Genomic DNA, 115,343 nt, shown 5'->3' on the forward strand with positions numbered 1-115,343 from the left:
ACAGTAGCTTTACAAAGTTTTGAAGATTTAGGATATTTCTGTGTAGATAATTTACCACCGATGTTATTGCCGAAGTTTATTGAACTTATGGCGGATTCAAAAGGGAAAATGAATAAAGTAGCACTTGGCGTTGATTTACGTGGCCGAGAGTTTTTCGAACATTTATGGGGAGCACTTGATGATTTATCAGAACGTACATGGATTATTCCTCATATTTTATTCTTAGATGCGAAAGATGGCACGCTTGTAACTCGTTATAAAGAAACGAGACGTTCGCATCCACTTGCACCAACTGGTTTGCCGTTAAAGGGAATCGAGATGGAGCGTGGCTTATTAACTGATATGAAGGCACGAGCGAATATTGTTCTGGATACATCGGATTTAAAACCGAAAGAATTACGTGAAAAAATTGTTCATCTGTTTTCAACTGAAACTGAGCAAGCATTTCGTGTAAATGTTATGTCATTTGGATTTAAGTACGGTATTCCAATTGATGCAGATTTAGTATTTGATGTTCGTTTTTTACCAAATCCATATTACATTCCACATATGAAGCCATTAACAGGACTAGATGAAGAAGTTTCATCGTATGTGCTGAAATTTAATGAGACACATAAGTTTTTAGAAAAATTGACGGATCTTATTACTTTCATGCTGCCTCATTATAAAAGAGAAGGCAAGAGTCAACTTGTAATTGCAATTGGATGTACAGGTGGACAGCATCGTTCTGTTACGCTTACAGAATACCTTGGGAAACATTTGAAACCAGAGTATAGCGTTCATGTATCTCATCGTGATGTGGAGAAGAGAAAGGGCCATTAAGGGATGAAAAAAGAGAGAAAACCTAAAATTGTTATCATGGGAGGCGGTACTGGACTCTCTGTTTTATTAAGAGGATTAAAACAATATCCGGTTGATATTACAGCAGTTGTTACAATCGCTGATGATGGTGGCAGTTCAGGTAGATTACGTGATGAGCTCGAAATTCCACCCCCAGGTGACATTCGTAACGTACTTGTTGCGTTATCAGATGTAGAGCCGCTGGTGGAAGCTTTATTTCAGCATCGTTTCACAACGGGAGACGGGCTGAAAGGTCATGCGTTAGGAAATTTATTATTAGCGGGTATGACCTCGATTACAGGAGACTTCTTCCATGCGATTACGGAAACGAGTAAAGTGTTAAATGTCAGAGGACGTGTGTTACCGGCAGCGAACCAAAGTGCGGTACTTCATGCGGAACTAGAAGATGGAGAAATTGTAACAGGTGAATCGAAGATTCCTTATTCTGGGAAGAAGATTAACCGCGTCTTTTTAACTCCAGAAGATGTAGAGCCGTTACATGAAACGTTGGCTGAGATTAAACGAGCTGATTTACTTGTTTTTGGTCCAGGAAGTTTGTATACGAGTATATTACCGAATTTAGTTGTTAACAAAATCGGGGACGCTGTTCTTGCTGCAAAAGCGAAGAAGGTATATGTGTGTAATGTTATGACGCAAGCTGGTGAAACGATGGGATATACTGCGTTTGACCATGTGCAGGCGTTACATGATCATTTAGGTAAACCATTTATCGATACTGCAATTGTAAATAACCGTGATATTCCTTGTGAATTACGTCAGTTATATGAGGAAGAAATGTCAGCACCAGTTGTAGTAGATGAAGAACGTTTTACAGAGAGCAATATTGATGTCATTCAAGATCAATTAGCGAAGTATGATGATCGTGTTGTAAGGCACGATACATTAAAACTAGCTTCTATTTTATATTCACTGTTGTAGATGAGCGTTGCCTCGTTTGAGGTAACGCTCATCATTTCATATAGGACAAGATTTTTGTTCCAAAGTAATCGTATAAGGAGGTGTTGACTGTGTCATTTGCATCAGAAACAAAGAAAGAGCTAACGAATCTTGAGGTGAAGGAATGCTGTGAGAAAGCAGAATTATCAGCGTTACTTCGAATGAACGGATCGCTTTCTTTTTCAAACCGTCGTCTATCTATCGATATTCAAACGGAGAATGCGGCAATCGCAAGAAGGATTTATACGCTTTTGAAAAAAGGATATGACGTGACGGTAGAATTACTTGTTCGTAAAAAAATGCGATTGAAGAAAAATAATGTATATATTGTGCGGCTTGTTGAGAAGTCTCGCGAAATATTAGCTGATCTTCATATTGTTCGAGACGACTTTTCGTTAATTCGAAATATATCCCAGGAATTAATCGAGAAGAAATGTTGTAAACGATCGTATTTACGAGGTGCATTTTTAGCAGGTGGTTCAGTAAATAACCCAGAAACATCATCTTATCATTTAGAGGTCTTTTCGTTATATAAGGAACATAATGATGCTATATGTGAATTGATGAACGGATTTGATTTAAATAGTAAGACGTTGGAAAGAAGAAAAGGGTACATTACGTATTTGAAAGAAGCAGAAAAGATTACGGAGTTTTTAAATATTATAGGCGCTCATAATGCACTTTTAAGATTTGAAGACATTCGAATCGTTCGCGATATGCGTAATTCAGTAAATCGTTTAGTGAACTGCGAAACAGCCAATTTAAATAAAACAATTGGTGCAGCGCTAAGGCAGATTGAAAATATCCGTTATATTGATGAGACAGTTGGTCTTGATATATTACCAGATAAACTGCGAGAAATTGCACAATTACGAAGAGATTATCAAGATGTAACATTGAAAGAGTTAGGCGAGATGGTATCCGGGGGGAAAATTAGTAAATCGGGTATTAATCATCGTTTGCGTAAAATCGATGAGATTGCAGAGAAATTACGCGCGGGGGAAGCGGTAGCAAAAAAATAAGAGGTTAAAGGGGAAATGGAGCTGTGGTTCAAAAACGAGTTAAGGTTTCATTAAAAAACGGTTTACAAGCACGTCCGGCTGCGTTGTTTGTACAAGAGGCCAATCGCTTTCATGCGGATATCTTCATCGAGAAAGATGGAAAGACAGTGAATGCAAAGAGCATAATGGGGATTATGAGCTTAGCAATTGGAACTGGTAGCATGATAACAATTACAACAGAAGGTTCAGATGCAGAAGAAGCTTTAGAAGCATTAGCTGCATATATACAATAAGAAGCTATCGCGCATGTGCGATAGCTTTTTTGTTTTGTTGTTTGGTGTTTGTTGTTGGGGTGCGGGTATGTAGGCGGTGCATGCTTGTCGAGGATTGTCGGTAAGTCGATAAGTTGTGTCGAATCGTCGATATATTAAAATAATCGCCGATATAATTGGAGTTACGGTCGATATATTTGAAAAATCGCTGATATATTTAGAAGGATACTAGCTGGGGTATGCACGTGCGGAGGTTTAATCATAAAAAAAGCGCCCTGTAAGAGGGCGCTTCCGCTTTTAGTTATATCCAGCTCCAGCGGCTAGAATCTCCGGTCGTTTCGCTTTTACATTCGAGGCAAAAAGCGCCTCGGATGTAAAAGCTCCATCGCCCTGCGATTCTGAACGAGCCGCTTCCGCTTTTAAGTATTAACGATTTGTAAAGATCTTATCGATTAAGCCGTATTCTAGAGCTCTTTCAGCTGTCATGAAGTTGTCGCGGTCTGTGTCGCGTTGTAGTACTTCAAGTGGTTGACCTGTGCGGTCAGCAAGAATTTGGTTTAGTTTTTCACGTAAGAATAGGATACGTTTTGCAGCAATTTCGATTTCAGTCGCTTGACCTTGTGCTCCGCCAAGTGGTTGGTGAATCATTACTTCACTGTTTGGAAGTGCATAACGTTTTCCTTTTTCACCTGCTGCAAGTAAGAATGCACCCATAGATGCAGCCATACCGATACAGATTGTTGATACTTGTGGTTTAATAAATTGCATTGTATCGTAAATTGCCATACCTGCTGTGATAGAACCACCAGGGCTATTGATGTAGATGTGAATATCTTTTTCTGGATCTTGAGATTCCAAGAATAAAAGCTGGGAAACGATTGAGTTAGCTACGTTGTCATCAATTGCACTACCAAGCATAATGATGCGGTCTTTTAATAGTCGAGAGTAAATATCGTAAGCGCGTTCTCCACGATTTGTTTGTTCAATTACTGTAGGAATTAAATTCATCTGTTATTTCCTCCTTCTAAAGCTTTCTTAGTCTTATAATACAATTATGGTCAATAAAGGTCAAACGAAACCACTTTAAATCAAAAAAATATGTAGTTGTACCATGAATTATTCGCTATGTTTTTGAAATTCCCTGCTTATGTATCTTCAACATCATAACCGAATTACATAAATTTAAACGTCATGAAATCTGTAGTAAAAAGAAAAGAACGCCTTTTTACTGAAGCGTTCTTGTGATATCTATTCTTTTAAAAGATAGGTTACTTTATTTAAAATCTTTTCGATGTGTTTCGCGTTTTTACTATACATTTCGCTTGCTGATTTCGACTTTGTTTCTAGGGAAAATAGTTCAAGATCAGCATGACATTTTTTTAAAGATGCTAATAATAAAGGCTTGTTTTGAGGGGAAGGCATTTGTAGTTTGTCATTATAAATGTCGATAGTAAGTTGTCCGTATGAATCCACTTGACCGAGAAAGACATTTTCAATAACAACACCGAGCTTTTCTAGTTCAGAATGTAACCAAGCACGGTTATGTCCACTAGAGGATAGAGGCTCATCTAAGACATTGCCATCCATAATAACAGTTTGCGGTTCTTTTTCATTTGGTACTTTTAACCCGATGTCTTTTGCTGTAAGTGGCTGAGAATCTTTCTTTAATAATACATTTAATTCTCCGCTCGGTTCTAAGACAGCAAATTCGACTTCAGCTATACTGAATGCACCATTTCCTCTAAGAAGTTCAAGTAACTCATCACTTGTGTATTTTTCTTTCTTTAAATTATCCTCAAGTACTTTGCCATCTTTTATTAACACTGTAGATTTTCCTTCAAAAAAATCTCTAGCAGTTTTGTTTTTCAAGGAAAGAATTCCAACGAAAAAAGGTACCGAGGCGAAAATAAGTATCGCAAAGACGCCGTGGAAAAATTTTGAATCGAGCCCTGTAGATACTTGGGCAGCGATGTCACCGATTGTCATTCCGGCTATGTATTCAAAAAAGGAGAGCTGAGAGATTTGTCTTTTCCCTAACCATTTCGTAATAGCGAATAAAATAATTAATATGAATACAGAGCGAAGAATGACAAGTGTCCATTCCGGCAGGTGAGACATAGTCATTTCCTCCAGTCTACTTAAAACCCTTTATATTGAGGTTCTTCACGTTCTAATAATGAAACTCTATTCTGTAAATCAGCGATGATGCTGTCCATTTCTAACATACATTCATGAAATACACGTTTTGATTCCGTGTCCTGTGAATGTAGTGAAAGGGAGCTTAAACTTGCTTGAGCGCCCCTTACACTAGCAAGGCAGGTTTTAACGCTAGCGATAACAGTCATACAAACACCTCTTATCCTTTCGGTTTGAATAGTAATGCACCAATGAATCCGAATATGATAGCAGCAGAAATACCAGCGCTTGTTACTTTAAACATTCCGGTAATGACGCCAACGATGCCGTGTTTTGCAGCTTCTTCCATTGCGCCGTGAACGAGGGCATTACCGAAACTTGTAATAGGTACAGTTGCCCCGGCTCCAGCAAAGTCGATTAATGGTTCATACAGGTTGAATCCGTCCAGTATAGCACCGGCAACAACGAGTGTTGCCATTGTATGAGCGGGTGTTAGCTTGCCGACATCAAACATAAGTTGGCCAATTACACATATGAGTCCGCCAATGACGAAAGCCCAGAAAAAAATCATTGCGTTGCACCTCCAAATTCAATCGAAACGGCGTGAGCGATACACGGAATCGTTTCTTCTTGTTGGAATGTAAGTGGAGATAGTAAAGCGCCTGTCGCAACGACAAGTATTTTTTTGAATTCTCCCCTTTTCATTCGGTTTAATAAATGACCGTACACGACTGTTGCGGAACATCCTGGTCCACTAGCACCAGCTATGACAGGTTGCCCCTCTCTATAGATGAGTAGCCCGCAATCTTGAAACTGTTCGCTTGTCACTTTTGTTCCGTGTTTATGTAGTAAGTCATAAGCAATTTCGCGTCCGACATGTCCTAGGTCGCCGGTTACGATTAAATCGTAGTAAGAGGCATCAATTTGGCGTTCGCGTAAGTGGGCTTCAATTGTATCGACGGCGGCTGGAGCCATCGCACCGCCCATATTAAATGGATCCGTTAATCCCATATCAACCACTCGTCCGATTGTTGCAGATGTTACCCTAGGGCCATGTCCAGTGTCACTTAAAATAGCCGCGCCTGCCCCGGTTACTGTCCACTGTGCAGTAGGGGGTTTTTGACCGCCGTATTCAGTTGGATAGCGGAATTGTTTTTCAACCGCAGTGTTATGGCTGGATGCCCCAGTTAATAAATATTTTGCGCCTTTTGCATTTACGATACTTGCCCCAAGTGCTAAACCTTCCATAGAAGTAGAACAAGCACCGAATAATCCGAGGTAAGGAGTGCCAAGTGTACGGCAAGCAAAGCTTGTAGGGGTAATTTGATTAATTAAATCTCCTGCAAGTACGAATTGGATATCATCTTTACGAAGTTCTGCTTTTTCAGTAGCGCGGCTACAAGCTTCTTCGAACAAAATTTTATGTGCTTTTTCATAGGAATCTTGGCCGAGCCATAAATCTTCATGAAGGATATCGAAGTCTTCTGGAATTTTCCCTTTTGCTTCAAACGGCCCACCAACGACTCCTGTCGAAATAATAACTGGTTTGTTTTCAAATACCCACGTTCGGTGTCCTTGTAACATTTATAGCCCTCCCCATTGAACGAGAATCGTTTTAATAAGTGCGATGACGAAAGCCGAAAATACACCAAACAAAATAACGGATCCAGCTAATTTAAACATGTTACCGCCAACACCAAGGACGAATCCTTCTGTACGGTGTTCGATACATGCGGCAATAACAGAGTTACCAAATCCAGTGACGGGTACAGCTGTGCCTGCCCCGGCAAACTGTCCAAGACGATCGTAGACGCCAAATCCCGTCAGTAGCATGGAGATAAAAATAAGAGTTGCAACGGTAGGGTTCCCGGCAGAGCGTTCAGTGAAATCAAAATAAGTAATATAAAAGGTGGAAATCAGTTGGCCTATTAGACAAATTAATCCTCCGACGAGAAAAGCTTTTATACAATTTTTAAAAACGGGGCGCTTCGGTTCGCGCTGTTGTTCGAATTTTTTATATTCTTGTTGTACAGGTGTTAAGTTTTTATCTTTACTAGACATTTGAATCCTTCCTTCTCTATTAGAAAGCTTAAATATTAGATCCCATTTCTGATTGAATGAGTTTCAATTGTTTTTTGATGCCATCTTTACTTACTTTCTTTTTCTTAATTTTGTTTTCAAGTTCTTCTATGAGCATAAAGATCTTTTTGTCTGTACTTACACGAATATTGAAAGTAGGGTTTTCATCACTTAGTTTCTTTTTTAATTTACTTCGTAAAGGTTTTAAACCAAATCTTTCGTGATGTTCAGGCTTGACGGCTATGTAAAGATCTAAATTTGTATTAACTGCGGTAGCTTCTATAATTCCTTCCATAGCAAGAGCTTTTTTCTTAGCGTCTTGCGATATAGATTGATTAAAGGATTCTGTACTCATTTTTGTTAATTTAGGGCCCTTGTCTTCTTCCGTTCGTTTAGCTTCTTCTTTCTTTACCTTTTTATCTAACGGGCTATTATCACATCCGGTAAGTGAACCGAATAGGAGCATAAATAACGCGGTTATGATTCCGAGTTTTCGCATTATAATCATTCCATTTCTATTGCAATATGTAATGTGATAGAAAAAGGATGACTGCATATCATCCTTTTTCTATTTCACAGCATGACGAATCCGTTATTGCTGTGAGTATTGTGGTTCTTCCTGTTGGACTTCTTCAACGCGTGGGTTTAAAGAATCGATAATCGTTTGTGTTTGCTCTGCAGCTGTTTGGAAAAGCTGCTTTGCTTGTTGGTTATCCGTATCAAGAGCGAATCCCTCTAAGCTAGCTTGTGCACTTTTTAATCCAGAAACAGTTTGCTTTAACTTTGTAATTACAGTCATTGAATGAAGCCCCCTTTGGAATATCAATTCAAAGATTATAATTTGTGAGTTGGGGTGAATTTATGATTGGAAAATTTAGGTGAAGAAATGTGTTTCTATACTTTAGGCTAAGGTGCATAAAGGATGAAAGGGGATATTTTTATTGATTTAGATGGATTTTATTGCTATTATTATGAGAAGAAAATGATGTGTTTTTTATAATCATGCGCCCATAGCTCAGTCGGATAGAGCGGTGGTTTCCGGTACCACGTCTGTCGGGGGTTCGAATCCCTCTGGGCGCGTCAAAAAGTCCTAACTTACGTTTTGTAGGTTAGGACTTTTTTTATTTCCCTCTTGTTATATCTAGTAATAAGATTTACTATTAGTACTTGGTTACAATAATGTTTTGCTTTATTATTTTCTTTCAATATTATTCAAATTTCGGTTGTAAGTTGTAAATCTCATTAATACATATAAATTAATAATATTTTGGAATGGGTGTCTGTGATAGCATTCTCCTTTTACCAAACTTATTGTACAATAGAAACAAGGGGGAGATTAGTTTGAAGGCAAGTCTTTTACAAGAACAAAGCTTACGTTTGGCAATGACACAAGAGTTAAGGCAAGCGATTACAATGCTCCAGTATAATGTACAAGAATTATCGGAGTTTTTGTATGAGCAATCGTTAGAGAATCCCCTTATTGAGTTAGGTGGTTTTGAGAGGGAGAAGAAAAAGAGCTCTAACAACAGTAAAAGTACCAGCAAACAAGTCGAGAATCAGATGGAAATCTACAGTGTGGATTCAACAACGATTCAGCAACATTTATTAAATCAAATACAGTATTATAAAATAGATGAAGAAGAGCGAAAAATAGCTTCTTTCATTATTATGAACATGGATGGAAATGGGTATTTACAAGAAACGAACGAAGAGTTAGCGGATCTCCTTTCCGCACCGATTCATGAAGTCGCCCGCTTTGTAGAGCTTGTCCAATCACTCGAGCCAGCAGGGGTAGGAGCGCGTAATATTCAGGAATGTCTAACTTTACAATTGAAGCGCTTACAAAGACGGAATGGATTAGCTGAAGAGGTTATAGAGGATCACTTCGCTTATTTCGTGAAGAAAGATTGGCGAAAGCTCGTTCAAGTGTTGAAGTGTAGTAATGAAGAATTGCAATCAGCAGTGAACTGTATTACGTCATTACAGCCGAAACCAGGTCTTGCTTTTTCTTCGGATAAACCACTTTATATTGTGCCTGATATGGCAGTAAAAAAAGATGGCGATCGTCTCGTTTTACAGATGAATGAGAGAAATATGCCGAGAATTGAAATTCATTCTGAATATAGTGCGCTTCTTAATAATAGTGAAAGTGAAGTAGCATCTTACGTATCAGAAAAGTATCAGCATGTGCAGTGGATTATGCGCAGTTTAAAACAGAGAAAACAGACGCTTCTGCAAGTGATGACTATTATTATGGAAAAACAACGTGATTTCTTCTGGGAAGGTCCAGAATATTTAAAACCGCTTGCTTTAAAAGAGGTGGCGGAAGAGTTAGGTGTGCATGAATCTACAATTAGTCGTGCAACGCGAAATAAATATGTGCAAACACCACACGGTTTATTTGAGATGAAATCGTTCTTTAGCAATGCCGTTTCAACGACTGAAGATGAAGCGATTTCTACAAAGCGTGTAAAACAATTTATTCAAAAGCTTGTTGAAGCGGAGAATAAGAAAAAGCCACTTTCAGATCAAAAGATTTCAAAATTATTAGAAGAAGAGCATGAAATCGTTATTTCTCGAAGAACAGTGGCGAAGTATAGAGAACAAATGCATATTCCAGCGTCATCATTACGAAAAACGATCGGATAGGTGAAGAATATGAAAGTTGTACTGTATACAAAAAAAGATTGTGGTCTTTGCGTGCAGGCGAAACAAGTTTTACAGGAAGTACAATATGAATATTCTTTTCAAATCGAGGAAATAGATATATATGAAGATAATGACCTTTTAGAAAAATATCACCTAATGATTCCGGTTATAGAAATAGGCGGAAAACAAGTAGAATATGGTAACATTCACAAAGGTGTCATAATAAACTATATAAAGAATGCAGTTAAGAGTTGAATAAGTTTCTATCTCCTGTTACAATAATACACGTAGCAGGGATTATTTTTTTAACCTATGTGGGACACAAAATGTCACTACGGGACGTAAAGTGACCACAAGGAAAAATGAACCAATGTAGTGAGGAGAAAAGATATGCGCTCATGGATTCAGAACACAAAAAAATTATTACCTGATCTGCTACCTGTTATGCAAACGAGAATGCAAATTCTTCAATACATTAGGCTCATGCAGCCGATTGGAAGAAGAAATTTGTCAGCAAGTCTCGGTATGACAGAACGAGTATTGCGAAGTGAAGTTCAAGTTTTGAAAGAACAAAACTTAGTTCACGTCGCTTCTTCTGGAATGACTTTGACAGAAGAAGGAACAGCTTTAGTTCTTGCATTGGAAGACTTTATGAAAGAAATTTCCGGGTTAAAGGTTTTAGAAAAGCAACTTAAGGAAACATTAGACTTGGATGAAGTTTTCGTTGTCCCTGGTGATAGTGATGAATCACCTTGGGTCAAACTGGAGATGGGCCGTGCTTGTGTGACTTGTATAAAAGACCGTCTGACAGTGAATAATATCGTTGCTGTGGCTGGAGGAACTACGCTAGCTGCTGCTGCGGACATGATGCAGCTTGATTGCAAAGATTTACATATGCTATTTGTCCCAGCGCGTGGTGGAATTGGAGAGGGTGTTGAATTAGAAGCCAATACCATTTGTGCCAAGATGGCGCAAAATACGATGAGTAATTATCGCTTATTGTATGTTCCAGACCATGTTAGTAGCGAAGCATATGCGTCTATTGTGACAGAGCCTTCCGTGAAAGAAGTTCTTGAGTTGATTCGATCTTCCAATATCGTCATTCATGGAATAGGTGATGCGTTAACAATGGCACGTCGCAGAAATACTTCAGAAGCAGATTGGTTAAAGATTCAAGCAAGCGAAGCAGTAGGCGAAGCTTTCGGTTACTACTTTAATGAACAAGGAAATGTTGTTCATAAAGTAAGAACAGTTGGTATGCAGCTTGAGGATTTACAACATGTATCTCACGTTGTTGCAGTCGCTGGAGGTTCTTCAAAGGCAAAGGCAATACAGGCTGTAATTAAACAAGGGCACACTTCAATTCTAATTACAGATGAAGGTGCAGCAAAACAGTTAACAAAGGGTATTACCCTTTAATATAATCCCCCAAGGAGGAAATTCAAATGACTAAAATTGGTATTAATGGATTTGGACGTATCGGACGTAACGTATTCCGCGCAGCTCTTAACAACTCTGAGGTAGAAGTAGTAGCAATCAACGACTTAACAGATGCTAAAACATTAGCTCACCTTTTAAAATATGACACAGTTCACGGAACTTTAAATGCAGAAGTATCTGCTAACGAAAACAGCATCGTTGTTAACGGTAAAGAAATTAAAGTTATCGCTGAGCGTGACCCAGCTCAACTACCATGGAGCGACTACGGAGTAGAAGTAGTAGTAGAATCTACTGGTCGTTTCACTAAAAAATCAGACGCTGAAAAACACTTAGGTGGATCAGTTAAGAAAGTTATCATCTCAGCTCCAGCTTCTGACGAAGATATCACTGTAGTTATGGGTGTTAACCACGAACAATACGATGCAGCTAACCACAACGTAGTATCTAACGCTTCTTGTACTACAAACTGTCTAGCTCCATTCGCTAAAGTATTAAACGAAAAATTTGGCGTAAAACGCGGAATGATGACAACAATTCACTCTTACACTAACGACCAACAAATCTTAGACTTACCACACAAAGATTTACGTCGTGCTCGTGCAGCAGCTGAAAACATGATCCCAACATCTACTGGTGCAGCTAAAGCTGTAGCATTAGTATTACCAGAACTTAAAGGTAAATTAAACGGTGGCGCTGTACGTGTTCCAACTGCTAACGTTTCTCTTGTTGACTTAGTTGTTGAACTTGACAAAGAAGTAACAGTTGAAGAAGTAAACGCAGCATTCAAAGCAGCTTCTGAAGGCGAATTAAAAGGTATCCTTGGATACAGCGAAGAGCCATTAGTATCTATCGACTATAACGGATGTACAGCTTCTTCTACAATCGATGCATTATCTACAATGGTAATGGAAGGTAACATGGTTAAAGTACTTTCTTGGTACGATAACGAAACTGGTTACTCTAACCGCGTAGTAGACCTAGCAGCATACATGACTTCTAAAGGTCTTTAATTCTTAATTATATAAGTAATCAATGACAAAACGAGGGAGAGGGTTTGTTCCCTCTCTCTCTTCTTTCGTTTTAAAAGCAAATGTGTTAAGCTTTTGAGTGGGTTTTGTCAATCCTAACTAGTAGTCGGAGGGAAATCCAATGAACAAAAAATCAATTCGTGACGTAGATTTAAAAGGTAAGCGTGTATTTTGCCGCGTTGATTTCAACGTACCTATGAAAGAAGGCAAAATTACAGATGAAACTCGTATCCGTGCAGCTCTTCCTACAATTCAATATTTAGTAGAGCAAGGTGCGAAAGTTATTTTAGCAAGTCACTTAGGCCGTCCAAAAGGTCAAGCAGTAGAAGAATTACGTCTTACTCCAGTAGCAGCACGTTTAGGCGAGCTTCTTGGTAAAGATGTTAAAAAAGCAGACGAAGCATTCGGACCAGTTGCACAAGAAATGGTTGCAGCAATGAACGAAGGCGACGTATTAGTTCTTGAAAACGTACGTTTCTATGCGGGCGAAGAAAAGAACGATGCAGAACTTGCGAAAGAATTTGCAGCTCTTGCTGATATCTTCGTAAACGATGCATTCGGTGCAGCTCACCGTGCTCACGCTTCTACAGCAGGTATCGCAGACTACCTACCAGCAGTATCTGGATTATTAATGGAAAAAGAGTTAGATGTACTTGGAAAAGCACTTTCTAACCCAGAACGTCCATTCACAGCTATCATCGGTGGTGCGAAAGTAAAAGATAAAATCGGTGTAATTCGTCATCTATTAGACAAAGTAGATAACTTAATCATCGGTGGCGGACTTGCTTACACATTCGTTAAAGCTTTAGGTCATGAAATTGGTCTATCTCTATGTGAAGACGACAAGATCGAACTAGCTAAAGAATTTATGCAACTTGCAAAAGAAAAAGGCGTAAACTTCTACATGCCAGTTGATGTTGTAATCACAGAGGAATTCTCTGAAACTGCAACAACTCAAATCGTAGGTATCGACTCTATCCCTTCTACTTGGGAAGGCGTGGACATCGGTCCTAAAACACGTGAAATTTATGCAGATGTAATTAAAAATTCTAAGCTTGTTGTATGGAATGGACCAATGGGTGTATTCGAAATGACTCCATTCGCAGAAGGTACAAAAGCAGTAGGACAAGCATTAGCAGATGCAGAAGATACATACTCTGTTATCGGCGGTGGTGACTCTGCAGCAGCTGTTGAAAAATTCGGTATGGCTGATAAAATGAGCCACATTTCTACTGGCGGCGGTGCGTCATTAGAATTCATGGAAGGCAAAGAGCTTCCAGGTGTAGTTTGTCTTAACGACAAATAAGTAGCAGCCAAAGAAAAAGGACGGTGCAAAGCATGCGTAAACCAATTATCGCAGGTAACTGGAAAATGAATAAAACTCTATCAGAAGCAGTTAGCTTCGTAGAGGAAGTTAAAGGTCAAATCCCAGCAGCTTCAGCTGTTGATGCAGTAGTTTGCTCTCCAGCTCTATTTTTAGAGCGTTTAGTAGCTAAGGCTGAAGGAACTGACTTACAAGTAGGTGCACAAAACATGCACTTCGAAAAAAATGGTGCATTCACTGGCGAAATTAGCCCAGTAGCACTTAGCGACTTAAAAGTAGGCTATGTAGTACTTGGCCACTCTGAGCGTCGTGAAATGTTTGCTGAAACAGACGAATCAGTGAACAAAAAGACTCTTGCAGCATTTGAACATGGTTTAACACCAATCGTATGTTGTGGTGAGACTTTAGAAGAGCGCGAAAGCGGAAAAACATTTGATCTAGTAGCAGGTCAAGTGACTAAAGCACTTGCAGGTTTAACAGAAGAGCAAGTTAAAGCAACTGTTATCGCTTATGAGCCAATCTGGGCTATCGGTACAGGTAAATCTTCTTCTTCTGCAGATGCAAACGAAGTATGTGCGCACATCCGTAAAGTTGTTGCAGAAGCTGTTTCTCCAGAAGCTGCAGAAGCTGTTCGTATTCAATACGGCGGTAGCGTAAAACCAGAAAACATTAAAGAGTATATGGCACAATCTGACATCGACGGCGCTTTAGTCGGCGGTGCTAGCTTAGAGCCTGCTTCGTTCTTAGGTCTTCTGGGGGCGGTAAAATGAGAAAGCCAACAGCTTTAATCATTCTTGATGGTTTCGGACTACGTGAAGAAACTCACGGGAATGCTGTAGCACAAGCTAAAAAACCTAATTTTGATGGTTACTGGAACAAATTCCCTCATACAACGCTTACAGCTTGTGGTGAGGAAGTGGGTCTTCCAGAAGGTCAAATGGGTAACTCTGAGGTTGGTCACTTAAATATCGGTGCTGGCCGTATCGTATATCAAAGCTTAACACGCGTAAACGTTGCAATTCGTGAAGGTGAGTTCGATCAGAACGAAACGTTCCAAAATGCAATTAAAAGCGTGAAAGAAAAAGGTACTGCTCTTCATTTATTCGGTTTGCTTTCTGATGGTGGTGTGCACAGTCACATGAACCACATGTTTGCTCTTCTTCGCTTAGCAGCAAAAGAAGGCGTGGAGAAAGTTTATATCCATGCATTCTTAGATGGCCGCGATGTTGGACCACAAACAGCAAAAGGTTATATCGATGCAACGAATGAAGTAATTAAAGAAACAGGAGTAGGACAATTCGCGACTATCTCTGGTCGTTATTACTCTATGGACCGTGACAAGCGTTGGGATCGCGTTGAAAAATGTTACAGTGCTATGGTAAATGGTGAAGGCCCTACTTATAAATCAGCAGAAGAGTGTGTAGAAGACTCTTATGCGAACGGTATCTATGATGAATTCGTATTGCCGTCTGTAATTGTTAACGAAGATAACACGCCAGTTGCAACAATCAATGATGATGATGCAGTTATCTTCTATAACTTCCGTCCAGACCGTGCAATTCAAATTGCTCGTGTATTTACAAACGAAGATTTCCGTGAGTTCGATCGTGGTGAAAAAGTACCTCACATTCCTGAATTCGTTTGTATGACACACTTCAGTGAAACTGTAGATGGTTACGTGGCATTCAAGCCAATGAATCTTGATAATACTTTAGGTGAAGTTGTTGCGCAAGCGGGATTAAAGCAACTTCGCATCGCGGAAACTGAAAAGTATCCGCACGTTACATTCTTCTTTAGCGGTGGTCGTGAGGCTGAATTCCCAGGAGAAGAGCGTATCTTAATTAACTCACCGAAGGTTGCAACGTATGACTTGAAACCTGAAATGAGCATTTACGAAGTAACGGACGCTTTAGTAAATGAAATTGAAAATGATAAACATGATGTTATCATTCTTAACTTTGCGAACTGTGATATGGTTGGCCATTCTGGGATGATGGAACCAACAATTAAAGCAGTAGAAGCAACTGACGAATGTTTAGGAAAAGTTGTAGAAGCGATTCTTGCAAAAGATGGTGTAGCACTTATTACTGCTGACCATGGTAATGCTGATCAGGAGTTAACTGCTGATGGTGGACCAATGACAGCTCATACAACTAACCCGGTTCCTTTCATCGTTACAAAAAATGATGTAGAGCTTCGTGAAGGTGGTATTTTAGGAGATATCGCTCCAACGATGCTTACGCTTTTAAATGTGGAACAACCGAAAGAAATGACAGGTAAAACAATTATTAAATAATTTGCTTATATAAAAAGGAGAGAATTTATTATGTCAACAATTATTGATGTTTATGCTCGCGAAGTCCTTGACTCTCGTGGTAACCCAACTGTAGAAGTAGAAGTTTACACAGAAAGCGGCGCTTTCGGACGCGCTATCGTACCAAGTGGTGCATCTACTGGTGAGCACGAAGCAGTAGAATTACGTGACGGTGACAAATCTCGTTACCTTGGTAAAGGTGTTTTAAATGCAGTAAACAACGTTAACGAAGCAATCGCTCCAGAAATCGTTGGTTTCGACGTAACTGACCAAGCTGGTATCGACCGTGCTATGATCGAATTAGATGGCACTCCAAACAAAGGTAAACTAGGCGCTAACGCTATCCTTGGTGTATCTATGGCAGTAGCTCACGCAGCAGCTGACTTCGTAGGTCTTCCATTATACCGTTACCTTGGTGGATTCAATGCAAAACAATTACCAACTCCAATGATGAACATCATCAACGGTGGTTCTCACGCTGATAACAACGTAGACTTCCAAGAGTTCATGATCTTACCAGTTGGTGCTCCAACATTCAAAGAATCAATCCGTATGGGTGCTGAAGTATTCCATGCACTTAAAGCTGTATTACATGACAAAGGTCTTAACACTGCAGTAGGTGACGAAGGTGGATTCGCTCCAAACCTTGGTTCTAACCGTGAAGCATTAGAAGTAATCATCGAAGCTATCGAAAAAGCTGGTTACAAAGCTGGCGAGAACGTATTCTTAGGAATGGACGTTGCTTCTTCTGAGTTCTACAACAAAGAAACTGGTAAATATGACCTTGCAGGCGAAGGCCGTACTGGCTTAACTTCTGCAGAAATGGTTGATTTCTACGAAGAGCTTTGCAAAGACTTCCCAATCATCTCTATCGAAGATGGTTTAGACGAAAACGACTGGGATGGTCACAAATTATTAACTGATCGTATCGGTGATAAAGTACAATTAGTTGGTGACGACTTATTCGTAACTAACACTCAAAAACTTGCTGAAGGTATCGAAAAAGGTATCTCTAACTCAATCTTAATTAAAGTTAACCAAATCGGTACTTTAACTGAGACTTTCGAAGCTATCGAAATGGCTAAACGTGCTGGTTACACAGCAGTTGTATCTCACCGTTCTGGTGAAACTGAAGATGCTACAATCGCTGACATCGCAGTTGCAACTAACGCTGGCCAAATCAAAACTGGTTCTATGAGCCGTACTGACCGTATTGCTAAGTACAACCAATTATTACGCATCGAAGACGAACTAGGCGAAATCGCTGTTTACGATGGTGTAAAATCTTTCTATAACATCAAACGATAATTGTAGAAAATAACGACAGACCGTGAGAAATCACGGTCTGTTTTTTTATGCTTAAAATTGCTCACCCGTCATAAGTGACATGAAATGTTTAAAGAAACGGTTATAATCAAAATCAATTGCAATTTGATGATTCGGCCAATCAGTAAATGGTTTAGATTCTCCTAAAGAGCGAAATTCTCCAATGCTTGCTCCTTGTGCATAGGATTCCGTCATGACAACGATAGGTGATTTGTGGTACGTAAACATAGACTTATCAAGTAAAGCGAGTATTGGCATTGTGTCATGGAATGGGCTCCCCTCTAAATGCGGTAAGGCGTCTTTATAATAGCCGTAGTAATAATGATCGAATAACGGTTTGACGAGTGGGGCTTTTCCTTTTGCTTCAATGTATTCAGCCATTTCTGGTGTAATGATGGAATACTGAGTGACGTTTAATGGATAGATGTACATGTTAGGTGAGGATTGAAGGACTATATTAGCGGCAGTAGGATCGCCATAAAAGTTCGCTTCGGAAATAGGGGTCACATTACCAGGATGTAAAAAGGTGCCGCCCATTACGTAGTAAGATTTAATTTGCTTCATGAGCTGTTTGCATAAGATGAATAAAATTGCTAGGGAGGTAAGTCTTCCTAAACTAACAATGATTAATTCATCTTTATACTGTTCAATAAGAGGAATGACTTCGAAAAAATTCTCCATTTCTCCGTTAGTCACATGTCCCTTTGGAATAATTGGCCCGAGCCCTTGTTTCCCGTGTACTTCCGTAAAGAAAGCAGGAGGGGCGCCAGTAAGTGGGCGTTCTGATCCACCAAATATCTTGATATTTCTATCCTTTGCTTCGCTCTTAAGAAAATGAGCGTTTTGTACGGCCATTTCTTTTGGAACATTGCCGTAATCAGCAACAATGCCGACGATTTCTATTTCATCGATAAAGAATGCTAAGAGGAGAGCCATCGTATCATCAATCCCAGGATCACAAAAAATAAGAACTTTTTTGGGCATATGTTCACCACCTATCTTGTTTATCCCGTAAAAGTCCGATTGTGGGGATGAAGAAAACCACCACTAATGAAAGTTTCACTTTATATATATGTAAGCTTAAGGATAAAAAGATTATTTTATTGAAATAACAACGTTATAAATTCAGAAAATAAAAACTTTTTGTATTAGGTCAAGGTTTTTGACTTAATTTCTATGCGAAAATCCAGTCATATCAAGGTTGTAAGCGTCTAACATAAGCTGTTTTTGCTGTCAAGTTGATAAATTGCAGCTTTTTACAATTTATACTATGATAAAGATATTAAGAGAAGATCGTATAAACATGAGGGATGATGAACATGAAATTTACAAAGATTCTTGTCCAAATTGCTGCTCTTTACGTCTTTTATATGGTTGGAACTTGGGTACAAGAAGTGTTAAATATTCCGATTCCAGGAAGTTTGATTGGAATGTTTCTCTTACTTGTTTTACTTAGCCTAAAAGTCCTTCCAGTGAAATGGTTCGATTTAGGAGCAGAAACACTCGTTGCTATTATGCCGTTTTTATTAATTCCGCCAACGCTTGGCCTAATGAATTACGGTGCTTTTTTTATGAGTAAAGGAATTTCTCTTTTCATTACAATTGTAGCGAGTACATTTTTAATTATTATTGTCGCAGGACATACAGGACAATATCTTGCGAATAGAAAGGAAAGAGAGTCGCGATGAGCCAAATATTAATCGGAATCGGTTGGGTTCTTTTTACGGTGCTATTATACCAATTATCTAAAAAAATCTATAAATTATTTCCAACACCATTCACCATTCCAATGCTTGTAGCAACAGGATTAATGGCTTTCTTATTTATCATGCTTGATATACCATATCAACATTATATGGAAAGCGGTGGTGGCTGGATTGCAAAACTGCTCGGACCCGGTGTTGTAGCATTTGCAATTCCTCTTTATAAACAACGTCACGTTCTGCAAAAATATGTTGTACCGATTGCTGGTGGCGTATTAGTAGGGACAACAGTTGCAATCGCAAGTGATTTTGCCATTGCATCACTTATGGGAACAGATAAAAGCTTAATTTTATCTTCTTTACCAAAATCGGTGACAATGCCAGTTGCGATGAGTGTTTCAGAGCAAGTTGGTGGTGTACCGTCATTAACAGCAGCTTTCGTTGTTATCGCAGGTATTACTGGAACGATTACCGGCCCACTTTTATTAAAATGGAGCCGCGTTACAAACTCAGTTGGTAAAGGTATCGGATTTGGATGTGCTTCTCATATTATGGGTGTAATGAGAGCGATGAAAAATAATGAACATGAAGGTGTTATTGGATCGGTAACAATGACATTAACAGCAATTTTGACATGTTTGCTCGGGCCGTTATTTGCAATGATGTTTATGTAATAGAAGAAAAGCGAGAGCGACTCTATAGCTCTCGCTTTTCTATAGAATTTATGCTACAGTTAAAATAACTGAATCTTTGTAGGAGGTACGCCAAGTGCATACGTTATTATCCGTTTTACTTATTATTGTATCGATTTTAATGATTGTTATGGTACTTATGCAGTCTAGTAATAGCTCAGGCCTTTCAGGTGCAATTTCAGGCGGTGCAGAGCAATTATTTGGTAAGCAAAAAGCACGTGGAATTGAAGCGGTATTAAACCGTATTACAATTGTTTTAGCTGTTCTATTCTTCGTATTAACAATTGCTGTTACGTACTTAAATTTATAGAATTGAAAGAAGAAGCGTTAGTAAGATGTACTAATGGTTCTTCTTTTTTATTTTGCCATTTGAAAGATGTTTCTAATTAGATTATAGAAATATAAATATGGTACACTAGATATAGAAAGAATACGACTAGATTACAGAAGAGAAAGAGGAGAAGTACATGATGAAATTAGCATCTCCGAAACCATTTACATTTGAGGGTGGAGACCGCGCTGTTTTATTACTACATGGTTTCACAGGAAACTCAGCTGATGTACGTATGTTAGGGCGTTTCTTAGAGAAGAAAGGCTACACTTGTCATGCGCCAATTTTTAAAGGGCACGGTGTACCACCAGAAGAGCTTGTTCATACAGGTCCTGAAGATTGGTGGCAAGACGTAATGGAAGCATATCAGCTTTTAAAAGATAAAGGCTTTGAGAAAATTGCTGTTGCTGGATTATCACTTGGCGGCGTATTTTCTTTAAAATTAGGTTATACAGTACCGGTTTTAGGTGTAGTACCAATGTGTGCACCAATGTATATTAAGAGTGAAGAAACGATGTACCAAGGTATATTGGCATATGCCCGCGAATATAAAAAACGTGAGCAAAAATCACCAGAGCAAATTGAACAAGAAATGTTGGAATTCCAAAAGACACCGATGAATACATTAAAAGCACTACAAGAGCTAATTGCTGACGTACGTAACAATGTGGATATGATTTATGCCCCAACATTTGTTGTACAAGCGCGTCATGATGAAATGATTAATACAGATAGTGCTAACATTATTTATAACGGTGTAGAATCTACGTTAAAAGACATTAAATGGTATGAAGACTCTACGCATGTCATTACACTTGATAAGCAACGTGACGAGCTACATGAGGATGTATATAACTTCTTGGAGCAACTAGATTGGTAAGATCTAGTTGCCTCTTTTTTTCATAAGGAATTTTTTGTGAAAACTGTAAAAATCATTAGGGGAGTATTAAAGTTTCGCTTTATACATCCCCAGTCTTTCGGATACACTAAATAATATAAGGGTTTAAAGGAGGTATTTCTGCTTGGAAGAAATCATACAAGAAAATATTGATAAGTTGTTATTATTTATGAGAGAAGAAGCGTATAAACCGTTAACAATACAAGAGTTAGAAGAGGCATTTGGAATTGAAGGTTCTGAGGGCTTTAAAGATTTTGTAAAGGCACTTGTAACGATGGAAGAGAAGGGACTTGTTATTCGCACGCGTAGTAACCGTTACGGTCTTCCTGAAAAGATGAGTTTAGTACGCGGTAAATTAATTGGACATGCACGTGGCTTTGCATTCGTTGTACCAGAAGAGAAGAAAACCGGAGATGATGATCTTTTCATCCCGCCTACAGAGTTAAACGGTGCACTTCATGGTGATACAGTATTAGCGCGTGTTAGCGCACAATCAAGTGGATCACGCCAAGAAGGTTCAATTGTACGTATTTTAGAGCGCGGCACAAAAGAACTAGTTGGTACATATACAGAATCGAAAAACTTTGGATTTGTTATACCTGACAATAAGCGCTGGACGAGTGATATCTTTATCTTGAAAAGTGCATCAATGGGTGCTGTAGAAGGCCATAAAGTAGTTGTGAAAATTACGAGCTATCCAGAGAATCGTTTAAGTGCAGAAGGTGAAGTTATTCAAATTCTAGGTCATAAAAATGATCCAGGAGTAGATATTTTATCAGTTATCCATAAACATCATCTACCTTTAGCATTCCCTGAAGAAGTGATGGAGCATGCAAACAGTGTACCAGAAACGATTTCAGAAGAAGATTTAAAAGATCGCCGTGACCTGCGTGACCAAATGATTGTAACAATTGACGGTGCAGATGCGAAAGATTTAGATGACGCTGTTACAGTAACGAAGCTCGAGAACGGTAACTACAAGCTTGGCGTTCATATTGCGGATGTAAGTCATTACGTTCAAGAAGGTTCTCCAATTGATGTAGAAGCAGCGGAAAGAGCAACGAGTGTATATCTTGTTGACCGTGTAATTCCGATGATTCCGCATCGTCTATCTAACGGTATTTGTTCGTTAAACCCGAAAGTAGACCGTCTGACGTTATCTTGTGAAATGGAAATCAACAACTTAGGTGATGTTGTAAAGCATGAGATTTTCCAAAGTGTGATTAAAACGACAGAGCGTATGACGTATGCTGACGTAAGAAGCATTTTAGAAGATGAGGACGAAGAGTTAATCAAACGCTATGAGCCGCTAGTACCGATGTTTAAAGAGATGGGTCAATTGGCACAGATTTTACGTGAAAAACGTATGCGCCGTGGTGCAATTGACTTTGACTTTAAAGAAGCAAAAGTATTAGTAGACGAAGAAGGTAAACCGACAGATGTTGTCATGCGTGATCGTTCTGTATCAGAGAAGTTAATTGAAGAATTTATGCTTGTTGCGAACGAAACAGTAGCAGAGCATTTCCACTGGATGAACGTACCATTCATGTACCGTGTCCATGAGGATCCGAAAGAAGATAAGCTGGAACGTTTCTTCGAGTTTGTAACAAACTTCGGATATGCAGTAAAAGGACGTGCGAATGAAATACATCCTCGTGCGCTGCAACAAATTCTTGAAATGGTTCAAGGACAGCCTGAAGAAGTAGTTATTTCAACAGTAATGCTTCGTTCAATGAAGCAAGCGCGTTACGATGCGGATAGCTTAGGGCATTTCGGTTTATCAACTGAGTTCTACACACATTTCACATCACCAATTCGTCGTTACCCAGATACAATCGTTCATAGATTAATTCGTGAATACATCATTAACGGTAAAGTCGACAATGAAACACAAGCGAAATGGCGTGAAAACTTACCTGAAATTGCAGAGCATTCTTCTAATATGGAACGCCGTGCTGTTGAAGCAGAACGTGAAACAGACGAAATGAAAAAAGCAGAGTATATGGTTGATAAAATCGGCGAAGAGTATGATGGTATGATTAGCTCTGTAACAAACTTCGGTTTATTCGTAGAGCTTCCAAATACAATTGAAGGTCTTGTACACGTTAGCTACTTAACGGATGATTACTACCGTTATGACGAGAAACATTTCGCAATGATCGGAGAACGTACAGGTAACGTATTCCGCATCGGAGACGAAATTACAATTCGTGTTATTAACGTAAACAAAGACGAGCGTGCAATCGACTTTGAAATCGTTGGCATGAAAGGTACGCCTCGTCGTAAGTTCAAAGATCGTCCCGTCGTTATCGAACAGCCAAGAACAGGCAGAAAGAAACGCGGTGGACGTAGCGAACGTAGTAATGAGCGCGGTGGCGAGCGCGGCACAGGAAGAAAGTTTGATCGTGGTGGACAAGGAAAAGGAAAAGGATCAGCATCAGCATCCACAGCCGCTAGTCAGCCAGGAAAAAAAGATGGTAACGGTAATGGTAAGAAGAAAAAAGGCTTCTTTGAAAATGTACCAGGATTCAAGAAGAAAAAGAAAAAGCGCAAGTAAGAAAAGAGTGGCTTCGCTTTAATGAAAAGCGGGGCCTTTTCTTTTTTATTGGTGGCTTGAGAGCGAGCCACTTTCGCTTTTTAATGGAATCCAGCTACAGTGGCTAGAATGTTCGGCGGCTTCGCTTCTTTCCGAGAGGCAAAGAGCGCCTCAAGGTCAGAAGCTCCATCCACCTCACATTCTGAGCGAGCCACTTTCGCTTTTTTATAACATTTGTTACAATAGTAAAAATAGAGGAGGGACGTTATATGCCAAAAGGTTCAGGTAAGGTTATTGCACAAAATAAAAAAGCATTTCATGATTATTTCATCGAAGAAACATACGAGGCAGGGCTTGTCCTTCAAGGAACTGAAATTAAGTCGATTCGCGCTGGACGCGTGAACTTGAAAGATGCGTTTGCACGTGTACATAATGGTGAAGTATGGGTACATAATATGCATATTAGTACGTACGAGCAAGGGAATCGTTTCAACCACGATCCGCTTCGCACGAGAAAGTTACTTCTTCATAAAAAAGAGATTGAAAAGTTAACGGGTGCTTCAAAAGAAACAGGCTATGCATTAGTTCCAGTTAGAATTTATTTAAAAAATGGATTCGCGAAAATGGCACTTGGTTTAGCAAAAGGTAAAAAGCAATATGATAAGCGTAACGATTTAAAAGAAAAAGAAGCAAAACGTGAAATTGCACGCGCGTTCCGTGATCGTCAAAAGATGTAATACAGATATTTACATTTGTAAAACGACGCGCGTATGTTATAATAACTTATGTAAGATTGTTGCACATTGAAAAACAGCTCTTAGTAGCTATCACGATATTTCTTCGTATGCTCCATTTTTATCATGGGGACGTTACGGATTCGACAGGGATAGTTCGAGCTTAGGTTGCGAGTCGAGGGGATCGGCCTCGTTAAAACGTCAAAGCCTATAATTGGCAAACAAAACAATCTTTCTTTAGCTGCTTAATTGCACTAAAGGTTCCTCCCTCCATCGTCCATGTGGTAGGGTAAGGGACTCAAACTAAGTGGACTACGCCGGAGTTCGCCGTCTGAGGGCGAAGGAAGAGAACAATCAGACTAGCAACTTGGAAGCCTGTCGATAGGCCGAAGAGTTCGCGAAATACTAATATATCGACTACACTCGTAGAAGCTTAAGTGCCGATATTTTTGGACGTGGGTTCGACTCCCACCGTCTCCACCAATACATATTTGGTGGTTTTTTTATTTTGTGTGATTTGAACCATAACTTTGCCGTTTGGGCAAGGTTATGGTTCTTTTTGTTTTTAGAAAAACATTATAGGGAATAACTAATTTCTTATAATGATGGGTATGTATGATGATGACCCCTAATTATTATTCAGTTATTTATTTAATTTGAATAACTTTTTTGTTGTCTTATTTCAGCGTCCATATTAGTCGGCACATAAAGACCTGGATTTATCTCTTTATCTATGTACCTTAAATTCTTATAATCTTTCACCAGTGTTATCTGTAACATAGGTTTATCGACCAAGTCGGTGTACGCGACAGGAATTGCCTGCTCAATCGTACGCACTTGCCCTTCCTTGTCGAGATACTCTATTTTCATACGATACACAGATTGAAGGTTGCTATAGTTCTCCCATATCATTTGAATGTCTGGCATCACAGTTACCGGATTTACATTATGTAATACCTCAAGATTTTCATAACTCTTTACTTCATAGAACACACGCGTATGTTCTTCATAATGCTGTAAAACCCATTTCTCCTCATTATCAATAAGAAACATCCTAATAAACACCCAAATAATTAGGCACACAATCACAAACAGAACCCGCCTTAAAGTACTTTTTCTCGCTACCTTTATATCTCGTATTTCTTCCATCAACCCTTCACCTCTTTTACGTTGTTCCCCATATATTTTACCACTTCCCTGTAAGGTGCCACATTGCTATCAAGCTAACAAAATAAAAATTCCCTAAAATAAAAAATACCCAACTAAAATTCAGTTAATTTGGTTAATAAAAATAAATGATAGGATCAAGTTCTTTATCAGAATTTGGTCTTTTTTGATTTTAAAGGTTGGAGATGGACTTCTAATATCTTAATCCTTGAGGCGAGCTTATAGGTTAATAAAAGATTTATGGCAATGTTATGCTTCAAATGTAACAAGAATGTTCTCTAAAAACTAAGCTTTATGGAAATATTATGTTTCAAATTGTGGCGGACTTATGATTCAAATTACATTTTGTATGTAACAAGAAGCATAAGATGGCCGTTTTGGTCAACTTATGCTTCCAACTGCGGCCAACTTATAAGTAAAGTGACATTGTATGATAGGAACCATAATTTTGCCGGATTGGCAAGGTTATGGTTCTTTTTGTTTGTGGCAAACTTATACTTCCGAAAATAAAATGTAACAAGAAGCGTAGAATAGCCATTTTACGCTTCTTGTTACATTTTAAGGACCATATTACAATCAAGATAGGAAAAGCAAATACCCCAAAACTAATAAATAATCTTTTTGGTTCGATGGGCATGTGGGGGGGCCCTACTAGGCGAATTTTAACCTAAAAAATTCGAATTTCTGTACATTAAGTAAAGTGAATTTTTATTCGCGTGATTCTTATTATCTGAAATTAATAAAGCATGTTATACTCTCTTCTTTAAGAACGTCTCCATAATATCCTTTTTGAATCTTTCATAATCAAACTGAAAAGCTACATTATGCATTTTATAGCCTGGATTAGCAACAAAGCGAAAATCTGCAATGCTTTGACCGAATCCTTCTCCTTGATCAGGAATTATTTTAATGGGTACTCTTGAAAGGCTAACAGCCTCTTGATTTAGCAAATACCACACTGTTACAAAATCATGCATAGGACTTCCACTTATACCAGGATTAGACTTGGAGTAGAAATTATAATAATAGTCTAGCATGGGCTTGATGATGAGTCCTGCAAGATCTTGTGTATTCCGATGAAATGTATCAATTTGCTGGACCATTTCAGGTGTAACAATCGCATGTTGTGTCACATTTAAAGGAATAATTGTCAAGTTCTTCGCATGCTGCAGAATTAAATTTGCTGCATAAGGGTCTGCGTAAAAGTTAGCTTCAGCCACAGCAGTTACGTTACCTGGATAGAAAAAAGCTCCCCCCATGCAAATGCATTCTCTTACGTTTCGCATTGTTTCTAAATTCAATACAAAAGTCGTGGCTAGCGAAGAAAGTCTTCCTAAATTGATAATTGTAAGATCTTCTAAATTTGATTCTATAATTTGATAAATATCATTTAAGGGGTAAATTGGATATGGAATTTCAGGGGGAATAATAGGACCTAATCCGACTTTTCCGTGTACCTCAGGGAAATACTGAATCAATATACCTGTCAACGGCACAGAAGCACCAAGGAATACAGGTATCTCTTCTCTCCCCGCAATGTACTTCAAATAGTTAATATTTCTTATTACATTTTCTCTTGATACATTTCCATAATCGGCTACAATTCCTACAAGTTGAATGTCTTTACGAAAAAAGGTGTACAGTATAGCAAACGCATCATCAATTCCCAAATCTGTAAACAGGAGAACCTTTTTTGGCATACCTCTCCCTCCAAAATTTATAGAATCCTATGTTCACTAATGAGTAGGCTAAACTTGTGTGTATATATTTTATGTATTCTTAAAGAGTGAATTCTATTCACTTGACGTGGCTTCGCTCATCTAATTTTAATATTATGTTTAAGCGTAAAATACATAAGGTGCATTAGAAATATGAAAAGATCCATTGTTATTGAGGAGTTTACACCGGATTGGGCAATATCATTAGGGCTCATCATATCAAAAAAAGAAAATTGTACGTTTAGATACAAAATAATCGATTTCTTGTATGTTAAGGAACTGGTTATTTGTTTTTCTACTTTTTAGGGAGTTTTTCTGGTAATGGTGTATACAAATAATAAAGTTGTTTAATTTACAATAAAGACGTTTAAAACAAAGTGTTTTTAATTGTGTGATTAGTGTTAACCCATATAGATCAAGAGAGAAACTTTATTGTAAATAGATAAAATAAAAGCAAGACTAATACTTAAAATTATACGTATCTCGGCTGTACTCTCATAAATAACTGTAGAAGATAAAAATCTCGTTATGGGGATGGGGCAGTATCCCTGAAACAAAAAATGAAGAAATAGTTATTGATGATAATCAGGTAGATACTATAGCTGCACCTTAATGATTAAATAATATTTATTTAAATCTTCATATCTTTTGTATTCGTCTCCATATCTATTGTAAGATTATATAGAGTTCCCCTAATAAGCTGTTATAATGGCTTTTTTTAGGAGTTTAATATTTATAAATCTCACATTATTTTTTTTGAGATAATTTTTTATCTAACTAAGTTATATTGAAGTAGAGGTGAACCATCGGTGAGGCAGGTGTTAGTAATTAAGAATGAACGGTCTTTTGCGAAGAAAATCGTAAGCGGTCTAACGCAATTGGGCTATTTCATTTTAAAACTTCACAATGAAAACGAAGGTTTAAATATAGTATATGAACAAGATTGGGATATTATCATATTGGATTGGGATTCATTAAGTATATCGGGGCCAGAAATTTGTAGACAAATACGACTTGTTAAAACTACACCGATCATTATTGTGACCGACAATATTTCTAGTAAGGATTGCATAGCAGGGCTACAAGCAGGAGCAGATGATTATATTAGAAAACCATTTGTGAAAGAAGAATTAGTAGCAAGGGTTCAAGCTATTTTAAGGAGAACTGACTATAATCAGCAAAATGAGACAAACTTTTTTCAGTTTAAAGATCTCTTTGTTGATGCATCTAGTAATATTGTAAAAAAAGGTGGTAAAAATCTCTCGCTTACGAAGCGTGAGTACGATTTACTTGTATTTTTAATTAAGAATAAAAATACAATATTGAGCCGTGAAATGCTTTTGAATCAAGTTTGGGGATATAACGTAGTAGTAAATCCAAATGTAGTAGACTTATATATTGGGTATGTAAGAAAAAAGTTAAAGTGCGAGAAGAAAGACAGATATATTCAAACGATACATGGCAGAGGCTATTCAATGGTTGAATGATAAAATAGTTTCTGTGAAATATGAAAAGAAGGAAACTATAAAAAGAAGATTGCTATCAGGAAATGGGCATTTTTTTTGCAGTAGAAATCATGGTTTATAAGGTGCTCAATCTATTGATTAGCACGTGTGGGGGCTGACTCTGGTGCGCATTAGATAAGGTTGTATCTAATTTATGTTTAATTTTATTAACTCACACCATTCACAAGATTTTCACAGAATTAATGACTATACTAATTAACAGGATGTTTAAATGAAAATGATTATCAATATTGATTTAGGTGAATAGCAGTTACTATCTAATTCAATCTATGGACTTTATCATTTTCGAACTAAATTACATTATAAGGAGTATACGTATGAAAAAAACTATGCTTTTAAAATTAGTAAGTATTCTAGCAATTTTCACTTTAATGTTAGTAGCTTGCTCAGATTCAGGTAAAGAAACTTCGAAGGCTACTAAAGATAATGGTAGTGATAAGCCAAAAACGGTTGAAATCACTGATGCACATGGAAAGGTTACTGTTCCTGTAAATCCAAAGAATGTAGTTGCTTTAGATAATAGAACGTTTGAAACTTTAGCTGATTGGGGAATTAAATTAGCGGCCGCTCCAAAGGATATCATGCCTGCAGATTCAGCATATAAAAAGGATGAAAAAGTTCAAAATATCGGGAATCACCGCGAACCAAATCTTGAAATTATTGCAGCAGCAAACCCTGAACTTGTAATCGTTGGTCAAAGATTTGCTGGTCATTACGAAGAGATCAAAAAATTAGTGCCAAATGCAGCTGTTATTGATCTTAATGTTGATGTTTCTGAGAAAGCTACTAAGCCTGGAGAAAACTTAGTAAAAGGACTTAAAGATTCTACAATTTCTTTAGGAAAAATCTTTGATAAAGATAAAGAGGCTAAAAAATTAGTAGCTGATTTTGATAAATCTATTGAAAATGCAAAATCTGCTTATAACGGAAAAGATAAAGTTATGAGTGTTATCGTTACTGGTGGGAATATTGGTTTTGCTGCGCCTCACTCTGGTCGCGTTTGGGGACCAATGTATGAAATTTTCGGTTGGACTCCAGCACTAGAAGTGTCTAATTCTACTGCAGGTCATAAAGGTGATGACGTTTCTGTTGAAGCTATTGCACAAACAAATCCTGATTGGCTTTTCGTATTAGATCGTGATGCTGCAACATCTGATGCTGCTACTTCAGCTCCTGCTCAAGATGTTATTTCTAAATCACCTGCTCTTCAAAACACAACTGCTGTTTCTAAAAAACAAGTTATTTATGCACCAGCAGATACTTACACAAATGAATCAATTGAGACTTATATAGAGTTATTTGGAAATATCGCAAAAACTTTAGCTAAGTAGTGTAAAGGAGTACGAAACAGTGTCAAAAAATATGATTTCTAGGGTTGAGAATATTTCTCAACCCCAGTTTTATAATCACAATAAAATATGGACAAAACCTTTTATAATAGCGATTATAGTTGTTATAATTTTAGGGATTATATCACTGTTTACTGGAGTTTATGATATACGTGGACAAGAGGACGGAATGGAGATGTTTTTCATCACTCGTGTTCCGAGAACAGTTGCATTAATGCTTACTGGAGCTGCAATGGCGATGGCAGGGCTCGTAATGCAATTAATTACACAGAATCGTTTTGTTGAACCTACTACAACGGGGACGATTGAATGGTCAGGCTTAGGCCTGCTTTTTGTCTATTTATTATTTCCTGCCCCGACTTTAGTTCAAAGAATGACTGGTGCAATCATTTTTTCTTTTATAGGAACTATGATTTTCTTTCTGTTTTTAAGAAGAGTTAAACTTCGTTCGTCTTTAATTGTCCCTATTATTGGATTGATGCTTGGAGCAGTTATTTCTGCAGTGTCTACTTTTTTGGGACTCCTTTTTCAAATGACGCAAAGTATTGAAACTTGGTTTGTAGGTTCATTTGCTAACATTCAGGTGGGAAGATATGAATATTTATGGCTAATTGTTATCGTTACTTTGCTTATTTTTATGTATGCTAATAGATTGACTTTAGCTGGACTAGGAGAAGATGTCGCAACAAGCCTTGGCGTTAATTACAATAGAATTGTTCTTTTTGGGACGGGCCTTATCTCTGTTGCAGTTGGAATTGTTGCAGCTGTTATTGGAAACTTACCTTTCTTGGGGTTAATTGTTCCAAACATTGTTTCCATGTTTAGAGGGGATGATCTTAGGAGTAATTTACCTTGGGTGTGTGTAATCGGAATGGGGACAATCACTGCCTGTGACATCATTTCTCGAACAATTATAAAGCCTTTTGAATTACCTGTTTCTTTAATACTTGCATCAGTGGGAGCAGTCGTGTTTATTACTATTTTATTGAGAAAAAGAAAACCAAGGAGGCTACGATGATCACATTAGACTATAAAAATAAAGAAAATGTCGAAATCGATTCTAGCCTTCATAATGAAAGTAGATCAGCTAGTGCTTTTCGTTCTAAGAAGGAAGCAAGACGTTATTGGATTGTACTGATAACATTGATTGCTTTAGGTCTCCTTTCTTCATATGGACTTTTAGTTTATAACAATCCAGTTCCGATAGATTCACCTTCTTTTATCCCAGTTGTTAAGAGAAGGATAATAGCTATTGTTGCGATGATTATTGCTGCAGTTTGCCATAGCTTGTCGACAGTTGCTTTCCAATCTATTACGAACAATAAGATTATTACTCCTTCGCTTTTAGGTTTCGAATCACTTTATTCAGCAATTCATACGAGTACAATATTTTTCTTTGGTGCTAGTGCATTAATAAACTTTAATGGAATTGGATCATTTTTATTCCAAGTTGTTGCTATGGTCTTGATGAGTTTGATACTTTATGGATGGTTACTTTCCGGTAAATACGGGAATTTACAACTTATGCTTTTAGTTGGGATTATTATTGGTACTGGACTGAATTCTGTATCAACTTTTATGAGAAAGCTACTTGCGCCTTCAGAGTTTGATATTTTACAAGCGAAATTATTTGGTTCTGTTAATCATGCAGATCCTGCATATTTTCCTGTTGTAATTCCTATGATTATAATTGTAGCGGTATTAATTTTTGCTCATTCTAAGAAGTTGAATATTTTATCACTAGGAAAGGATGTTGCTACTTCCTTTGGGGTTAAATATCAACCTAGTGTAATTTATACGCTTGTATTAGTTGCTATTTTGATGTCCATTTCAACAGCTCTAATTGGGCCACTTACTTTCTACGGCTTTTTAGTAGCGACTTTGAGTTATCAGGCGGCGTCAACTTATGATCATAGATATATTTTTCCAATGGCTTTTGCTATAGGATTTTTAATAATGACGAGTGCATACTTTTTAATGTATCATGTATTCCATGCTCAAGGTGTAGTTTCAGTTATTATTGAATTATTTGGTGGAATCATATTCTTAACTATAGTTTTAAGGAAGAGGGCTTTATGATAAAAATTGATAATGTTAAAAAGTTCTATACTGATAAGGTAAAAATAGGACCTTTGGATATTGAAATACCAAAAGCAGGCTTTACTTCTTTAATTGGACCAAATGGCGCTGGAAAGTCCACGACACTTTTGATGATTGGAAGACTTTTAGATATGGATGAAGGTCAAATTCAAGTAGCAAATATGGATGTTTCTGAATCCAAATCAAAAGACTTAGCAAAAGTTTTGACTATATTGCGACAAGAAAATCATTTTGTAACTAGGCTTACTGTTAGACAATTAGTTGGATTTGGGCGCTTTCCTTATTCAAAGGGAAGATTAACGAAAGAAGATGAGGTTATCATTTCTAAATATATCGATTTCTTAGATTTAACTAATTTAGAGAATAGATATTTAGATGAGCTTTCTGGTGGTCAAAGACAAAGGGCATATGTAGCGATGGTATTGTGCCAAGAGACTGAATATGTACTGTTGGACGAGCCTCTGAACAACCTTGATGTTGCTCGTTCTGTTCAAATGATGGAGCATTTGAGACGTGCGGCTAATGAATTTGGAAGAACAATTTTGACGGTTATGCATGACATAAATTTTGCAGCTAAATATTCTGACAAAATTTGTGCTATGAAAGATGGACAAATTGCTGCTTTTGGAACAGTAGAAGAGGTTATGGACCCAACAATTTTGACAGATATTTTTGAAACAAAAATAGAAATTATCAATGGTCCTTATGGTCCAATCGCTGTTTATTAGTTATAAAATGTAAAAAAATACTGTAGCTTGTGTAGATTATGCAAGTTACTCTAGTTGAAGTTGCTGTCTGTAGTTTATAGGCAGCAGCTTTTTTTATGTGATTACTCATAAAATGCAAAAGAATGCTTCACCTTTTCAAGTATCTACCAAGCGAAAAAAATATCTCTGTATAACTTTTTAAAAGAATTCAGCTTGGTTTTTTTATATGTAATATTGCATATAAGAGTGTATTGATAAAAGTGTAAGGGGTCACTATAATGAGGGCATAAAGATAAATCACATTTTCGTAGCAATAAAAAAGGAGGAAATAATATGGAAATCGCAATGGCAGTTTTGAAATTTGTAGGTGGCGTAATCCCGTTAATTCAAGAACTTTTAAAAGCATTTATGTAAGTGTATTAGTTAGCTATCATTTATCAATCATTATCATATCTTACTAAAAAAAGAACGGGGTGATTTTTCTGAATATTAAGAAAAACACTAAAAGAAGAAAGTTCCTTGCATGTTTATTAGTTAGTCTATGCACTATTAATTATTCATCTATTTCCTTCGCAGAAACACAAGCCAGTAATGCAACTGATGTAACCAAAAATGCTAGTGGCATTGATACTGGTATAGCAAATCTTAAATATAATAATCAAGAGGTTTTAGCTGTAAATGGTGATAAAGTAGAGAGTTTTGTTCCGAAAGAAAGTATCAATTCAAATGGTAAATTTGTAGTAGTGGAACGCGAGAAAAAATCACTTACAACGTCACCAGTCGATATTTCAATTATTGATTCTGTAGTGAATCGCACGTATCCAGGAGCGGTACAACTTGCAAATAAAGCTTTTGCAGACAATCAACCTAGTTTATTAGTGGCGAAGAGAAAGCCTTTGAATATTAGTATAGACTTACCTGGCATGAGAAAAGAAAATACAATTACTGTCCAAAATCCGACATATGGTAATGTAGCTGGAGCAGTAGACGATTTAGTATCTACTTGGAATGAAAAGTATTCTAAAACACATACGTTACCTGCAAGAATGCAGTATACGGAATCTATGGTTTATAGTAAATCACAAATCGCAAGTGCTCTTAACGTTAACGCTAAATATCTTGATAACAGTCTAAACATTGATTTTAATGCGGTTGCAAATGGAGAGAAAAAAGTGATGGTAGCGGCATATAAGCAAATATTTTATACCGTAAGTGCTGAACTACCTAACAATCCATCCGATCTTTTTGATAATAGTGTTACTTTTGGTGAGTTAACTCGTAAAGGTGTAAGTAATTCGGCTCCACCTGTTATGGTCTCAAATGTAGCTTATGGTAGAACTGTTTATGTAAAATTAGAAACAACATCTAAGAGCAAAGATGTACAAGCTGCATTTAAAGCCCTACTTAAGAATAACAGCGTCGAAACGAGTGGACAGTACAAAGATATTTTTGAAGAAAGTACCTTTACTGCTGTAGTATTAGGCGGAGATGCGAAAGAGCATAACAAGGTTGTTACTAAAGATTTCAATGAAATCCGAAATATCATTAAAGATAATGCTGAATTAAGTCTTAAAAATCCAGCATACCCAATTTCATATACAAGTACTTTCTTAAAAGATAATGCAACTGCTGCTGTTCATAACAATACAGATTATATTGAGACGACAACTACAGAATATTCAAGTGCTAAAATGACACTTGATCATTACGGTGCTTACGTTGCTCAATTTGATGTATCTTGGGATGAATTTACATTTGACCAAAAGGGTAACGAAGTACTAACACATAAAACATGGGATGGTAGCGGAAAAGACAAAACGGCTCATTACTCTACAGTTATCCCTCTTCCACCAAATTCAAAAAATATAAAGGTCGTAGCAAGAGAATGTACAGGTCTTGCATGGGAATGGTGGAGAACAATTATTAATGAACAAAATGTTCCATTAACAAATGAAATAAAAGTTTCAATTGGAGGAACAACATTATACCCAACAGCTAGTATTAATCATTAAGTATAAAAAAGCGCCCTATAAGTAGGGCGCTTTTTTACTTAGTCACAAATTTTATCCCGCATTAACGGGCAGTAAGACCCCCACCTCAAAATTCAGCGAAAGCAAAGAAGTTAGGTGGGGGATGAACAAAACCCCCACTGATTAAAGTTTCACTTTATTCTTTCCAAAACTGATTAATAATGTAATTCCTTATATAGTTAATCGGCGTCGATTTACTTCTTCACGTAAAATGGATTGAAATGAAATTCCTATTACTTGGACAAGTGTTGCTAAAAGTGCGGCAATTGAAGGAATAAAACTTTAAAAAGTTTATGTTCTTTTGTTTGCGGCCAACTTAAAAAACTTTTGTAAAATGATAGAATTACAAAAATGTAATGTGAGTGTAAGGACGCTGGATTGTACCATCTTTATGGTTAAAGCATACTTAAGGTAAGGAAGATTTATATTTTAATGGGTATAAATCTTACAAGTAGAATAGAAAGGTTAGGTATTATCATATGAAATGGATCATGAGAATTTTTGTGTTATTAGCTATAGTAGGAGGTGCTTTCTACTATATGAAGTCAGGGAATGGATATTATTCAACTAAACAATATTATGTAAAAGTAATGACGGATTCTACAGTAGAAAACGAAAAATTGAGTAATGGAGAAGTTCTTACGTATCATGCTTACGATGAGAAGGTGTACGATAAAAAAGGGAAAGAAAGAGAACTGAAAATTTCCGTACAAAATAAATTGGAAAAAAATCAATATTATTTGATTGATTGGGAAGATCGCCGTGGGATTGTTTCTAAAATAGCTAAAGTGAATCAAGCAAAAATAGATAAAAGTGTTTTAGATAAGTTGAACGCAAATTCATAATATTTCAGGATAAGTTAATTAAGAGCTGTGTTAGCGTAAGATTTATAAGAAAAAGGTATTGTAGAAAAATAAGAGAGATTATTATAAAACAAAAAGGACCGAACCGTCTGGTTCTGTCCTTTTTTAGGAGTGAAGAATGAATTGTACAAATGATGTGGCACAAAGCTGGATTGCTACGATCATAATGATATGTATGAATATTGGACTGTAACACTTATGCAGATGGTTTGCAGAGATATAAAATCAATATAGAAGAGGAGTATTGTTATAAATGACTGAAGTAACTACAATTCTATCAATAGCGGGTATCGTTATCATGTCTTTAGCAAGGATTTATTTTATTTTGTATCGGTATGTTTTTAGGTTTTGTAAATCATCAATTATAAGGTGGGAATATTGTGAAGACGAAAAGCTACATGTTTTTCGTCTTTTCGTTCTCTTGCTTAATAAGAAAGATCCTGCAACTCAGTACAGGATCTTTAATCAAACGTTTTTAAAAGCTAAATTGTGGTTTTATATCACCTTTATAAGGTTCATGTTCAACGAATATAGTTATATCCTTACCAGCTTGGTCTTTACCAGTTCTTTTATACGTAAATTTATTCTTATTCAGTTCGGTAAGTTCAAGAGCAGCACCGTATTTATTATTTCCAATTGAAACATGGGCTCTTATTTTATTTTCGTGTACAATATCGAAGTAGCCATAATCACCGCGGCTTTGACCTGTTTCGCTATTGAAGAACTCATATTTATTAGATTTGTCATCAAATTTTGCTAGACTTATAAAATTCGAATTAAACTGTGTTACATCGTTACCAGCTTCATCTAATACCTTTGTTCCGTGCCAAAAGGTTCCACCTAAAATTTTATCTCCATCAACGTTTTTAACGATATCGCCTGTAGTCGTGTTCAGCTGCTTGTCCGGATCAGTGAAAGAAAGTTCTTTTTCTTTATATGGAACATGTTCAACAAAAACTTCTACATCGTTACCGTTAGCGTCTTTCCCCATTCGTTTATAAGTAAATACATTTTTATTTAGTTTTGTCATATCAACAACAGCTTGATATTTCATTGATTCTGAAATTAATATTCTCTTTTTCCCATCATTTGTGATAAAGAAAGTTCCTTTATCGCCACGACTTGCACCTGTTTTAGCATCAAAGAATTCATATCTTCCTGACTTTGCATCATATTTCGCAAGGCCAATGAAGTTTGCATTTTCTTTTGTTACATCATTTTTATCTTTGTCATATACTCGTGTACCTTGCCAATTTGTATTGCTAAGAATGTTAGCCATTTTTTGGCCTTTCGTTAACTTATTTTCCTTTTTTGTTTCTTTGGCAGCTTGTTCTTGTTTCGGTTTATTATGATTTTCTGCAGCTGTAGTACCAGCACATCCTGTTAGTGCTAGTGTGAATCCGAGCAATATAGATGATAGTGCTTTCGTTTTTTTGTTCATGTTTTATCGTCTCCTTATTTTATGATTTTAAGTAGTACGGTTAGCGATTATAGTAGCAGTGCGTTATATATGAAAAGACTCAAAGTGAATAGATGAACTTAGTTGCTACGTTTCTTATATTAATACCCGACTATAAACTCCCTCTAAATAAATCATTAAAAAAAGATAAACTAATTCCTAAAAAATTTTCATATTCATAAAAAAGTCGCTAGCTTGCTGTAGTGCCTACGAGTAATTAATAAAATACATTGTAAAGAAGAAGGAAAGCCGTTAACAGTAATGTAATTCTTAATAGAGTTAATCGATTGTATTGTAAAGATTTTGGGGGAAATGATGATCGTATAGAAGGTGATTCCTATAGGAAGGGGATGTCCATGTTTGATTCAACAGATTTTAAAATTATAAAGTTACTACAAGAAAACGCTAGAATGAACTGGAAGGAAATTGGAGAGATAGTACATTTGACGGGTCAGGCTGTTGGGAAACGAATTAATAAATTAGAAGAGGCAGGTGTCATTCAAAAATATACGATAGATATCGACAGGGCTAAGCTGGAAGGATCTATTATGACGTTTGTTACACTATTTCTGCATGCACCACATTATCATAATCAAATTCAAACCTTTTTCGAAAAAACGGACTTAATTACTGAAATGTATCGTATAAGTGGTAATGGGTGTTATATCATGATTCTTCATACATCTTCGCATCAGCAATTAGAAGAGACTCTTGCAGATGTTTTACATTATGGTGATTATCGTATAAATACTGTCATCAAGACAATCGAAAAAAAGAAAGAATAAGATATTCATTCTTTCTTTTTTTCTATGGAACTGTAATTCTTTATTTGCTCTTGTTTATAAAACAGTTTGCCGACATGATTTTTGCATAAATATCACCAAACTCTAATGAACTCATGAACGATTGATGAGCGTGTACTGCGGGGATTAGATTTCCTTGGAATTCTAAATCTTTTGTTGTACAAGCATCTTCAATTACAATACATTGAAATTCTAAATCACTGGCAGCGCGTACGGTTGCATCAATACATACATGAGTCATCATACCGCAAATGACTAGTTGATCTATTTTTTCTGCTTTTAATGTTTCTAATAAATTGGTTCTTAAAAAACTGTTAGGGTGATGTTTTTGTATGACTCTTTCGTTAGCAATCGGTTGTACATCATCATGAATTTGAACACCTACTGTTTCAGGTAAGAGGAAAGTAGCTCCTTCATTGTTCGCAATATGTTGTACATGAATGACTGTTTTATGTTTTTCACGAAATACTTTCAATACTTCCTTGGCTTTTTGTACGGCTTTTTCAGGTTGATATAATTCCATATTGCCGCCTTCAAAGTAATCATTTTGTATGTCTACTAATAGTAACGCTTCGTTCATCGTTATTCCCCCATACTTATTGATTCAGTACGTTATTTGTACTGTACCGTTATTATATAAATTGCAACTATGTGGAAGTAATAATGTCATGAAACGATTTTCGCGTATATAGTTTCATTGTGTAAAAATTGGTATAAGTACAGATGAATTTTGTGGAATTCACGGCAAACGTATAGGTAGAGTGACATTGTAGGATAAAAACCATAACTTTGCTGGAGGTGCGGGGTTATGGTTTTTTGTTATGAGGAAATGCGATTTTAAGTTTTTGCTGATGGTGTTTTTTTAGGATATGCTGTGGGTGATTGGAGTGAGGTAGTGTAGAATATTGTCGACTAATCGATATATTGAAAAAATCGTTGATATATTGTGAGTTGTGATAGATATATTGGAAAAATCGTTGATATATTGCGAGTTATGATAGATATATTGAAAAAATCGTTGATATATTTGTAAAGGGGTGTTTGAGGTGATTGTGAAAGAACGAAAAATGCCGATTTATATAAGACAGTTAGAAGCACTTCTTAGAAGGTTACCTGTACATCATCCGAAACGAAATTTAATTGGAGAAAACTTGGCAAAACACATGGCGGGGTATAAAGGGGAGCAAGCGATTGATTATCCACTTAGTTTTATTTCTGAGAAAGAGTATAGTATTTTACATGATGTTCGCTTATCTAATCATGATCAATACTTTCAAATTGATACTATTATCCTTTCCACAAAATTTCTTCTTTTTCTTGAGATAAAAAATATAGCAGGTACATTACTGTTTGATGCAAAGTTCAATCAACTTATCCGAATAACAGAAGGAAATTCAGAGGGATTCCCAGATCCGGTTTTACAAATAAAAAGGCAAGAAATACAACTTAAGAAATGGTTAAGCTTACATGGATTTTCTTCTAGTTGTCCAATTGAGTCCCTCGTTGTTATTAGCTCGCCTCGTACCATTATAAAATCTTCAGATGACAATCTTCTTCATACAATTATTCACAGTGCAAATTTACCTCATAAAATAAAGTGGTTTGAAAGTAAATATAAGAGAAAAGTTATAGATAATGTAGATAGGCTCATTCATCAAATAATAATGGAGCATTCTCCACTTCAACAAAATATACTTGAGCAATATAAAATAGAAAAAGAGGAGTTGCTAAATGGAGTACAATGTGAGAAATGCTTAGTTATTCCAATGGTTAAAGTGAAGAAAGGCTGGCGTTGTACAAGTTGTAAAGATTTTTCAAAAGTGGCACATGAGGATGCTATACGAGATTATGCATTGCTCATTAGTACGACATGTACGAACGGTAATTTGAAAGAGTTTCTCCATGTTTCATCGGGTATGATTGTAAACAGAATTCTCCACACACTAAATCTTCCCTACACCGGCAACAACAAAGGACGAACCTATGATTTAACACACCTCCAATCATAATTTTGCTATAATAAATACGTACTTATACGAAGGGGAGTTTAATGTGAAAATGAAATCATTTAATATCGATCATTTTATCGCGAGTGTTTTACAGTGGATATTAAATATAGCTCTAATTATATTGTCCATTGTCTTATCGATCTTTTTAATTAACGAGACAATCACATTTATTCAATACATATTTTCAGCGAAGAAGTATACGTCCTATAAATTAGTTGAAAGCATCATTGTCTACTTCTTATACTTTGAGTTTATCGCATTAATTATTAAGTATTTCAAATCGAATTATCATTTCCCGTTACGTTATTTTATTTATATTGGAATTACGGCATTAATTCGATTAATTATCGTATCTCATGAGAAACCGATGGAGACGTTATTATATGCGGGATCCATTCTTGTTTTAGTTATTGCTTTATACATATCGAATATGAGAGATTTGAGAAAAGAGTAGTAGTGCAGGCGTAGCTTGCACTACTTTTTATGTCTTGACCTTCAAGTTACTTGAAAGTTTACAATGAAAATAGGGCGTTTGAAATTGAAAAAAATTGAGAAATTAAGTGAAGAGGTTTCTTTTACTTGGAGGTTATAGCAATGAGTCAGGAATTGAAGTTACGTCCTTTAGAACGGGAAGATTTAAAGTTTGTACACGAACTTAATAATAATGCACATATTATGTCGTATTGGTTTGAAGAGCCGTATGAAGCTTTTGTAGAACTACAGGATTTATATGATAAACATATCCATGATCAAAGTGAACGCCGTTTTATCCTGGAGAAAGATAATGAGATGGTTGGATTAGTCGAGTTAGTGGAAATCGATTATATTCATCGAAGAACTGAATTCCAAATTATTATTGATCCGAATTATCAAGGACATGGTTATGCAGCGGAAGCGACGCGTTTAGCGATGGATTACGCTTTTTCTGTATTAAATATGCATAAACTTTATTTAGTGGTGGATAAGGAAAATGAAAAAGCAGTACATGTTTATAAAAAGGTTGGATTTATGGTAGAAGGTGAACTTCTCGACGAGTTTTTCGTGGATGGTAACTATCATAATGCGATAAGAATGTGCATGTTTCAGAAGGAATATTTTGAAAGCAAGTAGTTGAATGATTTGGAAGTAATGTTGACGCTTCGTAAAACTGTATGCTAAAATCCCTTTTAAGTATTAAGGAAGGTGCAGAACATGCTTTATATAAAATTTGTAAAACTCATTAGAAAACTTTGCTCCGCACAAATGTATACGGTGAAGCGTTGTACGGAGCTTAATCAAGGGGCATAAATCCCCTATATTCATCGGCTGAATAACTTTTCGAAAAAAGTATAGTTTACCTATGCTTGTTTCGTTATGGTTTTTCAGCTGATGTATAAAATAGATTAAGGGCCATAGACAATGCTTTGTCTATGGCCCTTTGTGTATATTATTCCAATGAGCTTTTACTGTAAATTGGAGTAGTATGGGAAAAACCACGAAGCAGAGGGCTAGTGTCGAATGACGCTATCTCTCTGCTTTTTTTAATTTCAGGAAAAGAGGAATAAAAATGAGTTTACTTAAAGTTGAAAGTTTATCACATAGTTTTATAGATAAAGCATTATACGAAAATGCTTCTTTTGATTTGCATAAAGGAGAACATATGGGGATTGTTGGGCAGAATGGTGCAGGAAAAAGCACATTAATGAAAATATTGGTGGGGGAAATTATTTCTGATAAGGGGAGCATTAAGTGGCAACCTAATATTCAAATTGGACATCTTGATCAATATGCAGAAATTGATGGGAGCTATACCATTGCACAATATGTAAAGCGAGCCTTTTATGATTTGTTTGAAATGGAAAAGAGAATGAATACGTTATATGAAGAAAGTGCGATGACTGGAGATGAGAATCAACTATTGAAAGCAGCTGAAATACAAGAGCAGCTTGAGGCTCGTGATTTTTATTCAGTAGACAGCGTAATAAATAAGGTGGCAGCCGGTTTAGGTATTGACGCTATTGGGATGGATTGTGTTATTGGTGAATTAAGCGGAGGACAACGGGCAAAGGTGATTTTAGCAAAGCTTTTATTAGAAGAGCCTAATATTTTATTACTAGATGAACCGACAAACTTTCTTGATAAAGAGCATGTTGAATGGCTTGCTAATTATTTAATGAATTTTGAAGGGGCGTTTATTGTAGTATCACATGATTTTGATTTTCTAGAAAAAGTAACTTCTTGCATATGTGATGTAGAGTTTGGAACGGTGAAGAAGTATTACGGCAAATACTCAGATTTTGTAAGACAAAAGGAGCATTTACGAAAAGATTATATTCGCCAATATGATGCACAGCAAAAGAAAATTGAAAAAACGGAAGAGTATATTCGTAGAAACATTGCTGGAGTGAATTCCAAAATAGCACAAGGACGTAGAAAGCAGTTGCAGCGTATGGAAAGAATTGCGCCGCCAAGTTTTACTCATAAACCGTCTATTCATTTTCAGGAACTTCCTATTTCTGTTCAGACAGTTCTTGAAGTAAATAACCTTGAAGTTGGTTACGATTTTGCTCTTTTACCAAAATTGAATTTTTCAGTAATGGGTGGGCAAAAAATTGTTATTACAGGGTTCAATGGAGTAGGGAAATCTACTTTATTAAAAACAATCATGGGTATTATTTCTAGTATTTCTGGAGAATTTCATTTTTCAGAGCAAATAAAGATGGGATATTATGAGCAAGATTTAAATTGGAGTAATGATTCTTTAACGCCGCTTCAAATTATTGCGGAACGATTTCCAAAACTGAATACGAAGGAAATACGTCATCATTTAGCTGCATGTGGTGTGAAGGATACTCATGTTTCACAAGAAATTCGTACGTTGAGTGGTGGTGAACAATCAAAGGTTAAATTATGCGGATTATTATTAGCACCTTGTAATTTCTTAATCTTAGATGAACCGACAAATCACCTAGATGCAGAAGCGAAGGAAGCTTTGCAAAAGGCGTTAATACAGTTTAAGGGGAGCGTTATACTCGTATCTCACGAAGCAAGTTTTTATCTTGATTGGGCAGATAGTATTTTTAATATAGAGACAGGATTAGTTAAGGGGGTGTGAAACATATGAGTAGCAATGATTGGAAAAAGAAAATTATTATATTTTTGACCGCTCAAACTATTTCGTTGTTCGGTTCCTCTCTCGTGCAATACGCGATTATATGGTATATCACCTTAACAACATCGTCAGGGTTAATGTTGACCATTTCAACCGTTTGTGGTTTCCTACCACAAATTGCGATATCTTTGTTTGCAGGTGTTTGGATTGATCGTTATGACCGTAAAAAGATGATTATGTTATCGGACGGGGTTATAGCAATTGCTACGTTAGTTTTGGCAGTTTTATTTTTTACAGGATATAAAAGTATTTGGTTACTTTTTATCGTACTACTCATTCGTTCAGCTGGGACAGGGGTACAAACGCCAGCTGTGAATGCGTTAATCCCGCAAATCGTTCCGAAAGATTATCTTATGAAAGTAAATGGGATAAATAGCAGTATTACATCTTTAATTATGTTTCTTTCTCCAGCAGCAAGTGCTGCAATTCTTTCTATTGCTAGCATTGAAACAACATTTTTTATTGATGTTATTACGGCTATGATTGGAATTAGTATTATGTTTATCATTCAAGTGGAGAGATATGTGAATGTAGAGAGTACGCAAAAATCTAATCTACAAGGCATTAAAGAAGGATTTGCTTATTTAAAAGAAAATAAATTTATTAAAAGGCTACTTGTTTTATTAATTATGGTCATGATTCTAATAAGTCCAGCTGCTTTTTTAACACCTTTAATGGTAACTCGTTCTTTCGGTGCAGAAATGTGGAGACTTACTGCTAGTGAGATGACTTTTAGCGCGGGGGCAGCAGCTGGTGGCGTATTAATTGCGGCATGGGGTGGTTTCCGTAATCGTATGCATACAACAGCGCTAGCTTGTGCGTTGTATGGACTGCTTATGATTGGAATAGGGATTGCACCAATATTTATTATGTATTTAGTATTTAATTTTTTAATTGGTATAACAATGCCGTGCTTCAATACACCAGTTACCGTATTATTGCAGGAGAAAGTAGAACCTTCTATGCACGGGCGGATGTTTAGTGTTGTACAAATCGCTAATTCATGCGCGCTTCCTTTAGGAATGATCATATTTGGCCCATTGGCTGATATGTTTAGTGTAGAAATTTTGTTGATCTATGCTGGGATATTCGTGCTATTGTGTGCGATTTATGTTGTAGTAAGTAAGAGATTTGAAGTGTAAATATTTGTTTTTGAAAAGGTTTGTAAGGCAATTTAAGGTGCCTTAACAAACCTTTTTTCGTTTTGGTCAATAATCATTTATTGTTTTACGATAAATAATTATTGACCATTAATGTTATTTTGAGTAATATGATGTTAACTAATCAAAAGATTATACGAATAGAGGAGAATATAAGATGAAGAAAAAATACTTACTAGCTTCTAGTCCAATATTTTTGGGAGTGTTATGCATCATCATGTTTAATATAATTGGTTCTGAAGTGAAACCAGATGGAACTTTAGTGGAGCCATTTTTCTTAATTCCGTTAGCATATTTATTTACTTTTACTGGAATTGTTTTGGTTTTGTGCGTGGCTCTTTTCTCGGTGCTTCGAAAAAAGACAGTATGACAAAACACTCACTATGAAATAGAAACATACTATATGTAAGAAAAATAATAAGTGAGCTGAATCATGATGAATCATTATTTTTATAGTGGTAGACAAGTGGGAGCAGCTATTACGCTGGCAGGAGCGCAAGGGACTATTCATGCTGTGTATCAGGCCATTCAAATGCAGCAGCAACAAGCACAAGTAGCGCAAATGATGCAAAGTCAGTATATGCCGTATGCGCAGCCGCCTATGCAAATTGTACATTACGATGTGCATCCAGCAGGTTTATTTTCCATTCCATATGGCGGGACATACTTCTTATGAAAGAAAGCGACTGATCAGAGTCACTTTCTTTTTTATATTCCGCCTAGCTTCATTCCAAGGAATGCGAAGAGGAGACCAATTATGTAAGTAGCACTTAAATATAGAAATAGTATGCCAAAGTTTTTACGATTGAAGAGCTGAATGGACTCTAGCTTAAATGTTGAAAATGTAGTGAACGCTCCCATAAATCCAGTACCTAATAATAATTGCCAACCTGTAGTGACTCCGTTACCAATTATATATCCGAGTAAAAATGCTCCTGTTATATTAATGAGAAACGTAGCAATTGGAAATGAAGTTTTATTCCTTTTTTTAAACCAATTGCTAATTGCAAATCGTGTAATAGCACCGAAAAATCCTCCTGTTGCTACTAATAAAGCTTCTATCATAAGTGATCACCTTCCGTAAGATGTTTCTTAATTAAGAAATCACCTAGTGTAAAGCCAAGTCCAGACATAATGAGGCCACCAAGTATGCTGCATGATACATATAAGAAAGCCGTACCCCATTCAGAAAGATTGATTAGTTGCACAGTTTCTACACTAAATGTTGAAAACGTCGTAAAGGCACCGATGAATCCAGTTCCAATGCCTGTAATAATCTCTGAAGGCAAGATGTTTCGCCGAGCGATATAGGTAGTCAGCCAAGCTAATAGGAAGCAGCCGAGTAAGTTGATGAGCAATGTGGCTAGCGGAAATGAATGATTCCATGAAGTATGAATAGTAAGACCTAAATAATAGCGAGAAAGGGCTCCTAATATACCGGCTATGCCAACGATAATATAAATCAATTTCTTCACCTCTTTAAATAGCTTGCTCAAAAAAATAGACTCCTACCAGTAGTTATACTGGTAGGAGTCATTAGCTAAGCAGCAGTTATGGCGAACTCCATCGCCTATGATTATTACATATAGTGTACTAAACATCGCGTTTGATTTCCAGTGAAGAAGTTGGGGTATTTTGTATTTTTTGCTGATGTAAGAGCAAGAATTATTACTTATAAACTAAATATAGTGATATAGGGTTTTCAATGTGATAAAATATTTCTTATGTCTGTCATTCAGTTTTAGTTAACTGAAAATAAAGAGAATTAAGTTGGGTGTTTTAGAAAAGGGGCGTTTATTTGAAGAAATTATTAAAAATAGTACTTATATGTATTTTAGTAGGGGTGGGAGTTGTAGGTGGTTTTTTAGGGTATATGACACTTACTAAAGAACAGCCTGCTGATGTTGTAAATTTGAAGGTGGAAAATAATAAAGAGCGCGTATTAGCGACAGGAAATGAATTTAAAGTTACAACATTTAATATTGGATATGGTGGATTAGATAAGGACCAAGACTTTTTTATGGACGGAGGAAAGGGTTCTGGTTCTAGTAGTAAAGAACAGACTGAAGTGAACTTAAAGAATATGCTTTCGTTTTTACAAAATGAGAATAGTGATTTTGCGTTATTACAAGAAGTTGATATAAAATCACTGCGATCTTTTGATGTGAATGGGCATGAATTTTTGAAAAAAGGATTACCTGATTATGCTTCGTCGTTCGGAAAGAACTATGATACAAAATGGGTCCCTGTACCAATTACAAGTCCAATGGGATATGCGGAGGCTGGATTAAGTACATTTTCTAAATATACAGTTCAAACAGCGGAGAGGTTCCAGCTTCCTGGAATGGAGCCTTGGCCAAAGCGTTTGTTTGATTTAGATCGAGCGATTGTTGAGCATAAAATACCTGTTAATAATGGGAAGTTTGTGAGACTCGTAAATTTACATTTGTCTGCGTATGATGAAGGCGGGAAAATTAGAAAACAGCAAGTAGAGTATTTAAAAGAATATATGAACAAGCATTATAAAAATGGTGATTACGTAATAATGGGCGGAGATTGGAATCAATTGCTTTCTGACGTTCAATTAAGTGATCCGAAGTTTGTGAAAGAGCGTCCTGAGTGGTTAGTAGAGTTACCGAAGGACTTTACTGATGGAGGCTTTAAGTGGGCTGTAGATCCGTCTGTTATGACGGTGAGAGATGATGTGAAGAAGTATGTAGAAGGTGAAAACTTTGTCACGATTATTGATGGCTTTATCGTTTCACCAAATGTGGAAATTGTAAATGTACAAGGGAAAGATTTAAAGTTTGAAAATAGCGATCATAACCCAGTAAGTGCGGTATTTAAGCTGAAGTAATTAAGTGCAGAAGGTGGGGCTTCATATATGGAGTGGTTAAAGAGAACTTGCTTTTCTAACCTTGAGAAAGAATCACAGAAAAATCATTTATTACTGTTTATCACAATTTGTAGTTTCTTCCTTGGAATAATCGCGATTGGGTATTACGGATATATTTTTACGGAGAGAGCAATAGCGTTTTGGGTTTGTGGTATTTCTGTTGTTGTATTTGGGACGGTTTTTACTTTTATAAAAAGTATGGAATCAATGTATAAATACATCATGACATTTATGTTGCTTATGATGTCTTTCATTATGGTACAAGCTTTTAATGAAAGCCCAGCGGTATTTCAAATGGTTTACTTTACACTAGCAGTTTCACTTATTTATTTAAGTGAACGTCTCGTTATCATTCTCGGCGGAGTGGCGGTTGTTATCACATTTATTCTTTGTAGTTATTGGCCGGAGCAATTTTTTGCTTATACAGCGGCATCTGAAGCTGCAAACTTCGCGAGTTTGTTAGCGATCGTAACGATCGCAATGTGGGGCGTAACGAAGATTGGCTCTAATTTGTTAGCTCGTTTAAGTGATGAGAAGCAAGAAGTAATGAGGAAAGCTCAGGAGCTAGAAGAGACTCAAAGACTTATTGAGGAAACTGTTGTGAAACTAGATAGTAATTTCAATCATTTAAGACAAAATATGAATACATCGATGGAGTCGATGAGTGAAATTAATTTCGCTTTTGAAGAGGTGGCAGTTGGTACGCAATCACAATCAGAGATGATGTCACGTTCAGTAGAAGTATTGAATGATATGGAAGGAAATATTGAACAAATCATCTCTCAAGTAAGAAATGCATCAATTCGTGTTGATGAAAGTTTAGAGATTTCAAAGGGTAGTGTGAATACTTTAAGAAATTTTGAAGCTAACATGAGAAGTTTAAATGATGTTGTTTCACAATCGGGAATTATATTTAGAGATTTAATGATGCAATCGAAGCAAATTAATGAAATTGTAGATGTAATAACGAATATTTCAAGTCAGACGAGTTTGCTAGCTTTAAATGCAAATATTGAAGCTGCAAGAGCAGGAGAACATGGAAAAGGGTTTGCTATTGTAGCGAATGAAGTATTAAAGCTTGCTGAAGAATCGAATCGTTCAGCTGGAAGAATTCAAGGGATTTTGAAGGAGTTTAGTAATCAAGCAAGCAAGGTGGAAGTGCAGGTAGAAAAATCAGAAAGAGTACAAGAAGAATGTAATGAAATGCTAGCAAGCGTTTTAACAAATGTAACGGATTTAGGGAAGTTTATTGATGCAATTAATGATGTAATGAGAGAGATTGTTGTTCATCAAGAAAATTTCCAGGCTAAAACGACGAATATCGTAAAGGATGTTACACATGCTTCTAATGTAATTCAGCAAACTTCTGCGGCTACAGAAGAAGTGTTAGCAAGTGTGGAAGAAGAAAAACATCGAAATGATATATCGGTGAAGACGTTGCATACTGTTAGCGAGCAAGTGAAGTTACTAGAAGATATTTTAGAAAAGTAATATTGATTGAAAAGGGCACACTATGTGTGCTCTTTTTCATTTTAACGAATACTTAATAGTAATTTAATTGCTTTTCTTTGAGTTTTCTGCCAAGCTTAAGGAGATAAAGTGAGACTTTAATTAGTGGGGCTATACGCTACTGATTATTAGTTGAACCCCGCAAATAGCGGAATTAAAATACTTCAAAGAAAGAATTATATAGGTGACGCATATGATCGAAGTTAAGACTTCTGAACTTAGTGATGGAGAATTTAATAGAGGTGTATTTGCAACTCGTGATATTAAAAAGGGTGAGTTGATTCACTCAGCACCAGTTATCTCTTATCCGAATGAACAGCATGAACACATTGAGAAAACGTTACTTGCTGACTACGCATTTGAGTATGGGGTAAATCATACAGCATTCCTTTTAGGATACGGCATGTTATTTAATCATGCATATAATCCGAATGCAACGTATGATATTGTCTTTGAGAATCACACGTTTAACTTCTTTGCTTACAAAGATATAAAAGCGGGAGAAGAGATTCTAATCAATTATAATGGTGAAGTTGATGACGATGAGCTGTTATGGTTTGATAAGGAAAAAGAAGAGAACGAAAAGTAAATTATAATAAGTAATAAAAAAGATGCTTTTACATAGGTAAAAGCATCTTTTTTATTGATGAAAATAAAGTAAAGATTACAAAAAAATACCACTTTATTTTCGTATGGTATAGTAAGATACTGAAGGATAGTGTTTTGAAAAAGTTATATATTTTACAAATTGTTGTCTTTCTGATGACATGTCAAGTTTAGTAGCCCATTTGGGTTGCTTTATTATGCAATATATATTTTAATATGAGTGGCACCTCTTATAAATTAAGAGGTTTATAGGTGTCTCGAATTGATTTTGGGTACACTGTATCCACCACTTTAGGTTCGTTCATGTATGTGGGGATATTATGGGCCCGTATAACGGGATAAAAAGAATATAGAAATAGAGGAATCGTAAAATGAATATGCAAGAGGTTTATAAATATTTAAGTACGGTATTGCCTGAAGGTCATGTGAAACAAGATGAAATGTTAAAGAATCATACGCATATTAAAGTTGGCGGAAAAGCAGATGTGTTCGTTGCGCCTACGAATTATGATGAAATTCAAGAAGTTATCAAATATGCTAACGAATATAATATTCCAGTTACGTTTTTAGGAAATGGATCGAATGTCATCATTAAAGACGGTGGAATTCGCGGAATTACAGTAAGTTTAATTCACATTACAGATGTGACTGTAACAGGAACGACGATTGTAGCACAGTGTGGTGCAGCAATTATTGATGTATCACGTATTGCATTAGATCATAATTTAACGGGTCTTGAGTTTGCTTGTGGTATTCCAGGCTCAGTTGGCGGAGCATTATATATGAATGCTGGTGCTTACGGGGGGGAAGTATCGTTTGTATTAACAGAAGCTGTTGTAATGACAGGTGATGGAGAGCTACGTACTTTGACGAAAGAAGCATTTGAATTTGGATATCGTAAGAGTGTATTTGCAAACAACCATTACATTATTCTTGAAGCGAGATTTGAACTTGAAGAAGGTGTACGTGAAGAAATTAAAGAAAAAATGGATGATTTAACGTTTAAACGTGAGTCAAAACAACCTCTAGAATATCCTTCATGTGGTAGTGTATTTAAGCGCCCACCGAATAACTTTGCTGGTAAATTGATTCAAGAATCAGGACTACAAGGTAAGCGAATTGGTGGAGTGGAAGTTTCTCTAAAACACGCTGGATTTATGGTGAATGTTGATAACGGAACAGCACAAGATTACATTGATTTAATTCACTTTGTACAAAAGACCGTTGAAGAGAAATTTGGCGTGAAGTTAGAGCGAGAAGTAAGGATTATTGGGGAAGATCTACAGTAATCTTTGAATTAAAAGTGTATAAAAGTATGAATTATTTTGAAATAATATTTGGGTATTGTTGACAATTTGTTTTCAATTCAATATAATGGCTAATAATTTAACAAATAACATACGTTGAAAGAGCCCAGTAGCAGTTTGTCACTGTTAACGAGAGAGCTAGGGGTTGCTGGAACCTAGCACAAACAAACTTGCGAATTACACTCTGGAGTATCTTAGGTAATGCTAAGCGGATTGGCAATCGATATTATTGCTAAGAGTGGTATGAGTAGCTATGCTATTTATACAAACTGGGTGGTAACACGGTGAATCATCGTCCCTATGTCATAGACATAGGGACTTTTTGTTTTCAAAAAATAGAGGGGATGACAAAAGATGAATATTATTGATGAATTAGAATGGCGCGGCGCCATTAATCAACAGACGGACGAAGAAGGTTTACGTAAGCTAGTAGATGAGAAAAAGATTTCACTATACTGCGGAGTGGATCCGACTGGTGATAGTATGCATATCGGACATTTGATTCCGTTTATGATGATGAAGAGATTCCAGTTAGCTGGCCATCATCCTGTTATTTTAATTGGCGGGGCAACAGGAACAATTGGTGATCCGAGTGGACGACAATCAGAACGTCAACTTCAAACGTTAGAAGTAGTTCAGCATAATGTGGATGCGTTAACAGCGCAAATGAAAAAGCTATTTGATTTTGGCGGAAATAGCGAAGTGAAGATGGTAAATAACTACGACTGGACACATGAAATAAACATTATTGAGTTTTTACGTGATTACGGGAAAAACTTTAGCATTAATAGCATGTTAGCGAAGGACATTGTAGCAAGTCGTTTAGATACAGGTATTTCTTTCACAGAATTTACGTACCAAATTTTGCAAGCGATGGATTTCCATCATTTATACACGAAAGAAGATGTTCAACTGCAAATTGGTGGTAGTGACCAATGGGGAAATATTACGAGTGGTTTAGATTTAATTCGTAAGTTAGAAGGGCACGAAGCGAAGGTATTCGGATTAACGATTCCGTTATTATTGAAATCAGATGGAACGAAGTTTGGTAAATCAGCAGGTGGTGCAGTTTGGCTTGATCCTGAAAAAACAACACCATTTGAATTTTACCAGTTTTGGGTGAATACAGATGACCGTGATGTCGTTAAATACTTGAAATACTTTACGTTCTTAACGAAAGAGCGCATTGATGAATTGGCAGTGAAGGTAGAAACAGAGCCTCATAGACGTGAAGCGCAAAAAGTATTAGCGGAAGAAATGACGAAATTCGTTCATGGAGAAGAGGCATTCCTGCAAGCTGTGAAAATTACAGCAGCGTTATTTAGCGGAGATATTAAATCGTTAACAGCGGATGAAATTGAGCAAGGTTTTAAAGAGATGCCAACATTCCAGTCTTCAAAAGAGACGAAAAACATCGTAGAATGGCTAGTTGATTTAGGGATTGAACCATCTAGACGACAAGCACGTGAAGATATTAATAATGGAGCTATTTCTATGAATGGTGAAAAAGTAATGGATGTGGGTACAGATGTAACTGTAGAAAATTCATTTGATGGACGATTTATTATTATCCGTAAAGGGAAGAAGAACTACAGCCTTGTGAAGTTAGGAGAATAGTTTGTGTGAAAGGATGGGAGTAGGAAGAATACTTCCATCCTTTCGTATACATAATTTAGACATAAAATAATCAGTAAATTTAGATAATTAAAAGGGTTATATTATTCTTCTGCCGAATAAATAGGTTAGAGAAAATTACGGACAAAAATAGCCCGAACCATGCAGGGCATGATTCGGGCTTATATTCAGCTTAGTAAGCTAAGCTGAATAGACCTTTAATGTGTGATAAGTAACGAACGTTACTTGCTTCTTTCATTAATGATGCTGGTAGGCCTTTAAGTGGAGTATTGCTTGCTCCGATTGTAGCAACAGCATCTTTACGTCCTAGACTAGCAAGTGTTCCAGAGTTAACAGGTGCGAACTCTTCGAATGCTTTGCCTTCTAGTGCTGCGTATAAGTTGTATCCAATTAACTCACCCATTTGCCAAGCGATCTGTGCAGTTGGTGGGTATGGACGTCCGTCTGGAGCGAAGACAACAGCGCTGTCTCCAGCAACGAATACGTCTTTGTGAGAAGTAGATTGTAGGTATGCATCAACTGTTGCACGACCACGGTTTACTTCAAGACCTGATTCACCGATTAATGGGTTACCTTGTACGCCGCCTGTCCAAACGAATGTGTTAGCAACAAGTTTTTGACCGTCTTTTAAGTCGATTTCATTGCCAGCAACGTTTGTTACAGGAAGACCAGTTAAGAATGTAACACCGCGTGCTTCTAAGCTAGTAGTTGCACGTTCGATTAAGTGGTCTGGTAATACTGGAAGAATTTTTGGACCTGCTTCAACAAGAAGAAGTTTAACTTCTTTTGGATTTACGCCGTGGCTTTTTGCAAGTTTAGGCATAATGTCAGCAAGCTCACCAACTAGCTCAACGCCAGTTAATCCGCCACCACCGATTACGATTGTAGCATCAGCTTCGTTTTTCGTTTTCGCGTATTCACGAATACGGTCTTCAACGTGTTTGTAGATTTTGTTTGCATCAGCAGCAGATTTTAATACCATGCTGTTTTCTTCTAGTCCTGGAATACCGAAGTAAGCAGTTTTACTTCCTAAAGCAACTACAAGTGCATCGTAAGATAAAGTAGTGCCACCAGCTAGTTTGATTTCTTTGCTATCAACAGAGAATGACTCAACTGTTGCAATTTTAAGATCGATGTCTTTACCTTTGAAAAGCTTTGTAAGTGGCATTGCAATTGCTTGCTCAGCAACGTTACCAGCTGCAAGGCGGTGTAGTTCAGTGATAATTTGGTGTGTTGGGTATTGGTTAATCACTGTAACTTGTGCTTCTGATTTGCTATAGTATTTACGTACGTTTAAAGCGGCAAGAAGACCGCCATAACCAGCGCCTAAGATGACAATTTGTTTTGACATAGTATGATATCCCCCGTCTTTACTAATTGTTGTTATAATTTTAATTATTTATTGTTACGTTCTGCACTAATTTGAAGATATGCGTTCACAAAGCGGAACATTTTTTGTGCTTGTGGGTCTTTTAGTAATTTTAACAGACCGAATAGGCCGATAACTTCAGTGCTTTCGTCAGCACGATCTTTCGCTTCGATTGCAGTTGCAGCCATGCTTTTTACTGTATCTTTTACAGGTTCTACAAGCTCTGTGATTGCACCAACAGTGTCGCTTTTTAATACTTCATCAGTAGCAACAGTTTGAGCGAAGTCATAAGATTTAGTTAAAATGTTAACAAGCTCAGTTAATTTTGGAAGCTGTTCTACTAGTGTAGTTAATGATTCTTGTACCTCAGGTTTTAACAACTGATCAAGTACATCAAGTTGTCCTTGGCTAGCAGAAATTTGTACAGTTTCTTGTTCTGGCTTTGTTTGAGTCATAGTTTCTGGCATCTCCAATTCTCCTTTACGATAGCAATACTCTTATTTTTGATAGGTAAGATAGTAAACGCTTGCGAAACTTTATACAAAGTTTCACAAAGCACAATAAAATGCCTTTAAATTTATGCCAGCAAGTAAGCTGAAATCATAAATCCAAAACCATAATGTCTTACCTATTATTTATGAACTGTCCGATACATGGCTTGTCCGCATAATGGAAAGCTCCGTTACCGGAAAGTGTATATAATATATATCCTATATTATATACTATATACACCTATGTTAACATAAAAATGATTCCTAATTATTCGATATTAAGCGTATAACGTAGTACTGACAAGGTGTGAAAGCGCATAAATTATTTTGATAAGGTTAGAAATGTACGTATATATAAAGAAAAAAAGGAAAAAACGGACAAATTTATGTTCATTTTTTCCTTTTTTATTGTTCACCCTCTGTAATGAGCATCGATGTATTACCGCTTTTTTCAAGATGGCATTCGCCCCAAGTACAAAGAGAATCAAGAATGGATTCTAAAGACCAACCGTAGTCTGTAAGAGAATATTCTACTTTCGGTGGTACTTGATTGTATACCTTCCTTTGAATAACTCCATCTTCTTCTAGTTCGCGTAATTGCTGTGTTAACATTTTTTGTGTAATACCAGGCATGAGACGTTTTAATTCACTCGTTCTCTTTGTCCCTTTCGTTAAGTGGCAAAGAATAACGACTTTCCATTTTCCGCCGATAACCTCTAAAGTTGCTTCAACGGGAATATTATATTTCTTCATATAAAAATCTCCTTTGATGAATGTAGATGTCAGTTTTCCAACAAAAGAAGCTAAATAATTTAAATGTTACTAAAAAGTACCTATAGCACTTTAAAGTACGTACTTTTTATCATGTTGAATATGTTCCATAATAGCATACGTAAGAGGGAAATGAGTAGTACGGTACTAAAAAGTGCCTATGTTACTTTTTGGTACCTATCGTACTTTAAAGTGCGTTCTTCAAAAAAAGAGTGAAGCCATTCATAATAGCATATATCAGCAGTAACATTATCTTTGTAGAAGAAAAAAGGCCTTTTTTCATACTATTATGATTGGATTTCTCGCATTAAGGAGGAGTTCAATTGAATTCATATACAATATCTTCTTCGGCAGTACAGAAGAATCGGAGAAGTATGTTTGCTTTATTGGCACTAGCAATTAGTGCGTTTGGAATTGGTACAACCGAATTTATTAGTGTCGGTTTATTACCATCTATTTCAGAGGATTTACATGTTTCCGTTACAACAGCGGGCTTAACCGTTTCTTTATATGCGTTAGGAGTAGCGTTTGGTGCCCCAGTATTAACGTCATTAACAGCTAGTATGTCGCGAAAGACGTTATTAATGTGGATTATGATTATTTTCATTATTGGTAATGGAATTGCGGCAGTGGCAACAAGTTTTACCGTGTTACTTATCGCGAGGGTTGTATCTGCTTTTGCACACGGCGTTTTTATGTCGATAGGATCCACAATTGCGGCTGCGCTTGTACCAGAGAATAAACGTGCGAGTGCAATTGCATTTATGTTTACTGGATTAACTGTTGCGACCATTACAGGCGTACCAATTGGAACATTTATAGGTCAACAATTTGGCTGGAGAGCATCGTTTATGGTAATTGTGGTAATTGGAATCGTTGCCTTAATCGCCAATAGTATGCTGATTCCGTCTAACTTGAAAAAAGGTACGTCCGTATCATTTCGTGATCAATTCAAACTGATTACGAACGGAAGGTTATTACTTGTTTTCATCATTACTGCATTAGGATACGGTGGGACATTTGTAACGTTTACGTATTTATCTCCGTTACTACAAGAAGTAACAGGGTTTAAAGCAAGTACTGTTACAATCATTTTGTTAGTGTACGGAATCGCAATTGCGATTGGGAATATGGTCGGCGGAAAATTATCAAATCATAATCCGATTCGAGCGTTATTTTACATGTTCTCTATTCAAGCAATTGTATTATTTGTTTTAACATTTACAGCACCATTTAAAGTCGCTGGGTTAATCACAATTATTTTCATGGGACTATTCGCATTTATGAATGTTCCAGGGCTGCAAGTATATGTCGTTATTTTGGCTGAGCGCTTTGTGCCTAGCGCTGTCGATGTTGCATCAGCAATGAATATTGCAGCATTCAACGCAGGAATCGCTCTTGGTGCTTATTTAGGCGGTGTTGTAACGAACTCGTTAGGGTTAATTCATACGGCGTGGGTAGGCGGCGTTATGGTAGTAGGTGCTGTTATTTTAACAGCATGGAGTATGGCATTAGAAAAAAGAGATCAAGCAAAATAAAGGAGAGAAAATATAATGAAAAATTTACAAAGTACAATAACATTGCATAACGGTGTAGAAATGCCTTGGTTCGGTTTAGGTGTATTTAAAGTAGAAGATGGACCAGAACTGGTAGAGGCTGTAAAGTCGGCGATCAAAGCAGGATATCGCAGTATTGATACAGCTGCGATTTATGGAAACGAAAAAGCGGTTGGAGAAGGAATCCGCGCTGGTATAAAAGAAGCGGGTATTTCAAGAGAAGATTTATTTATTACTTCAAAAGTGTGGAATTCGGATCAAGGATATGAAACGACACTTGCTGCATATGAAGAGAGCTTAAAAAAATTAGAGCTAGATTATTTAGATTTATATCTTGTTCATTGGCCTGTAGAAGGGAAATACAAAGATACGTGGAGAGCGTTAGAAACACTTTATAAAGAAGAACGCGTACGTGCGATTGGCGTAAGTAACTTCCAAATTCATCACTTACAAGATGTAATGAAAGATGCGGAAATTAAGCCAATGATTAACCAGGTAGAATACCACCCTCGTTTAACGCAAAAAGAATTACAAGCTTTCTGTAAAGAACAAGGTATTCAAATGGAAGCATGGTCACCACTTATGCAAGGTCAATTATTGGATAACGAAACATTACAAGAAATTGCTGAGAAACATGGTAAAACAACAGCACAAGTTATTTTACGTTGGGATCTTCAAAATGGAGTAATCACAATTCCAAAATCAACGAAAGAACACCGCATTATTGCAAACGCTGATGTATTTAATTTTGAATTAACGAAAGAAGATATGGAAAAGATTGATGCGTTAAATCAAAATCACCGCGTTGGTCCAGATCCTGATAACTTTGATTTCTAAGATTCAAGTAAGAAAGAAAAAAGGGTGCTTTTATGCACTCTTTTTTTGTGCATAAAAATATTTTCTAAATAAATACTACTTAGTATTAAGTTTGTTATAAGGGGCTGTAAACATGAATATAAAGCAATCGTTCAAACTTTTAGCTATGCTTTTAAGTGTTTTATTTGTGTTATTCCCACTTCAAAAAGCATTTGCAGAAGTTATGGATCATACAAAGTATCAAATGGATTGGAGTTATAGTAAGTCAAAGAAGAAACCAATTCGAACAGAGCTTATTAAAACGGCAGATGGCAAAATTGCTTTTTGCTTAAATGTAGATTTGAAATCTCCGAGCGGTCAAGATTTACCGGAAATGGGGAAAGTGGATATTAATGTGTACCGCGTACTATTGAATGGATATCCACAAAAGAGTCCACAAGAATTAGGTGTTTCTGATTGGAGAGAAGCGCATTACGCAACGCAGCTTGCAGTATGGAATGCGTTAAAACAAATCGATATTAATGATTTAGATTTCCGTAATAAAAATGTAGAAAAGGTAACGAAAGATATCGTTGCAAAAGCAAGTGCTAGTGAAGAGTTACAAGAAATTACGATGAGTGTCATACCAGCAGAAGAACAACAAGCAGTATTGAAAAATGATTTCTTTGAAACAGGCTTATATACAGTAGAAACAAATGCGAAAAGCGGAACATATAAAGTGCAAGCAACAGGTGCACCAGCGGGTGTGAAATTTGTAAATGAAAAGGGCGAAGCAAAAATGGAATTTAATGTAGGAGAAAAGTTCCGCATCTTAATTCCGAAACAAACATCAGCTGGTGGGTTTAGCTTTAAAGTATTAGGAAATTTAACAAAGTTACAAGGGATTGCACATAAAGGGACACCGATTATTCAAAATGCAGTTGTATTACTTGAGCGTAGTGAAGAAAAAACAAGTCCAGAGTTATCGGTAAGTTGGAAAACAACAAATGGTCATGAAAATAATAAACCACATACTCCAAATGAACCACATAAACCGAATCAAAAGAGATAATGAAAAAGCATTGGCTGTGTGCCAATGCTTTTTTTGCATTTCTTGCATTGCCGGTACTAACGATTTGATGAGTTACGATATAATGAGGATGATAAATTAGAAAGAGAGATAAAAGATGAACCTTCGTATTTGTGACATAACGACAGAAAATCGGCATGAAATTGCTAATTTAAAAGTAACAGAAGAACAGCATAAATTTATTGAAAGCACAGTCGCAAATTGTTTAGTACAAGCTGAAACAGAATACAAAGAAGATGCAGTTTCAGTAGGTTTATATAAGGGTGATATGCCTATTGGATATGCGATGTATGGATGGTTCGATGAAGAAGAAAAGGCTGTATATTTAAATCAATTTGTTATTGATAGTGCATGCCAAGGAAAAGGGTATGCAAAACCATTATTACGTTTGTTAATAGAGCATTTTAAAAAAGAATATAATCGCAAAGTTATGTATTTAAGTATACATCCAGAAAACAAACTTGCACAAAAGAGTAGCATCTTTTTTGGCAGTTTTTTATTTTAAAGTAATATTAAATTCCTTTAATCGCAACGTTAAGATTAATGAATTATATTCACGAAATTGTAACATTATTCTGATTGGAAGTGCTATCAAACAAAGTGTAAAGCGTGTACAATTCAGTTGGAAAAACTACCTATAGATGGTCATATATGAAGAAAATGTAAGATTCTATTACTATTTTTAGATGTATAGATGACAATACTAAATTATATCTTTTACTATTCCCTTTTTATGTATGAAGAGAACTCATCACAAATAGAGAGAAGTGAGGAGAGCATATTACATAAAAGTTTTACAATGTAAGAAAGCGAATACATGGAGGGAAATGCGGGAGTAATAGATACAGGTGCGCGAGGTGTTAGTCTATTTATTAAATGTTTTTATAAAAATAATAGGATTACTTATTAAATGAATATATAGGATAGTTTCTCTAAATAAAGGAACAGGGGACACAGATTATGTCGAAGAAAAAAACGAGTAGGGTATTAGTAGCTGGTATATGTATATCTACATTATTATCACCAGTAGCTTTCGAAGCATCGAAAGGATATGCCGCACCTTTGGAAGAGAATAAGGGCGGGAATTTAGAAGAGATTAAAGAGAATAAATTTGAGCAGAGAGTATTTCGGTTGCCGGGGAAAGGTAGCGTGGAAGAAGAAAATAACCGCTTAAGAGTTACTTGGAAACTTTCCGCTAATGAGCCGACTGGAATTTATGCGGCGCCAAATGAAGAGATTACAATTGATATAAAAGGAACACAGACTATTCAAGCTTTCATAGGAACGAGATCTTATGATGAGGAGGGGCCAGAAGAGTTTGATTTAAAACCAGGGAAAAACGTTATATCATCTCCAAGAGGCGGTATTTTATATTTTTACAATATGAATAATGAAGGGGAAGTAACAGCTTCAGTTACGAATGGCGGTAGCCACTTTCCTTTGTTTATCTTAGGTAAGCATACGGAAAAAGATTGGGATGAGATGTTGAAGAAATATAAGGATCCTTATGCAGTTGAATTAAAAGGTGAGAGAAGTTTAATCACTACTACTTACGATTCAGTGCAGAAATATATGAAGAATACGGATCCAACAGATTTAATGAAATTGCACGATAAGATTATTCGTTTGGAAAATGCAGTGGCTGGATTATCTGAGGACGGTGTTGGGATAGCGAAATCTCCAATTCATTATGTACAGTTTATTGAGAAACGGAAGCCTGCTGAAGGGGACTTTATGTTTGCGAAAAATTATCATACAGGATATATCCCGAGAGCGATGAATAGAGTTTTAGATATAGAAGTGCTTGAAAAGGATGGCTGGGGACCCTGGCATGAAGTTGGACATTTACATCAGCAAGAACCTTGGAAGTGGTCTAAAGTAAGGGAAGTTACAGTAAATATTTACTCATTAGCTGTTCAAAAGGCGTTAGGGAACCGATTAGAAATGGATGGGCACTATAAAGACTCATTTGAATATTTAGAGAAACCTAAAGCAGAAAGGTTCATTGATGACATTAATCCTCTAACAATGTTTTGGCAATTAAATGTAGTGTATGGAGAACATTTCTATCCTAGGTTACATCAAGCTTATCGCTTGTTACCACAGAGTGAAATGCCTGCGTCTGATGGAGAGAAAAAGCAAATGTTTGTTTATATGACATCAAAAGTGGCAGGGCAAAATTTAATTCCTTTCTTTGAGGAATGGGGATTAACGCCAAATGATGATATTAGAGAGAAAATAGAAAAATTAAATCTACCTAAATTAGAAAAGGAAATTTGGAAAGCTACAGATAGTAATGATATTCGTGAGAAGCAAGTTGAAGCTTACGAAGTTCCATATGGTGAACCATCTAATGAGATGAGAAATCTTTTAGTTGGTACAGATTTTGATGAAAATGAAGCAAGTAAGCTTGTTCAAAAGTTAGCTGAGAATGTAAAAGTAACAGGTAAGATGATATGGTCTAAATTAGAGAATGGGAAACAGGAAGTATTAGTGGAAATTGAGGATGAGAAGGGAAATAAAAATTCAATTCCTGTTCAAGTTAATGGGATTTATGGTGACAGTATTATTTTCCAAGGAATTTCAAACGATGTAATGTCAACAGTGATGCTTCGTCACAATGAAAAAAAATTAAATGCAAACTTTACTAATAATGAGATACATTACCGTTTTGAAAAAGAAGAATATATGGGCTTAACGCTATACGATCGAAATGGGATTGAAAAGAAACGTGTATCAGCAGAAGGGCAAGAAACTGGAAAACGATTCGCAATGGAACTAAATGAATTGGATTTTGAATATGGTGATGTAGTAAAAGTATTCCACGCAGAACCAAGCCGTCTGAAATGGTACAAAAATAACGCACTTGTAGATCAAGGGAAAGCTAAAAATAAAGAAGAAAAATTATTCAAAATTACTCCGCAAGGGTTCGAGTTAAAAGATGGTTTACAAGAAGTGACGGCGAAACCGCAAAAAGTAGTAGTCGGAACAGATATTAAGAAGTTAGATGCGAAAAACTTTGTTGAAGTAAAAGATGGAGAAGTAGTTGGATTTGTAGAAAAACCGAATACAACAAAAATCGGTGAACAAAAAGTAAAAGTAGAAACGAAAGATCGTTTTGGAAATAAGAAAGTGACGGAAGTACCGTTAGAAGTCATTTATGGAGACAGCATTATGTTCTTCGGTACATGGCATGGCGGAAGCAATATTAAATCGGTTGTCACATTAAATCATGAAGAAAAGAAATTTAGTACAACAGATTCAGAAGGTCCAATGCATACTTCATTTGCAGATGAGAAGTATATGGGGATGACTGTATACGATAAAAATGGAAAAGAGAAGAAAGCTCTATCAGTAAAGGCATCTGAAAATACAAAAAGATTTGCAGAACAATTCAACGGAATGACGTTTGAATATGGGGATATGGTAAAGGTATACCAAAAAGAGTTTGATAGATTTAAGGTGTACAAAAAGAATGAAATAGTGGATGTGCAGTACGGTATTCATGAAGTAATCTTTAAAGTAACGGAGCATGGTTTCGAGAGAATAGAAGCTCAGCAAGAAGTAAAGGCAGTACCGCAAAAAGTAGTAATCGGAACAGATGCTGAAAAATTAGAAGCGAAAAACTTCGTTCAAGTGAAAGATGGAGAAGTAATTGGATTTGTAGAAAGACCAGATACAACAAAAATCGGTGAACAAACAGTGAAAGTAGAAACGAAAGACTACTTTGGAAATAAGGAAGTGACAGAAGTACCATTGGAAGTAATATATGGCGATAGTTTAGTCTTCCAAGGTGATGGTAATACAACGCGTTCTGTCGTAACTGCGGATCATAATACGAAAAAGCTACAGGCAACATCAACGGACTCTAAAGTTCATTATCGTTTTGAAAAGGAAAAATATATGGGGATAACGATATATGATCGAAGTGGGAATATAAAGAAAAGCATTTCAGTAGAAGGGCAAGAGAGTTCGAAAAACTTTGCAAATCAATTAAATGGCTTAGATTTTGTATATGGTGATGTTGTGGAAGTATATCATGCGGAATCAGATCGATTAAACTGGTATCAAAATAACGAGTTTGTAGGTAAGGGAAAAGGGAAAACAGAACAAAAGTTGTATTTTAAAATAACGGAGCAAGGTTTCGAGAGAATGGAAACTGAACAAGAAGTAACGGCAATACCACAAAAAGTAGTAATCGGAACAGATGTTGAAAAATTAGACGCTAAAAACTTTGTTCAAGTGAAAGATGGAGAAGTAATCGGTTTTGTAGAAAGACCAAATACATCAAAAATTGGTGAACAAAAAGTAAAAGTAGAAACGAAAGACCGTTTTGGGAATAAGAAAGTAACGGAAGTACCATTGGAAGTAATCTATGGCGATAGTTTAATATATCAAGGTGATGGTAATACGGTACGTTCTATCGTAACGGCGAATCATAATACGAAAAAGCTACAGGCAACATCAACGGATTCTAAAGTTCATTATCGTTTTGAGAATGAAAAATATATGGGAATCACGCTTTATGATCAAAAGGGAAATGAAAAAAAAGTTATTTCGGTAGAAGGGCAAGAGAGTTCCAAAAACTTTGCAGAACAGTTAACTGGTGTAGATTTCGAATATGGTGATGTTGTGGAAGTATATCACGCAGAATCAAATCGATTACACTGGTATCAAAATAATGAATTTATCGGTAAGGGGAAAGGGAAAGTAGAACCGAAGTTGTACTTTAAAATAACAGAGCAAGGTTTCGAGAGAATGGACGCTTTACAAAAAGTAACAGCAGTACCGCAAAAAGTAGTAATAGGAACAAACAGTGAAGCATTAGATGCGAAGAAGTTTGTTGAAGTGAAGGATGGAGAAGTAGTCGGTTTTGTAGAGAAATTAGATACATCAAAAATCGGTAAACAAACGGCAAAAGTAGAAACAAAAGACCGCTTTGGGAATAAGAAAGTGACAGAAGTGCCAGTGGAAGTAACATATGGAGACAGTCTAGTATATCAGGGACTAAGTAATAGTATTCGTTCGATTGTAACGTTAAATCATGAAGAAAAGAAATTGCATGCAACATATACAAATGAACAAATTCATAGCTACTTTAAAAGCGAACTATACATGGGGATTACGTTATATGATGGAGAAGGAAATGAGAAAAAACATGTAACAGCAGAAGGGCAAGAAACTTCACAGAATTTTGCAGAGCAAGTAAACGGTACGCCATTCCAGTATGGGGATACGATAAAAGTGTATCATGCAGAATCGGATCGTTTCAATTGGTATAAAAACAGTGAGTTAGCTGGAAAAGGGGATGCGAAGAGATTTGAAGAAATTTCCTTCAAGGTTACTCCAAATGGTTTAGAACAAGTACAATAATAAGAAAGCTCGTAAAACATAACGTTTTACGAGCTTTTTCTATTACTCAGCTTCAGAAACAACTGTGAAGCGTTCATTTACATGTTTTGGATTTTCGATTTCATCAAGTGCTGCTACTGCGAAGTCTTCATAACTTACGTAGCTATCACCTTTTGAGTTCACAAGAAGATTGTCTTCACCAGCTGTATAAGAACCAGTACGTTTTCCTAGTGCGAATAGTGCAGAAGGGCTGATGAACGTCCAAGTAATATCGTTTGTTTGTTGCAGAATTTCTAAGTTTTTACCTTGGTTTTGAGCAGTTGCAAGGTATTCATTTGGGAAACCTGGTGTATCAAATACACGTGTTGTTTTCTCTTCGTCTACAAATAAGCTTCCAGCGCCGCCAACTACAAGTAATTTTGTGTTAGGTGCACCTTTCATAGCTTCAATTAGTACATTTCCTGCATCTACGTGAAGATGTTCTTGTCCTGCTGGAGCACCAAATGCATTTACAACTACGTCGAATGCTTGTAGGTCGTTAGATGTAAGAGTGAATACGTCTTTTTCTAAAACTTTTACGTTTTCTTCTGTAATTTTTGCAGCGTTTCTTACGATTGCAGTTACTTCATGTCCGCGATCTAATGCTTCTTTTAAAATACGACTTCCTGCTTTACCAGTTGCTCCAATAATTCCGATTTTCATAATAAATCCCTCCAAAGTGTTTTGTTAAAGTGTATATCTTAAAGTGAATGAATGTGTTGTAATAAGGTTTGTTACAACCTGATGTAATCATTATAGTTACAGGTTGGCGTTTTTGTCAATGGAATAGTTTGTAGATTTACTTTTTATTTTAGTATGCACAGTTAGAGGGAGGAGAGTCATAAAGATATTGTTACTTCGTGTCTGGCTAATATTTGGAAATTGCAAATTGTCGAAAAATGTTGATTTTTAAATGTTTTTTAAATATAATTCGTTTTATGGAGAAAAGGAGGGGTTAATTGTATGAATATTTTAGAGCAATTTGTTTCATCAACGAATACAATTCTTTGGTCATATATTCTTATTGCAATGTTAATTGGTTTAGGTCTTTATTTTTCTATTAAATTGAAATTCGTACAAATTACTCATTTAGGGGAAATGGTTCGACTAATGAGTGATGGATTAACTGGAAAGACGCGTAAAAAAGGTAGTGTATCTTCTTTCCAAGCGTTTTGTATGAGTTCAGCAGCTCGTATTGGAATCGGGAACTTAGCGGGCGTAGCGTTAGCTATTTCTATGGGAGGACCTGGAGCTGTATTTTGGATGTGGGTTATTGCGATTGTCGGAGCGTCTTCAAGTTTCGTGGAAAGTACGCTTGCACAAATTTATAAAATAAAAGATGGCAGTGGCTTCCGTGGTGGTCCTGCTTATTATATGGAAAAAGGTTTAAATAAACGTTGGATGGGAATTTGGTTCTCTATCCTTATTACAATTAGTTACGGATTAATTTTCAACTCCGTACAAGCAAATACAGTTACATTAGCATTTAAAAACGCTTTTGGTATTGAGCGTTACGTTGTTGGGATTGTATTAGCAGTATTAGTTGCGGTTATTATTTTTGGTGGCGTGAAAAGTATCGCGCGTATGTCTGAAATGATCGTTCCGCCAATGGCACTTATTTATATTGCAGTAGCAATTTTCGTTGTTATTAAAAATTATTATTTAATACCGGATATGTTTACAGAAATCTTTAAAGGTGCATTTGGTTTAGATTCAGCTGTAGGTGGCGGTATCGGTGCTGCAATGAAGTATGGTATTCAGCGCGGGTTATTTGCGAACGAGGCAGGTATGGGTAGTGCGCCGAACGCGGCAGCAACAGCTGATGTAACGCATCCAGCAAAACAAGGTTTTATTCAAACAATTGGAGTGTTAGTGGATACATTTTTAGTATGTACATCAACAGCATTTATCGTACTATGTTCTGGTGCGTATAAGGCAACGAATTTAGAAGGTATTGAATTAACGCAAGTGGCGTTAAGTTCACAAATCGGTTCGTGGGCAAGTAGCTTCTTAGCGATTATTATTTTCTTATTTGCATTTAGTTCACTTCTAGGAAACTACTATTATGGTGAAACGAATATTGAATTCATTAAACAAAGTAAAACTTGGTTAACAATTTACCGTATTGCGGTGGTTGCAATGGTATTATTCGGTTCTGTTGCTACACTTCAAGTTGTATGGAATATGGCGGATTTATTTATGGGACTAATGGTAATCACAAACTTAATTGCGATTACGCTTCTTGGCCGATTTGCATATGCTGCTTTGGCAGACTATGTAAGGCAAAAGAAACAAGGAAAAGATCCAGTCTTCAGTGCAGATTCTATTCCGGGTTTAACGAATACAGAGTGTTGGGATAAGCCAGTGGTAACGGATAAAGAAAAAGCAGTGTAATGAAAAGGCGAGCATCGAGATAAATTCGATGCTCGCCTTTTTTGTTGTAGTAAATGATAAAGAGGGTGGGAGGTAATTATTAATATAATTTTTTGTTCATTCATTCCTCTCGTTATTTGTAGGAACGTACTGTCTTAAAAGTATGACTGGTCGAATAGGATGAGTGATTGAGTATTGGGTAAATGCACGTACTGGTTATATTTTTACGTAAAAAAATACATATGTTAAGGTAGTTAACGTATTCATGTTATAAAACCTAACATAAAGTTCTTGATTACTAAAAGTTTTTAGAATATAATTTTCTTATTGTTAGGAAGAGGGGGGCAATGCAATTATGGATTTTTTAGCTAAGATAATTGGGGATGTGAATAATGTCCTTTGGTCATATATCATTATTGCGATGTTAATTGGGTTAGGACTTTACTTTTCGTTTCGTGTGAAATTTGTCCAAGTTCGTTACTTCGGTGAAATGATTCGATTGCTTGGGGATGGGGCAAGTTCGAAAACGAGAAAAGCACAAAAAGAGAAGAGCGGTGTATCGTCGTTCCAGGCTTTTTGTATGAGTACAGCTTCTCGTGTAGGTACTGGTAACTTAGCTGGTGTAGCTATCGCAATCTCAGCAGGTGGACCAGGAGCAGTATTTTGGATGTGGTTAATCGCGGTAATTGGGGGTGCTTCTGCATTTGTAGAGAGCACATTAGCGCAAATATATAAAGTAAAAGATGGGAATGCGTTCCGTGGTGGTCCAGCGTATTATATGGAAAAGGGTTTAAAGAAACGCTGGCTAGGAGTTGTCTTCTCTGTTCTAATAACAGTTAGTTTCGGATTAATTTTCAACGCCGTGCAGTCAAACACAGTAGCGGCGGCTTTTGATGGAGCATTTAACACAGATGGTAAGTTTGTAGGTCTGTTTATGGCTGGTTTACTTGCAATCATTATCTTTGGCGGAGTAAAACGTATTGCACGTGCGGTTGAAATGATTGTTCCAGTAATGGCAATTATATATGTAGCAGTGGCATTATTCGTTGTTGTAACAAACATTACGGCAATTCCGTATGTATTTAAAGAAATTTTCTTACATGCTTTCGGAATTAAAGAAGTAGTGGGCGGGGGATTAGGAGCTGCGATTTTACTAGGGGTAAAACGTGGATTATTCTCAAATGAAGCAGGTATGGGTAGTGCGCCGAACGCAGCTGCGACTGCAAACGTAACGCACCCAGTTAAACAAGGTTTCATTCAAACTTTAGGGGTATTTACAGATACATTATTAATTTGTAGTTGTACAGCATTTATCATTTTATTATCAGATGTGCCTGGAGCGGCTGATTTAAACGGAATTCAATTAACGCAACAAGCATTAAGTCAACATATCGGACCGTGGGCTTCTATATTTGTAGCAGTTGCAATCTTCTTGTTTGCATTTAGTTCATTAGTAGGTAACTACTACTATGGTGAAACGAATATTGAATTCTTAAATGGAAGTAAAGTGTTATTAAATGCATACCGCATTGCTGTACTTGGTATGGTTGTTTTAGGATCTGTAGCAACAATTCAAATCGTTTGGGATTTAGCAGATTTATTTATGGGGATTATGGCTGTTATTAACTTAGTTGCGATCGTATTTCTTTCTAAGTATGCTTTCGCGGCATTATCAGATTACGTTAAGCAAAAGAAACAAGGAAAAGATCCAGTATTCTATGCGGAGTCTATTCCAGGTTTGAACAATACAGAGTGCTGGGATAAGCCAGCAGTAGCTGATAAAGAAAAAGCAGTATAATGAGGTGAGCATCAAGTGAAACTTGATGCTCATTTTTTTGTTTTATCCCGCTATTTGTGAACAGTAAAACTCTCGATTGATACGGGCTAATAATCGGTGGGGATGACACTGATTAAAGTTTCGCTATATAATGTAAAAGACGAACATTCATGAATGTTTTATAATAAAATGTAATTTTTTTAAGAAAAGTGCGGATATGAGTTGTGATTTATGTTAGAATGGAAAATGCCTTTGAAACAAGAGGTTTTATGATCTTTCCTATCCGATTGAAGGTTTTAGAGGAGAAATGGAAAGTTCGGATTATTTCTTATTTCAAGTGGTCAGACGTTCAACGTTAATGAAGAGTTAAATGGAGGATTTTATTAATGAAGTTTGTTATGTTTCTTGTAGGATTGCTCGTTGTATTCGTACTCGGTTTTCTTATAAGTGCCGATCGAAAGAAGATTAAGTATAAACCAATCGCAATTATGCTTGTTATTCAGCTGGCGTTAAGTTATTTCTTATTAAATACGCAAGTTGGTTATATTTTAGTAAAAGGAATTTCAGATGGATTTGGCGCGCTTCTTGGATATGCGGAAGCTGGAATCGTTTTCGTATTTGGCGGTCTTGTTAATAAAGGAGAGGTTTCATTCTTCTTAACAGCGTTATTACCAATCGTATTCTTTGCCGTTTTAATCGGAATTCTGCAACACTTTAAAATTTTACCGATATTTATTCGTGCTATTGGTACTGCGCTAAGTAAAGTAAATGGTCTAGGAAAACTAGAATCATATAACGCAGTAGCAGCTGCCATTGTTGGGCAAGCGGAAGTATTTATTACAGTAAAAGATCAATTAAGTAAAATCCCAAAACATCGTTTATATACATTATGTGCATCTTCCATGTCGACAGTATCAATGTCAATCGTAGGTTCTTATATGAAAATGATCGAACCGAAATATGTAGTAACAGCACTTGTATTAAATTTATTTAGTGGTTTCATTATTATTCATATTATTAACCCGTACGATATTACAGAAGAAGAAGATACACTGAAATTAGAAAATAAGAAAAAACAGTCATTCTTTGAAATGCTAAGTGAATATATTATGCTTGGTTTCACAATCGCGATTACAGTAGCGGCAATGTTAATTGGTTTCGTAGCATTAATTACAGCAATTAATAGCTTGTTTGATTCAATGTTCGGTATTACATTCCAAGCTATTTTAGGATACATTTTCTCACCATTAGCATTCGTAATGGGTATCCCGCAAGCAGAGATGGTAACAGCGGGACAAATTATGGCAACAAAATTAGTATCAAACGAATTTGTTGCGATGCTGGATCTTGGAAAAGTAGCTGGTGATTTATCAGCTCGTACAGTTGGTATTCTTTCTGTATTCCTTGTATCATTTGCGAACTTCTCATCAATCGGAATTATCGCAGGTGCAACGAAAGGTATCGATGAAAACCAATCAAATGTTGTATCATCATTCGGTCTACGCCTTGTGTACGGTGCGACATTAGTAAGTATTCTATCAGCGATTATCGTTGGTGTTATGTTATAAAAAAAGGATGGCTCTAGCTCATAGCTAGGGCTATTTTTTTTATGGTAAATTTGCATGAAAAAACCAATTAATTAGGAATATATTAACATATAAAAATCTTTTAAAATTTATATTGCATTTCGCCTAGATAACGCTTACAATTTGATTTGTAGGTGGTATCAATTTCAGACTTTCAAGTATGGTAGGAGAGAAGAAGCTACCTTTTATAAATTGCAATTTATGTAAACGCTTACTGATTTTAGAAAGCAGTTGAATAATATTTAGGGGTTTTAAATTTTTTAACATCAATGGTCAGACGTCATTCGTTATACGTTATACGACCGATAATTCGTGGGAGAAGTGGAGGATTCACATATGAAGATCGTAATGTTTCTAGTCGGTTTACTTGTAGTATTTGTACTAGGGTTCCTTATCAGTTCAGATCGTAAGAAAATTAAATATAAACCAATTGCACTTATGCTTGTCATTCAATTGGTACTTGCGTATTTCTTACTAAATACAAAGGTCGGATTTGTATTAGTAAAAGGGATTGCAGATGGGTTTGGCGCTATTTTAAAATTTGCGGAAGCAGGGGTTAATTTCGTATTTGGTGGTCTAGCAAATGATGGACAAGCACCATTCTTCTTAACAGTATTATTACCAATTATTTTCTTAGCAGTACTAATTGGGATCTTACAACACATTAAAGTATTACCGATTATCATTCGTGCAGTCGGTTTCCTATTAAGTAAAATTAACGGCTTAGGAAAACTAGAATCATATAATGCAGTAGCAGCTGCAATTGTTGGTCAAGGTGAAGTATTCATTACAGTGAAAGATCAACTAAGCAAATTACCGAAAAATCGTTTATACACACTTTGTGCATCTTCTATGTCAACAGTATCGATGTCAATCGTCGGTTCTTACATGAAAATGATTGATCCAAAATATGTAGTAACAGCACTTGTATTAAACTTATTCAGTGGATTCATTATCGTTCATATCATTAATCCATATGAAGTAAAAGAAGAAGACGATATTTTAGAATTACAAGAAGATAAAAAACAAACATTCTTTGAAATGTTAGGCGAATATATTATGCTTGGTTTCTCTATCGCTGTAACAGTAGCGGCGATGTTAATCGGTTTCGTAGCATTGATTACAGCAATTAACGGTGTGTTCGATTCAATTTTCGGAATCACATTCCAAAGCATTTTAGGATACGTTTTCTCACCATTAGCATTCGTAATGGGTATTCCAACATCAGAGATGCTAACAGCGGGACAAATTATGGCAACAAAATTAGTAACGAACGAATTCGTTGCAATGCTTGACCTTGGAAAAGTAGCTGGTGATTTATCAGCTCGTACAGTAGGTATTTTATCTATCTTCCTTGTATCATTTGCAAATTTCTCATCAATCGGAATTATCGCAGGTGCAACGAAGAGTATCGATGGCAAACAAGCAAACGTTGTATCTTCATTCGGATTAAAACTTGTATATGGTGCAACGTTAGTAAGTATATTATCAGCGATTATCGTTGGGGTTATGCTTTAATAAATTAAGAAAAGCAATGAGCGTAGGCTCATTGCTTTTTTATTTAACTTGCTCTATCTAAGTCTCTTTTAAATTGTGGTTTCTCCAAATAAGTTCCAAGCCTCCATATATACTCAACAGGACCCATTCGATATTTTCGCAGCCAATATGTGCTAACAAATAATTGAATTGTATAGATTCCAATCGTTAAAAGAATACCGAAGAAATATCCTATTTTACCGAATAAGCCAAAGCCGTATGCGTAAAAAATTGTTGTTGTGATAATAGACTGGGCTAAGTAATTACTAACCGACATTTTTCCCATATTGGCCATATATGTTAGTAGACGGGTTGCTTTTTTGTAATGGAATAATAAAATAATTGTGCTTCCGTAAAAGAAGGTCATGGTTACTGGTGTAAGGCCGTCTTGTAACATAAGTAAAATAGGATGTTTAACGAACATAGCTGAAGTTTTGATTGTAAAAGAGAAAATACCAGTAAGAAGCCAGACCTTTTTGACAGCAGAGATATGCTTATCAATCTCAAATAACCATCCTTTTTTTCCTACGTACATACCGATTAAGAAGAGTGGAGATAGGAAAATGAGTGTGAAAAGTGTTATAAAGGTTAATCCGAAGAAACCGTCAATGCCTATATATTCGAAAGGATTTTCAGTTAACCTAAAGTTGACATGATCCATATAGCTTCCAGTCTCATGAACTTTATGTTCTTTTTCAATATAAGGAGCAAAATCAGTAACATTTGTATTTGGGTCAGTTGAATAAGTCATAAGTGTAAGGAGTGCGAGTAGAATAGTTGCCCAAATTAATAATGTTTTTGGCTTTCTGTTTATAAACATCAGTAAGAAAATCCCGATGAGGCCATATGAGAATAAAATATCCCCGGACCAAATGAGCACGCCGTGAATAAAACCTAGTAGTAAAAGAATAAGAATACGACGTAAATATGTAGGGGAAAACTTTTTTCCTTTTGCGACAATGCTTTTTTGTAACAAAATAATGCTAAGACCAAATAAAAAAGAGAATAAAGAAATGAAATTTTGTGTGCCAAAAAATTGAATAAACCAATTAGCACCTTTATCGAGTCCGCCAAATATATAGGATGGTTTTTCATTAGCGAAGAACCCGAATTGAATTAATGTTATATTAACAAGTAAAATACCAAATAAAGCAAAACCACGCATTGCATCAACAACTTCTACACGTTGATTCATTTTTTCTCTCCTTTTATATTATTTTATATTGAAAATAATACCATTTTATAGTTGACGCTATGTCAAATACGAGGAAATTTAAGGTGATTTTAAGCTAAAGAGAAAATAAAAAATCACCTTAATACATTCATTAAGGTGATTGGAATACTACTCAGCTGGAGGCGTAAATGTACGTTTCTCTAATTCAGCATCTAGCATAAATAGTGCGTTTGAATCGCTTGTAATACGTTTTAATTTTTGGATGATGCTATCGAATGAAGCTTCTTCTTCAACTTGCTCATCGACGAACCATTTTAAGAATGTAATTGTTGCATGCTCACGCTCATCCCAAGCGATATCAGATAAGTTGTAAATACGCTTCGTTACTTCACGCTCGTGCTCAAGTGCCACTTCAAAAGCGTTCAGTACAGATTCGTATTTGTTATTTGGATTATCAAATCCAGTAATAATAGCGCGCTCACCGCGGTCATTAATGTAGTTATAAAGCTTCATTGCGTGGAAACGTTCTTCTTCAGCTTGTACAAGGAAAAAGTTAGCGAATCCATCATAGCTCTCAGCTGTACAGTAAGCAGCCATTGCCATATAGGCGTGGGCAGAGTAAAATTCAAAGTTCATTTGATCGTTTAATGCGTCGTGCAATTTTTTAGATAACATAAAATCCCCCTTAGTATTGTGACAAGAATATTATACCATAATTGATAATATTCTCATTTGGATGTCTCGAACCTTTTTGAAAGCTTTGTGACGTGAGCCTCCATAATGTCTTGTAAATCTAAATCATATTTTTGTGAAAGAATAATAAGATTAGATAGTACATCACCAAGTTCTTCTTTTAGTTCCTGTTTTAGCTCTTCTTCTGTTTTCACTTCTTCATCAGGGCGATCACGGCCAATTTCAATGGCGCGAACAACACGTGAAACTTCCCCAACTTCCTCAGTTAAGAAATTTAAGCGAATAAAGGCATTATATTGTGACCAGCTTCGTTTTTCGTAAAATTCCTCCACCCATCTTTGAAATGCGACGATATCCATTTCTCCCTCATCCCTTCAATATGTTGTACAATGTTCATTGTATCATAACAATATATAGTTTCGGGGTGTAGGAATGAGAAAGATTTGTGTGTTTGCAGGTTCCAACTTAGGAGAGAGACCAGAATTTAAAGAGCAAGCAATAGCGTTAGGGAGAATGTTTGTTGAGAACGACTATGAGCTCGTATACGGTGGTTCATGCGTTGGATTAATGGGAGAAGTAGCAAATGAAGTTCTTCGTTTAGGCGGGCGTGTAACAGGTGTTATGCCGCGCGGTCTATTCCGAGGAGAAATTGTACATACAGGGTTAACAGAACTAATTGAAGTAGAAACGATGCACGAGCGTAAAGCGAAAATGGCAGAGCTTGCGGATGCTTTTATTGCATTACCAGGCGGATATGGAACGTTTGAAGAGCTATTTGAAGTTGTATGTTGGTCACAAATTGGTATACATAATAAGCCGGTTGGTTTATTAAACATTAAAGATTTTTATGGACCAATCCTGCAAATGGTTGAACGTGCGGCAGAAGAAGGGTTTATGAACCCTTCTAATAAAGAGTTGATTGTTTCAGCTGAGACGGCAGATAAACTAATTCATGAAATCCAAAATTACGAGCGTCCTGTTTTAGGAACGAAGTGGAAACAGTTATCATAATACAAAATTATAGAGACTTTTGGAAACACATGTCATTTTATCTTGAAAAGGCATGTGTTTTTAATTTGGTTAAATATGTTAATGTTAAGATGTAATGTTTTTGGAAAAGGAGAAATAGATGGAGGAGTTTGTGTATTTACGTCCTGTTTTTAAAAGTATTTTAGCAGCATCTATTCTTGTTATGCTAATTGTTTCAACACAGAAGAAAGAGCTAATTAATGAATTTTCGCTTTGGTTTATTTCGATATTGTGTATCGGTGTTTCAGCGATAACGTTGTTTATGTCTGGGTTTATCGTTGATGAGTATAGTCTAAGCGGAGATGCACAGAGTTTTAGCATGTTTATTGCGATTGGTTGTATTAGCGGTTTGAATTTTATTATTTATTATCGGCGGCAATAAAAGAAGGCATTCCGTATTACTTTGGAATGCCTTTATCACTTTGATTACTTTGTTTTTTATACAGGTACCAGCCACCCCAGCCGCCACCAATTGCTACAACAACGAGGAAAGCATAGTCTTTCACCTCGATACGTATATTGAAAATATTAGCTATAAGTAAGACAATCCCAACTGTTATTAACGCAAAAAATGCTCTAATTAAGTAGTCTTTCAACTGAACCACTCCCGCCATTTAAGTAGTAAATGATGAATATGGAAAAGCTTTTGGATCTATTTTACTAAAAGGTGTTACCTATATTTTAACATAAAAGGGATTGTAATATATTGATAAAAGTAGAGGAGAGGGGCGCTGATATTGTCGTGTTTTGTCGGTAAGTCGATATATTGGAAAAATCGCTGATATATTTGATGGAATCGCCGATATATCGAAAAAATCGCTGATATATTTAATAGAATCGCCGATATAATGCAAAAATCGCTGATATAAATTTCATGTACTAATATGCGCGATTAACCCCATAGAAAAAAGCGACTCTGAACGAGCCGCTTCCGCTTTTAAATATATTATTGATTCAAGAACGCGCGTAGCATCCAAGCGTGTTTTTCTAGTTCTGTGTAGATGCCTAGTAGTAGGTCAGATGTCATTTCGTCATCAGAGTTTTGAGCGATTTCCATGCCTTTTTTCAGTTCGACTAGCATCATTTCGTAGTCTTTCATGATTGATTCAACCATTCCTTCTGCAGTTTCGCCGTATGCTGCTTCTTGAATAGAAGATAGTTCTAAGTATTCTTTCATTGTTGCTACTGGTTTGCCGCCAATTGCTAAAATGCGTTCTGCAATTTCGTCGATATGAGTAGCTGATTCTGTGTAAAGTTCTTCGAATTTCTCGTGTAATGTGAAGAATTGAGGTCCTTTTACGTACCAATGGAAGTTGTGTAATTTTGTGAATAAAACGCTCCAGTCTGCTACTTGTTTGTTTAATACTTCGATTACTTGTTTGTTCATTATGATCAATCTCCTTTTGAGTTGTTATGTTATACAAATTACTAATTTATAATAATTATAATCTAGTAATTTGTATAAATCAACCCTTTTGCTGGAATTAATTTGAACAAATTATGAACTGTTATAAATAAAAATCCCTATTACTGTGGAGTAATAGGGATTTTGTTTGATATATAGCTCTTGTTCTAAACGAGCTGCTTTTGCTTTTAATTATTATACAGCCTTTTGCTTCTCTTCTATATCCTGTCCATCCCAGCACTCTGTATTCTGTAAGCCAGGGATAGAACTTGCAACGAAGACAGGATCTTTTCCTTGTTTCTTTTGCTTTATATAGTCCACTAAGGCTGCGTATGCAAACTTGCTAAGGAATGAGATGGCAATTAAGTTTGTGAATACCATTAGTCCCATAAAGAAATCAGCTAAACTCCAAACCGTTTGAAGGGCAGCGATAGATCCGAAGAACACCATTCCGACAACTGCAACACGATAAATCAGTAACCATGTTTTGCTTTCTTTAATGAATGCGATGTTTGTTTCACCATAATAGTAGTTTCCTAGTAAAGAACTGAAAGCGAATAGGAAAATAATAATCGCTAAGAAAGTGCTTGCCCACGGTCCAATTTGTGAACTTAATGCTCGTTGTGTTAATTCAATACCTTCTAAATTCGATCCTTTGTAAAGTCCAGAACATAATACGATAAACGCTGTTGATGTACATACTAAGAATGTATCTACGAAAACACCTAATGCTTGAACAAGTCCTTGTTTTACAGGGTGAGATACATCTGATGTTGCTGCTGCGTTAGGTGAGCTACCCATACCTGCTTCTGTCGCGAATAAACCGCGCTGAATTCCGAATTTGATTGCCGCTCCAATACCACCAGCGATAGCTTGGTCTAAACCAAATGCGCTGTTAAATATTTCTGTGAAAATGCTTGGTAACATATTGAAGTTGTTAATTACGACAAAAATAGCCACACCGATATAAATGATCGCCATTGGAGGAACAATCATTTCTGTAATACGTGAAATGCTCTTAATACCACCAAAAATAATAACTGCAACTAATAAAGCTAATAGAGCTCCTACGATCGTTCGCTCTAGTCCAAAAGCATTTTCAAACGCTATTGTTACTGTATTTGCTTGTACAGAATTGAAAATTAATCCGTACGCAACTGTAATAAGAAGTGAAAACCAAACACCCATCCAGCGTTTGTTTAATCCTTTTTCCATGTAATATGCTGGTCCACCACGGAACCTGCTTCCATCTTTTACTTTATAAATTTGCGCGAGCGTACATTCTACGAAACTAGTAGCTGCTCCGATAATTGCGATAAACCACATCCAAAATATTGCGCCAGGTCCACCCATTGAAATGGCTAATGCTACACCAGCTAAATTTCCGATACCGATACGTGCTGCTGCACTTAAGCAAAATGCTTGGAATGGAGAGATGCTATCTTTCTTTTTTTCTTTTCGATTAAATCCTTTACTAATTAAACTGACCATCTCACGTAAATGAGTAATTTGGACGAATTTTAATTTAAAAGAGAAATAAAGACCGAAGCCGATTAGCATTGCAATAAGAATATATGACCATAAAATATTATTCGTTACCTCAAGGAATCTGCTAAAGATATCAACCATATAATACACTTCCTTTTTTCCGTAATAAGAAAATTATATGCAAAAAATATACGAGAATCAATTTTTCTAAAAAATCATGTTACATAAACGCATTTTGTGTTATGATTATGTTACATAGTAATATTTTTAGAATTATTTACATTTTAAAAAACTAAATGTAAAGCGAGAAAGAGGGGATAATTTGAAAGAAGAAACTTTATTGAAAGTAAGCCTTAAGAGTTTGAAAATGAGAAGTAATATATTTTTTATCATTTCATCTTTAAGTATCTTTTTAGGAGCGACTTATTATTACAATAAAAGATTTCCAAGTCATAGGTATCCTGAATGGTTAGAATTTCTAAAATTGATTGGATGAATAAAAGACAGAAAAACAGAAAATTAAAATAAAGAAGTTATGGAGGAGCTAAATATGAATATTAGAGAAAGTGAACTTCCGGGTATTGGTTATAAGTTTCAAATCGTTACGAAAGGTAACGAAAAGATGGTGATTGTCATTCATGATGATGGGCGTAGAGAAATGTATCATTTTGATTCAGATCATGAAGAAAGCATCTCAAGTATTTCATTACGTGACTCAGAGGCGAGACAAATTGCAGCAATATTAGGTGGAATGGTATATAAGCCTAGAGCATTAGAAAATGTTGAAATGGTCTTTGAAGGTTTAGCGATTGAGTGGTTTAAAGTAGAGAATGCTGCTCCAGCGCTTGGAAAAACAATCGGTGATCTTGAAATAAGAAAAACATATAGCGTAACGATCATTGCAGTTATGAAAAAGAATATGAAAAAGCTATTTAATCCAGGGCCAGAAACGGTAATTGAAGAAGGCGATATGCTTGTAGTTTCAGGTGAGAGAGAAGAAATTAAAAAAATTATTAATGAGTTACTTTCGAATAGGGGGACTGACTAGATGGATACGTTAATTTTTGAAGTTGGTACAGCGTTAGTATTAGTTGCAATTGCGGCAGTAATTGCTGGGAAGTTTAAATTTTCAGTCATTCCGTTTCTAATTGTTCTTGGGATGTTAGTAGGGCCACACGCGCCGACAATAGGTGTGATTGATTTCAAGTTTATTGAAAGTGCAAGTGTCATTTCCTTCCTTGGACGGATTGGCGTTCTGTTCCTTCTGTTCTACCTAGGACTAGAGTTCTCGATGAAAAAACTAATTAAATCTGGACGTTCTATTGCGATTGGCGGAACAATCTATATTTTAATTAACTTTTCACTTGGATTATTATACGGATTTATAATGGGATTCCCTTTACTAGAAATCTTAATTATTGCGGGTATTATTACGATTTCTTCTAGTGCTATCGTTGCTAAAGTGTTAGTGGATTTAAGAAGAACTGGTAATAATGAAACCGAATTAATTTTAGGAATTATTATGTTTGAAGATATATTCCTTGCTGTATATTTATCAGTCGTTTCAGGCTTAGTTCTTGGGGATCATGCTTCATTCTTAGGTGCCCTTACTTCAATTGGAATCGCTTTAGGATACATGCTTCTCTTCTTTATTGTAGCTAGAAAGGCGACGCCGTTATTAAATAAATTGCTCAATATTAGTTCAGATGAAATTTTCATTATTGTAGTATTTGCTTCGTTATTCTTTATTGCAGGTTTCTCGGAAACAATTCACGTTGCCGAAGCAATTGGAGCACTTCTTTTAGGATTAGTTTTCTCTGAGACAGAGCATAGTGACAGAATTGAGCATCTCGTTGTTCCATTTAGAGACTTTTTCGGAGCTATTTTCTTCTTCAGTTTCGGATTAAGCATTGATCCGTTTTCATTAGGCGGAGCGATATGGTTAACGTTAGGTGCTGTCCTTCTTACAATCATCGGAAACTTTGTTGCAGGTATGATTGCAGGGCGACAAGCTGGATTATCTCATAAAGCGTCAACAAATATTGGATTAACAATCGTTTCAAGAGGAGAATTCTCTATCATTATGGCCAATATCGGCATCGCCGGTGGTTTAATGTCAGTCTTGAAACCATTCTCAGCACTATACGTGCTTATACTATCCATCTTAGGTCCACTTCTGACGAAAGAATCAAAGAATGTATATAAATTTTTAAATAAAATCTTTAAGTGGGATACGAAGACTAACTAATTTTAAAAAAATAAAAGTACAAGATATTTACTGCTTGTACTTTTATTTTTTGCAATGAAAACAGTAAAGAGAGGTACATGATGTTAGGAGAGTTGATTCATTCCGTTTTAGTTTTTCTAGAAGGACTTGGTTATTGGGGAATTATGCTTGGATTGATGTTAGAGGTTATTCCGAGTGAAATTGTATTGTCTTATGCAGGTTATTTAGTATCAACAGGAAGCATTACGTTTTGGGGCGCTGTCGCGTTCGGTACAATTGGTGGTGTAATCGCACAACTATTCATTTATTGGATCGGTCGGTACGGAGGAAGACCCGTCCTTGAGCGATATGGAAAATATATTTTAATTCAAAAGAAACATATTGATTATGCTGAAGATTGGTTTAATCGTTACGGAACTGGCGTTATTTTTACAGCGCGTTTTATTCCTGTTGTGCGTCATGCTATTTCGATACCAGCGGGTATTGCGAAAATGTCACATGCTAAGTTTATTACGTTAACTACATTAGCTGTTATTCCATGGTCAATTGTATTTGTATATTTAGGTTTTAAATTAGGAACAGAGTGGGAAAGTATTAATAAAGTAGCTGGGCCATATGTGAAATACTTTGCACTTGCAGCTATTGTTTGTGCAATTGGTTACTTTGTATTAAAAAAAGTGATGAAAAAAAAGTGATTACGTAAAAAGAATCTATGCTGACATAGATTCTTTTTTTATTGTCATTTTTCGAAAGGGGAAAGAGTAGGTTTAATATTTTACATATTGTGGCATACATATAGGAAAAGGGAGTTTGGAAAGGGGATTATAGAGAAATGGAACTCCAGTTTCAAAATGTATATCAACAAGTTGAGAATTGGTATGTGTTGGATTCGGAGCTTCCTTGGGATGTCAAAAGGCTTAGAGATGATTTGTTTTCACTGATTGAAGTATGTAAAACACCAGTTGTTTTTTGTGATACGTGTGATGCGAATCATGTGCTTCTATCATTAGGAGAAGAAGAAGAGGAATTCTTATTCCCAGTAGGTGGTTTTTATCATAAAGAAAAACAATTAATTTTTGTTTGTATGTGGGAAGAGTATGAGCAGGTGCTCAAAACACTACTGCATGAGTTTCGTCATGCGATGCAGCATAAGAGAGAAGTATTGTATGTTGGAAGTGAAGTGTACGAAGATAGATGGATTGAGAAAGATGCGAGAAAGTTCGCGGAGAGGAAGTTAGATGAATATAAAAATAGAAAGTTAATGTAAAGCATAGTGGAGAAATGGCACTGTGCTTTCTTTATTGATTACTAAAAGTAAGTGATTGACTTTTATAAAGTTTAGTTCTAAACTAATGGTATGAAATGAGCGAGGTGATAGAATGAAGACAGAAGATAGACTCGGATTACTATTATGGTTTCGTTTATCACGTTTTTATAACAAAAGTATTCGTGAGACGAATCAGCATTTGAAAGAATGGAATGTATCTGCCGCTCAGTTTGATGTACTAGCTCAAGTTGGAGGACATAATCGTCTAACGCAGCAAGAGCTCGGAAATAAACTATTTGTTACGAAGGGAAATATCACGCAGCTATTAAATAAAATGGAGCAGCTGGAGTGGATTCATCGTGAACAAGAAGGTACTACAAAATATATTTCGTTAACAGAAAAGGGAAAAGCTTTATATGAAGAAATCGTCCCGCCTCAAGAAACGTTCCAAGCGGAGCAGTTTCAAAATTTAAATGTAGAAGAACAACATCAATTATTACAATTACTAAAAAAATTACAGTGAGAAAAATTTTTAAAATAAATCTTGAATTCGAGATAATATGAGGTGAAGGATATGTTTAGAAAAGTTGATCATAAAAATATGGGAAGAGCAAATCATGGTTGGTTAAATACACATTTTCATTTTTCCTTTGCGAATTACTATAACCCGAATAACATGAACTTTGGAGCATTGCGTGTAATTAATGATGACTTAGTAGCGGCACAAACTGGTTTTGATATGCATCCGCACCGCGATATGGAAATCATTTCGTACGTTGTAGATGGTGCTTTAACACATGAGGATAGCATGGGGAATCGCGGAACAATTGAGCGAGGACATGTTCAATATATGAGTGCTGGCACAGGTGTATTTCATAGCGAGCATAATTTAGGAAATGAAACACTACGTTTATTACAAATTTGGATTTTACCAGATCGTGCGGATCATAAACCAAACTATGGTGAGTTTACATTTGATTGGAGCAAGCGTGAAAATGAATGGTTCCATATGGTATCTCCAGTAGAAGGAGAGGCACCAATTCGTATTCACCAAGATGCGAATTTATATTCTTTATCGTTAGATGCTGGAAAAGAAATTCATTTCCCGGTGCAAGAAGGCCGTCAATTGTACCTTGTACAAATTGAAGGGAGTAGTGTAATAAATGGTGAAAATCTTGTTATGCGTGATGCAGCAGAAGCAGTAGAAGAAGATATTCATATTGAAGCGAAAGAGCAATCACACTATTTAGCAATTGAATTGAAAAAATAATAGAACGTTTATGGAAAAGAGGACATCGAATGGATGTCCTTTTTTTTTGAGCGGAATTGTCAGAAAAAACTTTCTCAATATTTAGAAAAAGGTATTAGCCCAGAAAATAAGAATTGTATAAAAGTGTCAAAAATCTTTATGGGAATGGGGAATGTTATAGTGAAAAAGCAAGTCATTTCATCAGCATTAGCGTTAACTGTTATAGCCGGGGGATTTGGAACATTTGGAGCAACGACAACGAAAGCGGAAGAACAAAAAATTCAATATCATCAAGAATTTAAAACACCTGCATACATAGGTGAAGAATGGAAAGCACCGGAAGGACTAGATAAAAAAGAGACGGTCTTTCAATATTTAGAGAGTAAGAAAGATATGTTTAAATTAGCAGGAAATATTGACAAACACTTCAATGTCGTTGGGGAGGAAAAAGATGCTGAATCTGGTACGACACATGTGAAGTTAGTTGAAAAACATAATAATATTCCTGTGTATGGTTCAGATCAAACTGTTACATTAGATAAAGAAAATAATGTAAAAGCATTCTTCGGACAAGTTATTCCGAATTTAGATGATAAAAATATTCCTGCATTTGCAAATATTAGCGCAGAGCAAGCAGAAACGATTGCAAAGGAAGGTATTGAAAAAGAAGTTGGTAAAGTAAAAAATTATGACGGTGTAAAAAAAGATTTATTTGTGTATGAAAAAGATGGAAACTACTATCTTGCATACTTAGTTAAAGCATCGATTTCAAAACCAGCTCCAGGATACTGGCATTATTTTGTTGATGCAACGAATGGAAATGTAATTGAAAAATATAATGCTGTAGATCATATTACAGGATTTGGTTACGGAGTATTAGGCGATAGACAATCATTTGAAATTGCTCAAGATGAGAAAACAGGAGCGTTCAACTTGTTTGATGGTAAACGAGGACAAGGTGTTCATACATTTGATGCAGAAAATATGGATGAAAACTTGTTTAACTTATTCTCACAATGGCTTGGATATACAGGAGAAGAAGTTGAGAGTAAATCTAAGTTCTTCGAAGATAAGGCTGCAGTTGATGCGCATGTAAATGCAGGAAAAGTATACGATTACTACAAAAAGACATTTAATCGTAACTCTTTCGATGATAAAGGTGCGAAGCTGATTTCTACTGTTCACGTCGGAGAAAGCTGGAATAACGCAGCTTGGAATGGTGTGCAAATGATGTATGGTGATGGCGATGGAAAAACATTCATTCCATTATCTGCTGGACTAGATGTTATCGGTCATGAATTAACGCATGCTGTAACTGAACATACAGCAAACCTTGTTTATAAAAATGAGTCAGGCGCGTTAAATGAATCGTTATCTGATATTATGGGTGTCATGGTTGAGAAGAAGAGCTGGGATTTAGGTGCCGACATTTATACACCTGGAAAACCTGGTGATGCACTTCGTTCTCTGAAAGATCCAGCATCTATTCCAAATCCATTAAAACCAGGCGAAGGTTACCCAGATCATTACAATAAACGCTACACTGGAACAGCTGATAATGGCGGCGTTCATATTAACAGTAGTATTAACAATAAAGCTGCATATTTAGTATCTGATGGCGGAGAGCATTACGGTGTGAAAGTAACTGGAGTAGGCCGTGAAGCGACAGAAAAAATTTATTACCGTGCTCTTACGAAATATTTAACTGCAAACTCTGACTTTAAAATGATGCGTCAAGCTGCTCTTCAGTCAGCTGAAGATTTATATGGTAAAAACTCTAAAGCTGTACAAGCTGTAACGAAAGCTTATGATGCAGTAGGCGTAAAATAATAAGAGAAAAAGACCTGACTAGGATGTCAGGTCTTTCTTTATCCCGTAAAAGCCCGATTGGTGAGGGCTGATTAAAGTTTCACTTTATTTAGTCGCGAATACCTAATGCGATTTTCGCCATACGTGACATGCGTTCTTTAGACCAGGGCGGATTCCAAACGACATTTACTTCTATTTCATTGACTTCAGGTACGTTCGTTGATAATACTTTTTTAACGTCTGATACAATTTGCCCAGCCATTGGACAACCGATAGAAGTCATCGTCATCGTAATGACAGCATTATTATTTTCATCTGCTGTAACGTCATAAACTAATCCAAGATTAACAATATCAACACCTAGTTCAGGATCAATAACAGCTTCTAAATTGGCATATAATTTATTTTCAAATGCTTCTTGAGACATAAATAGCACCTCCTACACATTTATGATATCGATTCTCATTATAACGGAAATGTGTATAATGTGCAGGAAATGAGCTCAAAAAAATATCCCTTTTGGAAGAGGGATATTTTTTTGAGCTATTCAGTTTTGAAATGAGATACGAGTTGATCTAATTCTTCAACTGTTTGTTTCATTTGTCTAGCGGTTACAGTCATCTCATTCATAGTAATGACCTTTTGCTCAGCAGATTGTGCTGTTGCTGCTGTTTCACTAGATACTTCAGTTGAAATAGAAGCGATGTTATTCAGTGAAGCGTTCATTTCTTCAGCGCTTGCAGCCATTTCTTCAGCAGTTGCTGAGATGTCTTGCATTTGAGTAGATACTTTATTTACTTGTTCTACAATCGTTGTGAAAGAATTGCCAGCTTCACGAATGACATGAATGCCTTCAAATGCCTCAGAACGACCTTGTGACATCATAGAGCTCGCAGTTTCAGTGTCTTGTTGAATTTGATGTAGTAATTGGTTAATATCTGTTGCCGCTGTTTTAGATTGTTCTGCAAGTTTTCGAACTTCGTCAGCTACGACAGCGAAACCTTTTCCTTGTTCGCCAGCACGAGCTGCTTCGATAGATGCATTTAAAGCAAGTAAGTTTGTTTGTTCTGCGATATTAGAAATAGATTGTACAGCTGTATCAATATATTTCGTGTGTGTGATTAGACGTTCGACCACTTCGGACGTAGCATTTACCGCGTCGTGTATCGTTGTCATTTGTGAAACAGATTTTTGAATAACAGTACTTCCATCATTAGCTTGTTCAGATGTAGATACAGCAAGTTCAGTTATAGATGAAGCAGATTCAGCAATACGCTGAACGCTTACTGCCATATCGTCCATTGCAGTTGAGCTTTCTTCCATACTAGAGGCTTGTGATTGAATATTTGCATTTAAGCTAGACATCGAGCTCTGAACTTTTATTGTTGCCTCGCGTGATATATTCGTCTTTTCTAGCATATTTTCAGAAGCGTTTTGCACTTCCACAGATGTTTTTTGAACACGATTGATAATATGTTGTAGGTTTTCTAACATTTTATTAAATGATGTTGCGATCGTACCAATTTCATCATTACTATTTACTTGTAGGCGGGCTGTTAAGTCACCTTCTTGAGATGATAATTCTTTTAGCTTACTATCAATTTGTTGAATTGGTTTAACAAGTTTACCAGAGAACCACCATGCAACAGTGATAGCTACGATAATACAAATAACAAGTGATAAGAAGACAACATATTCAATTTGTAGCGAAGATTGATCAATTTTCTTGATAGATTGATCACGTAACTTAGCTTGTTCGTTACTGTAATTTGTGAAGTCACCAATTACTTTATAAACAGTACCATTTTCTGCATAAGCTACTTGTAGAGCCTCTTCCCACTTTTGTTCTTTTGCAAGAGTGAAAACTTTTTCTTCAATAAATTTTCTCCAAGTCGATCCTGATTCCATTGTATTTTTCATGGACTGAGAAACATTTGGATTAGAAAGAAGTTTATCTTTTGAATCCTCCAGACGTTTACTCATCTCATTAAACTTGTCTAATTCGACTTGATCATGTTGTAATAAATAACCTCTTAAAGCAGAAAGTTGTACTTGATAAGCGTCTCCACGTTCTTTCAATTCTGTTGCAAGGGGAGAAATTTCTTTTTGTAAAGCTTCAGCTTTATGAGATTGGTCAATAGCAAAAAATAAAATAAAAGCTAAGGCGATTCCAAATAAAGCGCAAATCGTTCCCATCATGAACATTAGTTTTTTTCGAATGCTAATAAAATTCATATGATAAAAAGCCTCCTTTGTGAAATCTTAGTATTAGAATTAATTAATGTAAAAAATCGAAAGAAAGCTTTACTCCTTCTGGAATAAAGCTTTCCTCTAGGAATTATAGCAGACGGAATGAGAGATAGAAAGAGATATTTTAAAGTAAAAAAAGAGAGATTGTAAATCCCTCTTTTTAATAGTTTGTAGGTCCTAGAAGTATAAATGAAAGTTTCGCTTTAAACGTTTGTTTTGAAATGAGAAACGAGAACTTCAAGTTCTTGTACGGTCGTTTTCATTTCAGAAGCTTTTTTAGCAACGACACTCATTTTATTTACTTGGTCACCAGCCGAAGTTGCTGTTTGTGATGTTTCGGCGGCAACTTCATTTGAAATAGAGGCGATGTTATTTAAAGCTGCATTCATTTCTTCTGAACTTGCGGCCATTTCTTCAGCAGTTGCAGACATTTCTTGCATTTGTGTAGAGACTTTGTTAATGTGGTTAACAATTTCCGAGAATGAAGATCCAGCGGTACGAATGACTGTAATTCCTTCAGAAGCTTCTGATTGACCTTGTGTCATCATTTCATTTGCTATTTTTGTGTCAGCTTGAATTTGATGAAGTAAATGGTTAATGTCAGTTGCTGCTAGCTGAGATTGTTCAGCAAGTTTTCGTACTTCATCGGCAACAACGGCGAATCCTTTTCCATGTTCGCCAGCACGTGCTGCTTCAATTGAAGCATTTAAAGCGAGTAAATTCGTTTGTTCCGCGATATTAGAAATGGATTGAAGTGCAGTATCAATATGATTCGTATGTGTAATGAGTCGCTCTACTACTTGTGATGTAGCGTTAACAGCTTCGTTAATTGTATGCATTTGTGTAATAGATTTCTCAATGACTTTATTCCCACCATCTGCTTTTTCTGAAGTTGTAACAGCTAGGCTAGCAACAGAGGAGGCAGATTCTGCAATACGCTGAACACTCGTTGTCATATCGTCCATTGCAGTTGAACTTTCTTCGATGCTTGAAACTTGTGAACGAATATTATACGCAAGAGCATTCATAGTTTCTTCGGTTTTTGCTGTATTTTCCATAGAAGCAGTGGTTTCGATAAACACATTTTCAGACGCTTCTTTTACACTTGTTGATGTTTGTTGCACTTGTTTTATGATACGTTGTAAGTTAGCGAGCATGTGATTAAAGGAATTGGCGATATCACCAATTTCATCTTTACTCGTTACGTGTAATCTAGCAGTTAAATCGCCGTCTTGAGAAGCTAATTCTTTTAATTTCTCATCAATTTGTCGTATCGGTTTAACGAGTTTACCAGAGAACCACCATGCTAATAAAATAGATGTTAACGTACATGTAATGAGAGAGAAGAAAATAATATATTGAATAAGAGATGAAGAAGACTCTACGTCAGCAATTAATGCGTCACGTTTATCATTTTCTGCATTTGCATATTTCGTAAATCTACCTAAAAGATCGTTTACATAATCGGTTTGAGCTAAAGCGATTTTGGATGCTTCGTCCCATTTTCCTTCGCTAGCGAGAGGGAGGACTTCATTATCTATGACGCTTCGCCATTTTCCTCCCATTAAAATCGCTTCTTTCATTCCTTCTGGAAGTTTTTTATCACTTGTTACTTTTTCTCTAGTATCAGCTAGTTTTTTTCCTTCTCGGTTGAACTTATCTAATCCTTTTTGATCATGAGAGAGTAAATATTCTTGTAAGCCGGCTACTTGTGCTTGGAACCAATCGCCCCGTTCTTTTAAAATTGTTGCTCGTTTTGATACATCATTTTTTAACGTTTCAATTTCGCTTGCTTGGTTCATAGCGAATGAAAGAATAACAATAAGAGCAATACTAAATAAAGAAGAAATGCTTAAGAGTGTGAACAGTAGTTTTTTGCGAATACTAACATATTTCATCGTTACCCCTGCCTTTAAAAACTATTTATTATGATTTATAAATATTAAGAACGAAATTAATAAAAACATCATTATGAAGTTTTTAATCTGTTCAATGAAAATTATAGCAGATAATGGAAGATGGCAGATTGATATGAGTAAATGTTCTTAAAATGTATACATTTGTATATCAAAAAATTCATAAATAAAAAGTAGAAATGCTATTGTAATTTGAAATAACATCATGTATACTTCTAATTAGTTGATAACGATTATCAGTATCAACTATGAGCATTAATCTTCGTTATGTTGGTCATACCCCTTTTTGACGACGTAAGTCAGAGACGAAATGTTGAAATATCTTGTGTCCTATTCTACAGAATTATGGTAATCTCCAACCTCAACTTATATGCGTGAGCATGCAAAAAGGATCCTATCCGTGAAGGGATCCTTTTTTGCATGCTGTCGCAATTAATGTATATAAACCAGGCACACGATCTTTAATTTCTTCCGGTGCAGTAGAAGGGAAGACCCACCTTTGATGAGACCCTTGTTCTTCAACTAATTTTTCAATTTTAAAATGTTCTTCCGCAAGTGTTGTAATAATTTCTCCTAGCGTCCAGCGACGGATGGTTGTTTTCGGTAATGATTCTTTCTGCGCTTCTGTAAGAAGGATGCTATAAGCAACATCATCTTCAATTAATTCTTCATCGAAATAATTTCCGTTAGCCCGAAATGATGGGTGGTCTACTCCTAATAATTTCGTGTAAACAGGATGATAGTCACGAAGGATAAGCATTCCATTTCCTTTAAGTAAGGTAGCAATTTTTTGAAAGAGTGGTTTTAAATCTAGAAAGTAATGGAGTACACCAAGTTCCAGCAATACGATATCAAATGATTCGGAGAGCTGTACATTTAATACATCAGATACGACATACTGGATAGAGACACCGGCTGCTTCAGCAAGTTCATTTGCATATTTTGCATTACTTGCTGAAATATCAACAACTGTTACGTCAGCTCCTAAAAGAGCGAGAGCAACAGCCTTATTCCCTTTTGACCCGAGTAAATTAATAATACGTTTTCCTTTTGGGGATTGTATGTAAGGTAAATAGTGATTTACTTCGCGCATGGGATCTGCCATAAGCTTTTTCGCATAATCGGCTGGCGCCCCGTGGCGATTCGTCCAAGCTTCATAAGCAGCTGCATTCCAGCTTTTTTCATTACGTGTGCTTAGTTGTTTTTGATTCAATCGTATCACTCCTTTTGTGAACGTATAGTTATTCGGCAGGGGGATGGAATTTCCTTTTCTTTTTGAATTTAAGTTTGATTTTTCTGCAATTAAGTCGTAAAATACGTGTTATATATAAAAGCGTTGAAAAGGAAAAGTAGAATGAAATCATTCTGTCCAGAGAGCTTCGGTAGCTGAGAAGAAGCAAGAATATTCATTTGAACAATGGCCTTTGAGCTTCGTCCTGAACTTATCAAATGATAATAGTAGGCGGCGACGAGAGTTGGTACTCGTTATCAAAACCACAGTATAAGAGCATATAGCTCCGTACTTGTTAAGGTTAATTATGTGAGTAATTGGCGAAATAAGGTGGTACCGCGACTGTTTATACAGCCCCGCCCTTATCTTTTTTAAGATAAGGGTGGGGCTTTTTTATATTTAAAAGGAGGAATGTAAGATGAGTATTTTTATTGGAGGCGCTTGGCCGTATGCAAATGGTTCGCTACATCTTGGACATATTGCGAGTTTGTTACCTGGAGATATTTTAGCACGTTATTACCGGGTAAAAGGTGAGAACGTGTTGTATGTTTCGGGAAGTGATTGTAATGGAACACCTATTGCAATTAGGGCAAAACAAGAAGATGTGACGGCGAAGGAAATTGCTGATAAGTATCATGAGGAATTCCAGCGATGTTTTCGTAGCCTCGGTTTTACTTATGATTGCTATACACGTACCGACAGTGAGCACCATCATGGAACTGTTCAAAATGTCTTTTTACGTTTATTAGAAGAAGGCTATATTTATAAAAAAATGGTGGAACAAGCGTATTGTGAAACGTGTACGCAGTTTTTACCTGATCGTTATGTAGAAGGCATTTGTCCACATTGCCATGAAGCAGCAAGAGGAGATCAATGCGATGCGTGTTCAGCTATTTTAGATCCACTCGATTTGTTAGAAAAGAAATGTAAGTTATGTGGTAGTACACCATCCGTGCAGGAAACAGAGCATTTTTATTTTGCATTGCATACATTTCAGGAGCAAATTAAAAGGGCTGTAGAAATCGCAAAACAAACAGGAACATGGCGCGACAATGCGATTCAACTAACAGAGAGATATGTTAAGGAAGGATTACTAGATAGGGCCGTATCACGTGATTTACCAATCGGGGTACCAATTCCAGTAGAAGGGTATGAAGATAAGAAAATTTACGTATGGATTGAAGCAGTGACAGGATATTATTCGGCGAGTAAACATTGGGCTGAAGAAACAGGGAAAGATGATCAAGAGTTTTGGGATAGAGAAGCGAAAACATATTATGTGCACGGAAAGGATAATATTCCGTTTCATTCCATCATTTGGCCAGCAGTATTGCTTGGAATAGGAGAAGGAGCAATTCCTCGTCATATCGTTTCAAATGAATATTTAACAGTTGAAAAAAGAAAGTTATCTACAAGTAAAAACTGGGCAGTATGGGTGCCTGACATATTAGAACGCTACAATCCAGATTCTATTCGTTACTTTTTAACAGTAAACGCACCAGAAAATCGTGATACTGATTTTTCATGGCGTGAATTCATTTACAGTCATAATAGTGAATTGTTAGGTGCATACGGAAACTTTGTGAACCGGACATTAAAGTTTATTGAAAAGTATTATGATGGTATTGTACCCAATGGAATTATTAATGAAGAGCTGAAAGAGAAGATAGAAGGATTATATATATATGTAGGAGAATCAATTGAGCAAACTAAATTTAAGGTGGCGCTAGAAACAATATTTGATGCAGTACGTTTTGCAAATAAATACTTTGATGAGAGGCAGCCTTGGAAACAAAGGGAAGATGATCCAGTTTCATGCGAAGAAACGATTTATAACTGTGTGTATCTTATCGCTAATTTTGCAAATCTCCTTGAACCGTTTTTACCATTCTCAAGTGAAAGAGTTAGAAATACATTATCGATTGTGAACCGAAATTGGGAACCTCAAAATACGTTGCCGAATAGAATTGATAGTGTACAGCCACTATTTGAACGAATCGATGTAAAACAAATTGAGCATGAAATAGAAAAGCTATATGGAGCGATAAAGTGAGATAGAGAAAAAGACCTTTCAAATACATGAAAGGTCTTTTGTTACGCACTATGCACGCTACTATGTTTCTTTTCTTTCCTAGCCGTAAGCAGCTGAGGAGTAAAAATTCCAAGTAGTATAAAGAGTATCCCAATCCACTGCATGAAGGTTACGACTTCATGTACAAGTGTAATAGAAGCGATAATGGCCGTTGGTAATTCAGCTGCTCCTAGTATTGTACTAAGTCCTGTTCCTACTTTCGGTACGCCAATTGAAAAACAAATGACAGGTACGACAACACCGAACAATCCGAGGAAGAAAGCGTATTTCCAAAGACCGGCTTGCAAGGCACCATCCGTTAAAAAGGTTGGCGGGAAGAATAGGCATACGATAAGAGTAGCACTTGTTGTCATAAGAAAGCTTTTCGTATAAGGTGGTACTTCTGTAGCAACACGCCCGCTTGCAAAAACGTAAAATGAAAAAGAGATAGCGGCTAATAGACCAAAGATAATACCTTTCGTGGAAAAGTTTTGTCCGAGACCTTCAAAGACACCGCCTGCAAACAATGTTCCAGTAAATAAAATAATGATGGATATAACTTTCTCACGGCTCGGTAATGTTCGATTAGCGATTGCTTCTATAACGACACCAATCCATGTGAACTGGAAGAGTAGGACAACAGCGATAGATGCTGGTAGTTCTTCTACAGAAATAGCGTAGAAGATACCAGTCATACTCATTGTTGTGCCAACTGTTAGTAAGGAAAAGAATTGCTTTTTTGTTACTTTATGACGTGAAACGAAAAGAACGAGCAGAAGAAGCCCGATCCATCCGAAGACATATTGTCCCCCTAATAGTTGATGTGCTGAAAATCCATCAATGAATCCGAGTTTGAAAATAGTTGAAAGTACGCCGTAGCTACAAGCTCCGAATAAAACAAGTAATGAATACTTAAATTTCTCCATGAAGATCCTCCTTTTAAATAATAAAAAACGCCCGCTATCCAAATAAGGATAACGGGCGAACGAAACAGAGTAAGATACTCTACAAAATTCCGCCATTCATACGAAGTATGAATTTGGGGTATGAAATTGTAGTAGGTTTTTTACATTGCTTTTGGGAATACAATAGAACATTTTACACCTTGAGGTGTGTTTTGTATCCCATAAGGAAACTGATGTTTATCTAATATTTGTTTTACAATATATAGCCCAAGACCACTACCTTGTACTAATCCGTGTTTGCCAGGGTTTGCGCGATAGAATGGCTCGAATAAATGGGCGAGTTTATCCTCATCAATTTGTGAACCTGTATTTAATACTTCTAATGCATAACCGTTTGGCTTTTCATAAAGCTTTATATATACATGCTGATGGTCAATTGTGTAATGAATTGCATTTGAAATAATGTTAAAAATAGCAGTTTGAATAAATTTAGGATCAGCTAAAATTTGTACATCTTGCTTAATGTTAGATTGAACATTTAATTGCTTTACAGATACAAAGTAATCTACTTTCTTCATAACATCCTCAATAATATTAGTTAATGAGATAACTTTTAAATCAGGTTTAAATTGAGGGTTTTGTATTTTGGATAATTCCGACATTTTTTCCGTTAATATGTTAATGTCTTGCATCATTTCATAGGAACGTTTTAAATATTTATCTCTATCTTTATAAGCTCCAATTCCGTGAATCATGCCATCTAGTTGTCCCATAACGGCTGCGATTGGTGTTTTTAATTCATGGGAAATCATAGACATAAATTCTTTACGAGATTGTTCTAATTGTTGTTCCTTTTTGAGTTCATTTCTTAAATCTTGATTGCTTGCATGTAAATTCTTCACAATATTTGGGACCTGTGAAGCAGCTACTTGTAAATTAAAATCGGTTTGGTCTGTATTTTTGTTAAGTAGCTTTTTATCTGAGAAATCAAGATTCATAATATCTTTTAAAGCATCGCTCATAAATTGAAAAGGTTTGGCAATTAGTTTTGTATAAATTAAAGATCCGAGTAAAGATAATGCAAGCATTGTCGCACCAATATGTGGAGCTAATTGCTGCAGTGCATCTGCTAATTTTGGATAATCTTGTGTATCATTTGTGTTATTTGCTGCATTTTGTTTATGTAAGGCATCATTAGTAGCGACTTGCTTTTCCGTTTCTGTAAGTGGAGTAGAAGTGCTGTTTTTCCCCGCAATATTTTGGGTATGTTCTTTTGCTTTTACAGTTTGGCTAGGCTGCAAAAGGTGATTTATGGCTGTAGAGAGTGCATTATAATCTATAATAGAAGATTGGAAATTGGAAATCGTACTCTCTGAAACAGCCTTACTTTGATTCGTTTTACTTTGGTCGTTTTGTTTGTCTGAATCCGCTTGTTCTGTAGACAGCGCTCCATTTTCTTTTGCAAAACGTTCTTTATCGTAGTTTGAAGCTAGAAAATAAATAATTTGATAAAGACAAAGTGATAAAAGAATACAAAATAATAAGGTTTTGATGAAAATATTTTTGGTGATGTTGTCTGTACTACGATTCGATTTTGTAGCCAATGCCTTTCACCGTTTTAATATAAGGAATCCCTAATTTTTTTCTTAAGTTTTTAATATGTGTATCTATAACTCTTACATCACCATAATGTTCATAGCCCCATACCTTATTCAGCAAATCACTTCTTGATAATACTTTTCCCCGATTTTGCAGTAAAGTATATAAAATTTCAAATTCTTTTGTTGTTAATTCAATTTGATTACCATGAACATAAGCGGCATAGGCTGTAGAATTTAACATCAATTCATGGAATTGTAGTATAGTTGCAGCTTCTGCTTCCTTCGTTGCTGCCCTTCTTAATACAGCCTCTACACGTTTAATAAATACGGTGTAATGGAACGGTTTCGTAATATAGTCATCAATACCTAACTCAAATCCTTTAATTTCACTTTCTTCATTATGTAAGCCTGTTAACATAATGATCGGTACATCAGATTGTCCTCGCATAATTTTACAAATACTATAGCCATCTATATCTGGTAACATCACATCAAGGAGGACAAGATCGTATGAATTTTTTTGGAAAAGAAGAATACCTTCTGTTCCAGCGCCAACGACATCAACAGTAAAGTTTTGTGCCATTAGAAATTCCCGAATCAGTTCTTGTATATCTGGGTTGTCTTCAATCACCAGTATATGCGTCATAGTAACACCTCCTAAATAACGCTTTTTACTGCAATATTCGAATTCATCATTTTTTGGATAACTCAAATTGTTTATACATATAATAAGCCCCCGCTATAAAGTCATCATGAAAGTAGCAAGGGGAATGGTTTAGAGAAACTGAATATTTCAGAATTACATTAGTTCTATTATAGTATGTATTGTAAAATTTATAAAATATTATAACTGTATAATTTTAATATCCATGTTTATCAATGTTTTGATGTTGTTTAACGAAACCTATTCTTATTATATATGTAAATACAGTTGTTTTGCTACTGTAAATGAATAAATAAAATAAGCCAAGATATAAAATTCTTGGCTACACATAAATCTTGTTTTTAGGTTATTTTACAGTGACGGTAGCTTGCTGCTGAATACGCTCAAATAACCAGTGTATATCATTGTTATACATACGAATACAACCAAGTGTTGTCCATTTGCCGATTGCTTGATTATTGTTAGTACCATGGATCGCATAAGTTGTTCCGTAAGTTCCTGCCATGTTTAGTCCGAGCCAACGGTCACCAAGTGGATTACGTGGATCGCCGCCTTTAATTTTTCCTGTATAGTAAGGACGGTTTTTAATTTTATTAACGATTTGAAAAGTACCTTTAGGCGTAGGTGTGGCTGCTTTTCCAGTAGCGACAGTAAAACTCTTTATAAATTGTCCGTTTTGATAATAATCCATTTTATTTAACTGCGTATTCACGATAAGCTGATCGTTTGTTGTAGCTGCCTCAGCATTTGTGAATGGAATAGTTAAAAATCCTAATGATAATAGTGCGCTTAATAATAGTTTTTTCATTATATTCTCCTTTTTGCTATTGTAATAGTCTTACATACAATGAATTTGCAATCCTCGTAATACTTTATTTACATTTTCATCTAATGTTTCAAAGAAGGTAGTAATCTTTGGATTTTGTTTGTTGTTTTTATCAATAAGTAATCTTTCATTTAGTAAAAGTTCACCATGTAGTCCAAAACTTTGAACTTGAATATTTAGCTCATCTTCAGTTTCAGAAATAATTGGTAAGAAGTAGTGGAAAGCTTTCGTTGGAATGATGTAACTTTTACCAATCATGCTTTCTTGATTTGAATTAATCCATTTTTTCGTAACAATCTTAATGTTCTTTTTTGAAACGATAAAAGACAGTGTTGTAGATTTTGTTAAACTTACGTCAAATTCACTTGTTTCACATATGTGTAAATTAAAAACGGTTTCATTTTGATGAGATTCAACATTTGTATTAATAAAATCGTGCATTTTATAAGCTTCCATTTCTTATTCACCCTTTTTTCAATTTCGAAAAACTACTTATATTTATTCAATTTAATGCTTAGTCATATATTAGTTAAATTTTTCAACAAATTCCGATATAATCTTACAATACGTATATGAAGCTAATATGAAGTTAGTATGAGTTTGTGGTGGTTTTTTATTGAGAACAAAATAAGGTGATTTCTAAGTGTTAAAAACTGGATAAAAAATGCATATTAATAGCTCTATTCCGTACGATATATAATTGTTAGCACATCGAAAAGCGATAATGGATAGCAGCAAATAATGAACAGAAAACTTTAGTGTGAGCCTTACAAAAATGTAATAAAAATGTAAGCTATTGTGATAGTTATTTCGACAATTTTTTTATACAATAATAGTAAGAAGTTGTACGTGATTGAAAGGAGAGATGACATGGAATGGGTTCATGAATTATTTCAGCAGTACGGGTACTATGTTGTACTTGTTGGTCTGCTGTTAGAATATATTGCACTTCCGTTTCCGGGAGAGCCAACGTTAGCATATGCGGGATTTTTAGCACAGAAGGGCGATTTAAGTTTACCGATTTTAATTATCCTATCCTTTATTGGGACAAGTTTAGGAATGACAATTCAATACTTTTTAGGAAATAAATTAGGTATGCCCTTTATTCAAAAGTATGGGAAATACGTATTTTTAACACAAAGAAAAATTGACTTAACAAGAATGTGGTTTGATAAGTATGGATATTTCCTTATTTTTATCGGCTTCTTTATTCCTGGTGTACGTCATTTTACAGGATATTTTGCAGGAATTATTAACTTACCATTCCGTCGCTTTGCAATTACAATTTACTCAGGTGCTCTATTTTGGGTATCATTCTTTTTAATCGGTGGTTATTGGTTAGGTGGAAACTTACATGACATCTTTGGAGTGCTAGAAGGTCATATCGGTAAAATTATTTTTGGAGTGATTGTGATTGTGGCAGTTACGTTAGGCATTCGTTTCCGCAAACAGTTAAAACGAGTATTGTTACAAAACGCAAGTTAATATGAAATCCATTCTATGTCAAAATTTAGGAAGGCAGTGCAAACGCACTGCCTTTTTATTTTATATTCCAATCTATTGTAATGAGATTTTGTTAGTTCATCTGTTTAAAATTATATAGATTATATTGTCAATTATTAACGTCAAAATGACAATTATAATTGACAAAAATAAGGATATTATTTACAATTTTAATTAAATAAATGAAAAAGAGGGAAGACATGAAGCTTCAAAATCGAGTGAGGGAATTGCGAGCAAAGCATCGTTTATCACAAGGGGATTTAGGGAAAGCGATTGGATCATCACGGCAAACGATTAGTTTAATTGAGCGCGGGGATTATGCACCATCTATTGTATTGTCGCTAAAAATCGCACACATTTTCAACGTACCGGTGGAGGAAATATTTACGTTAATGGAGGGGGAAGAGGATGATGAAGAGTAAACGAAAAAAACAATTTGATTTTGTGGGGAAAATAGCATTAAGTATGATGGGTGGCTTTTTAACATCTTATATAGCTTTAAATTTACTCTCGGATGAACCGAGAAAATTATCATCTAATACATTTATAGGTGTATGTACTATTTTTGGAATCTTAATGATGTACTACACTTGGAAGAATACACGTATGTTAGCGGAGGCACGCGATGAAGAAGAGAGCGTACAAGGCAGAAAATTAGGCATTATAAGTATATATTTACGTGTAGGTGATATAGTTACGCAGGCATGGTTTGTATATGCAGTTATTACATGTAGACGTGCACTGTTGCAGGATACAAATGTTTCATTTGCAGTGTGGAATTTAGTAGCATCTATTGTCTGTTTGACTATTGTAGTGGTTATCGGGCTCATAATAAAAAATCGTTATAACAAGCTATATCCTGAACAAGGTGTAACATATATGGAATCTATGAAAATGTGGACGAAAAACGCAGATGAAGGATTAAAGCACATTGTGCATGAGGCTGGATATAAAGCATATGAATTTACGAATACAGTCTTGGCATATGTATGGTGGGCTGCCGTTATATATACAGCGGCTAGTGATATCGATTTTGTATTAATTGGCTTAATCTCATTTATTTGGATATTGCATCTCGGAAAATTTATGTATGAAATGCAGAGAAAAATGATTTATTAAGGGGAGAAAAAGGTGGATATTTTAAGAAGACCAGCTGGTTCACTAACAGTGGCGCTCATTCTGTCCATTTTATACGGAGTGATCCGAACTGGAAAATTAGAAACAATGTTGAATATATGGGCATTATTGGGGATTTTTCTGTTAGTGGTAATCATTCATGAGTTAGGACATGTCATATTCGGCATAATAGGTGGTTTGACATTTAAATTTATGACAGTAGGGCCTATTACTGTTCAAAAAGAGAAGGGGAAAGTACGTATTCGAGAAAATAAATTATGGGCGTACTTCGGAGGCGTGGCAATGTTAATACCGCCTTCTATAGTAACACCGAACCTTTCGAAAAAATGGGCATGGATGACTTTAGGTGGACCAATAACAAGTTTACTATTTGGTATTACTTTTGGTTACATATACATGGTGAGTTATTATCAATATCTGTTATATTTTTCTGTTTTCCATTTTGTAATTTTTGCGGTTACAATCGTACCGATAAAAGGAACGCTTATGAGCGATGGTATGCAATTTCTTATTTTAATTAAAGATGATGAAAAGGCGAAGCAGCATGTATATAACATTCAAGTATCGAGTGAGTTATTTAGTTATAAGAGGCCGAAAGATTGGGATAAGAGATTAGTAGAACTTACCGAAGACAAAATAAAAGAACATAAAAGTATAAGAGAGATCATGAGCGGACTTATGCTTGTCTTCCTTGCCCGGTCGGATCAAAAGGGAATGGAAAGAGCGATACCATATATAGAACAAGTTGCCCAGCTCCCTATAACGAAAGAAAATAAATATTTCGTCAGCAGTTTTCACAGTTGGTATCTTTTATATAAAGCTCTTTATCAGATGGATAGCCTTTCCCTGCATGAAGCGAAGGAACATGGGAAGGCCATTACAAAAGTGGACTTACATGGGTATTATCGCACACAAGGAATTGTTAAATATTTAGAGGGCGATATGGAAGCGTCCCACACTTATATGAGGAAAGCAGACAAAGAATTAAAGAGTGCCGAGAAGAGTGAAATAGGATATTTACAATTAGAGAGAGAATGGTTTGAGCAGTTGAAAGAGAGGGTATCTTACGATGGGTAAGGTATCCTCTTTTTTCTATGTCGTTTTATGCCGTTCCATAAAAAGTCTAGGGCGAGTAAAATAAGATAAGAAGGGCAAAGCTTGGAGGAATTCTAGATGGAAATTTTAACGATTATTTTAATAGTCTTGCTCATTTATGCTGTTTTTAAAGTAGCATATGTAGCATTAAAGATACTCGCGATCCTATTAGTTATCTTTTTAATCGTAGAGTTCGGCAGTAAATTGCTTGGGGGATAGGGTATGTTGTACGCTTTGAGTGTCGAATGATATTGGTAAATCGATATGTTGTGTCGAATCGTCGATATAATGAAAAAATCGTTGATATAAGTGGAGAAACGATCGATATATTTGAAAAATCGTTGATATATTCCGGTAAGTACCGGTTGGGGTATGTAGAAAAGAAGTTGCCGTGAAGGTAACTTCTTTTTATTGTGGTGATGGGATCTGCAAAACAACATAAAAAAAGCTGGAAGAATCCTTCCAGCTTACGAGTTACTTTCAATTTGGCGACCGTTTTCTTCTTCATTGTCTTGTAAAAGGTTGAATACGTCTGCTAGGCAGAATGCAATGAACCAAGTCCATAGACCGTGGAAGAAAGCTGAGCTTAATTGAAGTGGTAATGTATAGTTAGTCATTGAGTAGGAAATACATCCGCCAACGATTCCGATCATTGTTAATAACATTGTTTTTTGTGCATTTTCTTCTGGATTGAAGAGGAAGTAAATGTATCCACCTAAAATTGAAGCGCTTACAAGCGTTTCGATTCCATTAAAAATGATATTCTCTCCAAGCTGAGTGTTTGTCCAGAAGCAGATTGTTCCGCCGATAATAGCAAACAGGACAGCTATTGTATATCTTATATATTGATTCATATGTTCATCTCCTTATGTAATAAGATGATTTGGAAGTCAAAAAGGTAGGTATAGTATATTGAAGTGAATTTTAGTTGTACGTATCTTTTTATAAAAAGATCATGGAAGAATAACTAAGATGATCGGTTTTTTAAACCGTTACGTGTATGGTGTCTGAAATATACCTGACTGCTCGTTTCTTTTTGCTTGTAAAAATAAGAGAAACTTCCAAGTCTATATACTCTTTTTTTGTGAGTCTGCTTTCATTATAACACATTTAGGGTCACAATAATAGAATTATCTGATTTTGTAATAAGTGTAAAAAATAAAAAGCGCAAGGAAATACCACTAACAATGCAGTTTAGTGGAAGAAGGATTTTAATTTATTATGATGAAATATGTAATCAAGGTGAGATCTAAGAAGGAGGCTTAAATACTATAAAAAATGTTTTGTAGCATGAATGTAAGGGAGGAGAGCTAACTTGGAGATCACAACAGAAAGATTAATAATTAGACCTTTTAAGAGTACGGATTTACAGGATGTATTTGCTATTTATAATAATGATGATACATGTAAGTTCCTATTACATAATAAGTGGACTCATGAAGATATGCAGAAAAAGTTTAATAAGAAGCTAGCAAATAATGTACTTACTAAAGAATCAATATTAAGTTTGGCAGTTATATACAAGACTAAAGTAATTGGTGATTTATCCGTATGGTACACAAATATGAAAGACACTGTTGAGATTGGCTATAGTTTTTCAAATGAAGTAGCTGGGAGAGGTTTGGCAACAGAAGCAGTAAGTAGTTTGGTATTTAAATTATTTAATGAATTTCATGTACATCGTATACAAGCTAATCTTGATGCACGTAATACAGCTTCACAAAAATTGTGTGAACGAATAGGCATGAGAAAGGAAGCCCATTTCATACAAGATTTTTGGAATAAAAATGAATGGACAGATAGTATTGTATACGGAATGCTATCCACCGATTTGTAGTAATAAACTTCGTGATTTTATTATGCTAAAGGGTGCGTTAGTTGAATAACAAAGGGCATAACATATTATATATGACTAATATGTTATGCCCTTTCATGTATTAACCTTTTTTATATGCGTTTGAAACGGCCGACAATCTCAACTGTTTCAGTAATGTTCATGAATGCTTTGCTATCCACTTGACGGATAATACGTTTCATTTCGCCTAACTCATAGCGAGTCACGACAGTGTAAATCATTTTTTTCTTATGGTTTGTATAGCCGCCGACAGCATCTACCATTGTCACCCCGCGTATGCCGTGATGCAATAGTGCGCTTTTTATTTCCTCGCCTTTTTCTGTAACTGTCATTATCGTTAATTTAATATGTTTCGTATGCACAGCATCGATAACTTTGCTGACTACAAACCGGCTAATTAACGTATAAAGCGTAATATCCCATCCGAAAATAAATCCTGCTGCAACAAGTAAGATTAAGTTGAATCCAAAGATGATTGCTCCAATTGAAATATCTCGATGTTTTGCTACAATCAATCCAACAACATCAAAGCCACCTGTTGAAGAAGCAAATCGGAATATGATTCCGGAAGCTGCTCCGCAGATTACACCACCGAATACAGAAGACAGTAAAATATCGTCTGAAACTTGGTGTACAGGGATAATGTTCATCGCTAACGATGATACAGCTACAAAGTACGCTGTTAAAAAGGTTGTCTTCTTGCCTAAGTAAAAGTGACTTAAAATAAGAAGAGGAATGTTTAGTAAAAAGATAAGTGCACCGATATTGTAGTGCATTAAATAACCGATAATCATCCCTACACCAGCGAATCCACCGCTAATCATGTTATGCGGGATAAAGAACATATTCATAGAAATTGCATACAAAATAGAGGCTACGAAAATAACAACCAACTGTATGATAAATTCTAAGTGGAATGTTTTAGCTGCTGGGAAGGATAAAAAGGCGGTGTCGGGAACGTAATCGGCGTCTCCTAGTTGACCCATAGTATGTTTCATCTCCATATTCATTTTTGATTACAAGAAGAGAATAAAGGTTTTTTCAAAAACTGGCAATAGTTTTATTATAATGCGAAAATTTTATAAATTTCTAACAAATTAAACCTATACAAGGATACGTGTGAATATACTAAAGAAAGCGAATACATTGGTTTTCTAACATAGTTTTCTTGAGAAAATATGCAAAATACTTTTTTGACGATAAAAGGAAATAGAGAATGTTTGCCTAATGTGCTAAAATGACCTTATTAAGGATGTGAAGCGATGGAATTTTTATTGCAGGATGCAATTCTATATATATCGTTTGTAACGACAGCGCTTTGTTTATTAGAAGTTTTCTTCCTTGCTAACGTTTCTCGCTTTGTGCGTCAGCAAGCATCAAGTGGTAGACAAAGAGCCTTTAAACTAGTTAATACGTGTGAAGAGGGTACTGGTAATGTAACGCTTTTCTCTATTTTTTATAAATATGGAATGATTCGTTCTGTGCGCAGACAAGAATCCAGTGAAGAGAATGACGAGGTCGGTCCGTATACACCAATGTTTCGCTAAATAATTACGAAACATTGGAGGAATGAACATGTTAAAATCATACCGAGCTGTGCTCGTTAGTTTATCATTATTACTTGTTTTTGTTTTATCTGGTTGCAGTAATGCAGCCCCAATTGATGCACATAGTACGGGGATTTGGGATCATTATTTCGTATATCCAATCTCGTTTATGATTCAATTTGTTGCTCATCACATACCAGGAGCTAGCTTCGGGATTTCTATCATTATTATGACGCTCGTTATTCGTTCAGCAATGATCCCATTAGCTGTTTCGCAATATCGTAGTCAAGCGAAAATGAAGAAAATGCAACCTGAACTGCAGAAGCTGAAACAAAAATACGGTGATGTGGGTAAAGATCTTGAAAAACAAAAGCAGTATCAAAAGGAAATGTCGGAACTAATGAAATCAGGCGGTTGGAATCCACTAGCTGGTTGCTGGCCACTATTAATACAAATGCCGATTTTCTCTGCTTTGTATTATGCGATTAGCCGAACAGAAGAGATTCGCACATCGTCATTTTTATGGGTGAACTTAGGACATGCAGATCCTTATCATATATTACCGATTATCGCAGCGTTAACGACGTTTATTCAGATGAAAGTTTTCCAATCTAATATTACACCTGGAGAACAAGTACAGATGCTGAAAGTGCAGCAAATTATGATGCCAGCAATGATTCTATTTATGGGATTTGCGGCGCCATCAGGACTTGTGTTGTACTGGATAACGGGTAATTTATTTACAATGACACAAACAATTGTATTAAGAAGAATAATGGAACGTGAAGAATTACAATTACAAAAAGCTTAGAACAACGCCGCTCGGGATGAGCGGCGTTTTTTTGTTAAGTCGTTAAGGAAATGTTAAGAAACCAACATTACTATAGGAATTGTATACGAAAGTGTACATGCTTTAGAAATATGAAGGAGGAAATTTCCTATGAAGAAGAAAACAGTTGGGTATTTAGCGATTGCAGGTGCTTTATCATTCGGAATCATTGGAGGAGTCGGTATTCCGGCATTCGCGGCAACGAATACTCAAGCAGCTGAGCAGTCTACAAAAACGGCGAAGAAAGATTTAGATGACGCTACAAAACAAAAAGTAAAAACGATTATGGACGATACAAAGAAACAGTTGGGGGAGCTAGGTGTAAAGCTTCCAGAGAAAGAAAAACGTAAAGATATGTTCGCTAACTTAGACGAAGCAACAAAAGAAAAAGCGAAATCAATCTTAGAACAAGAGAAATCCGGTAAATTAACACGTGAACAAGCGCAAGAAGAATTAACGAAGTTAGGTGTGAAGTTCCCGGAAAAGGATAAGCATGGAGATATGTTCGCTAACTTAGACGAAGCAACAAAAGAAAAAGCGAAATCAATCTTAGAACAAGAAAAATCCGGCAAACTAACACGTGAACAAGCGCAAGAAGAATTAACAAAACTAGGCGTGAAGTTCCCGGAAAAGGGTAAACATGGAGATATGTTTGCTAACTTAGACGAAGCAACAAAAGAAAAAGCGAAATCAATCTTAGAACAAGAGAAATCCGGCAAACTAACACGTGAACAAGCAAAAGAAGAATTAACAAAGCTAGGTGTGAAATTCCCTGAGAAAGGTAAGCGTAAAGACATGCTTGCTGACTTAGATGAAGCAACAAAAGAAAAAGCAAAGTCTATTTTTGAACAAGAAAAATCCGGTAAATTAACTCATGAGCAAGCAAAAGAAGAACTAACAAAGCTAGGTGTGAAACTTCCAGAGAAAGAGAAGCATGAAGACATCTTTGCGGGATTAGATGAGGTAACGAAAGAAAAAGCGAAATCGATTTTAGAAAATGAGAAGAAACAATTAGAGGCGTTGAATGTGGATCTTCCACATCACAAACTTTTTATGAAAAAAGATGAGAAATAATTGAGTGAAGTCGTATCTTCCGTGTGGGCAACCGGAAGGTATGTATGTGAGGAGACTTTCTTTTAGAAAGTCTCCTCTTACTTATTGTCGTTTTTTGTTGGTAAATCGATATATTTTGAAAATCACTGATGTAATTTGAGTTACGGTCGATATATTTGAATAATCTCTGATATAATTTTTACCGCTACGCTGTTCCAAAGATACTGGGGAATTAGAGAAATATTATAGCTTCTGTTATAATATAAGAAGAGAAACATTTCTTATATTATATAAAAAAATATATTGATTTTTTCTAACAATTCAATATAATGAACAATAACTACAAAATTCGACATCAAGAAGTGATGATGAGGACATGATCAATTTTTTACGATTTTCAGAGAGGGAAGCCTTTGGCTGTGAGCTTCCTAATACGGAAAAATGGATTACCACCTCTGAACTGCAGCAGTGAACGGATACCTAGTAATTGCTTGCCGGCAAAAACCGTTATTTAGACTTGAGAAATTGGTGAAGTGTGTTACTTTACGAATTGAAACAAGGGTGGAACCACGAATACAACACTCGTCCCTTTTTTAGGGAGGAGTGTTTTTTTATTTCATTTTTGCATCACACTAGAATTGGAAGGAGGATACGCAGCATGCATCATGATGAGAAGAACAAAATTGGTTTAACAGTAGCACTTTCTATCGTAGTAGGAACGATTATTGGATCTGGTGTGTTTATGAAGCCAGGGAGCGTATTAGATTACTCGGGGAGTTCTAATATGGCTATTCTTGCTTGGGTAATTGGTGGTCTGTTGACGTTAGCAAGTGGTTTAACAGTAGCTGAAATTGGAGCGCAAATCCCGAAAAATGGTGGGTTGTATACGTATTTAGAGGAGATTTACGGAAGTTTTTGGGGATATTTATCAGGCTGGATGCAAACAATTGTTTATGGACCAGCTATTATTGGAACATTAGGCTTGTACTTTAGTTCTTTAATGATTAATTTTTTCTATTTAGATAAAGTATGGAATTTACCAATTGCTATTGGAACAGTTGTGTTCCTTGGCGTTGTAAATAGTATGGGAACAAAATATGGAGGTATCGTCCAAACGGTTACGACAATTGGGAAGATGATTCCGATCGTATTAATTGTTGTGTTAGGTTTTTGGAAAGGAAATAGCGATATCTTTAATGTAGTAGTGCCGATATCAGAAAATCAAAGTATCGGTATGGCAATTTTAGCAACGTTATTTGCTTATGACGGCTGGATTCTACTCGCTTCAATTGGCGGAGAAATGAAGAATCCAACAAAGTTATTACCGAAAGCGATGACAGTTGGGATTTTAATTGTAACGGCTGCTTACGTACTAATTAACTTGGCATTATTAAATGTGTTACCAGCAGCGAAAATTGTAGACCTTGGAGAGAATGCAACAGCGACAGCTGCGGGCATGTTACTTGGAGAATATGGCGGGAAAATCATTAGTATCGGTATTATCGTTTCTATTTTCGGTTGTTTAAATGGAAAAATTTTAACGTTCCCACGTATTCCGATGTCGATGGCAGAGCGTGGACACCTTCCGTTTTCTAAGTTTATCGCAAAGGAAAGTCCAAGATTTAAAACACCAGCAAATGCGATTACTGTTGAAATCATTTTAGGAATTATTTTAATGATTATTAGTGATCCGAATAAGCTATCTGAGATTTCCGTATTCATTATTTATATTTTCTATGTAATGACGTTTATTGGTGTCTTCATTTTAAGAAAACGTAACAAGAATAAAGAGCGTGCATACAGTGTACCGTTATTCCCGATTGTACCAATCGTTGCGATTTTAGGATCATTGTTTGTACTTGGAAGTGCGATTATTAATGATCCGGTAAGTTGTTTCTTATCAATTGGAATTGTATTTACTGGACTGCCGGTGTATTGGTATTTAAATAAAAAGAACAAAACTAGTGTTTAATAATTAGAAGGCAGGCGTATGATACGCCTGTTTTTTTATTGTAAAAAAATTGTACTTGTGTTCAATTTCTTTTTTGGTTACTATAGTCGTAGTAACCAAAAAAAGAAAGCGTGGGGAAAGACTTGAATTTTCGTGTGTATATTTTAGCTATCGCGGCTTTCGTAGTCGGAACGGTTGAGCTAATTATAGGAGGAACGCTCGATCTAGTTGCCAATGATTTAGGAGTATCTATTAGTGCAGCTGGTCAGCTTATAACAATATTTTCAGTAGTATTTGCTTTATCAGGTCCGGTTTTATTAGCGGTAACTGGAAAATTTGAAAGAAAAAGATTATACATTGGGGCATTATCAATTTTCTTAATCGGAAATATTATTTCAGCATTTAGTGTGAATTACGGGATGTTAATGTTCTCAAGGGTTGTTTGTGCAGCGAGTGGTTCGCTTATTATTGCACTGTCAGTAACACTTGCTTCTAGCGTTGTAGAACCGCATTTTCGTGCGCGTGCCATTGGAATCATTTTCATGGGGATTAGTGGATCACTTGTACTTGGAGTACCACTTGGACTTGTACTTGGAAATGCATATGGATGGCGTGCACCATTTGTATTAATTTCGGTATTAACAGTTATAGCAATTGCTTGTATTTCACTATTCTTAACGAAAGTACCACCGACATCAGTGTTATCAATAAGAGAACAAATTGCTACGTTAAAAGATAAGAAAATCGTAAGTGCACAGTTAACATCATTTTTATTTTTAACGGGTCATTTAACACTATATGCATATTTAACACCTTTCTTAAAAGATGTGATGCATGTTGAAGCGGATTGGATTAGTGTGTTTTACTTCATTTTCGGAATTGCAGCGGTACTTGGAGGCGGCCTTGGGGGCTTGCTTGCTGATAAATGGGGATCGAAGAAAAGTATTATTTCAATTATTATTGTATTTGCGTGTGCGATCTTCATATTGCCGATGATGACATTCTCATTCCCGTTGTTCATTATTATGATGGGACTTTGGAGTATGCTGAGCTGGGCTATTTCGCCAGCACAACAAAATTATTTAATTGAAATTGCACCAGAATCGGCTGGTATTCAGCAAAGTTTAAATAACTCTGCGCTTCACTTAGGAATTGCGCTCGGTTCAACAGTAGGCGGAGTTGTTATTGAAAAATCATCTGTTATATATAATGCTTGGGTAGGTGGCGGCTTTATTATATTAGCTCTGCTTTGTGCGATTTTCTCTATTACGAGAGGACGTTCTACTCAGTCCGTGAAAGAAGAATCTATCGTTTGATAGGTTCTTTTTTTAAAATTGTAAAATTTTGCAGGTTTTAGTGGGTATATGGAGAAAGTTGTATGTAGCGAGGTGATGGGAAAATGATGTTCAATTTCTCTATATTCGGTATGATACTTGCACTATTACCGATAGTTGTAGTTGTTTTTGTATTAAGATGGATTCGTTTCATCTATCAAAATTCAGAGAAACAAGTGGAGCAAAATGAGAAAATAATTAATTTGTTAATGGAGATAAAAGAAAAAGATAAGTAATATATATTCGTTTAAAATTTGTTTCTCGTAAGTTATGAAGGCACTTATAAAGTGCTTTTTTATTTTTTTGAAATTTAAAATATGTAACATTCATTTGTCAATAGCAGCATGAGAACAAACAATTGTAATGTTGCTTATTGCTTTGAAACTTTCTCAACAATTCGACAAGATAATACAAAAAAACCACCTATTCTCTTTTTTTCACTATAAGTACAATGAAACAGTAAGATTGCTTCATGTAGAAATTTATATATGGTGGTGGAGAGAATGAAACGAAAGATGGTAGGGAAATGGTTTAGTTTTTTTAGTGCTCTTATTATTTTATTAGGAATTGCAATGCCGCAAGTAAAGGCAGAAGTAATGAACAGAGAAACATATAAAATGGATTGGAGTTATAGTAATTCGAAACATCGTGAAATAAAAACAGAAATAATTAAAACGGCTTCGGGTAGTATTGCGTATTGTTTAACACCTGATTTGCGTTCTCCAAATGGAGATGATTTGCCTGAAATGGGGAAAACATCTGATGACGTATATCGTGTTTTATTAAATGGATATCCTCAAAAAAGCCCATCTGAATTAGGGGTAGCGACAGTAGAAGAAGCGCATTATGCTACACAATTAGCGGTATGGATTGCAGCAAATGAATTAACAGTAGAAGATTTAGTTGCAAAAAATGAACGAGTACATAATCTTATGAAGCGTTTAGTAGAGGCTTCAAAAAAAGAAACTGGATCACAAGATGTATTTTTTAAAGTTAATCCTGTAGATCCACAAACTGCTACACAAAAAGGTGATTATTTAGAAACAGGATTTTATGCAGTGCAAACAAATGCGGTTTCTGGCTCTTATACAATACTTCCTGAAGGTGCTCCTAAAGGGCTTCGAATTGTAAATGAAAATGGAGAAGAGAAAAGTATATTATCAATTAACGAAAAATTTAAAATTTTAATCCCGAAAAATACGAGTAGTGGTAATTTTAAAATGAAAGTAAAGTCTAATTTAACAAATTTACAAGCAATAGCTTTTAAAGGCTCGGAAAAAGTTCAAAATACAACAGTATTGTTACAAAGAAATAGTGAGAAAATCAGTACAGATTTAGTTGTAAATTGGGAATCAGTAGGCTCTTTAAAGATTATGAAATTAGGAGAAAAAAAGGAATTATTAAAAGGGGCGGTGTTTGAGGTTTCTAATGAAAACTTTAAACAAAATGTCACGACTAATGATAAGGGGATTGCGGAGTTAGGTAATCTTTCAATCGGTATATATAGCGTCAAAGAAATCCAAGCGCCAGCTGGATATGTGTTAGACGGAAGTGTTAAAAAAATTGAAGTGAAAACTGGTGAAACTGCTGTATTAGAGTTGAAAAATGAAAATATAAAAGGTGAACTAGAAATAACGAAAGTAGATGTAGCAGATGGGAATACGAAACTACCAAATGCAGAATTTACAATCTACAACGAACAAGGAAAAGAAGTAGTAAAAGGAAAAACAAATGAGCAAGGTATAGCGAAATTCAAATTACCATACGGAAAGTACAAGTATAAAGAAACAATAGCGCCGAATGGATATGTAATAAATGAAGAGACGTTCGCATTTGAAATAAAAGAGAACGGAGAAATTATTAAACATATCGTTCAAGATAAGAAGGTAGAAGGTGAGTTAGAAATAACGAAAGTAGATGTAGCAGATGGGAATACGAAACTGCCAAATGCAGAATTTACAATCTACAACGAACAAGGAAAAGAAGTAGTAAAAGGAAAAACAAATGAGCAAGGTATAGCGAAATTCAAATTACCATACGGAAAGTACAAGTATAAAGAAACAATAGCGCCAAATGGATATGTAATAAATGAAGAGACATTCGCATTTGAAATAAAAGAGGATGGAGAAATTATTAAACATATCGTTCAAGATAAGAAAATAGAAGGTGAGTTAGAAATAACGAAAGTAGATGTAGCAGATGGGAATACGAAACTGCCAAATGCAGAATTTACAATCTACAACGAACAAGGAAAAGAAGTAGTAAAAGGGAAAACGGATGAAAAAGGTATAGCGAAATTTAAACTACCATACGGAAAGTACAAGTATAAAGAAACAATAGCACCGAATGGATATGTAATAAATGAAGAGACATTTGCATTTGAAATAAAAGAGAATGGAGAAATTATTAAACATATTGTGAAAAATAAGAAAGAAGAAAAGGCATCGCTTCCTTCTAAGTCAAATAAGCCAATACCGAATGAAGAAGTGAAACCTTCGGCTGATGTGAAGCCAATGCAACAACCTAATACTCATAATGAAGTGCGTTTACCAGCTACTGGCGGCGTCGGCAATGAATTTACCGCTTTATTCGTTTTAGGAATTGGTTTTATTATTGCGGGTGCTTATGTGTTAAGGATGAAAAATAGAAAAGAAATGTAGAAAAAAACGCCTTGTAATAGAGGCGTTTTTTTAGTATCTCAACTTCATCAACAAACTCTTAATTTCCTCATCTTCCATAAAGAGATCATGGTGTTTCTGGGTAATCTTCGCAAGTGCAACGTCATGATAGAAAAATTCTGTAAAGAACTTCACGAAAGGTTGTGACATTGTTTTCATTGCTTGCCATGATTCTTGCTCTACACCAGCAAATAAAATTTCACGGTCGTCAACGATGAGTAGTAAGTAGCGCTCTAGCGCGTTAGGCTCTTCAGCTGGGATTAGAAAATGCATGTTTTCTAAGTTTGTTTCTACGTTTCCAACGATAAGGGACTCGGTTTTGACCCCTTGTTTTGCCTTTTCTTCTAATAACGGAAGATATTCTAAAAGAGTATCATTCCAAGCTGAAATGCGAATTGATTCTTTTGCACTTTCGATGAGTTCTTTACTTTGAACTCGAATAGAAGATTGCATTTTTAAGCTCCATACACGGTCATCTGTAAATGATTTTTTCGATATATTCGTTTCCAATTCTTTAATATTTGATTGGAATTCTGTCGTTAATTTTTCAATTGCTAGCTTGAGTGGTAATGCTGTATACATCTTTTTCTTCTCTGAAACGGAATCCATTACCATTCCTTTATCGATTAGGCGTGCAAGCACTTCATATATTTTTGCTTTTGGGACACCAGAATGCTTCACGATCGTTGTAGCATCTAATGGTTCGTTGCTTGATACGACAACTTCGTAAGCTTGGCTTTCATATTGTGAGAAACCGAATTTTTGTAACATAGTTCCCTCCGAACGAATGAGATTATATAGCTTAAGGATAATGAACTATTTGTTTTTACACAAGTGGTAGTAGGTTTTCTAATCAGATTGAAATGAGAATTAGTTTCAATTTTTTAATTTTATCCATTATACTTAATATAGTGATTAATACGATTACAATACAACATGAAGGGAATGCTTGGGGGAAGATGTTGAGAAGTTTACGTTTAAAAATTGCGGTAGTATTTTCGGTTCTTATTTCTATGATGTTTGTAATATTAGGTACAGCTATGTATCAATTACAGAAAGAGAAGGAAGTGCGCTCCTTAGACCAGTATTCTCAAAATACGATGGATCTTGTGACAGAGCAACTTACGACATTTGTTCAAAGAACGGATGAAGATATGGGGTATTATGCGAGCAGTGAGATGGTTCGTAATATACTTCAAGACGGAGTTACTCCAGAAGAGGAAGCATTTTTGACGAAAGAGTTTTCGGAGTATAAAAAGAATCATCCTGGCATTTTAGACTTATATATTGGTACGAAAGATAAAAAAACATTAAGTGCCAATCTTGCTGAAGGTGGACAAGTGCCAGAAGGATATGACCCAACGACAAGACCTTGGTATAAAGACTCAGAAGCTGATGTGAAAAAGGTTCACTGGGGGCAACCTATGTATGAAATTGCGACAGGTAAGCTAAGTGTGGGAGTTTCTAAAGCAATTACAGCTCAAGATGGATCTGTATTAGGTGTTGTAGCGATGGATGTATCACTTGGAACAATTCAGAAGTTACTTCATAATATTCAATACAATAATGGCGGAGAAATGTTTATTATAAATGATAAAAATATGGCTCTTGTTTACCCAGATAAAATCGGGAAAGATGTTTCGAAAGAACCACTTGTGAAGAGTTTAAATAAAGATGTAACAAAATATGCTGTCACTACATTAAAAGGTGAAGATGTAGTTGTTTATAGTCAGTCATTTGATTTGATGAAATGGAAAATAGGAATTTTTTATCCGAAAGAAACGATTGATGAGTTATTAAATAGTACGAGAAATACAGTCATTATAATGGCATGTATTAGCTTATTAGTTGGAATCGTAGCTTCATACTTGTTCTCAAGAAGATTAGCAAGACCACTGCAACTATTAACGAATCACGTTCAAAAAGTAGCAGAAGGTGATTTAACGTTACGAATGAAAGTGACAAGTAAGGACGAAGTTGGAGAACTGACGAACCATTTTAATCATATGGTTGAGCAAATGAATGAGATGGTAAGTAAAATTAAAAATAGTGTATCAACAGTGCAACAATCAACGAGCAATCTACATTATTTAACGAATGAAACTGTAGCAGCTAGTAGAGAAGTATCAGGTGCAATGGATGATGTGAGCGGAGGAGCGTCCACTCTTGCTAATAGTGTAGATGAAGTTTCAGAGCAGCTCGAGAATATGGCGCAGTCAGTGGAACAAATGAATAACTCTGTTGGTGAAATAAAAGGAGTGGCTGGCAAAGCTGAAGAGGCATCTAAGCAAGGATTAAATACGATGCGGAATTTAGTTCGTACAAGGGGCCAATCATCTTCGATTGTTGTTCATACAGAGGAAGCATCCGGAAAGTTAGAGCAAAGAGTTGGATCGATTCAAAATGTTGTAGAGCTTATAAAGGGTATTTCGGATCAAACGAATTTACTTGCTTTAAATGCTTCGATTGAAGCGGCGCGTGCAGGTGAACAAGGTAAAGGGTTTGCTGTTGTTGCTGAAGAAGTTCGAAAGTTAGCGGAACAATCGAAAGAGGCGACAGGAGAAATCGCAACAATGATTGGTGATGTACAAGTAGAGGTAAAACGAGTTGTAGAGGTTGTAAGTAAATTAAAAGATATTGCGGATGTGCAAAATAACGTTACGACAGAGGCAGAGGCGGAATTCCGTACAATTATGTCAGTTGTAAATACGATTAGTACTTCAGTGGAACAAATTGTCGAAGAGGTACATAACATCGGTTACGAGCAAGGAGAAATTACAACGGTAATGCATACAATTGCTAGTACAAGTCAAGAAAGCGCAGCTGTTTCGGAAGAAGTAAATGCTGCAACTGAATCTCAAGTGAGTCATCTAGAAAAGGTAGCTCATACGATGGAAAGTTTGACGGAGCATATGAGAGACTTAGAAAGATTGGTTGAGCAGTTTAAAATAGAGGAATAACAAATTAGTAAAATGATGAGTATTTCGGTAAAATAGACAATGGATATATAAGAAGCAATTATAGGAGGAAGACTACTATGGCAATTGTTGACGTATCGATTATTCCAGTAGGAACTGGTAATCCAAGTGTTAGTGAATATGTAGCAGAAGTACAAAAGGTGCTAGAGAAAAATGCAAATCGCGTGAAGTATCAATTAACACCAATGAATACAGTAATTGAAGGAGATCTTCCTGTCATTCTAGAAGTAATTCAACAAATGCATGAAGTTCCATATACGAAAGGTGCACAGCGCGTTGCAACAACAATTCGTATCGATGATCGTCGTGATAAAGTAAGCACAATGGAGAAAAAATTAAACTCTGTTCGATCAAAATTATAAGGAAAAGCAGCGATCTTCGCTGCTTTTTTCATATAGGAGGTAAATAAGATGAGTGAAAAGTTTAATGAACAATTTGACGGGTTGTTAGAGAAATACACGGAGTTATTACTTGGAGAGAGCAATGAAGAGAGAAAAGAGCAGGTGCAGAAGTGGGCATTATATTCTTACATAGCAAAGACGATGCCGGCTTTAGTGAAGCACTGGAATGAGACATATCCCGATGCAAAAGAAGAGATGGTACAGTTAATTACAGATATTAAAAGGCTGAATGAAGAGAAGAGAAATGAGCAATAAAAAAACTTGAGGTAAATATAATCTCAAGTTTTCTGTATTAATATCCTTATATAATTTACATGGAATATAAAGGATTTTATAGGCATGTCGAAAATATTCGACATGCCTATTTTGTGCTTAGTAAACTCCATTTTTCTAAATGTCGAAAAATATTTCAGGCATATTTATAAGCAAGAATATAGGGTTTTAAATATTTTTATAGTATTTTATAAATTATCTAAATAATTATTTGTATCCAATAATTTTAAACAGTGATATAATTTTGAAGAGGGGTAAAAAACAGATAAATCACAGTCATAGGGGTGAATTACATGGAACAATTAATGCGAAATTCGTTTCTTTTCTTATCTAAAAATAAAGCGCTAACAAAACTGGCTAAAAAGTATGGTTTGCGCTTTGGTGCAGGTCGCTTCGTCGCAGGGGAGACGATTGAATTAGCGACAGCTGCAATTAAAGCATTAAATAAGCAAGGTCTTTGTGTAACGATCGATTATTTAGGTGAATTCGTTGATAACGAAGCGGAAGCAAATGAAATGGCTAGCGAATCGATTGAAGCGATTCGTGCAATTGGAAGAGAAGGTCTTAATTCGCAGCTTTCTTTAAAGATGACTTCTATGGGATTAGATATCTCTGATGAAATCGTAATGAACAACATGCGCCGTATTTTAGAAGCTGGAAAAGAAAATGGTGTGTTTATTACAATTGATATGGAAGACTATACGCGCTGCGGGAAAACAATTGAGATCTTTAAACAATTAAAATCTGAATACGATAATATTGGTACAGTTATTCAAGCTTACTTATATCGTACAGAAAAAGATATGGAAGAATTAAATGCTTATAGTCCGAATTTACGTCTTGTAAAAGGAGCTTATAAAGAACCTGAAGAGGTAGCGTTCCCGGATAAGAAAGATGTAGATGATAACTATAAAAAAATTATAAAAATGCACTTATTAAATGGAAATTATACTGCAATTGCTTCACATGACGAAGCAATTATTGAATATACGAAAAAACTTGCCGAAGAACACAACATTCCAAGAGACCAATTTGAATTCCAGATGTTATATGGTATTCGTAATGAGCGTCAACTTGAGCTAGTAAAAGAAGGTTACAAAATGCGTGTTTATGTGCCTTATGGAAACGACTGGTATGGCTACTTCATGCGTCGTTTAGCAGAGCGTCCAGCAAACGTTGCGTTCGTGTTAAAAGGTATGGTTAAAAAATAACCAAGGAGAAAATACTCCTTGGTTATTTTAATTGCTGAAATGCGTAATGTGCCATTTTCTTCGTATCAGGATATAGCTGCGTGCGAGTAGAAGATAATACAACATTAATGACGCGTTTACCGTCTTTTTCATCCACTGTTACGACCGTATATTTTCCGAGTGCTGATAGACCGCTTTTACTTCCAATTGCATATGGATCGTCATATAGTTCTTCTCGTCCATAGTTTGCGATGTTTGGAGAGCGTTCTGAAGTATGTAGAGTTGTACGTGTTGAATTCATATATTCTAAAACAACTGGGTACTTTAATGCTTCTTTCGTAATCATAGCAATGTCATATGGCGATACTTTATTTCCAAGTGCATCAGCACCACTTGCGTTTTTGAAAGTCGCATGCTTTGTACCAAGTTCCTTCGCTCTTGCATTCATCATTTTTACAAATTCATTTTTTGATCCTGCGATATGTTCTGCGATGGATTCAGCTATTGGGTCTGCACTAATGATAAGCATAAGCTTTAATGCCTCATCACGTTTTAACTTTTCCCCGGCACGAAGTTTAATTTTCTTACTTTGACTTTCTGTTTTAATTGCGTTCTCTGTAACTGTAATTTCTTCATTTTCTTTTACATTCTCTAGTAAGAGTAAGGTAGTCATCATTTTCCCTATACTAGCCGGATAAGAGCGTTCGTCTTCCCGCTTCCCATA

112 protein-coding genes, 1 tRNA gene, 1 other RNA gene, 1 riboswitch and 3 other annotated features (2 of these 118 running past the window's edge) are annotated in these 115,343 nt (G+C 35.9%); of the genes, 76 read left to right on the forward strand and 38 right to left on the reverse strand.

What is annotated here, in order from left to right:
• The 4 genes from rapZ to QEP67_RS01650 all read left to right on the forward strand — a co-directional run.
• Positions 1–822: the 3' portion of an RNase adapter RapZ gene (gene rapZ / locus QEP67_RS01635; RefSeq protein WP_000138461.1), read on the forward strand. It extends 60 nt beyond the left edge of the window; the window shows 822 of its 882 coding nt (coding positions 61–882); its start codon lies off the left edge, out of view; the stop codon is at positions 820–822.
• Positions 823–825: 3 nt separating this feature from the next.
• Positions 826–1,779, forward strand: a complete 954-nt coding sequence (locus QEP67_RS01640) for a YvcK family protein (RefSeq protein WP_000712182.1) — start codon at positions 826–828, stop codon at positions 1,777–1,779.
• Positions 1,780–1,868: 89 nt separating this feature from the next.
• Complete coding sequence (gene whiA / locus QEP67_RS01645) at positions 1,869–2,819, forward strand: DNA-binding protein WhiA (protein ID WP_000006569.1); 951 nt, start codon at positions 1,869–1,871, stop codon at positions 2,817–2,819.
• 23 nt (positions 2,820–2,842) lie between these two features.
• Complete coding sequence (locus QEP67_RS01650; RefSeq protein WP_000250305.1) at positions 2,843–3,091, forward strand: HPr family phosphocarrier protein; 249 nt, start codon at positions 2,843–2,845, stop codon at positions 3,089–3,091.
• A gap of 405 nt (positions 3,092–3,496) precedes the next feature.
• Here the strand turns inward: QEP67_RS01650 and clpP are convergent, their stop codons facing one another.
• The 8 genes from clpP to QEP67_RS01690 form a co-directional block, all read right to left on the reverse strand.
• The gene (gene clpP, locus QEP67_RS01655; RefSeq protein ID WP_001049163.1) at positions 3,497–4,078 is read right to left on the reverse strand and encodes an ATP-dependent Clp endopeptidase proteolytic subunit ClpP; all 582 of its coding nucleotides are present in this window, start codon (positions 4,076–4,078) and stop codon (positions 3,497–3,499) included.
• Positions 4,079–4,318: 240 nt separating this feature from the next.
• Complete coding sequence (locus QEP67_RS01660) at positions 4,319–5,188, reverse strand: DUF421 domain-containing protein (RefSeq protein WP_000018900.1); 870 nt, start codon at positions 5,186–5,188, stop codon at positions 4,319–4,321.
• Positions 5,189–5,208: 20 nt separating this feature from the next.
• Positions 5,209–5,415, reverse strand: coding sequence for a DUF1657 domain-containing protein (locus tag QEP67_RS01665; protein WP_353706507.1), 207 nt, complete (start codon positions 5,413–5,415; stop codon positions 5,209–5,211).
• Between the two features lie 11 nt (positions 5,416–5,426).
• Positions 5,427–5,777, reverse strand: a complete 351-nt coding sequence (gene spoVAE, locus QEP67_RS01670; RefSeq protein ID WP_000575918.1) for a stage V sporulation protein AE — start codon at positions 5,775–5,777, stop codon at positions 5,427–5,429.
• Positions 5,774–6,790 carry a stage V sporulation protein AD gene (gene spoVAD, locus QEP67_RS01675; protein ID WP_000938954.1) on the reverse strand — a complete coding sequence of 339 codons (1,017 nt, stop codon included), beginning with the start codon at positions 6,788–6,790 and terminating at the stop codon, positions 5,774–5,776. The genes spoVAE and spoVAD overlap by 4 nt, the downstream gene beginning before the upstream one ends.
• On the reverse strand, positions 6,791–7,267 hold the full coding sequence (spoVAC, locus tag QEP67_RS01680) for a stage V sporulation protein AC (RefSeq protein ID WP_000095409.1): 477 nt from the start codon (positions 7,265–7,267) through the stop codon (positions 6,791–6,793).
• Positions 7,268–7,295: 28 nt separating this feature from the next.
• Positions 7,296–7,784 (reverse strand): YhcN/YlaJ family sporulation lipoprotein, encoded by a 489-nt coding sequence (locus QEP67_RS01685; protein WP_001228530.1) that lies wholly within the window; start codon positions 7,782–7,784, stop codon positions 7,296–7,298.
• A gap of 93 nt (positions 7,785–7,877) precedes the next feature.
• Positions 7,878–8,084: a DUF1657 domain-containing protein gene (locus tag QEP67_RS01690; protein ID WP_000216160.1), complete on the reverse strand. Its 207-nt coding sequence runs from the start codon at positions 8,082–8,084 to the stop codon at positions 7,878–7,880.
• A gap of 205 nt (positions 8,085–8,289) precedes the next feature.
• On the opposite strand from QEP67_RS01690, the gene QEP67_RS01695 reads away from it, so the two are divergent.
• The 9 genes from QEP67_RS01695 to eno all read left to right on the forward strand — a co-directional run bounded on the left by QEP67_RS01695 (position 8,290) and on the right by eno (position 17,348).
• A tRNA-Arg gene (locus QEP67_RS01695) sits at positions 8,290–8,365 on the forward strand.
• A gap of 261 nt (positions 8,366–8,626) precedes the next feature.
• On the forward strand, positions 8,627–9,934 hold the full coding sequence (rpoN, locus tag QEP67_RS01700; protein WP_000647949.1) for an RNA polymerase factor sigma-54: 1,308 nt from the start codon (positions 8,627–8,629) through the stop codon (positions 9,932–9,934).
• Between the two features lie 9 nt (positions 9,935–9,943).
• Complete coding sequence (locus QEP67_RS01705; RefSeq protein WP_000869734.1) at positions 9,944–10,189, forward strand: glutaredoxin family protein; 246 nt, start codon at positions 9,944–9,946, stop codon at positions 10,187–10,189.
• A gap of 135 nt (positions 10,190–10,324) precedes the next feature.
• Positions 10,325–11,353 (forward strand): gapA transcriptional regulator CggR, encoded by a 1,029-nt coding sequence (gene cggR / locus QEP67_RS01710; RefSeq protein WP_001258189.1) that lies wholly within the window; start codon positions 10,325–10,327, stop codon positions 11,351–11,353.
• Positions 11,354–11,379: 26 nt separating this feature from the next.
• Entirely contained in the window at positions 11,380–12,384 is a 1,005-nt protein-coding gene (gap, locus tag QEP67_RS01715) for a type I glyceraldehyde-3-phosphate dehydrogenase (protein ID WP_000161237.1), read from the forward strand.
• Between the two features lie 139 nt (positions 12,385–12,523).
• Positions 12,524–13,708: a phosphoglycerate kinase gene (locus QEP67_RS01720; RefSeq protein WP_001036333.1), complete on the forward strand. Its 1,185-nt coding sequence runs from the start codon at positions 12,524–12,526 to the stop codon at positions 13,706–13,708.
• A gap of 32 nt (positions 13,709–13,740) precedes the next feature.
• Positions 13,741–14,496, forward strand: coding sequence for a triose-phosphate isomerase (gene tpiA / locus QEP67_RS01725; protein ID WP_048566659.1), 756 nt, complete (start codon positions 13,741–13,743; stop codon positions 14,494–14,496).
• A complete protein-coding gene (gene gpmI, locus QEP67_RS01730; RefSeq protein ID WP_001231145.1) occupies positions 14,493–16,022 on the forward strand; it encodes a 2,3-bisphosphoglycerate-independent phosphoglycerate mutase in 1,530 nt (509 codons plus the stop codon). The genes tpiA and gpmI overlap by 4 nt, the downstream gene beginning before the upstream one ends.
• 30 nt (positions 16,023–16,052) lie before the next feature.
• Positions 16,053–17,348 (forward strand): phosphopyruvate hydratase, encoded by a 1,296-nt coding sequence (gene eno / locus QEP67_RS01735; RefSeq protein ID WP_000103947.1) that lies wholly within the window; start codon positions 16,053–16,055, stop codon positions 17,346–17,348.
• A 51-nt stretch (positions 17,349–17,399) separates the two neighbouring features.
• Here eno and QEP67_RS01740 read toward each other — a convergent pair whose 3' ends face one another.
• Complete coding sequence (locus QEP67_RS01740) at positions 17,400–18,350, reverse strand: nucleoside hydrolase (RefSeq protein ID WP_048566658.1); 951 nt, start codon at positions 18,348–18,350, stop codon at positions 17,400–17,402.
• Positions 18,351–18,685: 335 nt separating this feature from the next.
• On the opposite strand from QEP67_RS01740, the gene QEP67_RS01745 reads away from it, so the two are divergent.
• From QEP67_RS01745 to ssrA, 7 genes are all read left to right on the forward strand, one after another.
• The gene (locus QEP67_RS01745; RefSeq protein ID WP_000673225.1) at positions 18,686–19,054 is read left to right on the forward strand and encodes a CidA/LrgA family holin-like protein; all 369 of its coding nucleotides are present in this window, start codon (positions 18,686–18,688) and stop codon (positions 19,052–19,054) included.
• Entirely contained in the window at positions 19,051–19,743 is a 693-nt protein-coding gene (locus QEP67_RS01750) for an LrgB family protein (protein ID WP_000078299.1), read from the forward strand. The genes QEP67_RS01745 and QEP67_RS01750 overlap by 4 nt, the downstream gene beginning before the upstream one ends.
• A gap of 94 nt (positions 19,744–19,837) precedes the next feature.
• The gene (gene secG / locus QEP67_RS01755; RefSeq protein WP_000557263.1) at positions 19,838–20,071 is read left to right on the forward strand and encodes a preprotein translocase subunit SecG; all 234 of its coding nucleotides are present in this window, start codon (positions 19,838–19,840) and stop codon (positions 20,069–20,071) included.
• A gap of 160 nt (positions 20,072–20,231) precedes the next feature.
• Positions 20,232–20,972: a carboxylesterase gene (gene estA, locus QEP67_RS01760; RefSeq protein WP_000761971.1), complete on the forward strand. Its 741-nt coding sequence runs from the start codon at positions 20,232–20,234 to the stop codon at positions 20,970–20,972.
• A gap of 142 nt (positions 20,973–21,114) precedes the next feature.
• Complete coding sequence (rnr, locus tag QEP67_RS01765; RefSeq protein WP_000391121.1) at positions 21,115–23,547, forward strand: ribonuclease R; 2,433 nt, start codon at positions 21,115–21,117, stop codon at positions 23,545–23,547.
• A 248-nt stretch (positions 23,548–23,795) separates the two neighbouring features.
• On the forward strand, positions 23,796–24,263 hold the full coding sequence (gene smpB / locus QEP67_RS01770) for an SsrA-binding protein (RefSeq protein ID WP_001123908.1): 468 nt from the start codon (positions 23,796–23,798) through the stop codon (positions 24,261–24,263).
• Between the two features lie 125 nt (positions 24,264–24,388).
• Positions 24,389–24,743: a transfer-messenger RNA gene (gene ssrA / locus QEP67_RS01775) on the forward strand.
• 168 nt (positions 24,744–24,911) lie between these two features.
• Here the strand turns inward: ssrA and QEP67_RS01780 are convergent.
• Both QEP67_RS01780 and QEP67_RS01785 read right to left on the reverse strand, forming a co-directional pair.
• Positions 24,912–25,409 carry a hypothetical protein gene (locus tag QEP67_RS01780; protein WP_000391330.1) on the reverse strand — a complete coding sequence of 166 codons (498 nt, stop codon included), beginning with the start codon at positions 25,407–25,409 and terminating at the stop codon, positions 24,912–24,914.
• Positions 25,410–26,176: 767 nt separating this feature from the next.
• Positions 26,177–27,127: a nucleoside hydrolase gene (locus QEP67_RS01785; RefSeq protein WP_001125076.1), complete on the reverse strand. Its 951-nt coding sequence runs from the start codon at positions 27,125–27,127 to the stop codon at positions 26,177–26,179.
• An 827-nt stretch (positions 27,128–27,954) separates the two neighbouring features.
• Between QEP67_RS01785 and QEP67_RS01790 the strand changes: the two genes are divergently transcribed.
• From QEP67_RS01790 to QEP67_RS01820, 7 genes are all read left to right on the forward strand, one after another.
• Positions 27,955–28,632: a response regulator transcription factor gene (locus QEP67_RS01790; protein ID WP_048566656.1), complete on the forward strand. Its 678-nt coding sequence runs from the start codon at positions 27,955–27,957 to the stop codon at positions 28,630–28,632.
• Positions 28,633–28,988: 356 nt separating this feature from the next.
• Positions 28,989–30,002, forward strand: coding sequence for a siderophore ABC transporter substrate-binding protein (locus tag QEP67_RS01795; protein WP_000753434.1), 1,014 nt, complete (start codon positions 28,989–28,991; stop codon positions 30,000–30,002).
• 19 nt (positions 30,003–30,021) lie between these two features.
• A complete protein-coding gene (locus QEP67_RS01800) occupies positions 30,022–31,038 on the forward strand; it encodes an iron chelate uptake ABC transporter family permease subunit (RefSeq protein ID WP_000042057.1) in 1,017 nt (338 codons plus the stop codon).
• Positions 31,035–32,099 carry an iron chelate uptake ABC transporter family permease subunit gene (locus QEP67_RS01805; protein ID WP_000631118.1) on the forward strand — a complete coding sequence of 355 codons (1,065 nt, stop codon included), beginning with the start codon at positions 31,035–31,037 and terminating at the stop codon, positions 32,097–32,099. The genes QEP67_RS01800 and QEP67_RS01805 overlap by 4 nt, the downstream gene beginning before the upstream one ends.
• Positions 32,096–32,848 (forward strand): ATP-binding cassette domain-containing protein, encoded by a 753-nt coding sequence (locus QEP67_RS01810; protein ID WP_016085615.1) that lies wholly within the window; start codon positions 32,096–32,098, stop codon positions 32,846–32,848. Before QEP67_RS01805 ends, QEP67_RS01810 begins: the two co-directional genes overlap by 4 nt.
• A 452-nt stretch (positions 32,849–33,300) precedes the next feature.
• Positions 33,301–34,839, forward strand: coding sequence for an anthrolysin O/cereolysin O family cholesterol-dependent cytolysin Alo (alo, locus tag QEP67_RS01815; protein ID WP_000576724.1), 1,539 nt, complete (start codon positions 33,301–33,303; stop codon positions 34,837–34,839).
• Between the two features lie 497 nt (positions 34,840–35,336).
• Positions 35,337–35,702 carry a YxeA family protein gene (locus QEP67_RS01820; RefSeq protein WP_002108988.1) on the forward strand — a complete coding sequence of 122 codons (366 nt, stop codon included), beginning with the start codon at positions 35,337–35,339 and terminating at the stop codon, positions 35,700–35,702.
• A gap of 493 nt (positions 35,703–36,195) precedes the next feature.
• On the opposite strand, the gene QEP67_RS01825 is transcribed toward QEP67_RS01820, so the two are convergent.
• Positions 36,196–37,161, reverse strand: coding sequence for a DUF4822 domain-containing protein (locus tag QEP67_RS01825; RefSeq protein ID WP_064473128.1), 966 nt, complete (start codon positions 37,159–37,161; stop codon positions 36,196–36,198).
• A 368-nt stretch (positions 37,162–37,529) separates the two neighbouring features.
• On the opposite strand from QEP67_RS01825, the gene QEP67_RS01830 reads away from it, so the two are divergent.
• Positions 37,530–37,964 (forward strand): Lrp/AsnC family transcriptional regulator, encoded by a 435-nt coding sequence (locus tag QEP67_RS01830; RefSeq protein ID WP_064449623.1) that lies wholly within the window; start codon positions 37,530–37,532, stop codon positions 37,962–37,964.
• A 40-nt stretch (positions 37,965–38,004) separates the two neighbouring features.
• Here the strand turns inward: QEP67_RS01830 and QEP67_RS01835 are convergent, their stop codons facing one another.
• Positions 38,005–38,562, reverse strand: coding sequence for a cysteine hydrolase family protein (locus tag QEP67_RS01835; RefSeq protein ID WP_064449609.1), 558 nt, complete (start codon positions 38,560–38,562; stop codon positions 38,005–38,007).
• A gap of 472 nt (positions 38,563–39,034) precedes the next feature.
• On the opposite strand from QEP67_RS01835, the gene QEP67_RS01840 reads away from it, so the two are divergent.
• From QEP67_RS01840 to QEP67_RS01870, 7 genes are all read left to right on the forward strand, one after another.
• Positions 39,035–39,991: a nuclease-related domain-containing protein gene (locus QEP67_RS01840; protein ID WP_016085618.1), complete on the forward strand. Its 957-nt coding sequence runs from the start codon at positions 39,035–39,037 to the stop codon at positions 39,989–39,991.
• Between the two features lie 49 nt (positions 39,992–40,040).
• Positions 40,041–40,445 carry a phosphate-starvation-inducible protein PsiE gene (gene psiE / locus QEP67_RS01845; RefSeq protein WP_016085619.1) on the forward strand — a complete coding sequence of 135 codons (405 nt, stop codon included), beginning with the start codon at positions 40,041–40,043 and terminating at the stop codon, positions 40,443–40,445.
• Between the two features lie 140 nt (positions 40,446–40,585).
• Positions 40,586–41,101 carry a spermidine N1-acetyltransferase gene (gene speG / locus QEP67_RS01850; protein ID WP_016085620.1) on the forward strand — a complete coding sequence of 172 codons (516 nt, stop codon included), beginning with the start codon at positions 40,586–40,588 and terminating at the stop codon, positions 41,099–41,101.
• Positions 41,102–41,537: 436 nt separating this feature from the next.
• Positions 41,538–43,085 (forward strand): ABC-F family ATP-binding cassette domain-containing protein, encoded by a 1,548-nt coding sequence (locus tag QEP67_RS01855; protein WP_048566648.1) that lies wholly within the window; start codon positions 41,538–41,540, stop codon positions 43,083–43,085.
• Between the two features lie 5 nt (positions 43,086–43,090).
• Entirely contained in the window at positions 43,091–44,284 is a 1,194-nt protein-coding gene (locus QEP67_RS01860) for an MFS transporter (protein ID WP_048566647.1), read from the forward strand.
• Positions 44,285–44,459: 175 nt separating this feature from the next.
• Complete coding sequence (locus tag QEP67_RS01865; RefSeq protein WP_016085623.1) at positions 44,460–44,672, forward strand: DUF3955 domain-containing protein; 213 nt, start codon at positions 44,460–44,462, stop codon at positions 44,670–44,672.
• 63 nt (positions 44,673–44,735) lie between these two features.
• Positions 44,736–44,978: a DUF3947 family protein gene (locus QEP67_RS01870; protein WP_048566646.1), complete on the forward strand. Its 243-nt coding sequence runs from the start codon at positions 44,736–44,738 to the stop codon at positions 44,976–44,978.
• Between the two features lie 32 nt (positions 44,979–45,010).
• On the opposite strand, the gene crcB (QEP67_RS01875) is transcribed toward QEP67_RS01870, so the two are convergent.
• Together crcB (QEP67_RS01875) and crcB (QEP67_RS01880) are read right to left on the reverse strand one after the other, a co-directional pair.
• A complete protein-coding gene (crcB, locus tag QEP67_RS01875) occupies positions 45,011–45,367 on the reverse strand; it encodes a fluoride efflux transporter CrcB (RefSeq protein ID WP_000568592.1) in 357 nt (118 codons plus the stop codon).
• On the reverse strand, positions 45,364–45,768 hold the full coding sequence (gene crcB, locus QEP67_RS01880) for a fluoride efflux transporter CrcB (protein ID WP_048566753.1): 405 nt from the start codon (positions 45,766–45,768) through the stop codon (positions 45,364–45,366). Before crcB (QEP67_RS01880) ends, crcB (QEP67_RS01875) begins: the two co-directional genes overlap by 4 nt.
• A gap of 54 nt (positions 45,769–45,822) precedes the next feature.
• Positions 45,823–45,882: riboswitch (Fluoride riboswitch) on the reverse strand.
• Between the two features lie 218 nt (positions 45,883–46,100).
• Here crcB (QEP67_RS01880) and QEP67_RS01885 point away from each other — a divergent pair.
• The 5 genes from QEP67_RS01885 to tyrS all read left to right on the forward strand — a co-directional run bounded on the left by QEP67_RS01885 (position 46,101) and on the right by tyrS (position 52,237).
• Positions 46,101–47,159, forward strand: a complete 1,059-nt coding sequence (locus QEP67_RS01885; RefSeq protein WP_000734865.1) for an endonuclease/exonuclease/phosphatase family protein — start codon at positions 46,101–46,103, stop codon at positions 47,157–47,159.
• 27 nt (positions 47,160–47,186) lie between these two features.
• A complete protein-coding gene (locus tag QEP67_RS01890; protein WP_000455092.1) occupies positions 47,187–48,689 on the forward strand; it encodes a DUF4077 domain-containing protein in 1,503 nt (500 codons plus the stop codon).
• Positions 48,690–48,900: 211 nt separating this feature from the next.
• Complete coding sequence (locus QEP67_RS01895; protein WP_000573650.1) at positions 48,901–49,296, forward strand: SET domain-containing protein; 396 nt, start codon at positions 48,901–48,903, stop codon at positions 49,294–49,296.
• Between the two features lie 388 nt (positions 49,297–49,684).
• Positions 49,685–50,602 carry a UDP-N-acetylmuramate dehydrogenase gene (murB, locus tag QEP67_RS01900; protein WP_001057100.1) on the forward strand — a complete coding sequence of 306 codons (918 nt, stop codon included), beginning with the start codon at positions 49,685–49,687 and terminating at the stop codon, positions 50,600–50,602.
• A 105-nt stretch (positions 50,603–50,707) separates the two neighbouring features.
• Positions 50,708–50,923 (forward strand) — a binding site (T-box leader).
• A 51-nt stretch (positions 50,924–50,974) separates the two neighbouring features.
• A complete protein-coding gene (gene tyrS / locus QEP67_RS01905) occupies positions 50,975–52,237 on the forward strand; it encodes a tyrosine--tRNA ligase (RefSeq protein ID WP_001021072.1) in 1,263 nt (420 codons plus the stop codon).
• Positions 52,238–52,427: 190 nt separating this feature from the next.
• Here the strand turns inward: tyrS and QEP67_RS01910 are convergent, their stop codons facing one another.
• The 3 genes from QEP67_RS01910 to QEP67_RS01920 form a co-directional block, all read right to left on the reverse strand.
• Positions 52,428–53,606, reverse strand: coding sequence for an NAD(P)/FAD-dependent oxidoreductase (locus QEP67_RS01910; RefSeq protein ID WP_000043194.1), 1,179 nt, complete (start codon positions 53,604–53,606; stop codon positions 52,428–52,430).
• A gap of 44 nt (positions 53,607–53,650) precedes the next feature.
• Positions 53,651–54,091 (reverse strand): DUF1641 domain-containing protein, encoded by a 441-nt coding sequence (locus QEP67_RS01915; protein ID WP_001115310.1) that lies wholly within the window; start codon positions 54,089–54,091, stop codon positions 53,651–53,653.
• Positions 54,092–54,520: 429 nt separating this feature from the next.
• Entirely contained in the window at positions 54,521–54,868 is a 348-nt protein-coding gene (locus QEP67_RS01920) for a helix-turn-helix domain-containing protein (RefSeq protein ID WP_000760478.1), read from the reverse strand.
• Between the two features lie 392 nt (positions 54,869–55,260).
• Here QEP67_RS01920 and QEP67_RS01925 point away from each other — a divergent pair, with 392 nt between their 5' ends.
• From QEP67_RS01925 to QEP67_RS01945, 5 genes are all read left to right on the forward strand, one after another.
• The gene (locus QEP67_RS01925) at positions 55,261–56,424 is read left to right on the forward strand and encodes an MFS transporter (RefSeq protein ID WP_164085710.1); all 1,164 of its coding nucleotides are present in this window, start codon (positions 55,261–55,263) and stop codon (positions 56,422–56,424) included.
• A 12-nt stretch (positions 56,425–56,436) separates the two neighbouring features.
• Entirely contained in the window at positions 56,437–57,279 is an 843-nt protein-coding gene (locus tag QEP67_RS01930) for an aldo/keto reductase (RefSeq protein WP_164085708.1), read from the forward strand.
• A 112-nt stretch (positions 57,280–57,391) separates the two neighbouring features.
• Complete coding sequence (locus QEP67_RS01935) at positions 57,392–58,309, forward strand: thioester domain-containing protein (RefSeq protein WP_001022545.1); 918 nt, start codon at positions 57,392–57,394, stop codon at positions 58,307–58,309.
• A 115-nt stretch (positions 58,310–58,424) separates the two neighbouring features.
• On the forward strand, positions 58,425–58,832 hold the full coding sequence (locus QEP67_RS01940) for a GNAT family N-acetyltransferase (protein WP_048566645.1): 408 nt from the start codon (positions 58,425–58,427) through the stop codon (positions 58,830–58,832).
• Positions 58,833–59,287: 455 nt separating this feature from the next.
• Positions 59,288–63,700: a putative mucin/carbohydrate-binding domain-containing protein gene (locus QEP67_RS01945; RefSeq protein WP_151035628.1), complete on the forward strand. Its 4,413-nt coding sequence runs from the start codon at positions 59,288–59,290 to the stop codon at positions 63,698–63,700.
• A gap of 42 nt (positions 63,701–63,742) precedes the next feature.
• Here QEP67_RS01945 and QEP67_RS01950 read toward each other — a convergent pair whose 3' ends face one another.
• Positions 63,743–64,381 carry an NAD(P)-dependent oxidoreductase gene (locus QEP67_RS01950; protein WP_048563494.1) on the reverse strand — a complete coding sequence of 213 codons (639 nt, stop codon included), beginning with the start codon at positions 64,379–64,381 and terminating at the stop codon, positions 63,743–63,745.
• Between the two features lie 300 nt (positions 64,382–64,681).
• Here QEP67_RS01950 and QEP67_RS01955 point away from each other — a divergent pair, with 300 nt between their 5' ends.
• The 4 genes from QEP67_RS01955 (at position 64,682) to QEP67_RS01970 (ending at position 70,972) form a co-directional block, all read left to right on the forward strand.
• Positions 64,682–66,112, forward strand: a complete 1,431-nt coding sequence (locus tag QEP67_RS01955) for an alanine/glycine:cation symporter family protein (protein ID WP_001022948.1) — start codon at positions 64,682–64,684, stop codon at positions 66,110–66,112.
• A 334-nt stretch (positions 66,113–66,446) separates the two neighbouring features.
• Complete coding sequence (locus QEP67_RS01960; RefSeq protein ID WP_000346368.1) at positions 66,447–67,889, forward strand: alanine/glycine:cation symporter family protein; 1,443 nt, start codon at positions 66,447–66,449, stop codon at positions 67,887–67,889.
• 365 nt (positions 67,890–68,254) lie between these two features.
• Positions 68,255–69,436, forward strand: a complete 1,182-nt coding sequence (locus QEP67_RS01965; RefSeq protein WP_151035627.1) for a nucleoside transporter C-terminal domain-containing protein — start codon at positions 68,255–68,257, stop codon at positions 69,434–69,436.
• A 354-nt stretch (positions 69,437–69,790) separates the two neighbouring features.
• Positions 69,791–70,972: a nucleoside transporter C-terminal domain-containing protein gene (locus tag QEP67_RS01970; RefSeq protein ID WP_000706847.1), complete on the forward strand. Its 1,182-nt coding sequence runs from the start codon at positions 69,791–69,793 to the stop codon at positions 70,970–70,972.
• 43 nt (positions 70,973–71,015) lie between these two features.
• Here the strand turns inward: QEP67_RS01970 and QEP67_RS01975 are convergent, their stop codons facing one another.
• The 3 genes from QEP67_RS01975 to QEP67_RS01985 form a co-directional block, all read right to left on the reverse strand.
• Positions 71,016–72,185 carry a DUF418 domain-containing protein gene (locus tag QEP67_RS01975; RefSeq protein WP_048566643.1) on the reverse strand — a complete coding sequence of 390 codons (1,170 nt, stop codon included), beginning with the start codon at positions 72,183–72,185 and terminating at the stop codon, positions 71,016–71,018.
• Between the two features lie 147 nt (positions 72,186–72,332).
• Positions 72,333–72,839 carry a ferritin gene (locus tag QEP67_RS01980; protein ID WP_075309546.1) on the reverse strand — a complete coding sequence of 169 codons (507 nt, stop codon included), beginning with the start codon at positions 72,837–72,839 and terminating at the stop codon, positions 72,333–72,335.
• A gap of 53 nt (positions 72,840–72,892) precedes the next feature.
• Positions 72,893–73,216 (reverse strand): MazG-like family protein, encoded by a 324-nt coding sequence (locus QEP67_RS01985; protein WP_000355759.1) that lies wholly within the window; start codon positions 73,214–73,216, stop codon positions 72,893–72,895.
• Between the two features lie 88 nt (positions 73,217–73,304).
• Here QEP67_RS01985 and QEP67_RS01990 point away from each other — a divergent pair, with 88 nt between their 5' ends.
• Both QEP67_RS01990 and QEP67_RS01995 read left to right on the forward strand, forming a co-directional pair.
• Positions 73,305–73,868, forward strand: coding sequence for a TIGR00730 family Rossman fold protein (locus tag QEP67_RS01990; protein ID WP_174888053.1), 564 nt, complete (start codon positions 73,305–73,307; stop codon positions 73,866–73,868).
• A gap of 118 nt (positions 73,869–73,986) precedes the next feature.
• Positions 73,987–74,268, forward strand: a complete 282-nt coding sequence (locus QEP67_RS01995) for a hypothetical protein (protein WP_098953700.1) — start codon at positions 73,987–73,989, stop codon at positions 74,266–74,268.
• 16 nt (positions 74,269–74,284) lie between these two features.
• Here QEP67_RS01995 and QEP67_RS02000 read toward each other — a convergent pair whose 3' ends face one another.
• From QEP67_RS02000 to QEP67_RS02010, 3 genes are all read right to left on the reverse strand, one after another.
• Positions 74,285–74,482, reverse strand: coding sequence for a hypothetical protein (locus QEP67_RS02000; RefSeq protein ID WP_000656323.1), 198 nt, complete (start codon positions 74,480–74,482; stop codon positions 74,285–74,287).
• Positions 74,483–74,832: 350 nt separating this feature from the next.
• A complete protein-coding gene (locus tag QEP67_RS02005; protein WP_001041898.1) occupies positions 74,833–75,273 on the reverse strand; it encodes a Dps family protein in 441 nt (146 codons plus the stop codon).
• A 213-nt stretch (positions 75,274–75,486) separates the two neighbouring features.
• The gene (locus tag QEP67_RS02010; protein ID WP_064460068.1) at positions 75,487–76,920 is read right to left on the reverse strand and encodes an alanine/glycine:cation symporter family protein; all 1,434 of its coding nucleotides are present in this window, start codon (positions 76,918–76,920) and stop codon (positions 75,487–75,489) included.
• 409 nt (positions 76,921–77,329) lie between these two features.
• Here QEP67_RS02010 and QEP67_RS02015 point away from each other — a divergent pair, with 409 nt between their 5' ends.
• From QEP67_RS02015 to nprB, 7 genes are all read left to right on the forward strand, one after another.
• Positions 77,330–77,827, forward strand: a complete 498-nt coding sequence (locus tag QEP67_RS02015; protein WP_001026071.1) for a cation:proton antiporter regulatory subunit — start codon at positions 77,330–77,332, stop codon at positions 77,825–77,827.
• Positions 77,828–79,027, forward strand: coding sequence for a cation:proton antiporter (locus tag QEP67_RS02020; RefSeq protein ID WP_000380218.1), 1,200 nt, complete (start codon positions 77,828–77,830; stop codon positions 79,025–79,027). It abuts the gene before it with no gap.
• A gap of 80 nt (positions 79,028–79,107) precedes the next feature.
• Positions 79,108–79,701, forward strand: coding sequence for a DedA family protein (locus tag QEP67_RS02025; protein ID WP_000900216.1), 594 nt, complete (start codon positions 79,108–79,110; stop codon positions 79,699–79,701).
• Between the two features lie 137 nt (positions 79,702–79,838).
• On the forward strand, positions 79,839–80,273 hold the full coding sequence (locus QEP67_RS02030; RefSeq protein ID WP_000422829.1) for a DUF3920 family protein: 435 nt from the start codon (positions 79,839–79,841) through the stop codon (positions 80,271–80,273).
• 112 nt (positions 80,274–80,385) lie between these two features.
• Positions 80,386–80,796, forward strand: a complete 411-nt coding sequence (locus QEP67_RS02035; RefSeq protein WP_000845460.1) for a MarR family transcriptional regulator — start codon at positions 80,386–80,388, stop codon at positions 80,794–80,796.
• A 51-nt stretch (positions 80,797–80,847) separates the two neighbouring features.
• Positions 80,848–81,543, forward strand: a complete 696-nt coding sequence (locus QEP67_RS02040) for a pirin family protein (RefSeq protein WP_353706508.1) — start codon at positions 80,848–80,850, stop codon at positions 81,541–81,543.
• A 159-nt stretch (positions 81,544–81,702) separates the two neighbouring features.
• On the forward strand, positions 81,703–83,352 hold the full coding sequence (gene nprB / locus QEP67_RS02045; RefSeq protein ID WP_353706509.1) for a neutral protease NprB: 1,650 nt from the start codon (positions 81,703–81,705) through the stop codon (positions 83,350–83,352).
• 88 nt (positions 83,353–83,440) lie between these two features.
• On the opposite strand, the gene QEP67_RS02050 is transcribed toward nprB, so the two are convergent.
• From QEP67_RS02050 to QEP67_RS02065, 4 genes are all read right to left on the reverse strand, one after another.
• Positions 83,441–83,758: a metal-sulfur cluster assembly factor gene (locus QEP67_RS02050; RefSeq protein WP_000076427.1), complete on the reverse strand. Its 318-nt coding sequence runs from the start codon at positions 83,756–83,758 to the stop codon at positions 83,441–83,443.
• A 116-nt stretch (positions 83,759–83,874) separates the two neighbouring features.
• On the reverse strand, positions 83,875–85,566 hold the full coding sequence (locus tag QEP67_RS02055) for a methyl-accepting chemotaxis protein (RefSeq protein WP_353706510.1): 1,692 nt from the start codon (positions 85,564–85,566) through the stop codon (positions 83,875–83,877).
• Between the two features lie 218 nt (positions 85,567–85,784).
• Complete coding sequence (locus tag QEP67_RS02060) at positions 85,785–87,479, reverse strand: methyl-accepting chemotaxis protein (protein WP_048563501.1); 1,695 nt, start codon at positions 87,477–87,479, stop codon at positions 85,785–85,787.
• 412 nt (positions 87,480–87,891) lie between these two features.
• Positions 87,892–88,710 (reverse strand): class I SAM-dependent methyltransferase, encoded by an 819-nt coding sequence (locus tag QEP67_RS02065; RefSeq protein WP_001072273.1) that lies wholly within the window; start codon positions 88,708–88,710, stop codon positions 87,892–87,894.
• Between the two features lie 114 nt (positions 88,711–88,824).
• Positions 88,825–89,095, forward strand: a binding site (T-box leader).
• Between the two features lie 51 nt (positions 89,096–89,146).
• Between QEP67_RS02065 and metG the strand changes: the two genes are divergently transcribed.
• On the forward strand, positions 89,147–90,781 hold the full coding sequence (metG, locus tag QEP67_RS02070) for a methionine--tRNA ligase (protein ID WP_353706511.1): 1,635 nt from the start codon (positions 89,147–89,149) through the stop codon (positions 90,779–90,781).
• 41 nt (positions 90,782–90,822) lie between these two features.
• On the opposite strand, the gene QEP67_RS02075 is transcribed toward metG, so the two are convergent.
• The 5 genes from QEP67_RS02075 to QEP67_RS02095 all read right to left on the reverse strand — a co-directional run bounded on the left by QEP67_RS02075 (position 90,823) and on the right by QEP67_RS02095 (position 95,251).
• Positions 90,823–91,725, reverse strand: coding sequence for a DMT family transporter (locus tag QEP67_RS02075; RefSeq protein WP_000410501.1), 903 nt, complete (start codon positions 91,723–91,725; stop codon positions 90,823–90,825).
• A gap of 140 nt (positions 91,726–91,865) precedes the next feature.
• Positions 91,866–93,308, reverse strand: coding sequence for a HAMP domain-containing sensor histidine kinase (locus tag QEP67_RS02080; RefSeq protein ID WP_064057608.1), 1,443 nt, complete (start codon positions 93,306–93,308; stop codon positions 91,866–91,868).
• Positions 93,286–93,951 (reverse strand): response regulator transcription factor, encoded by a 666-nt coding sequence (locus QEP67_RS02085; protein WP_000148835.1) that lies wholly within the window; start codon positions 93,949–93,951, stop codon positions 93,286–93,288. Before QEP67_RS02085 ends, QEP67_RS02080 begins: the two co-directional genes overlap by 23 nt.
• A 364-nt stretch (positions 93,952–94,315) precedes the next feature.
• On the reverse strand, positions 94,316–94,777 hold the full coding sequence (locus QEP67_RS02090; RefSeq protein ID WP_000735054.1) for a L,D-transpeptidase: 462 nt from the start codon (positions 94,775–94,777) through the stop codon (positions 94,316–94,318).
• Between the two features lie 30 nt (positions 94,778–94,807).
• Positions 94,808–95,251, reverse strand: a complete 444-nt coding sequence (locus QEP67_RS02095) for a DUF3978 family protein (RefSeq protein WP_000388758.1) — start codon at positions 95,249–95,251, stop codon at positions 94,808–94,810.
• Positions 95,252–95,665: 414 nt separating this feature from the next.
• Between QEP67_RS02095 and QEP67_RS02100 the strand changes: the two genes are divergently transcribed.
• The 5 genes from QEP67_RS02100 (at position 95,666) to QEP67_RS02120 (ending at position 98,749) form a co-directional block, all read left to right on the forward strand.
• Entirely contained in the window at positions 95,666–96,280 is a 615-nt protein-coding gene (locus QEP67_RS02100) for a DedA family protein (RefSeq protein ID WP_000455359.1), read from the forward strand.
• A gap of 218 nt (positions 96,281–96,498) precedes the next feature.
• Positions 96,499–96,720 (forward strand): helix-turn-helix transcriptional regulator, encoded by a 222-nt coding sequence (locus QEP67_RS02105; protein WP_000776155.1) that lies wholly within the window; start codon positions 96,499–96,501, stop codon positions 96,718–96,720.
• Complete coding sequence (locus QEP67_RS02110) at positions 96,710–97,417, forward strand: DUF3169 family protein (protein ID WP_033658962.1); 708 nt, start codon at positions 96,710–96,712, stop codon at positions 97,415–97,417. The genes QEP67_RS02105 and QEP67_RS02110 overlap by 11 nt, the downstream gene beginning before the upstream one ends.
• A gap of 12 nt (positions 97,418–97,429) precedes the next feature.
• Entirely contained in the window at positions 97,430–98,512 is a 1,083-nt protein-coding gene (locus QEP67_RS02115) for a site-2 protease family protein (protein ID WP_000353763.1), read from the forward strand.
• Positions 98,513–98,608: 96 nt separating this feature from the next.
• Positions 98,609–98,749: a DUF3985 family protein gene (locus QEP67_RS02120; RefSeq protein ID WP_000404783.1), complete on the forward strand. Its 141-nt coding sequence runs from the start codon at positions 98,609–98,611 to the stop codon at positions 98,747–98,749.
• A gap of 248 nt (positions 98,750–98,997) precedes the next feature.
• Here the strand turns inward: QEP67_RS02120 and QEP67_RS02125 are convergent, their stop codons facing one another.
• Positions 98,998–99,384, reverse strand: coding sequence for a DUF3938 domain-containing protein (locus QEP67_RS02125; protein ID WP_001077775.1), 387 nt, complete (start codon positions 99,382–99,384; stop codon positions 98,998–99,000).
• A 461-nt stretch (positions 99,385–99,845) separates the two neighbouring features.
• Between QEP67_RS02125 and QEP67_RS02130 the strand changes: the two genes are divergently transcribed.
• Positions 99,846–100,367, forward strand: coding sequence for a GNAT family protein (locus QEP67_RS02130; RefSeq protein WP_000406907.1), 522 nt, complete (start codon positions 99,846–99,848; stop codon positions 100,365–100,367).
• Positions 100,368–100,477: 110 nt separating this feature from the next.
• Here the strand turns inward: QEP67_RS02130 and QEP67_RS02135 are convergent, their stop codons facing one another.
• Positions 100,478–101,371, reverse strand: coding sequence for a YitT family protein (locus QEP67_RS02135; protein ID WP_048566633.1), 894 nt, complete (start codon positions 101,369–101,371; stop codon positions 100,478–100,480).
• 276 nt (positions 101,372–101,647) lie between these two features.
• Here QEP67_RS02135 and QEP67_RS02140 point away from each other — a divergent pair, with 276 nt between their 5' ends.
• The 7 genes from QEP67_RS02140 (at position 101,648) to QEP67_RS02170 (ending at position 109,759) form a co-directional block, all read left to right on the forward strand.
• Positions 101,648–101,932, forward strand: a complete 285-nt coding sequence (locus tag QEP67_RS02140) for a hypothetical protein (RefSeq protein WP_000394932.1) — start codon at positions 101,648–101,650, stop codon at positions 101,930–101,932.
• Positions 101,933–101,960: 28 nt separating this feature from the next.
• A complete protein-coding gene (gene yidC, locus QEP67_RS02145; protein WP_000920539.1) occupies positions 101,961–102,743 on the forward strand; it encodes a membrane protein insertase YidC in 783 nt (260 codons plus the stop codon).
• Positions 102,744–102,872: 129 nt separating this feature from the next.
• Entirely contained in the window at positions 102,873–103,835 is a 963-nt protein-coding gene (locus QEP67_RS02150) for a hypothetical protein (RefSeq protein WP_151035622.1), read from the forward strand.
• A 335-nt stretch (positions 103,836–104,170) separates the two neighbouring features.
• Positions 104,171–104,407, forward strand: a binding site (T-box leader).
• 65 nt (positions 104,408–104,472) lie between these two features.
• The gene (locus QEP67_RS02155) at positions 104,473–105,786 is read left to right on the forward strand and encodes an amino acid permease (protein ID WP_048566631.1); all 1,314 of its coding nucleotides are present in this window, start codon (positions 104,473–104,475) and stop codon (positions 105,784–105,786) included.
• A 110-nt stretch (positions 105,787–105,896) separates the two neighbouring features.
• The gene (locus QEP67_RS02160) at positions 105,897–107,081 is read left to right on the forward strand and encodes an MFS transporter (protein ID WP_074651764.1); all 1,185 of its coding nucleotides are present in this window, start codon (positions 105,897–105,899) and stop codon (positions 107,079–107,081) included.
• An 83-nt stretch (positions 107,082–107,164) separates the two neighbouring features.
• Entirely contained in the window at positions 107,165–107,335 is a 171-nt protein-coding gene (locus tag QEP67_RS02165; protein WP_000971477.1) for a hypothetical protein, read from the forward strand.
• 267 nt (positions 107,336–107,602) lie between these two features.
• Positions 107,603–109,759 (forward strand): SpaA isopeptide-forming pilin-related protein, encoded by a 2,157-nt coding sequence (locus tag QEP67_RS02170; protein ID WP_353706512.1) that lies wholly within the window; start codon positions 107,603–107,605, stop codon positions 109,757–109,759.
• Positions 109,760–109,789: 30 nt separating this feature from the next.
• Here the strand turns inward: QEP67_RS02170 and QEP67_RS02175 are convergent, their stop codons facing one another.
• Positions 109,790–110,548 carry a TrmB family transcriptional regulator gene (locus tag QEP67_RS02175; protein ID WP_061673413.1) on the reverse strand — a complete coding sequence of 253 codons (759 nt, stop codon included), beginning with the start codon at positions 110,546–110,548 and terminating at the stop codon, positions 109,790–109,792.
• 188 nt (positions 110,549–110,736) lie between these two features.
• Here QEP67_RS02175 and QEP67_RS02180 point away from each other — a divergent pair, with 188 nt between their 5' ends.
• From QEP67_RS02180 to QEP67_RS02195, 4 genes are all read left to right on the forward strand, one after another.
• Positions 110,737–112,737, forward strand: a complete 2,001-nt coding sequence (locus QEP67_RS02180) for a methyl-accepting chemotaxis protein (protein WP_048566627.1) — start codon at positions 110,737–110,739, stop codon at positions 112,735–112,737.
• A 77-nt stretch (positions 112,738–112,814) separates the two neighbouring features.
• Positions 112,815–113,117, forward strand: a complete 303-nt coding sequence (locus QEP67_RS02185) for an MTH1187 family thiamine-binding protein (protein ID WP_001018865.1) — start codon at positions 112,815–112,817, stop codon at positions 113,115–113,117.
• Positions 113,118–113,165: 48 nt separating this feature from the next.
• A complete protein-coding gene (locus tag QEP67_RS02190; RefSeq protein WP_001290594.1) occupies positions 113,166–113,411 on the forward strand; it encodes a YusU family protein in 246 nt (81 codons plus the stop codon).
• Positions 113,412–113,722: 311 nt separating this feature from the next.
• The gene (locus QEP67_RS02195) at positions 113,723–114,640 is read left to right on the forward strand and encodes a proline dehydrogenase (RefSeq protein WP_000436767.1); all 918 of its coding nucleotides are present in this window, start codon (positions 113,723–113,725) and stop codon (positions 114,638–114,640) included.
• A 22-nt stretch (positions 114,641–114,662) separates the two neighbouring features.
• Here QEP67_RS02195 and QEP67_RS02200 read toward each other — a convergent pair whose 3' ends face one another.
• A protein-coding gene (locus QEP67_RS02200) for a serine hydrolase (RefSeq protein WP_353706513.1) crosses the window boundary here: on the reverse strand, positions 114,663–115,343 show its 3' portion. It continues 159 nt past the right edge of the window; the window shows 681 of its 840 coding nt (coding positions 160–840); its start codon lies off the right edge, out of view — the gene reads right to left on this strand; its stop codon occupies positions 114,663–114,665.

The sequence above is a fragment of the Bacillus cereus group sp. MS39 genome (assembly GCF_040448665.1).
GTDB lineage: Bacteria > Bacillota > Bacilli > Bacillales > Bacillaceae_G > Bacillus_A > Bacillus_A wiedmannii.

Coding starts and splice junctions, on each gene's coding strand:
- QEP67_RS01855 (WP_048566648.1), top strand. CDS start 41,538: ATGAGTTTACTTAAAGTTGAAAGTTTATCACATAGTTTTATAGATAAA.
- QEP67_RS01660 (WP_000018900.1), bottom strand. CDS start 5,188: ATGTCTCACCTGCCGGAATGGACACTTGTCATTCTTCGCTCTGTATTC.
- QEP67_RS02150 (WP_151035622.1), top strand. CDS start 102,873: ATGAAGAAGAAAACAGTTGGGTATTTAGCGATTGCAGGTGCTTTATCA.
- QEP67_RS01720 (WP_001036333.1), top strand. CDS start 12,524: ATGAACAAAAAATCAATTCGTGACGTAGATTTAAAAGGTAAGCGTGTA.
- QEP67_RS02170 (WP_353706512.1), top strand. CDS start 107,603: ATGAAACGAAAGATGGTAGGGAAATGGTTTAGTTTTTTTAGTGCTCTT.
- QEP67_RS01690 (WP_000216160.1), bottom strand. CDS start 8,084: ATGACTGTAATTACAAAGTTAAAGCAAACTGTTTCTGGATTAAAAAGT.
- QEP67_RS02120 (WP_000404783.1), top strand. CDS start 98,609: ATGGAAATTTTAACGATTATTTTAATAGTCTTGCTCATTTATGCTGTT.
- QEP67_RS01835 (WP_064449609.1), bottom strand. CDS start 38,562: ATGAACGAAGCGTTACTATTAGTAGACATACAAAATGATTACTTTGAA.
- QEP67_RS02060 (WP_048563501.1), bottom strand. CDS start 87,479: ATGAAATATGTTAGTATTCGCAAAAAACTACTGTTCACACTCTTAAGC.
- crcB (WP_000568592.1), bottom strand. CDS start 45,367: ATGATAGAAGCTTTATTAGTAGCAACAGGAGGATTTTTCGGTGCTATT.
- QEP67_RS02040 (WP_353706508.1), top strand. CDS start 80,848: ATGTTTAGAAAAGTTGATCATAAAAATATGGGAAGAGCAAATCATGGT.
- QEP67_RS01995 (WP_098953700.1), top strand. CDS start 73,987: ATGGAGGAGTTTGTGTATTTACGTCCTGTTTTTAAAAGTATTTTAGCA.
- QEP67_RS01955 (WP_001022948.1), top strand. CDS start 64,682: ATGAATATTTTAGAGCAATTTGTTTCATCAACGAATACAATTCTTTGG.
- tpiA (WP_048566659.1), top strand. CDS start 13,741: ATGCGTAAACCAATTATCGCAGGTAACTGGAAAATGAATAAAACTCTA.
- estA (WP_000761971.1), top strand. CDS start 20,232: ATGAAATTAGCATCTCCGAAACCATTTACATTTGAGGGTGGAGACCGC.
- metG (WP_353706511.1), top strand. CDS start 89,147: ATGAGTATTTTTATTGGAGGCGCTTGGCCGTATGCAAATGGTTCGCTA.
- QEP67_RS02125 (WP_001077775.1), bottom strand. CDS start 99,384: ATGAATCAATATATAAGATATACAATAGCTGTCCTGTTTGCTATTATC.
- QEP67_RS01935 (WP_001022545.1), top strand. CDS start 57,392: ATGAATATAAAGCAATCGTTCAAACTTTTAGCTATGCTTTTAAGTGTT.
- QEP67_RS02140 (WP_000394932.1), top strand. CDS start 101,648: ATGGAATTTTTATTGCAGGATGCAATTCTATATATATCGTTTGTAACG.
- QEP67_RS01780 (WP_000391330.1), bottom strand. CDS start 25,409: ATGGAAGAAATACGAGATATAAAGGTAGCGAGAAAAAGTACTTTAAGG.
- QEP67_RS01970 (WP_000706847.1), top strand. CDS start 69,791: ATGAAGATCGTAATGTTTCTAGTCGGTTTACTTGTAGTATTTGTACTA.
- clpP (WP_001049163.1), bottom strand. CDS start 4,078: ATGAATTTAATTCCTACAGTAATTGAACAAACAAATCGTGGAGAACGC.
- QEP67_RS02005 (WP_001041898.1), bottom strand. CDS start 75,273: ATGAACAAACAAGTAATCGAAGTATTAAACAAACAAGTAGCAGACTGG.
- QEP67_RS01940 (WP_048566645.1), top strand. CDS start 58,425: ATGAACCTTCGTATTTGTGACATAACGACAGAAAATCGGCATGAAATT.
- tyrS (WP_001021072.1), top strand. CDS start 50,975: ATGAATATTATTGATGAATTAGAATGGCGCGGCGCCATTAATCAACAG.
- smpB (WP_001123908.1), top strand. CDS start 23,796: ATGCCAAAAGGTTCAGGTAAGGTTATTGCACAAAATAAAAAAGCATTT.
- QEP67_RS01920 (WP_000760478.1), bottom strand. CDS start 54,868: ATGAAGAAATATAATATTCCCGTTGAAGCAACTTTAGAGGTTATCGGC.
- QEP67_RS01910 (WP_000043194.1), bottom strand. CDS start 53,606: ATGTCAAAACAAATTGTCATCTTAGGCGCTGGTTATGGCGGTCTTCTT.
- QEP67_RS01740 (WP_048566658.1), bottom strand. CDS start 18,350: ATGCCCAAAAAAGTTCTTATTTTTTGTGATCCTGGGATTGATGATACG.
- QEP67_RS01795 (WP_000753434.1), top strand. CDS start 28,989: ATGAAAAAAACTATGCTTTTAAAATTAGTAAGTATTCTAGCAATTTTC.
- QEP67_RS02165 (WP_000971477.1), top strand. CDS start 107,165: ATGATGTTCAATTTCTCTATATTCGGTATGATACTTGCACTATTACCG.
- spoVAE (WP_000575918.1), bottom strand. CDS start 5,777: ATGATTTTTTTCTGGGCTTTCGTCATTGGCGGACTCATATGTGTAATT.
- yidC (WP_000920539.1), top strand. CDS start 101,961: ATGTTAAAATCATACCGAGCTGTGCTCGTTAGTTTATCATTATTACTT.
- QEP67_RS01890 (WP_000455092.1), top strand. CDS start 47,187: ATGGAGTGGTTAAAGAGAACTTGCTTTTCTAACCTTGAGAAAGAATCA.
- QEP67_RS01915 (WP_001115310.1), bottom strand. CDS start 54,091: ATGCCAGAAACTATGACTCAAACAAAGCCAGAACAAGAAACTGTACAA.
- QEP67_RS02110 (WP_033658962.1), top strand. CDS start 96,710: ATGAAGAGTAAACGAAAAAAACAATTTGATTTTGTGGGGAAAATAGCA.
- gpmI (WP_001231145.1), top strand. CDS start 14,493: ATGAGAAAGCCAACAGCTTTAATCATTCTTGATGGTTTCGGACTACGT.
- murB (WP_001057100.1), top strand. CDS start 49,685: ATGAATATGCAAGAGGTTTATAAATATTTAAGTACGGTATTGCCTGAA.
- QEP67_RS01830 (WP_064449623.1), top strand. CDS start 37,530: ATGTCCATGTTTGATTCAACAGATTTTAAAATTATAAAGTTACTACAA.
- QEP67_RS01640 (WP_000712182.1), top strand. CDS start 826: ATGAAAAAAGAGAGAAAACCTAAAATTGTTATCATGGGAGGCGGTACT.
- QEP67_RS01805 (WP_000631118.1), top strand. CDS start 31,035: ATGATCACATTAGACTATAAAAATAAAGAAAATGTCGAAATCGATTCT.
- QEP67_RS01985 (WP_000355759.1), bottom strand. CDS start 73,216: ATGGATATCGTCGCATTTCAAAGATGGGTGGAGGAATTTTACGAAAAA.
- cggR (WP_001258189.1), top strand. CDS start 10,325: ATGCGCTCATGGATTCAGAACACAAAAAAATTATTACCTGATCTGCTA.
- spoVAD (WP_000938954.1), bottom strand. CDS start 6,790: ATGTTACAAGGACACCGAACGTGGGTATTTGAAAACAAACCAGTTATT.
- QEP67_RS02105 (WP_000776155.1), top strand. CDS start 96,499: ATGAAGCTTCAAAATCGAGTGAGGGAATTGCGAGCAAAGCATCGTTTA.
- QEP67_RS02090 (WP_000735054.1), bottom strand. CDS start 94,777: ATGAAAAAACTATTATTAAGCGCACTATTATCATTAGGATTTTTAACT.
- QEP67_RS02155 (WP_048566631.1), top strand. CDS start 104,473: ATGCATCATGATGAGAAGAACAAAATTGGTTTAACAGTAGCACTTTCT.
- QEP67_RS02195 (WP_000436767.1), top strand. CDS start 113,723: ATGGAACAATTAATGCGAAATTCGTTTCTTTTCTTATCTAAAAATAAA.
- QEP67_RS01950 (WP_048563494.1), bottom strand. CDS start 64,381: ATGAAAATCGGAATTATTGGAGCAACTGGTAAAGCAGGAAGTCGTATT.
- QEP67_RS02035 (WP_000845460.1), top strand. CDS start 80,386: ATGAAGACAGAAGATAGACTCGGATTACTATTATGGTTTCGTTTATCA.
- QEP67_RS02185 (WP_001018865.1), top strand. CDS start 112,815: ATGGCAATTGTTGACGTATCGATTATTCCAGTAGGAACTGGTAATCCA.
- QEP67_RS01825 (WP_064473128.1), bottom strand. CDS start 37,161: ATGAACAAAAAAACGAAAGCACTATCATCTATATTGCTCGGATTCACA.
- QEP67_RS02190 (WP_001290594.1), top strand. CDS start 113,166: ATGAGTGAAAAGTTTAATGAACAATTTGACGGGTTGTTAGAGAAATAC.
- QEP67_RS01745 (WP_000673225.1), top strand. CDS start 18,686: ATGAAATTTACAAAGATTCTTGTCCAAATTGCTGCTCTTTACGTCTTT.
- QEP67_RS01750 (WP_000078299.1), top strand. CDS start 19,051: ATGAGCCAAATATTAATCGGAATCGGTTGGGTTCTTTTTACGGTGCTA.
- QEP67_RS02075 (WP_000410501.1), bottom strand. CDS start 91,725: ATGGAGAAATTTAAGTATTCATTACTTGTTTTATTCGGAGCTTGTAGC.
- QEP67_RS01860 (WP_048566647.1), top strand. CDS start 43,091: ATGAGTAGCAATGATTGGAAAAAGAAAATTATTATATTTTTGACCGCT.
- QEP67_RS02050 (WP_000076427.1), bottom strand. CDS start 83,758: ATGTCTCAAGAAGCATTTGAAAATAAATTATATGCCAATTTAGAAGCT.
- QEP67_RS01865 (WP_016085623.1), top strand. CDS start 44,460: ATGAAGAAAAAATACTTACTAGCTTCTAGTCCAATATTTTTGGGAGTG.
- QEP67_RS02020 (WP_000380218.1), top strand. CDS start 77,828: ATGGATACGTTAATTTTTGAAGTTGGTACAGCGTTAGTATTAGTTGCA.
- spoVAC (WP_000095409.1), bottom strand. CDS start 7,267: ATGTCTAGTAAAGATAAAAACTTAACACCTGTACAACAAGAATATAAA.
- QEP67_RS01665 (WP_353706507.1), bottom strand. CDS start 5,415: ATGACTGTTATCGCTAGCGTTAAAACCTGCCTTGCTAGTGTAAGGGGC.
- QEP67_RS01975 (WP_048566643.1), bottom strand. CDS start 72,185: ATGAATCAACGTGTAGAAGTTGTTGATGCAATGCGTGGTTTTGCTTTA.
- QEP67_RS01945 (WP_151035628.1), top strand. CDS start 59,288: ATGTCGAAGAAAAAAACGAGTAGGGTATTAGTAGCTGGTATATGTATA.
- QEP67_RS02100 (WP_000455359.1), top strand. CDS start 95,666: ATGGAATGGGTTCATGAATTATTTCAGCAGTACGGGTACTATGTTGTA.
- QEP67_RS02095 (WP_000388758.1), bottom strand. CDS start 95,251: ATGGAAGCTTATAAAATGCACGATTTTATTAATACAAATGTTGAATCT.
- QEP67_RS02135 (WP_048566633.1), bottom strand. CDS start 101,371: ATGGGTCAACTAGGAGACGCCGATTACGTTCCCGACACCGCCTTTTTA.
- QEP67_RS01980 (WP_075309546.1), bottom strand. CDS start 72,839: ATGTTATCTAAAAAATTGCACGACGCATTAAACGATCAAATGAACTTT.
- QEP67_RS01870 (WP_048566646.1), top strand. CDS start 44,736: ATGATGAATCATTATTTTTATAGTGGTAGACAAGTGGGAGCAGCTATT.
- QEP67_RS01960 (WP_000346368.1), top strand. CDS start 66,447: ATGGATTTTTTAGCTAAGATAATTGGGGATGTGAATAATGTCCTTTGG.
- QEP67_RS01965 (WP_151035627.1), top strand. CDS start 68,255: ATGAAGTTTGTTATGTTTCTTGTAGGATTGCTCGTTGTATTCGTACTC.
- psiE (WP_016085619.1), top strand. CDS start 40,041: ATGAAATCATTTAATATCGATCATTTTATCGCGAGTGTTTTACAGTGG.
- QEP67_RS02030 (WP_000422829.1), top strand. CDS start 79,839: ATGGAACTCCAGTTTCAAAATGTATATCAACAAGTTGAGAATTGGTAT.
- QEP67_RS02175 (WP_061673413.1), bottom strand. CDS start 110,548: ATGTTACAAAAATTCGGTTTCTCACAATATGAAAGCCAAGCTTACGAA.
- eno (WP_000103947.1), top strand. CDS start 16,053: ATGTCAACAATTATTGATGTTTATGCTCGCGAAGTCCTTGACTCTCGT.
- QEP67_RS01895 (WP_000573650.1), top strand. CDS start 48,901: ATGATCGAAGTTAAGACTTCTGAACTTAGTGATGGAGAATTTAATAGA.
- QEP67_RS02015 (WP_001026071.1), top strand. CDS start 77,330: ATGAATATTAGAGAAAGTGAACTTCCGGGTATTGGTTATAAGTTTCAA.
- QEP67_RS02010 (WP_064460068.1), bottom strand. CDS start 76,920: ATGGTTGATATCTTTAGCAGATTCCTTGAGGTAACGAATAATATTTTA.
- QEP67_RS01925 (WP_164085710.1), top strand. CDS start 55,261: ATGTTTGCTTTATTGGCACTAGCAATTAGTGCGTTTGGAATTGGTACA.
- QEP67_RS01785 (WP_001125076.1), bottom strand. CDS start 27,127: ATGCCAAAAAAGGTTCTCCTGTTTACAGATTTGGGAATTGATGATGCG.
- QEP67_RS01820 (WP_002108988.1), top strand. CDS start 35,337: ATGAAATGGATCATGAGAATTTTTGTGTTATTAGCTATAGTAGGAGGT.
- QEP67_RS01685 (WP_001228530.1), bottom strand. CDS start 7,784: ATGCGAAAACTCGGAATCATAACCGCGTTATTTATGCTCCTATTCGGT.
- QEP67_RS01810 (WP_016085615.1), top strand. CDS start 32,096: ATGATAAAAATTGATAATGTTAAAAAGTTCTATACTGATAAGGTAAAA.
- speG (WP_016085620.1), top strand. CDS start 40,586: ATGAGTCAGGAATTGAAGTTACGTCCTTTAGAACGGGAAGATTTAAAG.
- gap (WP_000161237.1), top strand. CDS start 11,380: ATGACTAAAATTGGTATTAATGGATTTGGACGTATCGGACGTAACGTA.
- QEP67_RS02025 (WP_000900216.1), top strand. CDS start 79,108: ATGTTAGGAGAGTTGATTCATTCCGTTTTAGTTTTTCTAGAAGGACTT.
- QEP67_RS02085 (WP_000148835.1), bottom strand. CDS start 93,951: ATGACGCATATACTGGTGATTGAAGACAACCCAGATATACAAGAACTG.
- QEP67_RS02055 (WP_353706510.1), bottom strand. CDS start 85,566: ATGAATTTTATTAGCATTCGAAAAAAACTAATGTTCATGATGGGAACG.
- QEP67_RS01705 (WP_000869734.1), top strand. CDS start 9,944: ATGAAAGTTGTACTGTATACAAAAAAAGATTGTGGTCTTTGCGTGCAG.
- QEP67_RS02180 (WP_048566627.1), top strand. CDS start 110,737: ATGTTGAGAAGTTTACGTTTAAAAATTGCGGTAGTATTTTCGGTTCTT.